The following is a 115,343-nucleotide window of genomic DNA, read 5'->3' as shown; positions in this document are numbered from 1 at the left end:
CCACTCTCTCCTGCTCCAAGTATTGCTACCCTCATTTTTTGTTGTTCGTTACTCGTTGTTGGTTGCCCCTATCTTAACTTTAAAGTTGCCAAAGTCAGGATGGCCAGCATAATACCTACTATCCAGAAGCGGCCCACAATCTTAGATTCGTGGTAGCCTGATTTCTGGTAATGGTGGTGAAGCGGCGACATCTTAAAGATGCGGCGGCCCTCCCCGTACTTTTTGCGCGTATACTTAAAATAGCTCACCTGCAGCATCACCGACAGGTTCTCTACCAGAAAGATGCCGCACAGGATCGGAATCAACAGCTCTTTGCGCACAATCAGCGCCAATACCGCGATGATACCGCCGATAGCCAGACTGCCTGTATCGCCCATGAATACCTGCGCCGGGTAAGTGTTGTACCATAAAAAGCCCACGCAGGCTCCCACAAAGGCGAGACAGAAAATAGCCAGCTCACCAGAGTTCGGGATGTACATAATATCCAGGTAATCGGCAAAAATGGTGTTACCCGACACGTAGGTAAAGATTGCCAGTGTCATACCGATAATAGCTGACGTACCGGCTGCCAGACCGTCGATTCCGTCCGTAATGTTCGCACCGTTCGATACGGCTGTGATAATCAGGATAACGAACGGAATGTACAGGTAACAGGACCAATCCTGGAACAGCGGACCGGCAAAAGAGAACAGGTTGCAGTAATCCAGCTCGTTGTTTTTGCGGAACGGAATGGTGGTGATCATCTTATGCACATCCGTATACTTGCTGCTCGCGTTCACCGCCGAAATAGTACCGTCGCTGAAGAGGTATTGCCTTACCACCACGTCATCGTTAAAGTAAAGCGTCAGCCCCACGATCAAGCCAAGGCCAACCTGCCCCAGTATCTTAAAGCGCCCGGCCAGCCCTTCTTTGTTCTTTTTGAAAATCTTAATGTAGTCATCCAGAAAACCGATGAGGCCAAGCCACACAGTAGACACCAGCATCAGGAGGACGTAAATATTATCGAGGCGCGCAAACAGCAGTGTGGGCACCAGAATAGCCAGCAGGATGATGAGACCGCCCATGGTTGGCGTTCCTTTTTTCTCCATTTGCCCCTCAAGCCCCAGATCGCGGATGCTCTCCCCTACCTGCTTGCGCTGGAGTATTTTTATCAGTTTACCGCCAAAGATCATTGCAATCAGCAACGAAACCAGTGTCGCCATACCTGCCCTGAATGAGATGTATTGAAATACACCCGCTCCGAAAAAATCGAATTCACGGTCAAGATATGTAAAGAGGTAGTATAGCATTTAATGTAATCTGTTTCCTTTGGCTGTAATCCTTGTAATCTTTTGTTTGGGCTTATTTCCCTAATTGCTGAAACATCTCGCGCAGCACCTGCTTGTCATCGAAATCGTGTTTCACGCCTTTTACCTCCTGGTATGTCTCGTGGCCTTTGCCAGCCACCAGGATGATATCATTTGGCTCGGCCAGCATACAGGCTGTTTTAATGGCTTCCCTTCTATCCAGCACCGACAGTGTCTTCTTGTAATCAAGTGGCTTTACACCTTTCTGCATATCCTCCAGAATGGCCTGCGGCTCCTCAAAGCGCGGGTTATCAGAAGTAAGAATAACCTTATCACTGAAGCGGCAGGCAATGTCTGCCATCACGGGCCGTTTGGCAGCATCGCGGTTTCCGCCGCAGCCAACCAGCGTGATCACCTTCTGGTTCGGGTTCCGGATCTGTTGAATCGTGTTCAGCACGTTTTCCAGCGCATCCGGCGTGTGGGCGTAATCCACAATGCCTGTTATCTGCCCATCCGACACGATATAGTCGAAGCGGCCGGCGGCTGAACTTAAACTTGACAGCACAGTGAGTGTCTCCATCTCATCCTCCTCCAGCAGCACGGCCACTCCATATGCCCCCAGCAGGTTGTAAGCATTAAAGGCACCAATCAGCTTGCACCAGATTTCATGGCCATTTACCTCGAGGTGCAACCCCTGAATGGTGTTATCGATGATGCGCCCCTTGAAGTCCACAGCCTTGCGCAGTGCAAAAAAATGCACATCAGCTTTTGTGTTCTGCACCATCACTGCCCCCCGCTTATCGTCGGCATTTGCAAGCGCAAAGGCTCCTTTCGGCAGCATATCGAAGAAAGACTTCTTCGCCTTGATGTACTCGTCAAACGTGCCGTGATAATCCAGGTGGTCGTGCGTGATATTGGTGAAAACACCACCTGCAAACGTTAATCCTGCCACGCGCTGCTGCACCATGGCATGCGAACTCACCTCCATAAAACAATGCGTGCAGCCTGCATTTACCATCTGCGCCAGCAGTTCATTCAGCTTCACTGCATCTGGTGTGGTATGTGTGGCCGGAATCACCTCCTCATCTATCTGATTCTGCACCGTAGAAAGCAAGCCAACATGGTAGCCCAGCTCCCGGAACAGCTTGTGCAGCAGCGTCACGGAAGTGGTTTTTCCGTTGGTGCCGGTTACTCCCACCAGCTTCAGCTTTTTAGAAGGGTAGTCATAGAAAGCAGAGGCCAGTAGCCCCAGTGCTTCTTTGGAGTCCTTCACCACCACATAAGTTATACCCTGCTGTACCTGCGCCGGCAATGCTTCGCAGACAATGGCAGCCGCACCCGACGCTTCAGCTTTCGCAATGAAGTCGTGGCCATCGGTCTGCACACCGCGCACAGCCACAAATACCACATGCTCCCGCACCTGGCGTGAGTCGAACGTAATACCTGCCACCGACACATCCAGTGAGCCTTTTGTGTCGAGAACTTTTACATCTTTCAGTATGGTTTGCAGCAACTGCATTAGCTAAGCGTAATCGTTATGGTTTTATCTTTATCTATTTCAGTGCCTGGTGCCATCGACTGTTTCTGCACCCGCTTTCCTGCTCCCTCCACCTTCACTTCCAGGTGCTGGTTACCCAGGATAAACAGCGCGTCACGCAGTGTCATGCCGGTTACGTCCGGCACCTGCCCCTGCAGCACCGGATTTGCCTTAAAGTTGAGCGAGCGTTGCTGTGGCTCCACTTTCACCCATTCCTCATCCACGCCGGTGGCATGGTTGCTGATGCCCATTTTGTTCAGGATAACCGACAGGTCGTCGAAGCTGCCAGCTGGCACAAGCGGCAGGCTATCTTTGTTTGGTATGACACGGGCATGCATTGGTTTGTGCATGGCCAGGTCGCGGGCATATGCCTTATCTGCCAGTTCTTTAAAAACAGGCGCTGCCACATCACCACCGTATACGTTCACTCCTCTTGGGCTATCAATGATCACAATGCAGGAGTACTTCGGATTGTCAGCCGGGAAGTAACCTGCAAAGGAGGTGGAGTACTCCCGCACATACTTACCATTTTTCACCTTGCGGGCCGTACCGGTTTTACCCGCTATCTTATAGTCGGCGCTCCGGATGTTGGTGGCAGTACCGTGCTCCACCACGCCCTCCAGCATGGCTTTTAGTTTTTTCAGTGTTTCATCTGAACAAACCTTCTCATTCAATACACGGGTGTTGAACGACTGAATCACGTTGTCTGCCTTCCGAATTTCCTTTACAATAATCGGCTGTATCTTTACCCCATTGTTCGCTACGGCATTATAAAGCGCCAATGTTTGCAGCGGCGACAGTTTCAGCTCATACCCAATGGCCATAGAGGTAAGCGTGGTACCGTACCAGTTCTTGTCCTGCGGGTTCTTCATATAAGGGCGAGCCTCGCCGTCCATCTGGAAGCCCAGTGTGCTGCTCAAACCGAACTTATGCAGGTAGTCGACATAAGCACGGTTGTCCTTGCCGAAGTGTTCCATCATTAGTTTGGCCACCCCAATGTTTGAAGACTTCTCAAATACCTGCTGTACCGTCAGTTTACCATACCCGTTTATTTTGGCATCGGTCATAATGGTGTTCTTTATCCGGAAGCGGCCATCACCAGTATCTATCGTATCCGTCAGGCTGACGTGTGGAGCATACTCAAAAAGGGCCATCATAGAAGCCAGCTTGAACGTTGAGCCTGGCTCTGTTCGCCCCTGATTACCAACAGCATAGTTATAATCTTCAATGTAACCACCTGTTGTTTTACCAAGGTTGGCGATTGCCTTAATCTCCCCCGTCTTCACCTCCATCATGATCACACAGCCATATTCTGCCTTCGTCCTCTCGAGGGCTTTATACAATGCGTTCTCGGCCACGTCCTGCAGGTTGATGTCAATGGTGGTTTTGATGTCGTAACCGTGCTGCGGCTTTACGTCGGTTCCGTCGTAAATAGGCTTACTGCCCCCGGCTATCCGCTCGAAGAGTGCCTCTCCGTCTGTGCCTGACAGGTTGCTGTTGAAGCTATACTCCAGGCCGGCACCATATTTATCTTCATTTATAAAGCCGATGGTTCTGTCAGCCAGTATACCGAAAGGCTTAAAGCGTTTTTCTACTTTCTCGAAAATCACACCGCCCCTGCCTTTTCCTTCCCGGAAGATTGGCCAGCGTGCCATCATTTTCTTTTCCTGATAATTTATCTGCCGGCTGTTTAAACGGATATAACGCCGGTCAGAATGACGGGCGTTCTTCATTTTCCGGCGGTAATGATCCGCAGACTTATCTCCGTAAAATCTAGACAGCAGCAAGGCCAGCGAGTCAACCCCGCTGTTAAACACTTCAGCTTTCGCCACAGTCGGATCGAAAGCTACGCGGTAAAAAGGCAGTGAAGTTGCCAGGATGCTGCCATTGTCGGAGAAGATGTTTCCACGCGTGGCCGCCACCGGCTTATAGTAGATGCGGCGCTCCTTTGAGATGCTCTTCCACTTCTGCCCATCCATAAACTGGATCTGCACGATTTTGTAAACTATCGCACACGCGAAAAGGCAGATAGCCAGAAAAGCTACCCGCACCCTAACGAGTATGGATTTCTTAATATTCATCCGCAGGCACTATTACTTGAAAAGGTGGAGATGAACTTTCTATCAGGCCAAGGGGCGCCACATTGCGTGCCACCTCCGATTGTTTACTGGCCTCCATATACTCAGACTTGAGCGTAGTAAAGTCTGCACGAAGATCTTCCGTCTCTACTTTAACTCTGTCGATCTTGCGGATGGTTTTCTCGGCGAAGTGCGTGTTGCCGATATAAAAAAGGGTAATGCCCGTTAGGAACAGGACGTGCGGCATAAACTTAAGCGGCACACCATGCTCAAACAAGGCATCTACGTTGGCATATTTATCAAGCAGCGCAAACAAGCTGAAGCCTCTGCCCTTTTTTGGCTTCGGTTCCTCAGTCTCTGGCTTCACACGCACCAGGTTCCCCTTTGTTGCGTCTGCTTGCTTTGTTAGTACATTTGAAGCCATAATTGTTGTTTCCTTTAGCTAATACTCTGCATTACTTCTGTCCGCTTTCCTCTCTCTTCTCTGCCACTCTTAGCTTGGCGCTCCTGGAGCGGCTGTTCTCCAGCAACTCCTGCTCTGTTGGCGTAACCGGCTTCCGGTACACCGCCTCCAGCGGCTTTATCTCGTTTCCGAACAGATCTTTCTCCACCTCTCCAAAAAACTTCCCTTTCGCAATGTAATTCTTCACCAGCCTGTCTTCGAGCGAGTGATACGAAATCACTACCAGTCGACCTCCGGGCTTCAGCAACTCAACTGCCTGCTCCAGCATTTCCTCCAGCGCCTTCATCTCGTCGTTCACTTCGATGCGGAGCGCCTGGAACACCTGCGCCAGGTACTTGTTCTCTTTCCCTTTCGGAGTGCAGGAGCTGATAGCCTTCTTAAAATCACTTATCGTCTGCAGCGGCATCCTGTTCCGTTTTTCCACCACAGTGCGCGCCAGCGTCTTCGCATTTTTTACTTCTCCGTAAATCCCGAAGATGCGGTGCAACTGCTCCTCCGGGTACGTCTCCAGCACCTCCTGCGCCGTGATCCCCGCCTCAGCGTTCATCCGCATGTCCAGCGGCCCGTCGAAACGGGTAGAGAAGCCGCGCTCCGGCACATCAAACTGATGCGATGAAACACCTAAATCGGCCAGAATACCGTCTACTTCCTTTACCCTGTAAAGCCGCAGGTACTTTTTCAAATCGCGGAAATTGGCGCGCACAAACTGAAAGGTAGTGCTGTCCAGCTTCTTCGACTGCTCTTCTGCGTCCCTGTCCTGGTCAAACCCATACAGCTTACCGGTTGTAAGCTCTCTTGCTATTCTGCCGGAATGGCCACCACCTCCAAAGGTCACGTCTACATAAACGCCGTCCGGCTTAATGGCCAGGGCCTCTACAGACTCCTCTAACATGACAGGGCGGTGGTACTCCATTCTTTAAATCAGCGGCTCTTCAGCCGGTTTATCACCCAAAAACTTCTGGGCAAGCTGTGAGAAATTCTGTTGATCCTTAATCAGGAAGTCTTCATACTGGTCCGGGTTCCATATCTCCACACGGTTCCCAAGCCCCACCACAATAGCCTCCTTCTCAAGTGCGGCAAACCGGGCCATCGTCTTCGGCACAATAAAACGCCCTGTGCCATCCAACTCAATTTCCGTGTTGCCCCGGAAGAAGTTTCGCTGAAAATGACGGTACTCTTCGTTGAACTCGTTGAGCCCGGCCACTTTATCGTAAATCACCTTCCACTCCGCCTTCGGATACAGCACCAGACATGGCTCAAACCCTCGCATAAGCACAACATGATTGCCCGACTCCTCCGGCAGGTTGGCTTTTATCTTTGCAGGTAAAACCAATCTTCCCTTGGGGTCAATCTTGCACTCATATTCGCCAGAGAGAAAGTTCATAGGCACAGAGGTCTCGACTGTATAGATTTCGGACTATACAAATGTAGCGAATCAGCAAAACTCCGCAACCACATTCTACCACTTTTTACCACTTTGTGGATAAATTATGGTTATCCACCCCACTTATCCACATTATCCACATTTCCACGTCTATATTTTGGGCATAAGTTTTTTTGCACCATTAAAACGGTTTGTTTATAATACGAGGCTCTATAACATAAACTCCTTTAAAACAGTTTTTTAACCCAAACATAGGAAACAACTAATTTTAGCAGATGCGATACTTCGCCAAAAGTGGGGGAAAGTGGCAGATGTGGGACAAATGTGTATATTTGCAGTGTGAAAACGATGCTTCGTCATACTGTTCTGCTGTTGCTGGCCCTCTGCGTTATGCTGGGGTCTGTGGGCATTGCCCTGAGCGAGCAACTGTGCCTGATGACGGGGTTGAAGAAGGTGGAAGCACTGGCACATGCCGACAGTTGCTGCGGGGATGAACAGCCTGCCACTGAGGAAGATGGCTGCTGCACAGAGGAGGTGTCTTTTGCCAAGCTCGAGACGGTTTCCTCGCAGAAAACCATGGCTATTGCGGTACCAGTTTTCTTTTATTCGGAGGTAAAGCCGGTTTATACCTCCTGGCTTAGCAGCCTGCCCACCGACCAGCGCCTCCTCACCTACTCTGATTCCTCACCTCCACTTTATGGGCGGCAGCTCCTGCACCGCTTCCGGTTACTGCTAATTTGATTCAGGACTACAATTGCTGAAGTGGGAGCTTTTCCCACTTTGCCGTGATTGCTATGTTCTTTATTCAAATTATCTAGATACATGTTACAGCGTAAAAAGCGCAACCCGCTACAACTCATTGCAGCTCTCGCTGCCATACTTATTTTTTCCTTATCTGCCAGTGCCCAAGAGCTAAGAGGCAAAGTGATAGATAGTGCCAATTCTACCATTCCCCTGATTGGGGCTAATGTGGTGTGGAAAGGCACCAGCATCGGCACGTCTACCAATGCCACAGGCAGTTTCACGCTTCAGAAACAGGATGCCATAAGCCAGGAAATTATCGTGACCTACATCGGCTATGAGCCTGATACGGTTCAGGTAGCTGGCAAAGACTTTGTCACTGTTTCCCTTGCCGCCTCCGGCTCTTTAAAAGAAGTGGTGGTAGAAGGACAACAAGCCCGTTACTCGTCCCTCACACCTACGAATTCGCAGCTTATCACCACCCGTGACCTGGAGAAGTCGGCCTGCTGCAACCTGGCAGAAAGCTTCGAGACCAATGCCTCTGTAGAGGTATCTACTACGGATGCCGTATCCGGGGCGAAGCAGATTCAGATGCTGGGCCTCGATGGCTCCTACACCCTGCTCACGACAGACAATATCCCAGCCTTGCGGGGGCTTGCCACGCCATACCGCCTCAACTACCTCTCCGGCACCTATATTGAGTCTATTGACATCATCAAGGGCACAGGCTCTGTGCTGAACGGCTATGAATCCATATCCGGGCAGGTGAACGTGATGCTGAAAGACCCGGCAAAGACCGAGCGGCTTTTTGTGAACCTGTATGGCAACAGCCTCGCACGCTTCGACGCCAACGTAAACCTGGCCACAGATGTCAGCGATAAGTGGAGCACCCTCCTGATGCTGCACACCGACCACCTGGGCAACCGCGTAGACCGCAACAAGGACGGTTTTATGGACCTCTCGTTGGGCACGCAGTACAACGTGTACAACAAGTGGAAGTATGAGCACAAGGATGTGGTGTCGGAGTTTGGCATTGGTGCCCTGCGCGAGACCAGGATAGGGGGCCAGATGGAATACGATGAGGACACTCCTCAGGAGCAGCAGCCTTATTATGGCACAAAGTCAGAAACAGACAGGCTAACAGCCTACAACAAATCCTCCTACACCTTTCCTGGTAGGCCTTACCAGAGCATTGGCGCCATCACCTCCCTCACACACCATAAGTTTGACGCCCAATATGGCCTGCGCAACTATGACGGGGAGCAGAATAGCGGCTCTGCCAGGCTAATCTTCCAGTCCATCATCGGCCACACCGGTCACACTTACAAGGCGGGCCTCAGCTACAACTATGACAGCTACACCGAAACCTTAACCGACAGCACCTTCGGCCGCGTAGAGCATGTGCCAGGTGCTTTTCTGGAGTATGTGTACAACAATTTCAACAACCTGACAATTGTGGCTGGCTCCCGTGTAGACTTCCACAACTTGTATGGCACCATTTTCACACCAAGGCTGAACGTGAAATTTGATGCCACCAAGAACACCATCTTCAGACTGGCAGCTGGTAAGGGATTCAGGGTGGCCAATCCAATTGCTGAGAATACAGCTGTGCTCGTCAGCTCCCGTGCAGTTGACGTCAGAGAGGCGTTAAAGCCGGAGGAAGCCTGGAACGTAGGTGGTTCCTTTACCCACTACTTTGAGTTAGGCGGCAGACCAGGCACTTTTGTAACAGACTACTACTACACAACCTTTACCAACCAGGTGGTGGCCGATATGTATACTGACCCCAAACGGGCCCTCTTCTACAACCTGAGCGGGCGCTCTTTCTCTAAGAGCTTTCAGGCGGAATTGCAGTACGAGGCGCTGAAGGGCTTAGACGTGAAGGCCGCCTACAAGTATTTTGATGTAAGGACGACTTACAGTGGCCAGTTAGTGCAGAAACCAATGATACCACAGCACCGGTTTTTCATAAACATGGGCTTTGCCACACCATTCGACAAATGGCGCGCAGACCTGACCACACAATACTTTGGGCTGATGCCGTTGGCTGCAATTGAAGGAAACAGCACCTCCATGAACATGCGGGAATCGGACAGGTTCTTCACCACGAATACGCAGGTAACAAGGGCCTTCAAGCGTTGGGAAGTTTATGTGGGCGGGGAAAACCTCCTGAATTACCGACAGCCAAACGCTATAGTTGGTGCCAGTGATCCGTTTGGCTCAAATTTTGATGCCAGCATGGTATGGGGACCTGTTACAGGACGCGTGGTTTACACCGGCCTGCGCTTTAAACTCAATTAAGAAAGAAGAAACAAAAGCTAAAAAATATACTTAACTATAACCTCCAATGAACATGACAAAAGTAAAAATGCTACTCTTTTCAATGCTGGTAACCCTTATGAGCATGAGTGCAAATGCACAAACAAAGCCGAAGAACCAGGAGACCGTAACCATCAAGACATCTGCTGTATGCGACATGTGCAAGAAAACACTTGTGAAGGCAATGGCTTATGAAAAAGGCGTGAAGTCGTCGTCTTTGGACGTGGACTCCAAAATACTGACTGTTGTGTTTGACAGCCGCAAAACAAATATTGACAATGTACGCAAAGCTGTAACAGAGACAGGCTATGATGCCGATGACAAGCCAGCCCAGGAGCGTGCCTACAACAGGCTGGATGACTGCTGCAAAAAAGGTGCACATCAATAAACAACAAAACCATAAACAGAAAAGGGACCGCTAGTGCGGTCCCTTTTCTGTTTATGGTTACTAGACTCTGCTAATATTGCCTAGAAAGTAAATCCTACATGAAGGCCTACGGCTAGCACCGGGGTTCCCTTGGTGTAGTAAAGATATTCTACCCTGCCCCCTGCCACACCATTGCGCAGAATACCAAAGTCATTCTCTATAAAGCCGGTAACGCCGACATCTGCCGTCCTGATGTGCACGACAGAACCATCCACTGTACCAAAATCTTCGGGGTCTGTATTTATTTCAGAACGGTGCCGTGCTGTAGCCCCAACACCCAGGCGGAAAACAACTGTTTCGTTCTGCAGCAAATCATAACTGGTCTCAAAACCACCCATGTAGTGGGAGGTTTTGATTGTATAAATCTTACTGCTTTCATCATAACGCGAGCCAGTCAGCACACCTAAATTTATGCCTAAACCAAAACGCTTTCCGAGGTAGTGCTGCAACCGGTTACTAAACATGATTCCCTGGCTATCAAAGTCAGAAAGCCACACATAGCTAACACTTCCTCTTAAGGAACTGGGGTCTTTGCCAGCAAAGGCACCCTGCGCGGTAGCGGAATGAGAGAGTAAACCAGAAACGATAAACGCCAAAAGTAAGACAGCTCTTGAGATATTTTTTTTCATGCCAAAGAAGTATAGGTTTAGGCGAAGCCGAACACGGTAGAGTAAAATCCCTTACGTTACGTCGCTTTGGCACAAGCTGTTTCATACTTAAGAAAATTATATTTTTTTACTAGTTCATACTATGGTTCCTGGCTTCGCTTTTGGCTTTGTACAACTGCCACCAGGGCAGGTACGGCCTGTCGTGGTGCTCATAATGATAACCAAAAAAGTAGCAGCTGATAAAGGCCCAAACGTGGTTTTTAGCCTGTGTTCCGGATTTATGCGGATTGTCTGCTGGGTGCTCGCCCCGATGGGGCAGGTAGGTTCCAAAGTAAAAGAGCTGAAAAGTAGCCACAATAGCCGGCAGCATCCAGAAGAGTACAACATTCTCCAGCGGGAAGAAAAGCTTTAGTACATTGAACGTAACAGCCATCAGCAGGATCTGCCACCAGGTGATGTACTGCTTCAGAAAGCTAAAGTACCAGGGCCAGAAAGAACCCGTATGATAGTCCGGATCGTGCTCCGTAGCGACATGGCGGTGGTGTTGGTGATGGCGGGGCAAAAGGCGGGGATACCAGTTGTAAGCAAACAACAGCGCGGCAAGTGTGCCTATTGCCCTGTTCAACCTGGGTCGCCCGGGTGCCGCCACACCATGCATCGCATCATGCGCCGTAATAAAAAGGCCTGTGTACAGATGCGTCTGCAGCAGGATAAAGAGGCATGTTAGTGGAGAGGAAAAGCTAACAGGCCACTGTAACAGGTAGGCAAGCAGCCCCGCCCATAGCAGAACGACTACTGCTGCGATTATCACTCCCCTGTAGTCATTTCGCCTTATTTTTGCCATTTGAATTTTGGTTCAATTTCCGGTTCCTCCTGTGGAAGACCCTCCCCATTTCTCTCAATAAACACCAGAACAGGTTTCAGAAGCTCTCCCCCTGGAGAGCGTCCCGCACTGTCTCCATCAGCCACATAGGAGTAGAAGTGGCACCGCAAATGCCTACCGTATCGCCAGGCTGGAACCACTCCGGCTTAAGCTCCTCTACTTTAGAGACAAAATAAGTATGGGGGTTGGTGTCTTTGCACACCTGGTACAGCACCTTTCCATTTGAAGACTTTATACCGGACACAAAAACGATTTTATCGAATTTAGCTGCAAACTTACGCAGTTCCTTATCACGGTTAGATACCTGGCGGCAGATGGTATCATTGGCATTCACCTCGTATCCACGCGCCTCCAGTTCTCCTTTTATCTGATAAAAGCTGTCGGTACTTTTTGTTGTCTGGCTGTAGAGGGTAATGTTGGCCGGTAACTCGTGCTTCAGCAATTCCTCCATATTCTCAAAAACCACAGCCTCATTACCTGTCTGCCCCAAGAGCCCCATTACTTCCGCATGCCCATGTTTCCCATAGATAAAAATCTTGTCTTTTTTATCGTACGAGGTTTTAATGCGGTTCTGCAGTTTTAACACTACAGGGCAGGAAGCATCAATCAGCGTAAGGTTGTTCTGCAACGCCAGCTGGTAGGTTTCAGGCGGCTCGCCATGTGCCCGGATTAGCACGGCTTCGTTATGCAGCCCCGCCATTTGCTCATGGTTAATGATACGCAGGCCTCGTTTCTGCAGGCGCTCTACCTCTTCATCATTATGCACAATATCGCCTAAGCAAAAGAGATACCCCTGCTCATCCAGTATGTCCTCTGCCATTTGGATAGCATATACTACTCCAAAGCAGAATCCGGAATTAGAATCGATGGTTACACTCAGGCTTTGCATATACTCTCTTATACAGCTAAAGGCTCATATTGTTCAACCCTTTTTCGCTGCCGTAAACCTTCATATACAGAGACAGTTAGCAACAGCATGAGCATAGAGTACATGGAGTCTTCCACAGGTATGGAAACGATGCGAAGCCCTAGGTTGTAACTGTCGTTATACCACACGATAGGTAAATATGTAAGCACCCCGTTTACCAGCAGAAAAGGCACCAGGTGCACCAGGTAAGCCAGGTAAAACCGACCCAGGTAGCGTGTATGAAAGTATCGTAAATGCACGAGGTGCAGCAAGGCAAGCGCTACAAAGGTAATGGAGGTATAGAGCTGCCCCATATGAAACACTGCAATAAGTGGCAGCACCAGCAGGAGGACTAATGCGATGGCCTTGGCATAAGGCTGCAGCAGGTCTTTCTGAATATAGGCGTTCAGCACATCGTATATGAAAACGCAGGCATAGGGCACTGTAATAAAGAAGAGCACCTCCTCCAGCGGCAGGTTAAACAGGTATATGCCTGTCAGATACTCCTCATTAAAGCCCCACACTTCTAAATCTGTAAACCAGGCGTCCCAGGCCATGAACACAAGGGCATTAACAAGTATGGCCGGGAACAATGCCGGCCAATTCTTATAAAATGCTACTTTTTTATCGAAAGAAAGCAGCAGCGGAAAGAGAATAGTGAAAATATTGAGGTATAAATAGATATACATTTAGATGTTGATATTGCGCAATATCTTCTTTTCTGCCTCTGTGCAATGGTCTTTCGTCAGCATAAAGTCCCGTATGGTGCGGGCCAGGGGCTTGGAAAGGCCGGAGTTTGGGTAAGCCTGCAGGCTCTTTATAATCATTTTCTTATCCTCCTCTACGTGTGGGCTCAGGTTGAGGTAGCGCGGCACGTAGTGCTGCAGGGTAAACCGCAGGAAGCGTATCTCGGCGTTGTTTTTGTCCATCGCAACAGCATCCTCATAAATAGCATTCGCGGTTTTTATCTGCTTCAGCTTGCTGTAAGGGTTCCAGACGTATTTGGCCATCACCGCCTCCGATGCTGCTTTATAGGCCAGTACCAGCGGGTCATTTTCGTTGTAGCCGCTCATTTTTTCATGAAACTGCTTGGCTACCGCTTCTTCTTTACTTGCCTGCAGGTACTGCAAGCGTAACTGTGATACATTGTAGCGGGTGGTGTCGGCCCATGTGCTGCTGCAAAAGAACACCAGCAGGGACAGTAAGAGTATTTTTTTTAACATGAATTAGATTACGTTTAATCTGTACTTGAGATACGAGCCGAACAGAAGTGCCAGCTTAGTATTATCAGGTACTCTTACGCGCTCTTTCAGTATATGGGTTGCCGGGAGATTCTGTATCTTCCGGAAGAGTTTAAGGTAATATACGTAGGCCAGGTATACTCCCATTCGCGCAGAACGGGGTAGTGCCATGATACCGGCGTAGGCTTCCTCAAAATCTCTCTGGATATCTTCCTCAATCTCAACCTTACAGTCGTTGCTAAAGTTCATATACTCCACTTTCGGGAAATAGACCCGGCCGCGTTCGTTGTAATCGCTTTTCATATCGCGGAGGAAGTTCACTTTCTGAAAGGCAGCTCCCAGGCTGGCTGCTGGCTTTTTTAACCGCTCAAACATCTCCCCGTCTCCCTCACAAAACACCTTCAGGCACATCAGGCCTACTACCTCCGCCGAGCCATAAATATATTCCTCGTAGAGCGCCCGGTCGTATACATGGTCATCCAGGTCCATTTCCATACTCTTCAGAAATGCCTCTATGTAAGCTTTGTCAATACTATACTCCTTTACTACACACTGAAAGGCATGCAGCACCGGGTTCAGGCTGATGCCACTGTCTATTGCTTCGTAGGTCTGTTGCTTGAAGTCTGCCAATAGCTTCCGCTTATCATAATCGTGGAAGGTATCCACAATCTCATCAGCGGTACGCACAAACCCATATATGGCATAAATGGGCATGTGAAACTTTTTGTCCAGTGTCTTGATACCTAGTGTAAACGAGGTACTGTACGCTTCTGTGATAATCTTGCTGCACTTTAAGCAACATTCCCTGAATAACTCCATGCACTTTGTTGGTTAAGGAACTCTACACTTTTACGGCTAGGGGCACAGCATATTCTTTCGCTACCTCCCTCGCCACTACCTGCCCTGAGATAAGGGACGGTGGCACACCCGGCCCGGGAACAGTTAGCTGCCCCGTGTAAAAAAGGTTTGTCACTTTTTTGCTCTTCAGGCTTGGCTTCAGCAGGGCCGTCTGCATCAGGGTGTTTGCCAGGCCATAGGCATTGCCTTTAAAAGCATTGTAGTCGTTTATAAAGTCTCTATGGGCATAGGTGCGCTTGTATATAACGTTACTACGGATTTCCTGCTTTGTCAGCCGTTCCAGCCTGTCCATGACCATGTGGTAATACTTCTCCCGCACTTCTTCCGAGTCCTGCAGGCCTGGGGCCACTGGTATCAGCACAAAAAGATTCTCACAACCCTCAGGCGCTACCGAGGGGTCTGTAACAGAAGGAGCAGAAACGTAGAAAAGCGGCTTATCCGGCCACTTTGGGTCTGTATATATCTCGTGGGCATGCGGCCCGAAATCTTCATCAAAAAAAAGATTGTGGTGCTGCAGGTTCTGCAGGCGCTTGCTTACGCCGAGGTAAAAAAGCAATGACGAGGGCGCCATCACACGCTTTTCCCAATAGCTGTCAGAATAGCTTTGGGAGGCCTTTGGCAGCAACTCTTTTTCTACATGGTGGTAATCGGCACTTGCCACCACCACATCTGCCTCGAACACATCAGTGGCTGTCAGCACCTGTTTTGCCACTCCCTCCTGCACTTCTATGCGCTGCACATCCTGGTTATACAGAAACGTTACCCCCTTCTCCTCTGCCAGTTTTACCATGCCTTCCACAATCCGGTGCATGCCGCCCATCGGGTACCAGGTGCCCAGGCTGATGTCCGCATAGTTCATTAAGCTGTAAAGGGCCGGCGTGTTTTCAGGCAGGGCTCCCAGAAAGAGGATGGGGAACTCCATCAGCCTGATGATTTTGTCGTGGCAGAAGAAACGTCGGATATGTTTATGTATCGACTGGAAAACATCCATACGCAGCACATCCAACAGCAGGCGCGGGCTCATAAACTCAGTTACTGACCTGCCGGGCTTATACACCAGCTGGTTGATGCCTACCTCATACTTATATGCTGCCTGCTCCAGGAATTTGTCTAAGGCCTTTGCACTGCCTTTTTCCAGGCTTTCAAACAGTGCGCGCAGTTTGTCCAGTGAGGCAGGAATGGGCATGAAATCATCTTCCCCGAAAATTATGGTGTAAGACGGGTCCAGGCGCCTGAGGTCGTAATAGTCGGACGTGCTCTTGCCAAAGTGGCGGAAATAGGCCTCAAACACATCGGGCATCCAGTACCAGCTGGGCCCCATGTCAAAAGTAAAGCCCTCGGCAGAAAAGCTTCTTGCTCTTCCACCGGGGCTGCTGTTTTTCTCCAGTACTGTTACATCAAAGCCTTGATTGGCAAGGCAGGTTGCCACCGAAAGACCTGAGAAACCAGATCCGATTACAAGTATCTTTGTTTGCGCCATGAAGGGAGCTACGGTTATTAAAGGTCAGTTATACGTCCCGGTTATATACTTTCAGCGCGTCTTTCAACTCTTTGCGGGCAATGTGGATACGATTTTTTACGGTGCCAATCGGGATATTGAGCTTCTCTGCTATCTCGAGGTACTTATAGCCAATATAATACATCATAAAAGGCGTCCGGTGCTCCTCGCTCAGGTTGGCAATGGCCTTGTTTATATCATTCATGACGAAAGTTGCCGTGCCTTTGTTTTGTGTAATGTAGCTTTCATCTGTGTTCAGGTACTGGAGGTACTCAGAACTGTCGATGTTGCTGCTGCGCTTCGTGATTTTATTATAGTTGTTTATAAACGTATTGCGCATGATGGTGTACAACCATGCCTTCAGGTTAGTACCAGACTTAAATTTATCGCGGTTCGTGAGCGCTTTCAACATTGTTTCCTGCACAAGGTCTTTGGCATCGTCCACGTCGCGGGTCAGGTTCATTGCCACTGGCCGAAGAGACAGCGCCACATTCTGTACAAGGTTATTGAATTCTATACTAGTCATTTGTTGATACTTTTGTGGGTAAAGCATAAACAAATATACGCATCTTTGAGAAATTAAACTTAATTTGTTTAACTTATTTTTCTACATTATTAAACAATATCGACAAACACCCGATTATAACCCGTGTATGTACCGTTATAGCAGGCGAACAGCATCTAACAAAAAACTCCTGCCCCTGCCATAAATACGACAGGAGCAGGAGCCCAGATTGCCAAGAAAAAATCTTCTATTTCAGTTTCTCTACCAAGTCCTGCATGCAGGTAAGGCGTTTTACGTTTTCAGGGAAAACCAGAAAATCATGTTGCGCTTGTATGCCACACACATAGATGGTGCTTTGCGAAAAGCGCCGGGAAAGCCGGTCCAGATACCCCTGCACCTGATCCCGCTCGGGCAGGGAAGTCATCACCGTGCAGATGTACTCGGCCTTAAACTGCTCATACGTCAACTCCAGGTCCTTAAAAGGAAGGTTTTGCCCCAGGTACACCACATGCTGGCCATTTGCCCGCAGGATATAATTCATGTAGAGCAGCACCAGTTCATGCAGCTCTCCTTCAGGCAGGTACAGAAGATAAGTAGGGGAATTCTCTTTTCTGCGCAATACCTGCCCGTCTATGGCCACAATCAGCTTCTGGCGGATCAGGTTGCTCACAAAATGTTCGTGTGCGGGCGTAATGTTATTCGTCTGCCATAGGATGCCAATCTTGTGCAGAAAGGGATAGATTACCTGCTCCATTGCCTGGTGCAAACCCAGTTGCAGGGTAGCCGTAGAAAGTTGCTTCTCGAACTTCACCTCGTCCATGTCTACCATTGCTGATACAAGGGCACTGACATGATGGGAGCATTCACAGGGAGCATCGCACAGCTGCGTTACCTTTTTCACTATCTGCTCAGGCTCCATCTGGGCTATTTTCGAAATCTTATAGCCCCGCTCGTTCAGCAGTGAAATGTTCAGCAGCGATTTAAGGTCTGCATCGTCGTAATAACGGATATTAGTGTCAGTGCGCTTTGGGTTAAGGATATTATAGCGCTGCTCCCATATGCGAATGGTGTGCGCTTTTATCCCTGAAAGATGTTCAAGTTCCTTGATGGTGTACTGAGCCACGTTTTTCCTTATTTTTAACTATTTCGTATGCTGTTTTATAATACCGGGGTGCCACCCAAAGCATCCCAAAAGACTCTGAACCATACTTCCCCTTCGTTTTATGATGCACCTTATGGGCCATGTTTAAAGCTTTGAGATAAACACTAGACGTATTCCCAAAAATTTTGATGCGCCGGTGGATGAACACATCATGAATAAGAAAGTATGCCACGCCATAAAGGGTCACTCCTGCGCCAATCCAGAACCTGTAATCAATGGGGTCGCTGCCAAAAATAAAGAACAGCATGGCTAAAGTGCCGTAATAGGCAAAAAACAGGTCATTTAGCTCAAAAACATGATTATGGCGTGTATGATGCGACTTGTGCAGGAACCACAAAAAACCATGTAGCACATATTTATGCATGACCCAGGCCACGCCTTCCATCGCCACAAAAGTTGCCAGCATGATTCCGATACCCAGTAGCATACCCAAAGAACAGCAAGTTTAACAAATAGTTTAAAAAATTAAACAGAGGTTTACCATTTAATAGGCTCCTTGTTTAGAAAAGCAGCGATGCCGCGCTGGCAGTCCTCGCTGCTACGGGCCACTGCGTTCATTTCGGAGGCATACTGCAAGCCTTCTTCCAGCCCCATCGCTTGCACGCGGGCTATCATCTCCTTGGTAACCTCCATCGACTGACGGGAGTTCTCGTTGCAAAGTTTTTGGGCAAAGGCAAAAACACGCTCCTCCAGTTCAGCCGCAGGCACCACATGATGTACCAGCCCATAACGTTCTGCCTCTTCTGCTGAAATCAGGTCGCCGGTCAGCAGCAACTGCTTGGCTCTTGATTCGCCTATCTTGCGCAGCAGAAAAACTTTTACAATGGCAGGAATGAAACCTATTTTTACCTCAGTATAACCGAACCTGGCTTCGGGCACGGTAAAACCGAAATCACATATAGCCGCCAAACCACAGCCGCCTGCTATGGCGTGGCCATGAATTTGCGCAATTACTACCTTCTTCAAGGTGTATATCTGGCGGAACAGCTCCATCAGGTGTGTAGAATCGAGCAGGTTCTCGTGGTATTCGTTCTCCTGCAGGCGCTGGATGTACTCTAAGTCAGCCCCAGCACAAAACACCTTCCCTTCTGCACGCAGTACCACTACTTTGCAGGCCTCGTCGTCCTCTGCCATGGCAAAAGCACGCTTCAGCTCCAGCACCACCTCAAAATTAAGTGCATTACGTTTCTCGGCACGGGCCAGCGTAACATATCCGACACGATCTTTAACTTCGTAGTGCACAAAATCCATCGTCCGCTTCTCTATTGTATTAGTCAGGTCAGTCATAGTATCGTTCTCCAAATCAGTAATAGGTATAGCTTAAAAAAGGTAGGCAAGGTTACACAAATACGCAAGCTAACTTGTAAAGCTTTAGAAAATTAGCAGAAGTACGGATAGGGACGTAACTTGTGCACAGATACCAAAGCAAAAAGTAAACCACCTTTTGCGGTACCTGCACTTTCTACTCATCTTCTAACTCACTCACAGCCAACTCATGGTCTGGCAGCACGTTTCTTAAAACAAATTTGCTAACAAGCGTTAGGCTACTTATCTTTGGTAACACTATTTGCGGTAGCATTGAGCAGGAAAAAACAAATAGAACAAACGGCCACGGCGCTTTTTAAATCCAAAGGCTTTTCAGCTACATCTATGCGCGACTTGGCGAATGCTTTGGGCATAGAGGCCGCCAGCATATATTCTCACATCAAATCAAAAGAAGAGATTTTACAGCGGGTGTGTTTCCGAATGGCAGATGAGTTTTTTGAAGCCATGGATACCGCGGTGGCTACAGGTGGCACAGCCACAGAACGCTTGCAGCATGCCATTGCGGCCCACGTACAGGTACTGACAAATAATACAGAGGCTTCTGCGGTTTTCTTGCACGAATGGCGCCACCTGAGTGAGCCTTTTCATAGTGAGTTCCTGGCCCTCCGCGACAAGTACGAAGCACGCTTCCGGGGCATTATAAAAGAGGGCATAGAAAGTGGGGAGTTTACGGTACCGGATGAGAAGTTTGCGGCTTTAACTATACTTTCCGGCCTAAACTGGATTCATACCTGGTACAAGCCGGAAGGCAAAATGGCGCCGGCAGAAATTGCACACAACCTCTCTCACATGCTGCTAATGGGATTAAGAACAAAAACAGACACCACTATAACTAACTCTCACCTTAAAACAACCTGATTGAAACAAGCTTAACCTGCCATGCCATACCAAGGCACGGCACACATTACCTAACCTTCAGAGGCCCCAACTGTTGACACAGATGGGGCTTTGTTTTAAGAGCAGCTTGAGCGACATACAGTTTACTTAGTTCCGGCCTCCCCCAAGTATGTGCCACAGCCATCAAAGCTTTCACCCTGTGCTGTAACCCGAACTGTGTAGGGCGAGCTTTGACCGGACATGTCATCTGTGCAAGGTGTCTCCGTCAGTTCCACCAGCAGTTCACCATTTCCAGTCTGGGCACGGTACCTAGTGATATTTCCTTCTTTGGTTGGCGCTGGCACTGGCGCACTCAACGAGATTGTTTCGGCAGGGCGCGTCTTAAAGTAAATTCCTTTCTCCATGTCAATTTCCAGCAGCCAGCCTGGCCCATTTCCTGTTGCCACAAAATCCACCCCTACCCTTCCGCTCCACAGTCGTGTGTCCGTATCACCTACCTCTGTATCTCTTCTTAAGCTGTAAACGCCTGCCATTGGTGTTTCAATAGGATTTCCGCTTTCATCCAGCATATTCAATTCACCCGCTGTCGAAAGATCAAACCGTGTACGTTCAGCATCCCTGTCATTTAACTCCAGCACTCCCTCATCCGTTATGCGCCAGGTACCAGTCCGGATGGCTGGACCTGTATCCATGTTCTGATAAACCCGCGTCTCTTCAAATGTGTTATCCTCATTCAGCCTTAAATCATAGGTTATACCCGGACAGTCAATACAGGGAATAATCCCATGCCATGTGCCAATTACATTAAAAGGCATTCTGTTTGGCAGTATACCGCCTCCAACGGCAACATCTACAGGCCCGGAGGGAATAGTGGTGGTGGCTGTGTTTGAGGCAGGATCAGTTGTACAGGCGGCCATTACCCAAAACAGCAGCCCTATATAAACAGATGTATAAGTTCTTTTCATATTGTGTTGTACGACCTTCGCTCCTGTGCTGTTCATATGAACCGGAACCTGCACACTGATTTAGGCTTGAAATCAAAAAGCCCCGCATGCAGTAGCGGGGCTTTTCATTTAGGTATAGGAAAAGCTAAATCTTTTCCATCTCTGCCTGCACAAAGTCTGCGAGGCTCTTGATATAGTCTGTGCTGAAATCGAACTTAATGCCAGCCGCCTCATACACTTCTCCTATAGAAACCGTATAGCCAAGGCTTAAAGCACGCTTGTAGGCAGCCAGCCCTTCAGAAGGATTCTCTTTGTAGTTCTTCCAGACAGCTATAGCACCCAACTGCGCCATAGCGTATTCTATATAATAGAACGGCACCTCATAAATGTGCAGCTGTTTTTGCCAGATAAATGGCTTATACTCCTCCAGCCCGTCCCAGTTCACCAATTTATGGTTGAAGTTATCGAAGATATTCACCCACTCCTGGTGGCGCTGCTCCGGCGTTTGATCCGGGTGTTCATAAATCCAGTGCTGGAACTTGTCTACTGTCGCCACCCACGGGAATGTCTCCAGCACGCTCTCCAGGTGTGTACGCTTGGCACGGCGCAGCTCATCCTCGTCCTCAAAAAAGGTATCCCAGTAATCCATCGAGATCAGCTCCATAGACATAGAGGCCAATTCCGCCACCTCAGAAGGCGGATGCTTAAAGGCGTTCAGGCTCATCTCCCGCGTCAGGAAGGAGTGTACAGCATGGCCTCCTTCGTGCAGCATCGTAATTACGTCGCGCAGGCTGGAGGTGGCATTCATAAAGATGAAAGGCACCCCGATTTCATCCAGTGGGTAATTATAGCCGCCCGGTGCTTTCCCTTTTCTTGACTCCAGGTCCAGGTGGCCCATTTCGCGCATTGTGGCTAAACAATCGCCAAGGAAAGTATCCAGGTTATAAAACACCTGCACTGTTTTCTCCAGCAGCTCCTCTCCTTTCTGGAATGGCTCCAGTGGTTTTTTGCCACTTGGATCCACGTCCAAATCCCATGGGCGTAGCTGCTCCAGGCCTAGTTTGGTTTTGCGCTCCACGTCTATTTTGGTGAGCAGGGGCACAATTGTCTCTTGTATGGACTGGTGAAAGTCAAAGCAGTCCTGCGGTGTATAGTCGAAACGGCCGAGGGCGGCAAACATATAGTCACGGAAGTTGGGGAAGTCAGCGTTCAGCGCAACCTGGTTCCGGAGCTGCAGCAACTCGTCAAAAAGGCTATCCAGCTTTTCGCGGTCCATAAAACGACGCCCCTGTATCGCGTGCCATGCTTCTTCACGCACAGCACGGTCTGTTTTCTTCAGCCGATCAGCAGCGCGCTGCAGCGTCATCTCTTCTCCGTCCAGTGTCACAGTCATAGCCCCTGTAATCGCGGCGTACTGCTGCTGCTTGGTGCTGATTTCTGTTTGCAGGGGAATATTCTCTTCCCGGAAAATTTCCAATGCGCGCTCCACCCCGCGCAAATAGATTTTATACTTTTCCTTGTCAAGGCTGTTCACGTAAGGCGAGTGCATCAGCTTCAGATTAAGCTCATGATCGTAGGGTGCAATCTGAGGCTCAATCTCGGAAACAAAATACTGAAACGCCTTGGTGGTCTCCTCGTTTTGTGTGTCGCAGGTCATCCGGATGTAACGCCAGCCAAGGTCCTCAGACAGCACACTTTCCAGTTCGCTTCGGTCTTGCATCCACTTCTCCAGCTCCTCCACTGAATTTATTCTGCGCGCTTTCAGCTCATCAAAGTATGGCTGCAAAGTCTGCCAGGATTCTATTTGAAAATCTTCTTCCAGGTATACCCTTGGCTTCCGTTTCGGAATTGCCAGCTCGGTTGTTTGCATTGTTATTATGGCAATAAATATTTTGAAAACGCAATATATTGACTTCTTACGAAAGTACAAAAAAAGCAGCGCCACAAATAATTGTATCAGTTGCGCTGCTTTTATATACGTTATAAAACGCTTAGTCGATTTCTATCACCACATTACCGGACAAAGGATGTCCCACACAATTGAGCACATATCCCTCTCCTATTTCAGCATCTGACAGGCCGTCACTCTCCTCCAGGTGCACTTTACCGCTCAGGCATTTGCCCCGGCAGGCGGTGCACAATCCTGCCTGGCAGGAATAAGGCAGGTCAATATCCTGCTGCAGCGCCGCCTCCAGTATCGTTTGGTCGGGTTCCACTTCTACGGTATATTCTGCGCCTTCGTAAATGATGGTGACGGTTTGCGTGGTTATTTCGTCATCCTCAAACAGAGTTACTGTTCCATGCTGTGGCTGCTGGGCTCCCTGTGGTTCCAGTACTTTGCTGCTCACAAAGCTTTCCCGGAAAATCCGATCGGCCGGTACATGCAATACATCCAGTGCATGCCGCACCTCCTCCATCATGCCCTCGGGTCCACACATAAAATAAACGGCTTCCTGTAGCCTTGTAAGTTGCAGGCGCTCCAGAATTTTGAGGACAAAGCTTTGGTTCATGCGGCCACGATGCTCGCAGTCATGCTTCGGCTGGCTATAAATATACTCTATGTGCAGGCGATTAGGATTAGCTGCTTCTAACTGCTGGAGCTGCTCTTTGAAAATGACAGAATTTTCATCGCGGTTACCATACAGCAGGGTTACTTTGCTGCCAGGCTCTTCTGTAAGTACAGTTTTCAGTATAGACATAAGGGGGGTTATGCCACTACCGGCACCAAACAGGATCACCTGGCGCTGGTTGGAAGGGGCGCAGGTAAGGCAGAAATTACCCAATGGCTCCATTACCTTCACCTCCTGCCCTACCTGCAGGTGGTCTACCAAATAACCTGACATAAGGCCTCCTTCCACGCGCTTCACTGTTACGGCAAGTCGGGGAGCTTCATGGGGAGTACTGCTGAGAGAGTAGGAACGACGCACTTCCTTACCATCGATCGGCAGAATCAGCGTCAGGAACTGGCCGGGTTTATATGAGATGACTTTTTTATCGGGATGCTCAAAATAGATTGTAATGGCATCTGGTGTTTCTCTTGTGATAGCTACAACCTTCAGGTTGAGGTAAGGGTTACTCATGCTTGTACTTTGTTTGCGCTAAATTGTCTTGCTTAAGAACTACATTTAAAGCTGAAAGTTACAATAATCCGGACTGTTCTGAGAAAAATGCGTATAGAAAGTGGCTTTACAGGAAATAATTCATAAAAAGAATAACATTTTTTATGAATATTAGTTGTATTAGATATAAAAAAAGCTGCAACTTTACAGCACGCTGCGTCTGTGGTATGTATTGATGCCTACTACCTATGCCTCTTACCTGGTCTTAGTATTAATGAAAACAACATGCTGTACAAACTAACCCTCAAAAACTGTGAAAAAACGGTAGTCGTAGATGACAGAACCTACGAGTACATCCAAAAAAACGTATACCTGCAGCAGATAGAATTTCTGAAGCATTTACGTATCCACTCCAACGGCTACGCCTTCTTTCAGAAGAACTGGCCTCTCAAAAACGGCAAGTACCGCAACGAGACGATTTACCTGCATAAAATGATTGGCGAGCAATTGCTCCAGAAGCCGGAGAGCGACCTGAAGCTGTACGTGCACTTCAAAAACGGCAACAAACTGGATTGCCGCCTTGAAAACCTGGAATGGGCACCACTTTGCAAGATTGTACGCAACACTTCTAAAACAGGAAACAAGCTTGGGGTACGAGGAGTGCACAAGGAAGCGCAGAAGTATAGGGCCATCATTCATTTTAACAAGCAGCGCATTAACCTGGGCACCTTCGAGACCCTGCAGGAGGCAGCATCTGCTTACAGCAAAAAGTCCGAAGAGCTTTTTGGTAAGACAAAAAGCCTGAAGACACTCTCTAAGCATGTAGAAGAAGAGGCTATCAGCTGATTTCTGCTTATACTTGCAGGAGGCTCTTTTCACCCTCCTCCTTTTTATGGAATACGCAAACAACCTTAGCGAAATACTAAGAAGGCACAGCCATGCCTTTGCCCCCGTACTGGCCGCCGACCTGAATAGTGATAACGTCTGCACCTTAAACTTCACGGAAGCCAACACCCTGCTTCAAAAAACAGATTTACAGGACACAGCAGCTTTCAACGCCGCCGTGCAGCAGATGCTGCATGAGAAAGGAGCCACTGTGGGCGTGGGCGGCTATCTGGAAGACCGCTTCATATACCGCCGGAGCCAGCATTTTGACGTAGCCTCGGAAAGCCGTAACCTGCACTTGGGTGTGGATGTGTGGCTGGAGGCAGGCACCGCTGTGTTTACTCCTTTGGATGCCACCGTGCACTCCTTCCAGGACAATGATAACTTTGGCGACTACGGCCCTACTATCATCCTGCAACATGAGTTGGAAGGTGTCACCTTCTATACCCTTTACGGCCACCTGACCCGTGCTTCGCTGCAGGGGCTGCAAAAAGGACAGCCTTTCTCTAAAGGTGATAAGATTGCGGAGGTGGGGCCTTACCCGGAAAACGGCCATTGGCCTCCTCACCTGCACTTCCAGGTAATGGCTTCCATGGGTGGAAAAGAAGGAGACTATCCGGGTGTGGCTACAACTGCTGAAAAAGAGAAATATCAGCTTCTTTGTCCTAACCCAAACCTGATACTGCAGTCCCGCCACCTGGCTTAACCTTGCGAATCCCTTGATTTTTAAGTAAAATTGCCACCTTTTGGCACTGCTTTTGCTGGCAGCGCCTTTTCTTGTAACCTGAAATAAAACCCAAACATGGTGCTCGATATTGATTCTATCCGCGAAATGGTGCTAAACTTTACCATGCTGTATGGCTTAAGGCTTCTTGTGTCCATCGTGATTTTAATCATTGGCGCCTGGGTAGTCAGGCGATTGAACAGGTTGCTTCAAGCCCTGATGCTGCGCAAAGGAGTGGACGAATCTTTGCGGCCGTTCCTGGGAAGCATCATCAACATAGCCCTATGGGTGCTACTGATTGTGCTGGTGGTAGCGCAACTCGGCCTTGAGATGACCTCCTTTATTGCTGTGCTGGGTTCTGCCGGCCTGGCGATTGGCCTGGCGCTGCAGGGGAGCCTTTCTAACTTTGCTGGTGGTGTACTCATACTTACCATTAAGCCGTTTAGGGTGGGTGATTTCATAGAGGCACAGGGGCAGATGGGTACAGTACACCTTATCAACATCTTCAACACGGTTATCAAAACAGGCAATAACCAGGTAATTTACATGCCAAACGGCCCGCTGGCTTCCAGCGTAGTGGTAAACTATTCTGTGGAACCTACACGCCGTATGGAGCTCAACCTTGTGATAAGCCCGGAGAACAACCTGGCGGCTGTAAAGCAACTACTGCAAAGCCTGATTGACTCGGATCCCCGTATTCTGTCCGAACCTGCCCCGGTGATTGCTGTCACAGCTTTTACAGAGTATTCTCTCACCATCAGCATGCGCCTCTGGGCTAAAAAAGAAGAGTTCTGGCCACTGAACTGGGAGATGAACGAGCGCGTGAAAATAGCCTTCGAGGAAAATGGAGTGAAAGCGCCGGCTCCGGTGCAGAAGCGGGAGGTAATTGCTGTGCAACAGAATAACAGGCCTTAACAATCCAGCTATAAACAGAAAGCCCCGCCGTTAAGCGGGGCTTTCTGTTTATAGCTGGATTGTTTTAAATAAGCATTAATGCAACACCAACTCTTAATCAAACTTAATGGCTTTCACAGGCTTAATGCGGGCCACCATGGCAGCAGGAATGAGAATGGCCAGCATCGTCAGAAGCAGTGTAATAACGTTGAGCCCAATAATGATACCAGCATTCCAGCTGATAGGAACTGTGTCCATGTAATAGTTTTCCGGGTCGAGCGGGATTATTTTGAAGTAATACTGGATGGCGCAGAAACCAAGACCAATCAGATTCCCCCAAATCAAGCCTTTGATGGTCAGCTTCAGGCCCCGGAAATAAAACACCTGCCGTATCTGCGCATCGGTAGCACCCACTGCTTTCAGCACCCCTATCATATTAATTCGCTCGATAATCATGATAAACACGGTGGAAACCATGTTGAACGAAGCCACAAAAATGATAAGCACCAGGAAAATAATAACATTCTTGCGCAGCAGCTTCAGCCAGTCAAACAACTGCGCATGGCGGTCTGTGATTTTCTCCAGCTGCAAATCATAATTCATTTGCTCAAACACCTGGTCTGCCGCCTGGTCTATCTGCTCAAAATCCTTCAGCACAATTTCGATGCCTCCTACCAGCGTGTCGGGCCAGTTATTCAGTTCCCGTATTAGCTTGATATCCCCAATCACGAAAACCTCATCAAATTCTTCGAGGCCAGTGTTGAAAATACCCTTTACCTGGAGCTTTCGGGCACGAGGCGGGTTTTGGATAAAATAAAATATAGCCTCGTCCCCTACTTCCAGACTCAGTTTACTTGCCACGCTCTGGCTGATAAGCACTTCTTTCGAAGAGGCGGTGTCGGAATACGTAATCAATTCACCAGACTTCAGGTTCTGCCGCATAGAACTCAGGTCATAGTCTTCCCCAACTCCCTTTAGCACTACCCCCAGCACTTCTTCATCTGTTTTGATGATAGCCGTTTTACGGGCAAAAGCCTGAATTTGCTTTATACCGGCTACGGAATCGGCCACACCGATATTCCTGCTGATAGGGGCTCCTTCCAGCGAGTTGTTCGTATCGTACTTGCTCACCTGCAGGTGTGCCCCAAAGGAAAAAATCTTCTGCCTGATCTCGTCCCGGAAGCCTTCTAGAATCGCAAAAGAAACGATCATGATGGCAATGCCTGCAGCTATGCTGATTATTGCTATTTTTGTAACCGACGACGTAAATGAGCCGGCCTGCACTTCTGATATCTTATCAGATATGTATTTGGAGATATTCACTCGCCTTTTTCTTAACAGCCTTAAAGATAGGTATGAATTTTGACTTATACCTTATGACTATGACACAGCCCATGCTTGTACTCTATACTTCGTTTCTGCTTGCTTTAGGCAATTGTGCCCCAAAGCAAGCACCGGCTACAGCACCGGAACAACCTCAGTCAGCTGAACAGACGACTATTACCGATCCTGCTCCGGAACCACAGGCCAAGCCTTTGCAAACCGGTGCCGAACAGCTGGAACTGTACCTCCCTCAACTGCAAGGGAAGCGTGTTGGCCTGGTAGTAAACCAGACTTCCGTTGTTGGCCAAACGCATTTAGTGGATACCTTGTTGAGCCGGGGTGTGGATGTGGTTACAATTTTCGCACCAGAACATGGTTTTAGGGGCGAGGCTGATGCAGGGGCTTATGTAAAAGACGCCAAAGACATCCGGACTGGCCTGCCTATCATTTCGCTTTATGGCAAAAACAAAAAACCATCGGCAGAGCAGGTGAAGGACCTGGATGTACTGGTATTCGATATCCAGGATGTTGGTGCCCGATTCTATACTTACATCAGCACCATGCATTATGTTATGGAGGCCGCCGCCGAAAACAACAAGCCCGTGCTGGTATTAGACCGCCCGAACCCCAATGGCCATTACGTAGACGGCCCGGTACTGGAGAAAGAGCAACAGTCGTTTGTGGGCATGCACCCCATCCCGATAGTGCATGGCCTGACGGTGGGGGAATTGGCTGAGATGATTAACGGAGAAAAATGGCTGGAGGGACAGCGGCAGGCGGATCTGACCGTGGTTCCGGTGGCAAATTATACACACAACACTGCCTATATACTGCCTGTAAAGCCTTCACCTAACCTGCCAAATGCCCAGGCTATCACCTTGTATCCATCGCTCTGCTTGTTTGAGGGCACCAATGTAAGCGTCGGCCGGGGCACACCTGCACCCTTTCAGGTAATTGGCAGCCCTTATTATACTGTTAAAACTTTTAAGTTTACTCCTGAAAGTACTCCAGGAGCCACCAATCCGCCTCATAAAGGGCAAACCTGCTATGGAATGGACTTAACTGTTCCAGCCAAAGCCCAGCCTTTCACGCTGGCTTACCTGCAGGAGATGTACCAGAACTCTACCCAGAAAGACAAGTTCTTCAACAACTTCTTTGAGAAACTGGCAGGCACCAGCAAACTGAGGGAGCAGATAAAAGCCGGTAAAACAGAGGCAGAGATACGCGCCAGTTGGGAACCAGCCTTGTCTAAATACAAGAACCTACGTGAGCAGTACCTGCTTTACCCTGAAAATAACTAAAGATGACAAGAGATTTACGAATTGTGTTTATGGGCACACCCGATTTTGCCGTGCCTACCCTGCAAACACTCGTGGAACATCATTATAATGTAGTAGCCGTCATCACGGCACCAGACAGGCCTGCAGGTAGGGGGCAGAAGCTTAATCAGTCACCGGTAAAGGAATACGCCGTGAGCCAAAGCATTCCGGTGCTACAGCCCACCAACCTGAAGTCAGAAATTTTCTTAGACGAACTGCGCAGCTACAATGCAAACCTGCAAATCATCGTGGCGTTCCGGATGCTGCCGGAGGTGGTGTGGGCAATGCCGGAACTGGGTTCTTTCAACATTCATGGTTCCCTTTTACCACAGTACCGCGGTGCGGCCCCTATCAACTGGGCCATCATCAACGGTGAGAAAGAAACCGGCGTCACTTCTTTTTTCCTAAAACACGAGATAGACACCGGCGACCTTATTTTCCAGGAGCGCGTGTCCATTACAGAGGACGACGATTTTGGTTCAGTGTATGAAAAACTAAAGTATGAGGGTGCCAAACTTGCCTTGCGCACGGTACAGGCCATTGAGCGCGATGAGGTACAGCCTCAGCCGCAGGTTACCTCTGCTGAAACGAAACATGCCCCCAAGATCTACAAAGAGACTTGTGAGATCAACTGGAACCAGCCAGCCCACCAGGTACGCAACTTTATCCGAGGCCTTAGTCCCTACCCTGCCGCCTGGACCCGCTTCAACGGCAAGACGTTTAAGATTTTCAAAACAGAGACCTTAGAAAACACGGCTTATGATTTAGCACCCGGCCAAATCATAACAGACAATAAAACCTTCCTGCATGTACAAACTGCTGCCGGTGCTCTTTCAATCCTTGACCTGCAAATGGAAGGTAAAAAGCGTATGCCGGTTCAGGATTTGTTGAGAGGTTACACCTTTAATTTATAGATTGATGCTAACGATTGTTGTAGCCGCCGCCGAAAATAACGTTATCGGAAAAGACAATGGCCTTGCCTGGCACTTGCCCGCTGACCTGCGCCACTTCAAGCAGATTACGATGGGTCTCCCTATCCTGATGGGCCGCAAGACCTATGAATCTATAGGTAAGCCCTTACCCGGACGCACCTCCATCATTATTACCACTCAAAAGGATTATGCGGCAGAAGGGTGCGTGGTAGTACATTCTTTGGAAGAGGCCATTGAACGAGCAAAGGCTTTGGATGACACTATTTGCATTATTGGTGGCGCGGAGATTTACCGCCAGGCACTGCCCCTGACAGACACTATTTACCTTACCCGTATCCACCACACGTTTGAAGGCGATGCTTACCTTCCGGAACTGAAGGAGGACGACTGGAAAACAGTAGATCAGGAACACCATGAGCCGGACGAGAAGAACAAGTACAGTTACAGCTTTCTGAAGTTGGATCGCAAACAATAGCACACAAAAAAGGAGCACCACAGAGTGCTCCTTTTTTGTGTGCTATTGTTTTTATTTTTCTCTTACCTCAGGATATAAAGCTTACCGTAACCATTCTTGAAGGCTTTGTCGCCAAAGGTATTCCGGTGCTTCATTTCCTCGTCAATTCTGCTCATAACCACCCGGTACAGGTAAACGCCGTTTGCCAGCTTGTCTCCATACATGTCGGTGCCATCCCAGGCATATTCTGTTTTATTATTGCCAATACGCAGCGGTCCTAACTCTTCTTTCATGATTTCCTTTACCACTTTACCTGTTACAGTCAGGATCTGGATTTTCATATGCTCAGGTATGGTGCTACCGGTAAGCGTGAAAATAAAGTTGGTTTTAGAGGAGAATGGGTTCGGGAACGGGTAGAAATTCGTTACCGCTGCCTCACTGACTACTTCAAAGCCTATTCTGTACGGCGATATGCCGGAAGCCTTACCTGCTGCATCACGCGCGCGCACTTCCATGCGATACTTGCCGTCGTCCAGCTTCAAAGGCTTGTACTCTAACCTAAAGTCATTCTGCTCTGTGGCCGCAGTATACGTTACCTCCTGCGGATTATTCAGAAGAGACACCTCCTTCTCCTCACTTCCTCCATCTTCAAGATTTTTGATTAAGATAAGGGACATGGTTGTAGGATCTTGCAGGAACACGTGGCGGTTCTCATCTTTCAGTGTTACGCTTATCACAGGGCTTGGCGAAACAAGGTCGCCATCAAGGATATGAATACCATCAAAGGCTACATCCATGATAGGATGCAGCTTTGGTTTTACACCGAAGTTTACTTCATAAATATTGTTGAAGTAATGCTGCTCGAGCTGCAGGCGCGGATTCACGTACATACTCAGCTTATAATTACCCTCTAATGACTGAGTAGAAATAGTGCGGTTAAAAGTTACAGTTTCCCCTGCTGCTACAGGCTTAATCTTGAACCGTGAGACAGAAGGCTGAATGCCATCGCCAGATAATGTTACCTCCACCACTACCGAATCACGAAATGCAGTGTGTGAAATATTCTGGAAAGCCATAGGTACCGAAATGCGTCCTCCACTGGCCTGTGCCGTCAGCATTTCACTGCTTACTTGAACCAGGTCCGGCCTGATAATACCTTCCGGAACACCCTCGTAGTACACAAACCACTGCTTCAGTTGGGGTGCTGTTCGGGCTGTAGAGTCGGAAATAAAAGCGGACAGCTTCAGGTTGGGGTACCGTTTAGCATCAATGGCTGAAATATCGAGCACCTTCTGCTGCACTTTCTCTACCAGCACATCTTCGCTGCCTGTTATATCAATACCGATTACACTCAGGGTGTACTTGTCGTCGCCTCCTTCAAAGCTTTCTATGTTATGGTGTAGCGTTTCCCATGCAAGGGCAGGCCCTATGGCAGCAGAGGTAATGGAGCCAGCTGCTCTTGTAGATTTTAAAGTAGTGCTTAGGGCAATGGATTGAGAAGTTGCAGGTGTTGCATCATCTGCCGAAGCCGTCATTTCCTGCGCCGTTCCAATGGCTGCCCCTTTCTGCCCTACAATTGCAAAAGGCACATTTGCAGGAAGCGTGTTTATCAACCTGGAGCCAATGCTGTTAAAAGCTGCCTTCACTTCGGCAGAGAATGTATGGAAAGGCACTTTGTTGATGCTAATAGCGGCTACATAATATCCTGCCGGCACAGCGTCTAAAAAAGCTTTCATTTTAGCCACATTCGCAGCCTGCGATAGGTTCCCTGTATCGAACAGATAAGGCACAACGCCACAAAAAGCCTGCCCAGGCAGCGAGGTAACATTCTCTAAAGTGACATTATTTACTACGATGAAATACATTCTCGCAAAAGAGTTACCCTCAGGGTTACCACAGGAACCGCTCAGCTCCTGTGCTCCGTTCATGAAAAGGCCATGATGCGCAAAAGAAAATCTTGCATCTCCACCCACCGTTTTGATTTCTATAAACTTCTGGATGTTACTGTACTGCCACGTCCTGTTACTTTCTGACAGAGAATCAAAACCTACAGATTTAGTATCCTGCAACTGCCCGTAATGGCTTTGTGACCAGCCTCCCTTAGCTCCTGTGATATGTCGGAAAGAGCTACTGGCCCAGACAGTGTCCTCTCCTGCTTCGTAGTTTGTAAAGCGTGCACGCCAATAATATACTGTACTGTCGCTGCTGGCAGCAGGTAGCGAGACTTCCCATACAGGCACTTTAGCGCTGGCTATCGTCTGAGACTGGCGCAACGGACTTCGGAACGTTCTGGTAGTGTCTATCTCAAAATAGAAGCCTTGGTTATCACTCAAGGCTGTAGCCTGTACAGCCAGTTTCACTTTCTCTGTTCCAATAATGCTGTACTTGGAAGGATAGACAGTAGTGATTCCGCTGATAGGGAAAAAGTGCTGAAAAACGGCCGTATTATTTTCTTCATTCAGTTCCTCCACAGCATTAGGGCTATCCAGCTTAACCTCGAATGTGTTCATTCCCGCTGACACTATACCTTTATTCGGCAACTTCAATGTCACTCTTCTTCCCTCGATAATCGGCTCGATTCGAATAGCATCCTGAAGAATAACGCTGTTATCAGATAAAGTTCGCTTTATAGAAACATACACAGGCTCGGTAATGGCCTTACCAAGGTTGTCTACATCAAATGCTACCATAAATGAATCGGCTGCTGCTGTGACAGCACCTCCATCTAGCCCAGTCACTTTAAAGCCATTTTCTCTGATGACATAGTCTGGCTTGCTTGGGTTGTACGGCTTCAAGGCAGGGTCTCCCTGCAAAGTCATTTCCAGTACCATGGCAATAGCCCAGCTACTTGCAGTCTCCTGCATCACACGTTTTATTGTCTCCTGCTGTACTGCGCCCAAAGTTGTTCCATAGAATTCTGGATCTTGGAAAGCTACCTTATAGAAGCTGGTGGAGTACATGTTCAGGTAGCCTAATTCACCTGTATCAATATGCGCCAACAATGCAACAGCCCCTTTATCAGGCGTTTTCAGCCAATCTTCACCAAATGAGACATAATTAGGAATAAAGCTATTCCCCAAGTTGCACCCATTCATCAATATGATGGGGTATTTGCCTTTATTCTGGTAGTTATTAACAGCACTTGACGCATACCCTATATCCAAATCGTTTGTGCTTGTAGAACTGTGCCCAAAGAACGTAAGCAAGGAGAGACCTCTGTTTACCTGTTCCGACACGTTCACAAACTCTGTCACCTCACTTACATTTTGCCTGTATCTTTCTGTTACAGTAGCTCCTAACAAAGGACCCTCAGCTATAGCAGCATATCCTTTTAAATAATTAGAAATCCGTCTTATTTCAGGTGCGGTATTGCCACCACCGAGCTGCAATATGTTTTTTCGCCAGGCTACACCCTCTTTTACTGCATCATATTCTTTTATCTTATTCAGATATGCTATCACACCCTCTGGTGTTGTAACAGATAATCTTCCGGTGGGCACTGTCGGAACATAAGAACTGTTCCTATAATCTACTGAAAACACTAAATCAGAGGAAGGAGAAATACCTGTAGGCACTAAATCCATCTCATAAACCCTGGGGTGCCGGGCACCAACCTGATAATAGCTGAACTTGCCTGGATAGTAGCTAGAAAAGTATTCTTGAGCTGCGTATGTTACTCCTTTTCCAATGATAAACATCTGCGTTGGCCTCGCAGATGTACTCATAAACCGCACCATGCGGCGTATGGCATTGGAAGAAAAGTCACCGTAATGGAATTGATTGACAATCTGATCCATCTGCACAAGCAACGTATCATATCCTCCGCCGCCAGGAGAAGCCCTATAAGCCGCATACTCCTGGGGAGCAGGCAGATTACTGCCTGCAACAGGCTTCATCAAGCGTCTGTTGGTTAAGACAATGTAGTTGTGATTGCTGGGATCAATAGACCTGAACTTGATTCCAGTCCTGTTAACTTTAGCAGGCCTCAGCGGCTGGGCAGCATCAGCAATTAATACTTTGTGTGTTCTACCGCTACCAGCATCTACTACAAAGCCTTTCCATGCGCCTCCAAGATGACCTTCTATCCTCAAAACATTGTATGGGTCTGTTACATCATAAGCTACAGCAGTAGCAGGGGTATTCGAGAGACTAAAAAATGGGGTTGAGCTACGGGTAGAATCAGTGTACAGGAACATAGCTGTTCCCGCAAAAATCGGCTTCTGGGGGTAAGTAAGTATACCATAGGCAAAACTAATAGAGTTTAGATTAGCCGGAGTAGCAACAGGTGCTACCTGTAGGGTAAGTTTTCCCTGCGCATTGATATCACTGAATTCAACAGGTTGCCTGTCTTTTGCAGAGGCATAAAAGTCATATTCAAAGTAATTAAGTTTTCGGGTACCAGCAGGAGCAACCACATTCACATTGAGTTTATGATACTCAAAGGCTGCACCAACAGTGGCATATTCTACATATGGTCTTGATCCTGCAGGCTCTATATTGGTGATATTACTAATCTCATAGTTCCTGGGATTGATAGAATTATGAGAAAAATAACCTTCCCCCTCATCCATCCACGGCATTCTTACCTGGCGGTTTACAATATCATATAGCTTCCCGTAGTTAAAGCGGTCAGTATTTACATTTCTTGCCTTCTGCAAATGGTAAGGTTCCGGCGTGCGGCCGGCAATGCTGGGGTTCGACTCCCGCATACGTTTTCCACCGGCAGCATTTACTGTCAGGAAGTAAGCTGCTGTATCGGTGTATAAGCTATAAAGCTGGTGTACCTGGTGGGCCGGGTTTTTATAGAGTTCCTGGTCAAGGGCTCCGTCGTTGCGCTCGCCAAAGAATTCCACGTAATCCTGCGCATCCAGCCTGCCATCGGCCTCCCCGGCTACATAGATAGAGACCTCCTTCGCCCGGCGAAAAAGCTGCAGGTGTTGTGGGTTCACACCTCTCAGTCCCAGGCTTTCCAGAAAATTATAATCCAGGCGGTGCAAACCTGTATTGATCACGCTGATCTTATAGTACGTCTGGGAGTAATTTATCCACTCGTTCCCGTATACTTCCTGCGCCTGCACGGTGCCTCCGGACATAAAAGCCAAAAGGAGTAAGATTGCGGGTAAAAGTCGCTTTATCATGTATAGCTTATCTATTTTCTGCCTGGCCAGGCAAATGTGTTATTTATCGAAAGAGTAACCTAGTGAGACGATGACGGAAGAGGTATTGGTACCTCCTATTGCATTGCTCTCGCTGTTATTAACTCGGGAAAGGGCAAGGTCCAGGAGAAGGCCTCCGGTTTTAACGCCTATCCCAAAGTTAGGCTGCAGCCGTTTGGTAGTGCCGCCGTCAAAATTCATGGTTTCCTGATAATTGTTGAGGCCTCCCCTTACAAAAACTGAGCTGGCATAAGCAAGCTCAACGCCCACGTGCGGGTCCAGCGACACAAGGTCTGACTTCAGGAGCACGTTCCGCTTGCCGTCGAAGGTAAAATCGAAATCTGCGGCAACGAGCGCCGAGAACTTGTCATTGAACTGAAAAGAGCGGCCGACTCCCAGCACAACCCTGGGGAGGGTTAGTTCGGCAGTGCTCTCCGGCAGGTCATTGCCGGTTTGCAGGTAAGCCTCTTCCAACTCTTCAATGTTGTGGGTCCAGGCGGTAAAGGTGGTGGTAATGTCCTTCGCCATCAGGCCAAACTGCCAGTCGCCGCGCTGCAGCTGCGCCCCCACATCCACACCAAAGCCATAGGCATTGGCAAAAGCCCCCACGTTCCGGTAAATGATTTTTGCATTGGCGCCCAGCATTAGCCCTTCTACCAGGTTACTGCGGCGGGCATAGGACAAGAGCATGGCGTAGTCGGCTACTGAGAAGAACCGGATACTGTCGTATTGGATGTAGCCGTACTCGTTCTGCAACCGGCGGGTATCGGCAATATCATCCACAGCCAGCCTGATAACAGATACAGCAAGGGCACTGTTGGTGTCGAGGGGCATGGCAAAGCTGGCGAAATCGTTTTTGGCGATGCCTGCGAAAAGCTCTGAATGCATCAGGCTCACATTATACCGGTTCTGGAGGCGCAGTAAGCCTGCCGGATTCCAGTAGCCGGCGGTGGCATCGCTTGTAATAGCAGCCTGCACATTGCCCATGCCCAGGGCACGCCCTCCAACTCCAATGTTCAGGAACTCATTGCTGTATTTTGGAGCGGATACTTGAGCCGTGGCAGCTGACCATGCTATAAAAAACAAAGCAGCCATGAAACAGCGAAGGGTGAATCTGATCATGCAAAGGGGTATAGGTTGTATCACAAGCAAAATTTAATGCACCGTTTTAGTCTCATTTTCTGCGAGCTCTGGCATTGTTAATTCCCTCAGCAACACAGCATAATGCTTTTTGGTTGTTTGCGGTGCAAATAAATTTAGATCAAAAATAATGAATATTAAAGACAAACCGAGAGCCGGATAACTAATAAAAAAAACTTCCGTAATTATTTCTATATAGTACCTTGCGTTGCATAGTACCTTTGATTATCTTTACTGCAACCTTATAACGGAATCATCATGAAAGTTGAAAACACACAAGTGCAGATGCGGAAGGGAATCCTGGAGTTCTGCATCCTGGAGATTATCTCTCGTGGTGAAGTATATGCGTCCGATATGTTGGACGAGCTGACAGCGGCTAAAATGATCGTTGTGGAGGGTACGCTCTACCCTTTGCTCACCCGCCTCAAGAACGCGTCGCTTCTCGACTACAACTGGGTAGAGTCAACATCAGGGCCGCCCCGCAAATATTACACCCTTACTGATACAGGACGTGACTTTCTGGAACAGCTTCGGCTAACCTGGTCAGATTTAGTTGCCTCCACTGAATATATTATTCATAACAAGAAAGCGCAGCAATCATGAAAAAGAACATAAGCATCAACCTGCAAGGCATCATCTTCCATATAGAAGAGGATGGTTATGAACAGCTCAGCAGATACCTTGCCTCTATCAGAACATACTTCTCAAATTATGAGGGCCATGAGGAAATCGTTGCCGACATCGAAGCGCGCATTGCCGAGATTTTCTCTGCCCGGCTTTCTCCGGGCAAGCAGGTTATCTCACAGGAAGATGTGGAGTACCTGATAGGCCGCATGGGCAGCGTGACAGACTTTGAGGTGCTGGACCCTGTGGAAGAAGGAATTCCTCACCCACAGCCACAGTTAGCCACAGATGGCTACGAAGGAGCCTACGAGGGCGCCTACGGAACACACGGCGCTTCCGGAGCCTATACCACAACAGGCCCCAAGAAGCTGTTCCGCGACATTAACCGCAAAGTAATTGCAGGGGTAGCCTCCGGTTTGGCCAACTACCTGAATGCAGACCCGCTTTGGGTGAGGTTGTTCTTTGTGCTGTTGGTGTTACTGGGTATTGCTTCAGCAGGCATATCAGCAGCAACGGGCGTCATCCTGTACATTGTGCTGTGGATTGCCATGCCTGAGAACGACCAACTACCGGAGACAACTGCCAGAAAGCTTTTCCGGGACCCTGAGGACAAGAAACTGGCAGGTGTAGCGAGCGGTATCGCCAAATACTTTGGCATTGATACTGCTGTGGTCCGCATTCTGTTCATTGCAATGATCTTTGCAGGCGGGTTTGGAGTGATTGCGTATATCGTCCTTTGGGTTGCCATGCCCGAAGCCGTTACCCTTACCGAACGCCTGCAGATGCAGGGTGACCCTGTGACGCTGGCAGGTATAGAGAAAACCCTGAAGGACAACCTGAACATGAAGGACAGCAACGGCGAGGAAAGCACGCTTGCCAAAATTATCCTGATGCCTTTCCGCCTGGTATCCCAGCTTTTTAACTGGCTCGGTAAAGCCCTTGGCCCTATTCTCGCATTCCTGATTACGCTCATACGCGTAGGGGCCGGAGTTATATTACTTATAATTTCAATTGGCCTCACCATCGCCCTCTTCTCCACGCTTTTTGTTGCCCTTGGTTTGATAGATGAGTCTCAGTATTTTGTTTTAGGTGATTTTCCGGCCTCCGTGTTTCTCGGGGGCTTTCCCAGGCTCGGACTGGTGGCAGGCTTTTTTGTAGGCTTAATCCCGCTTCTTCTCCTAATCATACTGAGTGTTAGCCTTTTGGTGAAGCGCACTTTCCTTCGTCCATTTGTTGGCTGGTCTTTGTTTGGGGTATGGTTGGTGAGCCTTTTCACCATGATTGCCAGCATCGCCATGCACAGCACGAACTTCCGCCGCTCCGGTGAGGTAATCACAACTAAAACAATTCCTGCTGCCAATTTCCGCACTATTACGCTTGACGCTTACGACACGAATACAAACTATGATAACATCTACATCGATGTGCGCTCCCACAGCAGCGATAACATCGAAATTATACAGCGTGCAGAGGCTAAAGGAAGAACAGAAGAAGAGGCTAAGCAGAACGCCCGCATGATTACGTACCGTGTGCTGCAGCAGGACTCAGTCTTGCGCTTCGACACCAGCTATGAGTTCAGGGAAAATGCCGCTTACCGTGACCAGGAGCTAAGCGTGACACTCATGCTCCCTCAGAACAAGCCCCTGCGCCTCACCCGCGAGTTCACGCACCTGTTGCCGAGTGCCACCTTCGCTCAGAGCTACAGTGTTGACAAAATTGTGCGCAACACCTGGCAAGCCAGCGGCAACCAACTGGAGTGCCTTACCTGTGCCGCTGATACTCTGGAAACCGAAGAGTATAGCACTACTGAAACTGATTTTACCACCAGTTTAAGTGGCAGTGTGCTGCTGAATGAAAACGAATACAGCAATAATGTTAAAACGTTTGATTTAGATGACTTTAGTGAAGTAACAGTTAGCGGCCCATACCATGTGCAAATACAGCAGGGCAACAACTACAGCATCCGGGTGCGTGGCGAAGACAAAGAACTCAGACTACTGTCAATTGAAAAAGCCGGTCAAGAGCTGCGCATTGGCTATAAGGAGAAAGATTTCAGCCTGTTCGATGACCGCAGTCCTGTGCTGATACAGATTGTAGCGCCTGATTACAGGAACATCGACCTGAGCGGGGCCATCAAAACCGATATTGGCCGTATCAATGCTGATAACCTGCAGATGAATTTTGCAGGTGCCATCAGGTCTACCGCCGACGTGAATGTGCGCAACCTGAAAGTGGATATTGCCGGTACATCTATCAGTAAGTTTACAGGACGCACTGATAGTTTTGAACTGGACGCTACGGGTGCGGGCGTGGTGGATGCGGAGGGCCTGCAGGCATCCTCAGTAGATGCTGATGTAACAGGAGCCAGTGCGGCGCAGGTTTATGCCACCAACCGGCTTCGTGCCCAGGCATCTGGTGCCAGCCGCATCACCTACAAAGGCAACCCTACTGACACCACCATCGACAGCAACGGGCCCAGCAGCGTAAAACGCCGTTAGGCACCGGGCTGCTGCATAAACTCTGTAAAAGTGGGTTGAACCACTCCCCGCTCAGCCCACTCTACTCCCCGCCACTAGTACAAAATAAAACTATTGAAAGTCTAAACTTTGCGTTTGCTGGCTGCTACTGCCGTATTATCTAATCTTCCTGCGGCCTTGGCACAAGGTAAGCATGCATCAACCGGCAACAGGACGGTCGCTACACATGACAGCCAGAAACAGCGGATTCATTTTGGGCATGCAAAACTATAGCAAGCAGTATCCTCAGGCTAAATAAATAATCGCGGCATACAAATCTGGAAATTCCTGCTATAAGTATAAGGTCAGACTATATAATAAAGCTGAATATTAGCGTTAGTCTTACAGTATAACAGTTTAGTTGTTGTTTGATGAGTGCCCTTGGCGAAGCCCCCTCTCCTTTCCTTTTTCTACCAGGAAGGCGAAGGCTTCGTCATACTCATTTCTGACCTTCCCCTCCAGAATCGCCTCCGTCAGCACCTCCTTCAACTCTCCTACCATTTTCGAGGGCTTCAGGTTAAACGTTTCCATGATAACCTCACCCGTGATAACAGGCTGGAAATTGCGCAGTTTATCACTCTCCTCTACTTCTACCAGTCTTTTTTCCACTTTGTCAAAATTCTGCAGGTAGCGCTTTACCTTGTTATCATTCTTCGAGGTGATGTCAGCACGACACAAGGTCATCAGGGCATCTACGTCATCCCCGGCCTCAAAAAGCAGGCGCCGGATAGCAGAGTCCGTTACGGTTTCTTTTACCAGGGCAATTGGCCGAAGGTGCAGCTTCACTAACTTCTGCACAAACTTCATGTGCTCATTCAATGGCAATTTCAGGTCCTTGAACAGCTTAGGCACCATCCGGGCACCACGGTCCTCGTGGCCATGGAAGGTCCAACCCACTTTGGGCGAATACCGCTTGGTATCAGGCTTTGCGATGTCGTGCATAATAGCCGCCCAGCGCAACCACAAGTCATCCGATACCTCCGCCACATTATCAAGCACCTGCAGGGTATGGTAAAAGTTGTCTTTGTGGGAGTTGCCGTTAATGGTTTCCGTCCCTTGCAGCTCCGTCATCTTCGGGAAGATGATTTCCAGCAAGCTAGATACAAACAGAAGCTTAAAGCCATACGATGGTGTGGGCGAAAGTACAATTTTGTTCAGTTCGTCCGTAATACGCTCCTGCGACACGATTCTGATACGCTCTTTGTTGTCCGTGATAGCATCAAAGGTATCCGGGTCTATATCGAAGCCAAGTTGCGAGGCAAACCGGATAGCGCGCATCATGCGCAATGGGTCGTCAGAGAAAGTGATGCCCGGCTCCAGCGGCGTCCGGATAAGCTTGCGCTTCATATCTTTGATGCCATCAAACGCATCAATCAGCACACCGTAACTTTCTTTATTCAAGCTGATACCCAGCGCATTGATGGTAAAGTCACGGCGTTTCAGGTCATCGTCCAGCGTGCCCTGCTCTACCTCCGGCTTACGGGAATGCTCGCGGTAAGACTCCTTGCGGGCTCCTACAAACTCTACCTCCCACTCATCAGCACGCAGCATCGCTGTTCCGAAGTTTTTGAAGACAGATACCTTTGGTTTGTGCCTCAGTTTCTGCGCTACCATGGCCGCCAGGGCAATACCGTCGCCTACACACACTATATCAATATCTTTGGATGGTCGCTTTAGTACCAGGTCACGGACAAAGCCCCCGATTACATAGGCATCGGTACCTAATTCAGAGGCCGCCTCAGCTACAACATTGAAAATGGGGTGTTCCGGTAGTTCTATTTTATCCATCGCTATAAATCAAAAACCTCAGGCAACGTGGCGCGGCCTGAGGTGCAAAATTAAGGATTACCTTGTCAATTACGAATCACACATCCCGAATTACCAATACCCTCAGGACAGCAGACCCGTTCGAGCACATCTTTTATAGAGTACACTATACATCCAGGAAGCGTACACAAGCTCCCTTGTCAAACCCGAAACGTAGCAGGTAACAGTACAACAATTGTTTAGTCGCGCAGTACCTCCTGGCTACCGTCAGGGTCTATTTTCACGATGCGCGAAGGAACAGTTTCCATGGCATCATCCTGCCGCCAGTTTACAACTAAATCCACTCGCTTTTTTATTTCTTCGGAAACATCTGCGAACGTCCTGGGCGAAGGTTCTCCGCTGATATTGGCCGATGTAGAAACCAAAGGACGGTTAATCTGCCGTATTAGGCGATGGCAGAACTCGTCCTTTACTATCCTCATTGCGACAGTTCCGTTATTCGCCAAAACCTCTTTAGGAAGGTTCTTCGGGTTCGAAAAAACATACGTGGTAGGCCGCTCCTGCTTTTGCACGAATTGTTCAAAATCAGCAGGCAGCGATTGTATATAGCGCAGCAACATCTGCTGATCAGCCACCAGGAGAATCATTGCCTTGGAAGCATCACGCTCCTTTATCTCTACAATCCTCTTTACGGCAGCAACATTCTCTGCGTCACAACCAATGCCCCAAACGGTGTCGGTGGGGTACAAGATTATGTTCCCTAACAGCAACTCCTCTTCTGCTGCCTGTACGGCGCTAATTAATTGTTTCATCCTTTTAAATGTTGCTTGTTTATTGTTGAATGTTGAATAAACTAATGGTGAAGTGACCTTTTGCTTGCACTGATCAACAAAAAAGCCATTCAGCAACCAGTATCAATGTATCTCCTGCGTCAGTTCTATCAGCACACCATTGGCACTCTTGGGATGCACAAAGCACACCAGTTTGTTGTCGGCTCCTTTCTTTGGTGCCTCATTCAGCAACGTGAACCCCTCCTGCTTCAGGCGCGCCATCTCTTCTAAAATATCGTCTACCTCAAAGGCGATGTGATGGATGCCCTCCCCCCGCTTCTGGATAAACTTTGTAATTGCACTGTCTTCTGTCGTTCCTTCCAGCAATTCTATTTTTGTATCCCCTACTTTGAAGAAAGAGGTATTTACATTTTCAGACGAAACAAACTCTGTTTTATAAGGTTCTACACCCAAAAGTTTGTAGTACAAAGCATTTGCCTCGCTGAAGTTTTTAACAGCTATGCCTATATGTTCTACGTTGCGCATTTTGAAATTGTAATTAGTCTAAGTAAGCTTTTTTTATTAATTTTGCGTGGAATTCAAAACTAATAATTTCTTTCAACTGTTTATAAAACAGACAATAAATAGAAAAAAACAGTGCTATGCTAACACTTCCTATATACCTGGATAACAATGCCACTACGCCGTTAGACCCGCGTGTACTAGAAGCCATGTTGCCTTACATGACGAATATGTTCGGTAATGCCGCTTCCCGTAACCATGCATTTGGCTGGCAGGCGGAAGAGGCTGTTGATTATGCGCGCGAGCAAATTGCATCGCTTATCAACTGTTCTCCAAAAGAAATCATCTTTACCTCTGGTGCTACAGAGTCTGATAACCTAGCCATCAAAGGCGTTTACGAAATGTACGCTTCTAAAGGCAATCACATTATCACGGTTACTACAGAACACAAAGCGGTGCTGGACACCTGCAAGCACATCGAGAAAATCGGTGGTAAAGTAACATACCTGCAGGTAAACTCCGAAGGTCTGATTGACCTGAAAGAACTGGAGGAAGCGATTACAGACAAAACAATCCTTATCTCTGTGATGTACGCCAACAACGAAGTTGGTGTTATCCAGCCAATCCGTGAAATCTCTGCTATTGCCAAGAAGCACGGCATCCTGTTCTTTACAGATGCTACACAGGCAGTAGGTAAAATTCCGGTAGACGTAGAAGCTGACGGCATCGACCTGATGGCGTTCTCGGCTCACAAAATGTACGGCCCGAAAGGCGTTGGTGCTTTGTACGTGCGTCGTAAGAACCCACGTGTAAAAGTAACTGCCCAGATGGACGGTGGTGGCCATGAGCGCGGCATGCGTTCCGGTACACTGAACGTCCCTGGTATTGTTGGCCTTGGCAAAGCGGCTGAAATTGCAAAGCAGGACATGGAGGCAGATACTGCCCGTATTTCTGCAATGCGCGACCGCTTAGAAAAAGAACTGACTACTATTGAAGAGTCTTATGTAAACGGTTCGCGTGAGCACCGTCTGCCGCATGTATCCAACATTTCTTTCAAGTATGTGGAAGGTGAAGGTTTGATGATGGGCGTGAAAGACCTAGCAGTATCTTCCGGATCAGCTTGTACCTCAGCCTCATTGGAGCCTTCTTACGTACTAAAAGCACTAGGTTTGAGCGATGACCTGGCACATTCTTCCCTGCGTTTCGGCCTGAGCCGTTTCACAACCGACGAGGAAATCGACTTCGCTATCAACCACGTAAAAGAGGCAGTGGCCAAACTTCGTGAACTATCCCCGCTTTGGGAGATGTTTAAAGAAGGTATAGACCTCGACTCAATTGAGTGGGCAGAACACTAAGAAATTAATGATGAGTTAGAAATTGCGGGTAACTGATAATTCACAATTTCTAACTCATGTAGTATTCAAAATTTTAATTCGTAATTATATATAGCTATGGCTTATTCAGATAAAGTAATCGATCATTACAGCAACCCTCGTAACGTAGGTACACTTGACAAATCTAAGGCAAGTGTTGGTACCGGCCTTGTAGGTGCCCCGGAGTGTGGCGACGTTATGCGCCTTCAAATTGAAGTAGATGAAAACCAGATCATCACAGACGCAAAGTTTAAGACCTTTGGCTGTGGTTCTGCTATCGCTTCTTCCTCTCTTGCTACAGAGTGGCTGAAAGGCAAATCAGTAGATGAGGCACTGGCTATTGACAACATGGCAATTGTGGAAGAGCTGGCATTACCACCGGTAAAAATTCACTGCTCTGTTCTGGCTGAAGATGCAATCAAATCTGCTATCAACGATTATAGAGTAAAAAACGGTCTGCCAGCACTGGAGTTGCCTAAGACTCACCACTAAGAAGAACGGACTCGATGGAGTCAAAAAACACGGATGTGCATGTTGAAAGTGCACGCATTCAAAAGCAGATTGAAAACCACTTAGGCATAAGCGGCAACAGTCTGCTTTTTGAATTCAGGCACATCGACAACAAAGAGCGCCTCGACCTGATTACGGTTAACCCGCGCCATCACCAGTCGTTCCTGTTTCACTCCGAAGTAGGGTACGACCGGGTGGATGCGTTGCGTAAAATGCTGGCTTATGTACAGAACTACCGTGACCAGGAAAGTTCTTATACGGTGCAGTGGATATCACGCCACGAGAAGGAGTTGAACACTTCTTATTTCCGGGCACGTAATATGTATGAGGCACTCGATAAACTATACTTTGGCCGAGACATGAACACCATCACCGTTTTTAGCGTGGTGCTGAATCCTGTCTCCTAAACTAATAATATTATGATCACAGTTTCAGATAAAGCAAAAGAGAAGGTAATCAAGCTGAAGCAGGATGCTCAGCTGGACGATACATACCGCTTGCGTGCTTCTGTTGCAGGTGGTGGTTGCTCCGGCCTTTCCTATAACCTAGACTTCGACGATGAAGTGAAGCCCATGGACCAAGAGTTTGAGGACAAAGGAGTAAAAGTGGTGGTAGATATGAAGAGCTTCTTATATCTGGCAGGCACAGAGCTTGATTTCTCTGACGGCCTGAACGGAAAAGGCTTCTTTTTCAACAACCCGAATGCAACACGCACCTGTGGCTGCGGTGACAGCTTCTCAGTATAAATTATTCAAACCACCTCATAAAAGAGAAGTCCCTGCTGTGCATGCACAGCAGGGACTTCTCTTTTATGAGGCAAAATGCGCTTTTTACCTTTTCATAAAACGCGTAGTATGCCGCTGCCCCTGATCGTCCAGGAGCATCAGTACATAACTGCCGCCACTTAAATTACTTACCTCCAAAATGTGGTGAAGACTGTTTTTGTCTAACACCTTTTGTAGCAACTGCCTTCCCATCACATCTACTACTATTACCTGCTGCATAAGACCTTTTTGCTCCAGGCTGATCTGCAGATTATCGGAGGTAATGGTAGGATAAACTTTTGCAACTCTTGTGGCAGCGGCCCTGTTTACAGCTACTACAGCGGAAAAAGAGTAGCTTCCATCTTCATCCACTTGCTTTAACCTGTAGTAAGAAACGCCTGCCATCGGGTATTCATCCATAAAACTATAGGCTGCACCCTGAGTTGTAGTTCCCTTACCTGCCACCCTGCCAATGCTCTCAAAAGAGTACCCGTTCGCGCTTCTTTCCACTAAAAAATAATCATTTTGTATTTCTGAGGCAGTTAGCCACTGCAGCTGTACTGCAGCCCCACTGTTTCTGGCAGTAAAACGGACCAACTCAACCGGTAGCACTACAATAGGTTCATCAGGTTTAACACTCCAACTAATGCTGAAGTCATCTATGGCCAAACCATGGTCTACATCAAACTCATCGGCATCTTTCCACCGCAGCATCAGGTAGTGCCCATCCGGTATGTTTACAGTCAATACAGCCTCCATGAGTCTTCTGTTTGCGGCGTTGTTCCCGTTCAGTGCTCTTCCCCTTGTATAAAAGTGAGGGCTCTTAAAATTAAGAGCAGGATAAGGTATCCAGTTTTCATCGGACCTGGGAGATAATTTGAAAGCCGCTTTATCACTGCTGACAGCATAGTAGAAATCAATCTTATGCTCCCCTGCATCTATGTTAGAGATGCGCCACTGCTCCCCATAAAAGCTAACATCAACCGTATAAATTGTATCACCTGTATTGTTCTGCAAGAGCAGGCCCCATGCAAACTCTCCCGCGTTAAACGAACTCTGTGCGCCTAAAGCGCGATCTGTTGAATTGTCTGAACCATAGCTGTAAAGGTTTCCGGAAATGTTATTACCCGGGCTTGCTACTATAGTGTTTGTTTGCTTTGTGCGCTGCACAAACCAACTATCTATGTAGCTGGTGCCGTTTTCCCAGATTGCTTCATTTACAACAGGTAGTGTATCAAAGTTCTGAATGTAGGTGGTGTGATTTCTGTCCATACTGACCTGGGAAGCAGCAGTTTTAGGCATAAGAACAGCTGTAAAACAAACCAGCGCCAAACACACCTGGTCGAGGAGAGTTAAATTCTTTTTCATTCTGTAATAAGCAGGAAAGGGTGTATACCTAAGAATAAATTGCACATATTCTTTTACATGAACAGAACCCAAACCTTAGTCCACTTACTATAGTTCAATTAATAATAACTTCTTTATTATCACATGCAGAGTTAAAATAAAAAAGGCCGCCCTGGTTACCAGGACGGCCTTTTGTGCTGCATTGTCAAATACAGCTAACTATTATGTCATGTTCTTAATAAGCTCTCGCTAACTTGTTCTCCATAAAGTTCATGAAGGCTCTGTTTACAACGCCTGTTCCACCCGGTGTAGGGTAGTTACCTGTAAAGTACCAGTCACCTTTGTGGTTCGGGCAAGCCTGGTGTAAATCCTCTATACGCTGGTAAATTACCTGCACCTCTGCATTCACATCCGGTGCTTTTACTATTTCTGAAACCTTAGCAGAAATCTCATCCGCCGTAAACAGGCCATACAGTTCCTGCACGTAATTTGCCTCCTTGAATGCAGGTGTACCTGCCAGTGCAGCACATTTATCGTACACCTCCTCAGCCTTAAAGTACAGCCCACGCTCTTTTAAAAGTGCCAGTAGGGCCCTGAATGCCACAAATTCTTTCATGCGCGACATGTCAATGCCGTAACAATCAGGGTAGCGGATTTGAGGAGCGCAGGAAACAATAATTATTTTCTTAGGCTCCAGCTTATCGAGCATCTTAATGATGCTCTTCTCCAGCGTTGTACCGCGCACGATAGAGTCATCCAGCACCACAAGGGTATCCACTCCTTTCTTCACCACTTCATAAGTTGTGTCGTAGACGTGCGTTACCAGGTCATCGCGGCTGTCGTTGTCTGTGATAAAGGTTCTGAGCTTCACGTCCTTGATCACCAGTTTTTCGGCACGTGGCTTGAACTGCAGAATGTCGTCCAGTTGCTCTTCGGTCAGTTCCTGGTTCAGAATTGCTTTTTTACGGTACTCGCGCAGGTGGCTTTCAATCCCTTTCATCATTCCCAGCCACGACGATTCCGCTGTGTTCGGTATATAGGAGAACACCGTGTTCTTGAGGTCGTAGTTGATTGCTTCCAGAATCTGAGGGCACAGCAGCTTACCCATGTTCTTGCGCTCGGTATAAATCTCAGGGTCATTGCCTCTGGAGAAATAGATGCGCTCAAAGCTGCAGGAAAGTTTCTCACGCGGCTCCACCACTTCTACGTGCTTCGGATTACCTGCCTTGTCTACAATCAGGGCGTAGCCCGGGTTAATTTCCTTGATGTCGCTGTACTCAATATCAAAAGCAGTCTTAATAGCCGGTTTTTCAGATGCTACCACAATCACCTCATCATCGGCATAGTAATAGGCAGGACGAATGCCATTGGGGTCACGCAACACGAAAGAGGCGCCGTAGCCTGTAAGGCCGGCCATGGCATACCCACCGTCGAAGTCGCGGCTGGCACGGCGCAACACACGCTGCAGGTCCAGGTTTTCTTCAATCAGCTGGGTTATCTCTTTGTTGGTGTAGTCGCCCTTCTTAAAGTGGTCGAACTTCACCTGGTTTTCCTCATCCAGGAAGTGGCCTATTTTCTCTAATACCGTGATGGTGTCAGACTTCTGCTTCGGATGCTGCCCCAACTCCAGTAACTTCTGGAACTGCTCATCCACATTAGTCATATTAAAATTACCGGCAACAGCCAGACTGCGGCTACGCCAGTTATTCTCGCGCACCATTGGGTGGCAATTGTCCACACTGTTTATGCCGTGCGTACCGTAACGCAGGTGGCCTAGGTACACATCCCCCAGAAAAGGCGTATTTTCCCAAATCCACTCCGTGTCATTGGCTCTGTCAGGATTTTCCTCCTTCAGGTTTCTGTACTCCTTGCTGATTTTCCCGAATATACTGTCGATGGCCCGTGTTTTAACTGAACGGAAGCGGCTTATGTACTCAATACCGGGCAGGGCATTGATTTTGATGCTGGCTACCCCGGCACCGTCCTGTCCCCGGTTGTGCTGCTTCTGCATCAGCAGGTACAGCTTATTGATACCGTACATAGGAGTACCGTACTTCTCTACGTAATAATCAATGGGTTTTCTAAGCCTGATTAAGGCAATACCACATTCGTGTTTGATAGCGTCGCTCATGAGGTGCTATTTATTTTAAATTGTCTGGGCCAGCAATTGTTCAATCCAGGCTAGCAGCAGGTCGGGCTTAAAGAACAGGACCAGCAGTGGCAGGGCAAACAGCGCAAGCAGCAGTTTATCTGACAGTGAAATAACTAAATTTCCTTCCCGAAAATTCCTTTTAAAGAAAAGGTAGTATGGTATCTTGATATAATAAAATAAAGCCACCCCCGTCAGCATAATTCCAATGCCTAACAGGGCCAGCAAAAGCGAATTCTCCGTTAGCGTGTAAGCCTCCCACACATTACTGAAGATAAGCAGTTTGCCCATAAAACCAGCCAGCGGAGGCAATCCGGTAAGCGACAGCAAGTACAGCAGGGCCATTACCCCAACGAAAGGAACGGCACGGCCCAGGCCGGCAAAGTCCTCCAGCTTCTGCACACCAAAACCCTCCTCTGATAGTTGCAGGAACAGGAAGATACCGAAGTTCATAAACAGCAGCACCGTCAGGTAAAACAATATGCTCAGTGTATAGTCGGTGTTAAACGCCAGCAGCCCCGTCAGCAGGAAACCGGCATGTGATACAGATGAATAAGCCAGCAGCCTGCGGGGCGTATTTTGCCAGAGGGCCGTAAAATTACCTATTACAAGCGTAGCGATGGCTGCAACGCCTAAGAACAACTGCACATCGGCATAAGCCAGCGGATTATCAAAAGGCTTTACAAAACGAAGCAGCACAATAACACCCGCCATCTTAGGACCGGTAGAAAACAAGGCGACAATGGGAAGCGGTGCCCCCTGGTACACATCCGGCACCCAGAAATGAAAAGGCGCCGCTGATATCTTAAAGAAGAACCCGGCAAAAACAAGGACAGCTGCCACCGTTACCAGCAGCGTGTTAGCCTGCATCAGCCCGATCCTGAAAGCGTCGGAGGAATAATCCAGCGTACCGGTTAGGCCGTAGAAAAAGGACATACCGTACAACATCACCCCTGCCGACAACGCGCCGTACAGAATATATTTCAGGCCTGCCTCTACCGCACGCTTTTCTTCTTTCAGCGTCAGAGTAAGGATATAGGAGGCAATGGAAACCGTCTCAATTGCCAGAAAGACCATCAGCAGGTTCACAGACTTGCCCATCAGGTTCAAGCCCAGCACCAGCATCAGGATAAGGGCAAAGTACTCTCCCCTGCCTCTTTGCAGTTTCTCCAGTGCCTTATTCTGGAGGGATATGAGAATAGTAAAGATACCTGCCGCACTGAACAAGATACCGGCGTAACGTGCCAGTCCATCTGACAGCAGCAGGTTAAGGAAGATTTCATCTCCACCGGATGTATAGCCACCTAAAATCTGGAGCAGCAACGAAGCGAACAGCCCCGTGAGAGCCAGCCATGGCAGCAGCCGCTTTATAGTTGGGGATTTGAACAGGTCCAGGGTAACGAGCAGCAGGAAGAATACAGCCAGCAGCAGCTCAGGCAACAGTGAACCCGCCCCTGCTACTATGGCATCAATGGTTTCTGATAAATAAACTGCCTGCTCGTTCACTTAGCGTACAATGGTAGATAAAACGATATTCAGTTGCTCCTGCCCGTTTTGCAGCACTAGTTCGGAGAATCCGTTCACAGCCACACCAATTTTGTCCAGGAGCAGGTGCGGGAAAATACCGAAGAGCAGGGCCAGCAGCGTTAAAGGAACCAGCATCAGGTACTCACGGAAATTCAGGTCGGTGATAACGGCAGTCTGGCGCAGCTCCGGGAAGATCCAGAACTTACCAAAGAACATGCGCTGCAGCGCCCACAGGTAGTAAGCCGCTGCCAGGAGTAAGCCAAAAGCAGCAACAATGGTGAGCCAGCGGGGCAGCATGCCTGTCGCCTCCGGCGAGCTGAAGCCCCCTACCAGCACCAGCAGTTCGGCTATAAACCCTGAAAAACCAGGTAAGCCCAAAGAAGCAAAGAAAGCAATGACCACAAACGTAGTGTAGGCAGGCATCACGTTGGCAAGGCCCCGGAAGTTTAGGATCATGCGGTCATGGGCTCTGTCATAGATCACCCCCACCACCAGGAAGAGCATGGCAGAGATAATACCATGGCTGAACATCATGTAGACGGCACCATTGACCCCCTCTGTCGTGAGGGAGGCCAGCCCCAGCAGTACAAAACCCATATGCGACACTGAAGAATAGGCAATCAGCTTTTTCAGGTCGTTCATAGCCAGGGCATTGAGGGCGCCATAGATAATGGACAGCACACCTAAGCCACCCACCAGCACGGAGAAATAAGCGGCTGCATCCGGGAAAACCGGATATACAATGCGGATAAGGCCATAGCCACCCACCTTCAGCAGAATAGCAGCCAGCAGTACAGAAATAGGTGTGGGTGCTTCTACGTGCGCATCCGGCAGCCACGTATGCACCGGCACAGCCGGCACCTTAATGGCAAAACCCGCCAGCAGCAGCAGGAAGGCAATAAACCTTATCGGCAGGCCCCACAGGGTTACCCGCGACAGCACATGCAGGAGACTGTCCGGCAGGAAATTGGCAGCCTCCATCATGGCCGGAATGCTGAACGTGTGCACCATGTTCTGGGCGCTGATGGTATTCTGCTGCAGCATCTGCTGTACCTGGTGCAACACATCTGCCGAAATACTGTCTCCGCGCTCCAGCAGTCCCATCTGCACGGCGGTAGCCACCGGATCAACCACGGAGGTGTATAAGCCAATCATCACAATCAGGATAAAAAGTGAACCAACGAGGGTATAAATAAAGAACTTGATGGCTGCATATTCCCGCCTTGGCCCACCCCAGATACCGATGAGGAAATACATCGGCAGCAGCATAAACTCAAAGAAAAGGTAGAAAAGAAAGAAATCCAGTGCTAAAAAGCACCCCATCACGCTGGTAAGGAGAAGCAGGTAGAGCAGGAAATACCCTTTTACATTTTTGGTGATGGTCCAGGAAGAGACGACGCCAATGACGCCAACAATGCCTGTGAGCAGCACCATGCTGATGCTGATACCATCCACACCCACAAAATATTCAATCTGAAAGCGGCCCAGGTTACCGAGCGAAAAGATAATCCAGTTCAGCTTTTCCACAAACTGGTAGCCCTGCTGCCCATTTGCGAAGGCACCGCCATCAAAGCGGAAGTATGAAAAGACAGACAGCCCCATCTGCACCAGTGCTCCCAAAAGCGCCACCGCCTTTATCGGCCTGTGCAGATGCGCAGGCATTACCAGCACAACAAGCGCCGCCAGCAAAGGTGTAAAAATGAGACTACTGAGTATAAAATCCATCAAAGGCTTTTATTGTTGTTTATATGATTCCCGTTATATATGTGCCCAGTCATCAGGGTTCACTGCTGCTTTATCCAGCACCAGCTTCCACATGCTCCACACATTTTCAAATGACCTTATCTTCAAATCCTGCTCCCCGCATTCCGTCCGCGAAATTAACCATCAAAACACGATGATGTATAGTATAATCAAAATAAATCCGAGGAGTGAATAAGCATAGTAAGATTGCACCCTTCCGTTCTGCAGGCCACGCCCGGCACGGCCAAGCAATTTTGAGGAGGCAGCCACCAGCCACACCAGGCCATCTACCACAAACCTGTCAAAGCCCGCTATCATTTTGGCTATTACCACCAGCCATTTGCTGCCATAGTTCAGGGTATAGTCAATCACGCGTTTATCCACGCGGTACAGGCTGCGGGCCAGCAAGAGTGCTGGCTTCACAAATGTGCTTGCGTAGAATTGGTCAAGGTAAAAGTGATTGTAAGACAACCTAGCAATTGCTGTCTGCGGCCGCTCCTGCAGTAAGGCTTCTTCCGATTTATTTCTGTACCTGCCAATGGCCAGCCCAATACCTGCCACACCCAGCAAAGCGGAAAGTATGCCAATAACTAAATGTGCTGTACGGTTCGCCTCGTCCTGCGCTACCACTGCCTGCAGCAGGTTGTCTGCCAACAGGGCGCTTCCTGTCGAAAGCCTCTCCAGACCAATACCCTGCATCACCCAGCTGCTGTTAAAGCTGAGCGGGTTCGCAGAAAAGAAAATACCAATAGAAAGTATGGCCAGCACTACCACCGGAATAGCCAGCACCCGCTCCAGTTCCTGCCCCGCCGACACACGCAGCTCCCGTACATCGAACGGCAACCTGAAACTACCGAAGAACATAAACCACAGATGCCGGCCCATATAGTAAGCTGTCAGCAGCACAACCGTGAAACCGATAATGGGAACGATATAATACAGGCTGTTGCCATTGGCACTCATCGCCTGTGCCCAGGCCCAGCTGCCGGACAAAATTGCATCTTTGGACAGGAAGCCTGAGAACAAAGGCAACCCCACAAGGGCTGAGGCCGCCAGAAGGTACGTGTAAAACGTCAGCGGCAAGACTTTACGCAAGCCACCCATGTTCCGGATATCCTGTGGATCCACGTCCTGCGGCTGGTGCGTGTGATGCAGGCCACGGTGCATGGCATGGATGATGATACCGGCGTTCAGGAAAAGCGCTGCTTTAAAAAATGCGTGCGTGGTAAGGTGGAAAAGTGATGCATCGTGGGCGCCAGTGCCCATTCCCATCACCATATAGCCTAACTGCGAGATAGTAGAAAAAGCCAGCACTCCTTTGATATCATATTGCGTGAGCGCGGCAACAGCTCCAAGCAAAGCCGTGACAGCACCGACAACAGCAATAACAGTGAGGGCGTCTATGGTGAAAAAAGCATAGCAGCGTGCCAGTAGGTATACACCCGCTGCCACCATGGTGGCAGCATGAATAAGAGCAGAAACAGGTGTAGGGCCCTGCATGGCATCCGGCAACCAAACCTGCAACGGAAACTGCGCCGACTTACCCACACAGCCCATAAACAAGCCTAAACCAGCCAAGGTAAGCAGCACTGGTTCCATTTCCACCCGCCACTGCTGCCCGTTCAGGATATAAGAAACTGCAAAGCCTTCGCCTGTCCAGGTACCAGTGCCAATCAAAGTACGCAAAACCTCTAAATCGAAGGTGCGGAAATAGGTGTAGAAAGCGAAGAGGCCCAGTAACAAACCAATATCCCCTACTCTATTCACAAGGAAAGCTTTCTTGTTGGCGGCAATGGCGGCAGGTCGTTTAAACCAGAACCCGATGAGCAGGTAAGATGACAGGCCTACCAACTCCCAGAACATAAAAAGCAGCAGCAGGTTATCCACCAGCACAATGCCCAGCATACTAAAGGTAAACAGTCCCAGGTAAGCGAAATAGCGGCTGTAACCCCTGTCGCCATGCATATAGCCCACCGAGAAGAGCTGCACCAGCGTCGAAATAAAGGTGACAATAACCAGCATCAGCACGGTGAGGTTGTCCAGGAGTATGCCTGCTGTGAAATCAGCTAAAGAACCGCCTATAGCGGCCATGCTGAACCAAACTGTCCTGCTATGGAAAGTGGCTGTGTTCCAGGTCTGCACGAAAAGCCATACCGCAAATGCAAAAGACAGTGCAGATACACCTACCGCCAGCCAATCGCCGTGGCGGGGCAGGCGCCTCCCGAAAAAGAACAGAACCAGGAAAGCCAGCAGGGGCAACAGAAGCACTACTAGTGCAAGGGTGGTCTGTGCGGTGCCTGCCAATGGCTCTAAAAGTGAGGATAGCTCCAACGTGTCCTTTTATTTGCTTAGGTGATTGATTTGATTCAGATTGGCTGTTTTAAAGAGCTGGTACACGCGCAGCACAATAGCCAGCGCCACGGCGGCCTCGGCAGCAGCCACCACCATCACAAACAGTGAAAACAACTGGCCCTGCAGGAGCAGCGGGTCAAAGCGGCTGAAAGCAACGAGGTTCAGGTTGGCGGCGTTGAAAATAAGTTCGATGCCCATCAGCACCACCACGGCATGCCGCTTCGTGATAACGGCCAGTATGCCCAAACTGAAAAGCAGCGCACTCAAAATTAGGATATGTTCTAAGGGAACTCCCTCCATCTCTATACTTTCTGTTTATCGGTGGCAATATAGGCAGCTCCCATAAGGGCAATCAACAGGAGCAGCGAGGCAACCTCAAAAGGTACCACAACGTCTGTCATCAACTTGATGCCAATAGTATGTACTGTGCTTTTCTCAAGGCCTAACACATCGGTGTCAGCCGCCTGGAGCCAGGGGAGCATGTACAGGTTTGCATGCAGGATGGTGTAGCACAGGCCAATCACCAGCAGACACGTAATTATCGTCCCCCAAACCTTATTCACGCTCTCCGACAGCACCGACTGGTCGTGTACCCGGCTGCTGAGCATAATGCCGAAAAGAATCAGCACCAGCACACCTCCCACGTAAACCATCAGCTGCGTAACCGCCACAAAGTCAGCGAACAGCAGCACGTAGATTCCGGCCACGCTCAACAGGGTAATCAGCAGCGAAAAGCCTGCATACAGCAGGTTGCGCGTCAGCACCATATACCCCCCAGAAAGTACTGCCAGTAAGGCAAAAATGTAGAAAAGCATGCTTTTCAGTTATCAGTTAATATTGCTATTGAAAGAACCCCGCATTTAAGCCGACTTCCTCGCTGCCAGTGCCGCAGCTTTTGCAGCGGCCATTTCCTCCTGCTGCTTTTCGAACAGACGCTGCTTTTCCTGTGCCTGCTCCGGCGATAAATCGGTGAAGTGGTAAACCATATTCTTGATGTCTACCTCACTGAAATCATATACCGGTGTCATGGTAAGGCAGTCGGTAGGGCACACGGTGGTGCAAAGGCCGCAGTAGCAGCATTTTGCCATGTCGATGTCAAACACCGGCGCATACAAGCGCTTTTTTGTTCCGTCGGAAGTTACGCCGATGTCTTCTGTTGCCTTCACCGACTCGATGGTGATACAGTTCACCGGGCACACCTTTGCGCAAAGGTCACACACAATACAATCTTCAATCTCGTTGTGCAGGCGATAGCGGCCGTTGTCAGGTATGGGTAGCGCCTCGTACGGGTATGTGAGCGTGGCCAGACCATCCGGTTGCTTAAAATAGCTGTCGTCCGTCACATACACCGGTTTGCGACGCTTGTTGGCATTGGAGAAATGGCGCAGCGTCAGGCGGGCACCGCTTACCAGCGACTTCACCACGTGCCAGAACCCTCTTTTATGTTTATATGCTTCTTTCTTTATCGTATTCATATCATTAGTAATCGCCATATGCCTGCCAAGAGCACAACCACCAGGGCTACCGGTGTCAGCACTTTCCAACAGAGGTACATGAGCTGGTCCACGCGAAGGCGCGGGTACGTCCAGCGGGCCCACAGTTGCACAAACAGCAGCACAAAAGTTTTGGAGATCAACCAGAAAGCCGCCCATAAGTTCCCGGAAATTTCGCCAATAGTGCCGGTTGTCCAATTGGCAAGCGTAACAGGGCCTATATTCGGGAGTGGCGTGTTCCAGCTACCCAGAAAAAGGATAACTGCCACCAGGCACACCAACACCATCATGCTGTACTCGGCCAGGAAAAGCACCGCAAAACGAAAGCCGGAGTATTCCACGTGGAAACCTGCCACCAGCTCTGACTCTGCCTCCGGAATATCGAAGGGTGCCCGGTTACTTTCAGCCAGGGATGCGATAAAGTATATGACAAAAGCCACCAGCAGCATCGGTGCCCGGAAGATGTTCCAGGTGGTGATGCCCCCGATGTTGGTCGTGTCGATGCCCAAGGCCTCTATACCGAATAGCCAGTTCGTATCGTACCCCATCCCCGGGAATGCATTCATCAGCACGCCCTGCTGGTAACTTATTTCCTGAAAGTCGAGCGACTGGCTAATCATTACAGCGGACAGAATAGCCAGCCCGGCCGGAATCTCATAGGAAACAATCTGCGCCACTGATCGCATTGCTCCCAGCATAGCATACTTATTATTAGATCCCCAACCCGCCATCAGCAGCCCAATCACATCCAGTGAAATAATGGCAAGCAGGTAGAACACACCAATGCCGATACCCGCAGGCACCATGGTCGGTGTGAAAGGAATAACCGCAAAGCCAGCAAAAACAGCAGCAAAAATAAGAATGGGTGCCATCTTAAAAAGGCTTTTATCAGCCTGCGCAGGCACAATGTCTTCTTTCTGCAACAGCTTAAGCACATCCAGCACCGCCTGCAGCGAGCCATACGGCCCGGCTTCAGTCGGCCCCAGGCGGTCCTGCATGAAGGCCGCCACCTTCCGTTCTGCATACGCCAGCACAATTACCACTCCGAGTAAGAGCATAAGTGTCAGCAGGAAAGCAAGCATAAGCGTTCAGGTTGTTTTAAGAAAGCAAAGTTAGGGGTTAATATGCGAATGTGCTAATAAGGAGGAGTGGTAATTGAGATTTTGAGAAAATCAGGAGATAACAGCATCAGGATGCACCTGGCCTGCCCCTTACTGTACATATCACACCATATGCATCAAACGAAAGTAAACCACAGCAGCATGGTAACCACTATGGCGACGATGCCCTGCATGAGGGTAGCCATGGTATGCGCCTTGTACGCATCCGTTACTTTCAAGCCGCTGAATTGCGTTACTACCCAGAAGTAGCTGTCGTTGACGTGACTGACGGCCATAGCGCCGGCTCCTATGGCCATCACCACCAGGGCTAAAGGCACTGCACCTGCAATGCCTGCCTGCGCCAGCATGGGCGCCACAAGTGCTGAGGTAATAACCAGGGCCGCTGTAGAAGAGCCTTGTGCTGTTTTTAAAGCCGCAGCCACAAAGAAAGGAATGAGCAAAATGAAGGCGCCGTTCAGGGCCCCGCCACCGGCGAATCCTTGGATTAAATCTGCGACAGGAGTCGCTTTGATAACGGAGCCAAAAGCACCTCCTGCACCTGTCAGCAGCAGAATAATGGCTGCGTCTTTAAGGCCCTCGCCTATCCAGCCACTTAGTGTTTCCTCGTTCCACTCCGGCAATAGCGGGAAAGCGGCAAACACACCGATGAGCAGGGCAACGACGGGCGTGCCCAGGAAGAGGAGAAAACTGGCGATGCTTCCTGTGTACTGCAGGTAGCTTACAACTGAGCCAATGCCTATTAAGAGGATGGGGAGGAAAATGGGTGTAAAAGCTTTTGCGGTGGAAGGCAGCTGCCCGAACTCCCGCACCACCTCCTCATAGCTATAGGCCACCTCGTCCTCTCCTTCTATTTTGACTGTAGCCGCTACTTTAACCGCCCAGAAGTAACCAACGGCCATCACGGGAACAGATACAACCAAACCTATGAGTATAATGGTGCCGAGATAGCCACTGGCTCCGATGTTACCAGCGGCTGCAATGGGCCCCGGTGTTGGCGGAACCAGGGTATGGGTGGCATACAAACCTGTTGCAAGGGCAATGGCCATAGAAGCCAGGGGAACCTGCGCCCGGTGCGCCAGTGCTTTCTTCAGGCTGGCCAGTATCACAAAGGCAGAATCGCAGAACACCGGTATACTTACAATAGCTCCAATCAGGGACATGGCCAGCTGTGGCCGTTTCTCCCCTACCACCCGTAGTACCACTTCCGCCATCCGCAGAGCAGCCCCTGACTTTTCCAGAATTTTCCCGATAACCGTACCTGCCACTATCACAATCCCGATATAGCTCATCAAGCCGCCAAAGCCTTCATTTACTGCTGCTACAACCTTGTTCAGAGGCAGGCCAGCGGCTATACCCACAGCAAAGGCTGCTATAAGCAAACTTAAGAACGGATGAAGCTTGAATTTGGCAGTCGCCAGCACGATAAACCCTACCCCCAGCAGCAAAATCAGGAAAAGCAAAGGACCTTGTACCATTCGCGTGTTATCAGCAGGTTATTTAGGTTGAAACGCCTTCTTCAACAGGCGCGCAATGTTTCGGGCACAGGACAGCAAAAGGGGTTGAGCATTGACGATGGCCTGCTCCAGGGGCATCGGGGCGTTGACAATGGAATGGCAGCTCACAAAATGCTCCAGCAGTTGCTCATGCCCTTTCCCCAACCCTCCTGATAACAGGATGGTGCCCACTCCATGTTTCTTAGCCAGGTTGGCCACGAAGAAGGGCGCCTTGCCATACAGCGTCTGAAAATCACTCTGCCCCTCCCCGGTTATCACCCAATCCGCTTCTTTTATTTGATTTTCCAGGCCTGATGCTTCGGCTATCACCTGTGAACCTGATATGATTTCGGCACCCAGAGCCAGCAAACCAAATCCTAAGCCTCCTGCAGCACCCGCACCGGGTGTATCCTGCAATTTTAGATGTAACTGCGTCTCTACCAGACCGGCATACTTCCTCATTCCCTCATCCAAAGCCTTTACCTGCTCTTCTGTGGCTCCCTTTTGTGGACCAAAAGTACTGGAGGCTCCCCTTTCTCCGCATAACGGGTTTTCCACATCGCTGGCAACCCTGATTCGGCTGCCCTTCAACTTTGGGTGAAGGTTCGTAAAATCTACACTCGTGATTTCCTGCAGCGATGCCCCAACCGGCTTTACCTCTTTTCCTTCCTGATCCAGGAAAGCCGCTCCCAGTGCTTGCAGCATGCCAAGCCCCCCATCGTTTGTGGCGCTTCCCCCTAAACCGATAATAAAAGAGCGGATACCTTTCTCTAAGGCAGCAACCATCAGTTCGCCCACGCCGAAGGTAGTCGTAAGTTCGGGATTGCGTTTGTCTCCCGGCACCATAGGCAAACCTGCTACCTGGGCCATTTCAATCACTGCTGTTTTGCCGTTGCCTAGAATTCCGTAGCTCGTTGCAACCTGTTTACCTAAAGGTCCTGTGGCTGTTGTCACTATTTTTTTACCCTTCGTGGCAAAAATCAATGCATCCAGCGTGCCTTCCCCTCCATCGGCCATCGGAACTGTAACCACCTCCGCCTCCGGTATTTCAAGTTCGAACGCTTCCTTGATTATAAGGCCAACTTCCTTTGCAGGCAGGCTTCCTTTATATGAATCCGGGGCAACAACAACTTTCATAACTACCCCTCCACCAGATGCGGCACAAACTGCGACAGGTTGGTGATGATGCCTTTCTCGCGGCGGAAGCCAATGGCGCAACCTTCTCCTGACCAGAATACGCCTGCCTGGTACTGGTACCCGTTACCATCTTCGGCTAATTCGCACCAGCGCTGGTACACCTGTTTCTGGTCATCGTATTCTCCTTCTACTTTTGTGAGGCGCACTCTGTCCACTACCTCCACACTCTGCCCTTCGCGGCCAAAGTAAGGCTTGCGGATATATTTGCCACTAAGCGGTTCTAAATCAGCCTCCAGTAGCAGCGGGTGGTAAGGAAAAGCCTTCCAGAGCCAGGCCAGCATTCCTTTACTCTGAAAAAGCAAGGTATAAGCTGGGTTGGCTATCACCAGGTTGCGGGTGCGGGAAAGCAGCGCCAGGCTCTCAAGCAGCTCAGGCTCTTCCCAGGCAATCTGCTCCCAGGGCAGTAGCTTGAACAGGAACGGATACTGCTGCCACTGCTCTGCCCCAACCTGCGCCCACACCCCTTTCTCGGCGCCTTCCGTGGAAACTGTAAGATCCTCAATGGGACACAGGTGCGCATCAAAACCGGCCTCACGGGCAGCCTGGGCAATTACGGCGCAGTTAGTTTCGTCCTCGGCACTAGCACCGATATAGGTCAGAAGCAAAAGAGGCGGGAGATCGTCGTTGAGCATGCGCCAGGTCTTAAGCTGCTCTACCAGCGCTTCGTATAAGCCAGAGTACTGGTTGGCATCGTTTTTACCGGCAGCGGCCAAACTCGCCCACTGCACCACAGCAGTTTCTGGTATAGAGGTAGCCGTATCGGCATTGAATTCTATCAGCTTTGGCCCTTCCGGCGTCTGCGCCAGGTCAAAGCGCCCATAGAGGTGCCAGTGCCGCTCATCGTTCCAGGACTGCCGCACCAGTTGCCACAAGTTCTCGGGTATGCCTAACACTTGCAGAAACGCATCCGGCAGATCATCCGGCACTGCCTGCACCATCATATCATACAGCGTGTTGGCAGCATCTAATAAAGCATCTGCCTCTTTCTCTGCTATCACCACGGCCTCACCGGGTACATAATTCGCACAGCCATCTTCCACGCACCACTCCCAGCCCAAGCCGCGCACGGCAGTTTCCACGTCGCCTGTATGTGTAGTCAGGCGTACGGTTTTCTTTCCCATAGTTTATTGTGTGTTTTTCCTTCGCGTACAGTTTTATGCTCCCGCCCCACCGCTGCGGCCCCTGAAGAAGCCACTTCGGCCTGAGGTAGGCGCTGTGGTGCGCTGTCGGTAGCTCTGCACATTCTGGCGCCAGCTGTCGGTGCGGTTAATCAGGTTCGGGTTGGCATAATAAGCAGGGCGTGGCGCCATCATCCGGCCCGCCATAAAGCCCATTCCGCTCCACCAGAGCACGCTGCCCAGGCCAAAACCACCCTGCTGATAGGTTTGTTGGTTTTCAGCAATCGCCTTCATCTGGTTTTCCAGCTCCAGCCCCTGCAGGGTGTCTACCCTACCGTCATTGTGTTTCAGAATGGCCATGCTCTGCCCGGGCGCCGTCGTGCGCTCATCCGTTATTTTCCACTGGTCCGGGGCTTCCTCCGTCAGCTCTGTCACAATGCCGTCCGGCACGGCTACTTCGCTGTCGGCATTCCATTCATCCTGATTAGAATTGTTGCTGCAGCTGCTCAGGCCCATGCAAGCGGCGGCGGCCACGATAAAGGCATTCCGCTTGAAGTCGCCAATAGAGAGGTATCGTTTTTTCATAATCTATGTCTTTCTGTTCTTGTAGGCAGGTTTACCTTGTACGGAAAACTGCTCCTTTATAGCCCGGTTAGACCAGTGCTTTTCCCTTCAGCTTCACCTCAGGATACTACGGTTGTCTGTTTTGTTACCCTACAGCAGCTCAAAACATCTTCTTATTCCCACAGTGGGTAATGCTCCAGGTTCACCTGGCGCTTAAAGAAAATACGGGTGCTCTCTTCAAATGAGCGGGTAAAGTCAGAAACGTAGAATTTATGGTCTCCTACCAGTTTCTCAGAAGCCAACCCCTGCTGCTCCAGATAGGTCTTTACATGCTGTGCCACAATCTGGCTGGCATCCAGCACATCCACTTCCCCTTCGTAAAAACGCTCAATCTGCTTTTTGATAAGCGGGTAATGCGTGCAGCCGAGTATGAGTGCCTCTATGCCCTGCAAATCAGGATCTGACAAGTAGGTGTGGATGACATTTTCCGAAATAGAGTCGTTAAAGAAGCCTTCCTCTATCATAGCTGCCAGCAAAGGCGTTGCATGCGACTTTAAGTGGATAGCGGCATCCAGTTCATCCACCTTTTTCCGGTAAACATTCGAGTTTACCGTCTGCTTGGTGCCTATCAGGCCAATGGTTTTGTTTGGGTAGGTTTGCCCGATGTGCTGCACAATGGGGTCAATTACATTCAACACCTTTGCTTTGCTTCCGACATACTCCTTTACCAGCTCATAAGCCGCAGCGGAGGCCGAGTTACAGGCAATTAAAATCAATTTACAGCTCTGCCTTATAAGCAAATCGCAGATTTTAACGGCATACGACTGTATAGCAGCGGTAGACTTATCGCCATAAGGTAAGTGGGCAGTGTCGCCGAAGTACACGAGGCGCTCATTCGGCAACACATTAATGATCGCTTGCGCAACTGTCAGTCCGCCAATGCCGCTATCGAAAATACCGATGGGGCTCTCTTTCTTATCCTGAACCATAGGGAGCGAATTTAGTTAAAATGCTTTCAAATGCCACCTTCCCTTATAAAACAGGTTTGCTCACTCATATTTAACCTCCCATCAGAAAAGTGAAACTAACATAAGCATAGATACCATACTACCTGCCATAAAATTAATTATGTGTAAATATTTGTTGCTTTAAATCAATAATTTTAATTTAGAATTGATTTCCAACACCAGTTAGTTCAGCCAGAAAGATAAGTTAAGGCTGAGGTATGCTAGAAGCATATAGTGTATTGAATAGGGCAGTCTGACAAAGTAAACATCAACCGTGTTATGCAGCAGAGAACATTTACGCTACCGGCACCTACAGTAAAAAAAGCTGCTTTATATGGCAACCTCACAGCACGGCTCATCGCCTTTCTGGTAGACACGACACTGCTTTTCTTCTCTTATTCTTTTGTTCTATACGGAGTCAGTGATGCGCCTCACCAGGTATATACCTGGCAGGATGTTTTCCAGAACGGGATCAGTTTTGAGGAATTGTATGGCTTAAGCAAAATACTTTTCCTCAACCCTTACTTCCTGGTAATGCACTGGCTCTATTATACTGTACTGCAGTCGTCTCAGAAGCAGGCCACCATTGGTAAATTTACGCTGGGGCTGCGGGTAACTGACCTACGGGGCAAGCGCATCAATTTTGCACAGGCCAATCTCCGTTACTTTTCAAAGTTGGTTTCCATCATACCCTTGTGCCTCGGCTTCCTGCTGCTGCTCTCTACACGCCGCAAGCAAACCTTACACGATTATCTCTCCCGCACAGTGGTAGTAACCGACTAGCAATTAGCTAAAAAATTGCACTTAATCACCTCCATTTTTTTGTTTCATCGTATAAACGTGTATTACAACAAACTGAAAGGAGGATTATTATGAGATTTATTCCAACCCGTTTTCACGGGATATTAGATTATGTAGTGGGGCTGGTATTAATAATTTCCCCATGGTTATTTGGCTTTTCTGATGTAGCGTATGCTACATGGACAATAGTAGCGGCTGGTATTGCAGCGCTTGTTATGACGGTGTTGACTGATTTTGAAGTGGGCATTGTGCATAAAATTCCTATGCAGACACACCTGATGATTGACTTCGGTATGGGTGTTATCCTAGCCTTGTCACCATGGATGTTCGGCTTTGCCGAAGAGGTTTACAGACCACACCTTATTGGCGGTGTATTTGCCATTCTTTCTTCGCTTACTACACACCGTGTACCAAGCGAATCTTACAGAAGAGAACATACACAGCGCGAAACAGTACGCTAATAATAAGAAGCTACATTTAAAACAGGCTGGCCAATGGGTCAGCCTGTTTTATTTTGCCTGCACCTGAGCAGATTAATAGCTAAATTTGCAGTATGAATTACCTATCAGCAGAAAATATATCGAAGAGCTTCGGCGAACGCTGGCTTTTCAAAAACCTGAATTTCGGCATTAGCCAGGGTCAGCGCATTGTTTTAGTGGGCGTGAACGGCTCTGGAAAAACGACCTTGCTTAATGTACTGGCAGGTCACCTGCCTCCTGATGAAGGGAGCGTAAGTGTGCGCAAGGAGATTAGTATTGGCTACCTTGGCCAGAACCCTATGTTTAATGAGGAGCTGACAGTGCACCAGAATATCTTTTCCGGCCAGAACGAGACGCTGGACCTGATACGCGACTATGAGGCAGCTATGGCTAATCCGAACACCAGCGCCGAAAAAATGCAGGAACTGATGGAGCGCATGGATGAGCTGCAGGCCTGGGATTTCGAGGTGAAGGTAAAGCAGGTACTCTCCAAACTGGGCATCAATAACCTGGACGCAGTAGTTAAGAACTTATCTGGCGGGCAGCGCAAGCGTGTGGCCATGGCCCGTGTGCTGATAGAGGAGCCGGATCTGCTGATAATGGACGAGCCAACCAACCACCTGGATCTCGACACCATTGAATGGCTGGAAGGCATGCTGTCGACACAGAATACAACGCTGCTGATGGTAACCCACGACCGCTATTTCCTGGACAAAGTGGCCAACGAGATAGCGGAACTCGACAACGGAGAGATTTTCACCTATAAGGGCAACTACAACTATTTTATTGAGAAGAAGACGGAGCGTGAGGAGGCTGCCGCAGCCGAAACAGAAAAAGCCCGTAACCTGATGCGCAAAGAGCTGGAGTGGATTCGGCGCATGCCAAAAGCAAGGGGCACCAAAGCAAAGTATAGAGTAGACGCGTTTGAGGAACTAAAGGAGAAAGCCGCTAAGAAAACCGCCGGACCGCAATTGGAGCTATCAGTAAAAACCACCCGGCAGGGCGGTAAAATTATTGAGGTAGAGCACATCTCCAAATCTTTCGGCGAGAAGAAGATTGTGGATGACTTTACTTACGTATTCAAGAAGAAAGACAGAATCGGCATTGTAGGCCCTAACGGAGCCGGCAAATCCACTTTCCTGAACATGCTGACGGGCAAGATACAGCCTGATGCAGGCACCATAGATCCGGGCCAGACGACGGTTATTGGATATTATACCCAGGATGAACTGACGTATAAGGAAGATCAGCGGGTGATAGATATTGTAAAAGAGATTGCCGAAGTGGTGGAAATGGCAAATGGCGAGGTCATCACAGCCAGCCAGTTTCTGCAGCACTTTCAGTTTGCCCCACCACAGCAGTACACCTTTGTTAGCAAGCTGAGCGGAGGCGAGAAGCGCCGCCTGCAGCTACTGCGAGTTCTCATCAAGAACCCGAACTTCCTGATTCTGGATGAGCCTACCAACGACCTGGACATCATTACGCTGAACATCCTGGAAGATTTTCTTCTCAATTTCGGAGGTTGCCTGCTTATCGTGAGCCACGACCGCTACTTTATGGACCAGCTGGTGGAGCACCTGTTCGTGTTTGAGGGCGAAGGTAAGATCCGTAACTTCCCGGGCAACTACACCGACTACCGTGAGTGGCAGAAAGAGCAGGAGCAGGAAGAGGCAAAGAAAGCCGCCGCCGCTCCTGTTGTGGCAGCACCCGCCAAGAAGGCAGAACAGCCAAACAGCAAGCGCAAGCCTTCTTATGCAGAGCAAAAGGAGTATGAGCAGCTCGAAAAGGACATCGCGAAGCTGGAGAGCCGCAAAGCCGAGCTGATTGAAACGATGAATGCTGGCACCACCACAGACCATGAGCAACTGACCGCCTGGGCTACTGAACTGGAGAACATCAACGAGGCCTTGGAGGAAAAAGAATTCCGCTGGCTGGAGCTTTCAGAGCTAATGTAAGCTCTCGGGCACATTAATAAAGTACAGCAGCATACCCTGAGACTGGTTGAAAGTCTCAGGGCATGTTATTTAGCCCCCTGATCACAACTCCACCGCCTTTCATATTTTGCTCGCCTACCCGTACGATGCTGTTATGAAATAACTTGGGGCTGTTGATGGTTTGATAAAAGTCATCCAGGAATTGAAGCGTTCGCTTCCGGTATTTTTCATCTATCAGCTCACTTTGCTGGTACACTGCATAAAAATTTGGTTTGTGCCTGTTAAAAACATCCAAAACTTTTTTGTAAGTCGAGTCCGGAAACTGATAGCCCCTGAACAGCCGCTGGCGTACGGAAGTAATGCCCAGTTCAGGTGGAGGTACCGCATAAGGCGTCGACACAATACCCGAATAGTCAAAATCATACGGTACCGGGATAGGAGCATTCAGCGAATCGAGGGATACAAGCTTAATGTTGTGGCGGAAGGGCACTGACCAGTCCGTGTTACCGATCATGTACTGAAAAAACGCTACCCGTACCATTGCCAGCTCATTTGTTCCGTTCATTCTTACAACCAGGTCTTTCTGTACAGCCTCTCCCCGGTTTCTCCTGGCCACGTCGTCATCGTTTTCAAGCAGGAAGCCATACCTTCGCTCCGTTTTTCTTTTGCCCTGCACATCTTCATAGTCTATCTGGCAGAGCCTCACACGAAAGCTTTGCTCGGTCATGGTGTTATAAAGCTTATACACCAGGTACTCCCGAAGCACAAACTCCTCTCCAACACAGTGGGTCACTAGTTTCAGTTTGTTCACCTTGCCGAACACCGTGTTTTCAACTGTTTCACGGGAAAAGTTGAGCATCAGGGGCGGAAATTCACACACGGTAGGATCGCGGCGCCGGTTGCCCCGCACCATGATCTTCAAAGCTTCTGAAACCTCTTTGCCTTCATCATCTGTATAGGAGAGAACAGCAGGATGGTAGCCTCTCTCCTCCCCCCGGTCCCTCAGCACAGTCTTCATATCCATCCTGATTTTAAACCGGAACACCTCTTCGTTTTCAAATAAAGGATTTGGCTCATACTGCCCCTCCTCTACCGAATCGGGTGGCGCAACAGGAAATACAGCTGTTTTAACCTGTGCCTGAACCTGCAGGGGCAGTAGTAACACCATGCTGACAAGGAAACCAAAAGCGTGCTTTTTCATATCTGCTATTCTTTAATTACCTAGTGCCTTCCCTGTTATAGTTTATCAAACAGGATGTAAAATGAGGTGGTGTATATTCTTACAGAGATGGAGGAGCGTTTGGCATTGGTATGGCTGAAAGCAGCATGCGGCCTTACCTGAACAATTCTTTTATTACCTGCCCCTTCAGTACTGTCGTGTCCATCTTCATCACGATATGTATAGAGTCCGCTCCCGGTACTTCTGCTGTAGAATGCATGGCTAACTTCACCACCGTGGTGTCAGGCCTTGGCACGACAACTGCCGGGTCCATCTTAAACTGAAGCAAGCGGGCAACTGTGGGAGCAATATCAACCAGGGTGTACCGCTTCTCTATCACGCTGCCCCTTTTAAAATCTGGCCCCAGTGCCAGAAAACTTATTTTCTCGCATCCTGCACAATTGTCTCCGTGCTCCATCCAACCACCGTCTACTTCGTCGAGGTGGCGGCCATGGTCGTTGGTTATGATAAGTGTGGTTTTGTTTTTATAGAAGGAATCCTTGTTTAGGAAATCCCAAAGCTGCTTTACGTACCTGTCGCTCCTGGAAATCCCCCTCAGGTAGTTTTCTGAGTTTCCGGCATGCGCATAGCCATCGGGCTCCATAAAGTTGATTAGCATCAGGTTGGGCCTGTTTGAGGTCAGCACACGTTTGGCTTCTTCCAGGGTGAGGGAGTAAGCCCGGTAACCGGTTCCAGGGCCATTAACTCCCACATTGATAGATGGCTGGTAAGTTCCCTGCCAGTCCGGCCGTTGGGTATCGGCCAATATGTGCAGTTTATCTTTGCTGGAAACAATCCAGGCAGCGGTTGCAGGCTTGCCGGATTGCTTCAGGAAGTACTGAAATACAGAGGGGTTGGCAGGGAGTTCGTTGCCGTAGTTGTCTATCGCTTGGTTTACACCCGTCGTGATTGCCGCGTGGCCGGAATTAGTGTAGGTGTATGCATCGTTGTAGAAGTTCGTTATAAAGCTGCCTTTTCCTTTCAGCTTCTTGGACATATTCGGGATAAGCCCGGGCATAACATCCCAGGTTTCAGAGTAACGGGGGCCATCAATAACTACGATTACAACATTCTTTGTTCGCAACGGCTTATTCTGTGCCAGTTTTGTGGCTGACCGAGGTGCCGCGCAGATCAGCAATACCACCAGCGCCGCTAAAAAGCGTCTTCCACCGGAACTGACCTTTCCGCTCTTGTTGTTCGTGAAAGTTAGCAAGTTCATCTCGGTAGTGGTTTAAGCGAGGCCTCTTCTTTAATAATACTAAATTAATATACGAATAATATATAAATTCCGGCATCAGATGCTCAGAAAAGAAAGCAGCAGTCCGCCTATAACTCCCTGAACATGTTCAGACATAGCTATTACATACTGGGATAAGATGAGCTACTAAAGGCGTGGTTGAACTAAATAAGCTTTGGAAGGACTGCAAAAGAGCTCCCTCTATAACATCTTTTCGAGAAGAGTTTTTTCCTGAGCTGCCATGGATAAAGCTTATCGGGCGACTCATAAACAAACAAAGCCCGGCTGATTAAACCGGGCTCTGCTCTTATAACTGCTGCGCTTAATGCGTCAGTTCATGGCTGATTTGGAAACCAAGTTTGCGTGGCTTCGTCAGGTGGGTGTTTTCCAGTTTCTGCTTTAGCGTAATGCGCTCAATATCACTTACGTCCTGCCCCATCAGGTCATTGTTTACAGCGGCAACCATAGCGCTTTCCACTATTACGCGCAAGGCCTTATCGGTCACCCTGTTCTCCGCAATGTTGGATATTTTGTCTTTCGGCAAGTCCAGCTGCTTTACGCCCTCAATACAGAAATGCCTGTCTATGTTAACGAGCATGCGCCCTACCAGGTAGCCGGGGTCGTCCAGGCGATTGTATTTGATGGTATCGGCCATGAAATTATAGGCCATGATATGCCCGAAGAACCTGCGCCGGAAATCTTCCTCCACATAATTGCTTCGCATGATTTCGTAATCATCCGGAAACGTGATGATGTTGGAGTGCATCACAAACACAAGCAAATCGCCGGAGAACTTTATCTGGAACTCATGCTCTCCTACGTTTCGGTATTCGATAATAACATCACCATCCAACCTGGTTATTCTATATGTAAGCTCCTCTACCAGATCCTGCGAAATCTCCTTCATGCGGTTAAACGTTTCTTTGGTGTTCCGGTAAATGGCCTGCTTTGTCTTGGACTTTTGGTGAAGTCCATTTATGATATCATCTAACTTATCTTCCATAATCCATTATATGGTATTCCATACTTTGTTGAACTCTATTGTTTACACCAGAAGCGGGCACTTTGTTTAAACAGTCGCACAAAGTTCTGTAAGCAAATGGATAAGCCTTTACCTTCAGGCAAATTACTGTTTTACGGCTTCTCACTATATGTTGGCGGTGGCGTTATCTCTTCTTGCTCCTGCCCTGCCAGCTTGAACGCCACCTGCTTTACTCCCGGCTTCACCCCCGGATGATGCAGCAGCATGTGCTGCGCCTGTGGTAGTTCAAACACCTCTGGAATAGTGTTGACAGCGCCTGCAGGCACATATTGCTCGTGCAGCAGTTGCAGCAAAGGCTCCCGCTCCTGCTGCTTGACAAGGCTGCGCAGTATTTTGTTTACCTCTGCCCGGTGCTGCACACGGTTGTAATTACTGCTGAACCTGGGGTTGGCGGCAACCTCCGGAGCACCAAGCGCGGTGCAGAGCTTCCGGAACTGCCGGTCATCGCCAATAGCCAGTACCAGCTGTTTTCCGTCTTTAGTAGTATAGGCACTGCCGTAGGGTACAATACTGGGATGCTCGGAGCCCAAGCGGCGCGGGTGCTGCCCTGCTACCAGGTAGCCGGTCGCCTGGTTTGCCAGCGCCGACACCGCCGCCTCCAGCAGCGAAACCTGCACCAACTGCCCCTGTCCTGTTCGCTCACGGTGCAGCAAAGCCACCAGCAGCCCCTCCTTTAGCTGGTGTGCCGTCAGGATGTCCATCAGGGCCACCGGCATCTTAGTAGGCGCACCGTCAGGCTCACCATTCAGGTACATAAAGCCACTCTCCGCCTGCACCACAGCGTCGTAGCCTGCCCTGGTGTCGTCGGGGCCATAACCTGTGATATGCCCATAGATCAGGCGCGGGTTTATGTTTCTAAGTGTAGCGGCATCTACCTTCAGTTTTTCAGCATCACCGGGTTTATAGCTGGCAATCACCACATCGGCCTGCTCTGCCAGCTGATACAGTTGCACCAGGTCCGTCTGCACCGTTAAGTCCAATGGCAGCGATTGCTTTCCCCAGTTGGCAGCACAAAAGTAAGCAGGTGTGTCTGTGTCAGCTGGCTCAGATGCCAGCTTCCAGTTCCGGGTAACATCGCCCCTGGTAGCTGCATTCTCTATTTTGATTACTTTGGCACCCAGCTCCGCGAAGAACTGCCCCACACTTGGCCCTGCCAGCACACTTGCCAGCTCCAGCACCAGCATATCTTTGAATATTGGGTTCTGCATACGTATCCTGCTCTTATGCCAGGCTTTCGCCCGTTAGATTTACCACCAAAGATACGTAAACATCAGTCAGTGATTTGTTCAGCCCGAATGGAACACGTAGCAAAACCCGGGAGAGTAGCTGACAACTCAACCTGGTATATTTACAACTTTGTTTTTGAATGGGTTAGCTCAAAATTTAAAAGGTCGGAAATAAGCCCTGCTTCCGTCCCTTTTTTTAGTGTATGGTCTGCAGCTTACTCCAGCGCTGCCATTACTTCCTCGCTAAGTTCGAGGTTATGATAAACTTTCTGCACGTCGTCGTCATCTTCCAAGGCGTCTATTAGCCTCAGAATCTGGCGTACAGCCTCAGGGTCATCCACTGTTACGGTTGTCTGCGGAATCCGCTGCAGCTCGGCGCTTTCCAGCTCCAGGTTCAGCTCCTCTATTTTTTTCTGCATGGCGCCAAAATCTTCCATGGCACAATATACTGTAATATAATCCTCTTCAAACTCCACGTCTTCGGCACCACCATCAGCCAACTCCAGCATCATTTCCTCTTCCTGCACCGGTTGCTCCGGGTCCTGCTTTATGGTAAAGACTCCTTTTCTATCAAACAGGAACTCTACAGAGCCATTTACGCCTAAACTGCCGTTCCCTTTGTTAAAGATAGTGCGCAGGTTTTGTACCGTACGGTTGATGTTATCTGTAAGGCATTCGATAAAAACAGCCACACCATTGGAAGCATACCCCTCATACGTCACCTCGCTGTAATCACCGTCTGCACCCTCCCCTTTCGAGACAGCACGTTCTATGTTATCCTTCGGCATGTTGGCCGCTTTACTCTGCTGTATAGCCAGGCGCAGGCGCGGGTTAGCATCAGGATCAGGTCCTCCCTCTTTCACTGACACTGTTATTTCTTTTATCAGTTTCGTGAATATTTTGGAGCGTTTAGCATCCAGAGCGCCCTTTTTGCGCTTTATCTGCGACCATTTGTTGTGTCCTGCCATATACTAACTGCTGGTTTGGTTTAGTGAGATATACGGTCTTCCTTACCTGGAAACAAGACAAAATAACGCATTATTTCCTACAGATGCATAAAAAGAGCAGCCCCGCTATAGCAAGGCTGCTCTTTTAAAATGGAGTATAGTAAATGGTAAATACTAAAGTGCTTATAGCATAAACATAAAGATGGCATTCACGATGTTCACGCCTAACAGTAAAAAGAAATTAGGCGAATCTTGTATAACCTTTTTCATAAATATATAAAATAAGATATATTAATTTTGATTGTATTGATTCAAATCACAAGCATTATTACGCCTGCTCCTGAACAATGTTGCAGCAGGTATAACATTTTAAATAAATATTATAATATTTTAATATAAAAATATCTATATATAACCTGTCTCTTAGACGCTTGCGACATGTTTTAAAGCAGAACTATACAGGTAAATAATATTACAGATAAGCTATATTAGTTAAACTCAGTACAAATATAATACAAAAAGATAAATTGAAACGATTTAAAGAAAAAGCAAACGGATTCCGTCTTTTGAGCAACAAATAGTTATTTATGTTATCTTTACCATGCAGACACTCAACATAAAGCTTATGTAAGAGTTATTGTGATGAAACATAATATACCAGACCTTGAATTTCAGTTCATTTAACCTACACGACGACGTATTAACAGGAATCAATTCCATGGGCTACAACAGTCCCACACCCGTGCAGGAACAGGCTATTCCCCTTATACTCGATCGAAAAGATATGATAGCCTGTGCTCAGACAGGCACAGGCAAAACAGCAGCTTACCTGCTTCCGCTCATCGACCGCATATCCCATGAAGGCTATGACCACACCAGCACCTTGATTCTGGTGCCGACGCGTGAACTCGCCAAGCAGATAGATGAGCAGGTAGAAGGCTTCGGCTACTTTGCCTCCGTGAGCTCTATTGCCATATACGGTGGCAACAAAGGCGACGACTGGGAGCAGCAGAAACGTGCCCTCACCACAGGTGCTGATATCATCATCGCCACGCCGGGCCGTTTGCTCTCGCACCTGGCCATGGGCTATGTAAAGCTGGATCAGCTGAACCACCTAGTGTTAGACGAGGCTGATAAGATGCTGGACATGGGCTTTATGGACGACCTCCTGAAGATCATTAACCAACTGCCAAAGCAGCGCCAGACGCTACTTTTCTCGGCTACCATGCCCCGTAAAATCCGTGACCTGGCACAGCAGATTCTGCAGGACCCTGCGGAAATAAACCTGGCGATTTCGAAGCCGGCCGAAGGCATTGACCAGCGCATTTACCTGACCTACGACAACCAGAAGCTGCCCCTGCTGGAGCACCTGCTGCGTGAGCTGGACGTGCAGAGCATGATTATCTTCACCTCCCGCAAATCGAACGTGAACCAGATTGTGCGGTCGCTGGTGAAGATGGGCTTCACAGCAGAGGGTATCTCGTCGGATATGACGCAGGACGAGCGAGAGAAGGCCCTGCAGGGCTTTAAAAACAAGCAATACCAGATTGTAGTGGCCACCGACATTCTTTCCAGAGGAATAGACATTGACAGCCTGAGCCACGTGGTGAACTTTGATATGCCGCAGGATGCAGAGGACTACGTGCACCGTGTGGGACGTACAGCACGCGCTGCTTCTACGGGTATGGCCATTACCTTTGTGAATGAGAAAGACATGTACCGTGTGCAGAAGGTGGAGCGCCTTATTGAACGTGAGCTACCTAAGCTGCCACTGCCGGAAGACTTTGGCCCCGGGCCAGCTTACGACCCCGGCAAGCGCCATGACAGCGGCAGTCACCGCCACAGAGGCGGCAACCGTCCTGGTTCTGGAGGCAAAGGTAAGCAGCACCGCAGCAAGCACCACAGTGGCGGCAGCAAACCACGGCACCAGGACGAAGGCAGCAACAGGCCCATCAAAGCTGTAAACCACACTCCTCGTCCACGACCGGAAGGCGGAGACAAAGCAGCTGTACCAGGAGAAGGGAGTGGCAGTAACAGGCCTAAGCGTAACAACAGAAACCGCAACCGTGGAGGTGCATCAGGCCAGGGACCAAAAGAAGGAAATCAGCCGGCATCGTAGTTAGATAGTTTATAAACAGCCAAAGCCGCTTGCAAGCGGCTCTGGCTGTTTATAAAGCTGATACCATTCCTGGTAAAAGGAGGTATCCTACTTCAGGACAAAACAGGACCAAACAATAAACATGAAAGCTTTATTATTGATAGATATACAAAACGATTTTTTACCAGGCGGCGCACTGGCTGTACCTGAGGGCGACACCATTATTCCGATCGTGAACAAGTTGCAGGAGCAGTTTGATTTAATAGTGGCAACGCAGGACTGGCACCCGGAGAACCATAAAAGCTTTGCCTCAAACCATGACGGCAAAAATACTTTTGAGGTAATCCAGTTGCAGGGCCTGGAGCAGGTGCTTTGGCCAAACCATTGCCTGCAGGGCACAAGCGGTGCCGAATTTTCAAAAGCGCTTGACATGAACAGGGTAGAAGTTATTTTTCGTAAGGGCATGAACCCGCAAATCGACTCCTACAGCGGCTTCTACGACAACGGTCACCTCAAAAGCACCGGACTGGCAGACTACCTCCGAAGCAAGGAGGTAACAGAAGTTTACCTTGCAGGCCTGGCCGCAGATTTCTGCGTGTACTTTACTGCTAAAGATGCACTACAGGAAGGCTTCAAAGCCATCGTTGTAGAAGATGCCACGCGTGCCATCAGCCCTGAGGGTTTTGAAAAAGCAAAGGCAGACATAAAAGACAAAGGAGGCAGATTGATACAGAGCCATTCCTTGCTCAGCTAAGCCTTAAGTACAGAAGCCGCTCACGAGAGCGGCTTTTCTTTTCCTGTAACACTTCCAACCAGCCTATACAGGCATTACTGTAAAGCTTTGCCTGCGTGTACAATTGTGCTAGTGCGGCAATCAGAGTGTTATCAAATAAATAAGCCTTATCTATATCTTTTATACTTCATAAAAGCTAAATTTATATACAAAAGAGTCAAACTTATCCTCCGGGTCCACATAAAATTGCTTCGCTATGAAAAGAATTGGATGGGGTTTAGCCGTATGCAGTATGTTGAGTAGTGGTAGTTTTGTACTAGCCCAGGAGGCTCCCACCACTTTCAGGGTAAAGGCCGGAGAAGATGCCCTTAAGGTAATTCCCCCGGAGCATCAGTATCGCTATCCTCTGTTTCAACAAGGCAAGGTGGTGTATATGAATGGCAATTTCTCGAAGGCTACCTTCAATTACAATAAGTTACTGGGTGAAGTACAGTTTATCAACTCTAAAGGAGACACGTTGGCTTTAGCCGGTGAACCGGCGCTTATATCAGTCGTAGTCGGCGAAAGTATTTACCTGTATAACCAGGAAGAACAGTTTCTGGAATTGGTGGAAGAGTATGCTTCTGCGAAGCTGGGAAAAAGGCAGAAGTTTGAATTTGCCGGTGCTGACAAGGTAGGAGCTTATAACCAATCTACCGGGGCCTCTTCCATCGGAAACACAAGCACCTATCTCGGCAGTAACGGGCAGCGGTTTAAACTGGAGCTAAAAGGCGATGTAGTATTCTCGGAGAGGATTTCTTATTTTCTCGTTGACCACAGAAACCAGTTTCACAAAGCAACCAAGGCGAATGTCCTGAAAATGTTTCCAAAGCACAGAAAGGCCGTAAGCAGTTACCTCAAAGAGCACTCTCCTGACCTGAACAAGGAAGAGGACCTGAAAGCGCTGCTGCAGTTCTGCACGAGTCTAGAAGTTTAAGACTATAGGCCACTCCTGCCTCGATAATTGGTGGTACAGGAGTAGTTGAGCAAGGGGAAGTGAAGATGTTAACTGCCCCCCTCCCGCTATAATTTGCCAGGCAAGTAACGGTTCCCTTTTAACAGGTTTGTTTTAAACCACCTGCCCTATGCCAAACAGCAACACAAACAGCAGCGTGGTCAGCGCCATCTGCTTCAGGTAAGGGTCCAGTTCCTGAGAAGTTTGCTTACGCCACACGTTAACTCCGTTTACCAGCACCAACGGCAGCGCCAGCACAAACAGGAATTGCCAGGGGCTCGTGTAGTTCAGCAGCACACAGGTAAAAGCACTTGCCACACCACCTGCCAGCAGCAGCCAGTGGTAGACACGTGCTCTCTTTGGCCCCAGCCGCACGGGTATGGAGTTTTTACCGGCCAGCGTATCAGATTTGATATCACGGATGTTGTTTACATTGAGCACGGCTGTGGAAAAGAAGCCACATACAAGGGCAGGAAAAATCACTACTGCCTCCAATTCCTGCGCCTGCAGAAAGTAAGTTCCCAGCACGCCCACCAGCCCGAAGAAGATGAAGACAAAGATATCGCCCAAGCCGACATAACCATAAGGCTTGTCGCCGGCGGTATAGTTGATGGCAGCCCAAATAGACGCCAGCCCCAGCACCAGAAAGACCAGGAACAGGAGTATGCCCTCTGTTCCGAAGGCAACCCACAACAACAGCAGACCTGATACCAGTGAGAGCAGGCTGAACACCAGCATCCCCTTCTTCATCTGCTCTGCCTGGATATAACCAGCCTGCACCGCCCGCTTCGGCCCCTCGCGGTGCACGCTGTCGGCACCGTGCCTGGAGTCGCCGTAGTCGTTGGCCAGGTTCGAGAGTATCTGCAGAAAGAGGGTGGTCAGCACGCAGAGGCTGACGATGGTGCCGTTAAACTGGCCATGCGCAGCTGCCATAAACCCGCCCATCCCGATACAGGAAAGCGCCAGCGGAAGCGTGCGTGGCCTAAAAGCCGAAATCCAGGCCTTTACCAGACCTAGATTCGGGGTTGTATGTTCTGTGGTATTCAATGTTGTGTCTGATGCTGCCTAAGGTACAAGTGTTTGTTTGAGGCTTAAACAGCGATTTTTTATGTTATTGTTTGATGGCGGCTAAGACCTGCTCATCCATCGGTTTTACTTTAGATGGGTAAAAGGCCACCACATTCCCATCCTCGTCAATCAGGTACTTGCTGAAGTTCCAAGCTGGCTCCTCCTTGTTCGGTGCATTCTGCTGCAGCCAAACAAAAAGCGGGTGTTTGTCCTCGCCTACCACCGATACTTTCTCAAACATCGGGAATGTCACACCGTAGTTCTTCTGGCAGAAAGAAGCAATTTCCTCGTTGCTGCCGGGCTCCTGCCCTCCAAAGTTGTTTGCCGGGAAGCCCAGCACCACCACTTCGTTTCCGTGTGTTTCGTGCAACTGCTGCAGTTCGGCATACTGCGGCGTGTAGCCACACTCGGAAGCCGTATTCACCAGCAGTACTTTTTTGCCTTTGTAATCGGAGAAGTTCACGTTCTTCCCATCCAGCGTCTTCATCTGGAAACCATAGAAATCGCTGGTTTGCGCATTGGGGTTTGAGGTTGTTTCTGTTGCCATTGTTTCTGTATCTGAGGTTAAGTTCTTGCTTGCGCTGTTCTGGCAAGCGGACATCATTCCTACTAATACAGGCACCAATACTAAAAGTTTTTTCAGCCAATTCATTTTTGTTGAATTTAAAGGTCAAATGTATCAGTATACATGGCACCAGCATGCTACTTCTTATTTTGATGGTGCTGTACTTCAGAGCCTCCGCTGGTGCGAGCTTGTAGCTCGTACCTCCAGATGAAAGGCACGAGCTACAAGCTCGCACCAGCGTCAGACATAAAGCAGCCTTACATCCTCTCCGGCACCTCAATACCCAGCAGGCTCATGCTGTGCCGGATAAAGCGGGCCACCATCGCAGATAGCGCAATACGGAAGTTGCGTGCCTGCTCGTCTGTCTCGTTAAAAATAGAAACTTCCTGGTAGAAGCGGTTGTATGCCTTTGCCAGTTCATAGCCATAGTTGGCTATAACAGACGGAGCATATAGATTACCGGCCTCTTTTACCACTGCCGGGTAGTTCACCAACTGCACAATCACCTCCTGCTCTGTCTCGTGCAGGCTTTCCACCTTATCAAAAGCAGCAACATCCACCGTAATTCCCATTTCAGCGGCCTTCCGAAGAATAGCGGAAATACGGGCGTGTGAGTACTGCACAAACGGTCCTGTGTTGCCACGGAAGTCGATAGACTCCTGCGGGTTGAACAGCATGCGCTTTTTCGGGTCTACTTTCAGCAGGAAATACTTCAGGGCGCCCATCGCCAGCGTGTGGTAAAGCTCCTGCGCCTGCTCTTCGGTAAAGCCTTCTATCTTGCCCAGTTCCTCGGTCTGCTGACGTGCCGTGTCAATCATCTCCTGCACCAGCTCATCCGCGTCCACTACAGTACCCTCCCTGGACTTCATTTTACCGGAAGGCAGGTCTACCATGCCGTAAGACAGGTGATAAATGCCTTCCGCGTAAGGTTTGCCCAGCTTCTTCAGCGTAGCCTGCAGCACCTGGAAGTGGTAATTCTGCTCATCAGCCACCACGTAAACGGACTGGTCATACGGGAAATCATTGTACTTCAGCTCTGCCGTGCCCAAATCCTGGGTAATGTAAACGGAGGTGCCATCAGCACGGAGCAGCAGCTTTTCATCCAGTCCTTCGTCTGTCAGGTCTACCCACACAGATCCATTTTCTTTTTTGAAGAAAACCTCTTTCTGCAGGCCTTCCTCTACACGCTCCTTACCTAATGTATAAGTCTGCGACTCGTAGTAATATTTATCGAAATCAACGCCGATGTTTCGGTAAGTTTGTTCAAAGCCGGCGTACACCCAGCTGTTCATCTGCTTCCAAAGGTCCACTACTGCTTTGTCGTCCTGCTCCCATTTCAGCAGCATTTCCTGTGCCTCCTGCATCAGCGGGGCCTTTTTCTTAGCCTCCTCTTTCTCCATGCCCTGCGCCACCAGCTCGTCTACCTGCTCTTTGTAAGCCTTGTCGAACAGCACATAGTACTTGCCCACCAGGTGATCGCCTTTGATGCCGCTGCTCTCCGGTGTTTCGCCGTTTCCGAACTTCTCATAGGCCAGCATCGATTTACAGATGTGGATACCGCGGTCGTTCACCAGGTTCACCTTCATCACCTTGTGGCCGTTTGCCTTCAGGATCTCTGCTGTGGCATAGCCCAGGAAGTTGTTGCGCAGGTGGCCCAGGTGCAGTGGCTTGTTTGTGTTTGGTGAGGAATACTCCACCATCACATTTCTACCGATTGGTTCGCCCTGCCCATAGTTTTCGTCCTGCATCAATCCCCTGAACAGGCGCAGCCACTCCTTCTCTTCTATCTCCAGGTTCAGGAAGCCTTTTACGACGTTGAAGTTTTTCACTTCCGCCGTGTTCTCCTTCAGGTACTCTCCCAGCGCCTGGCCAATCTGCTCAGGACCTTTTCCAACTTGTTTGGTATAGGGGAAGGTAACAAAGGTGAAAGTACCGGCAAATTCCTTGCGGGTAGGCTGCAGGGCGATTTGTGCGGCGTCAACAGAAATAGAAAACAAAGCTTGCAGCGCCTGACTGATGCTTTGGCTAAGGACGTTTTGAAGTTGCATTAATGTATAGCTGTACTTTTAAGTTCTCGGTGTAAAATAGCAGTGGTGGCCGTTTCCAAAATCTCGAACGCGTTCTCGGCCATGGTGTTCTCTGTGTCTAAGGTCGGGTTAATCTCCGTCATCTCGTAGCACACCACGCGCGGGTCCTGCAGCAGGCAATGATTCAGCTTCTGGGCTTCCTCCACAGTTAAGCCCACTTCTACCGGGGTACCGGTGCCTTTGGAGAATTTAGAGTCGAGGCTGTCCACGTCGAACGACACGTAAAGAATATCGCATTCGCGCAGGCGCTCCAGCGCCTCTTTTGCCACCTGCTCTGGTCCTTTTTGGGTAAACTCCTTGTACGTAAAGTTCTTGATGCCGTACTTCTCCATCAGGTAATCTTCCGGCTCTTCCGTATCGCGCACCACAATGTATACCAGGTGCTCGGGCTTTAGTTTCGGCCCGTCGTAACCCAGCTTCTTCAGTGAGTTCCAAAAGAATACTGTCTCAGGCGCCGGGTCATTTATCTGACGATCCAGGTTATCGATGTTCAGAGCCATGGCCAGCGGCATGCCGTGTACGTTGCCCGACGGGGAAGTATAAGGCGAATGGATGTCCGCGTGTGCATCAATCCAGATAACGCCCAGTGTTTTGTCAGGGTAAGCGGCCTTTACGCCGGCTATGGTGCCGTGTGCGTTAGAGTGGTCACCGGCAAGCACCAGCGGGAACATGCCCATGCCGATTGTTTGCTCTACGGCATTCACAATGTTCTTCTGCACCGTCAGGATGCTGTCGATACGGTGCGCATTAGGGAAAACATCCTTGTCGAATAGGGTATAGTTGAGATCAGGTACGCTGACAGAGTTGAAACGCTTGAAATAGTCGGATCCTTTATCCAAACACGCTACTTTCAGGGCTTCAATGCCCATACTTGCCCCTCTGGTGCCGGCTCCTAACTCAGATCTTACTTCTATCAGTTTAATTTTCTTCATATTTTTTCGTTAGCTCTTCATTGGCACCTAATTTGCAAAAAAAACGATCGTTGCTAAATGCAAAACGCTTATGAATTTATTTTACGAGCTTTTGTGTTTGAATCACAGTATAGCAGACTGCGATTTATTTTATCTGAACAAAGTTTTTGCAAAGATGGTAAATAACAGTCAATATTGCATTTTTTCTTATATCACGACCACCATAAATGGATAAATACACAGACCTTATACATCAGACATTTGATTTTCCTACAGATGAGTTCAAGGTAGTAAATGATGAGTTACAGTTCAATGGCATTCCATTGATGGACATCATCAAAGAGTATGGCACTCCTCTAAAATTAACATACCTCCCTAAGATCGGCTCCCAAATTCAGAAGGCAAAACGTTTGTTTGCAGAGAACATAGAGAAGCTGGACTATAAGGGTGAATATACATATTGCTACTGCACCAAAGCCTCCCACTTTTCTTTTGTAATGGAAGAGGCTTTGAAAAATGGGGTTCATATCGAGACTTCTTCCGGCTACGACATGCAGATTGTGCGTGCGCTCTATAAGAAAGGCAAGATAGACAAGAACACATATATAATATGTAACGGCTTTAAACGCGAGCGCTACCGCCAGTGGATTTCTGAGCTGATTAACGAGGGCTTCGTAAACTGTATGCCGATACTCGACCACCTGGGCGAGATAGAGTATTACAAGGAGAACGTGCACCAGAAAACAAAGGTAGGTATCCGACTGGCCTCTGACGAAGAGCCTAAGTTCGAGTTTTATACCTCCCGCCTTGGTGTGCGCTACGACGATGTCATTGACTTGTATGAGAAGCAGATTAAAGACAACCCGAAGTTCGAGCTGAAGATGCTCCATTACTTTATCAACACAGGTATAAAGGACACTTCATACTACTGGTCAGAGCTTAGCCGTTATCTGCGTAAGTACTGCGAACTGAAGAAAATATGCCCGGAGCTGGACACGGTGGACATTGGCGGAGGATTTCCGATTAAAACCTCTATCCAGGCCGACTACGATTATGGGTACATGATCCAGGAGATTCTGCGCACCATCAAGCGTATCTGTGCCGAAGAAGGTGTGCCGGAGCCGAATATCTTTACAGAGTTCGGAATCTTTACGGTAGGCGAAAGCGCGGCTAACATTTACTCTATCCTGGATGCTAAGCTTCAGAACGACAAGGAACTATGGTACATGATTGATGGTTCTTTTATAACGAACCTGCCGGATGCCTGGGCACTGAACCAGCGCTGGCCGTTGCTGGCTGTTAACCACTGGGACAAAGAGTACCGCAGAATACAGTTAGGCGGGATGACCTGCGACAGCCAGGACTACTATAACTCGGAGATGCACTCGTTCCAGGTGTTCTTGCCGAAAATACCGAAGGATGAACCGCTTTACATTGGTTTCTTCCATACAGGGGCTTACCAGGAGCAGCTAAGTGGTTACGGCGGCATCAAACACTGCCTCATTCCATCGCCACAGCACATTCTGGTGGACCGCGATGAGAACGGAGAGATAAAAACCTGGCAGTTTGCCCCGGAACAATCACCCGAGTCCATGCTTAAAATATTGGGCTACGAAGTGGAATAATAATAGTAAAAACTGAATATTATAATAAAATAGTTTGGCTTTTAAACTAATTGAATTATTTTTGATCTGAAATCCTCTGAAAAGAATACTGTCATGAAGAAAGTTATTTTATTGGGCTCCCTGTGCTTAGCTTTGGGTATGGCCTCTTGCAAAACGTATTGCCCGGCTTACAACTATGCGCAGGTTGAAACACCAGCACAGGAAGAAGGAACAGCTACCAACTCTGTTGCAGAAGCAACTGATGTAGCTAAAAGCTAAACTGAACCTCATTTCACTCTATATAAAAAGCCGGCCTTACGCCGGCTTTTTTGTTTTTTGCAGTATGAGTCGGGTTGCCTCCCACAGATCACGCGCCTGCCAATGGTGTGCATACCCCGGGTACTGCTCCCCTACCAGCACAGAAGCCACCCCTACTTTGGCGGCAGCCTGCAGGTCGCGCAGCGAGTCACCCACCATCCACGACGCCTCCGGATCTATGTTATACTTTGCGATAGCCTTTTCAAACATTAGGCTGTCTGGCTTGCGCGAGAGTGACTCTGAATAACGAGGGTGCCCCGGGGCATAGTAAATCGCATCCACAAGCGCCTCGCAGGACTCCTGCAGCTTTTGGTGGCAAGCCAGTACATCTGACCGCTGGTACAGGCCTTTCGCAATACCAGCTTGGTTCGTAATCACAATGAGCAGGTAACCGTGCTCTTTCAGCAGTGCCAGCGCCTCCGGCACATGGGGCAACACCTCAAAATCCTCTAACCTGTACGTGTAGTCTCCCCGCTCCCGGTTAAGCACACCGTCACGATCCAGGAAGACGCATTTTCTCTTTTGCATGCGCAAACAATTAGTTCTGAAGCGCTAAATTAAAGATTAATTAGTCGTCACCTATACTATAAAGCTGTGAGAGCCTGTTAACAGCAGCGCAAACTGCCAAAATACTATGCGTTAGGACTTCAACCGTGCATACTTTCAGGAAAAGCTGACGTTCTACGTATAAATAACCTGGGACGGGGCAGGAATGCAACAGCAGCAATTTACTGTTGCTCCACAGGAACAACAGTAAATTGCTGCACTTGCAAGCTGCAGTCCAGGAACTTAATATGATTTGAATGAGAGTAGCAATAATAGGAGCAGGCATATCGGGGCTGGCATTAGCGTACTACCTCCAGAAATTGGGTATTCCGTATGACTTGTTTGAAGCTGGTGCGCAGGTAGGCGGTAATATCCGAACCGTGAAAATACACGAGTACCTGTTGGAGATGGGGCCTAACTCGCTGCAAACAACGCCAGAGTTGAATGACCTGGTGCGGGAGCTGAAACTGGAGCGGGAAGTGATATATGCCTCTCCCGAAAACGACCACCGCTATGTGCTGCGCGACGGCACCTACACCAGGCTGCCTTCTTCCCCTTTCTCGCTTCTGTCCAGCGACTATTTCTCCTGGAAATCTAAATACCGCATCCTGAAAGAGAAAGATGTACCACCTGCTGATATTGACTATGAAACGGTAGCACAATTCTTTGAGCGACGCTTTGGCGGTAAAATAGCCGCTTATACCGTCAGCCCTTTCATGCCCGGCATTTATGCGGGAGACCCTGAAAGACTGCTCGTGAAAAAGGCCCTTCCCCGGCTAAAAGAGCTTGAAATGCGGTACGGCTCTGTACTGAAGGGACTGGTACAGCAGAAAGGAAGCTTTACCCGGCAGAAGACGTTTTCTTTTGCCAAAGGCATGCGCACCTTGCCCCGGGCCATTGCCGACAAACTCATCTCGCTGCACACCGAGCACCGCGTAGAAATGATAACCCGCAGCCAGGGCAGATACATCGTATCCTGCGCCTCCTCCGGCGACTATGACACAGAAGAGTACAACCTGCTGGTGCTTGCCCTGCCCGCCTATCAGGCGGCAGACCTCCTGCAGTACACTTTTCCGGGGCTCTCAGCAGCAATGCAGAATATCAATTACCCTCCCCTGGCAGTGGTGCACACTGTCTACAACCGCAAAGACGTGACTCACTACCCCAGCGGTTTTGGCGCCTTGCACCCGAAACTGGAAGCGGCCTTTGCCACAGGCTCTGTCTGGAGCAGCTCTGTTTTTGACGGCCGCTGCCGCCCGCATGAGGTGCTGTTCACCACCTTTGTAGGCGGAAGCCAGGCACCGGAGAAGGCCCTGATGGAAAGGCCGAAGCTGATGCAACGGGTACATGAAGAGCTTTCAGCACTTCATGCCATCACTGCCGAGAGGCCCAACTTCCAGAACGCTTACCTCTGGAAGCATTCTATTCCGCAGTACGACATGCACATAGAGGATGCCCACATGATGACAAAAAGCCTGGAACAGGAAGGTTTATTCATCTCCGCCAACTGGCAATCAGGGGTGTCGGTGGCAAACTGCATTCACTATGCAAAGGAGCTTGCTTACAAAATTAATTTAAAGCGGCCTCATGCCCTGAATAGCTGATTGTCTATATTTGGGGCATGAAAGACTCGTTGGTGATCATCCCAACTTATAACGAACGGGAGAATATAGAGGCAATGATCCGAAAGGTCATGTTGTTGGCGCACCCGTTTGACCTGTTGATTATTGACGATGGGTCTCCGGACGGTACAGCTGATATTGTCCGGGAAATGCAGCTTGTGTACCCGGGCCGCCTACACCTCGAGACCCGCAAAGGAAAACTGGGCTTAGGCACTGCTTATATCCATGGCTTCAAATATGCCCTGAACCATGGCTATGAGTACATTTTTGAGATGGATGCCGACTTTTCGCATAACCCCGACGACCTGATACGCCTGTATCATGCCTGCGCCATTGATGGCTACGATGTTGCCATCGGCAGCCGCTACATACAGGGTGTAAACGTGGTAAACTGGCCCATGAGCCGTGTGCTCATGTCTTACTTTGCAAGCTCTTATGTGCGTATGGTGACAGGCATGCCAATTGCCGACACCACGGCCGGCTTTAAATGCTACCGCCGCAAAGTATTAGAAACGATACAACTGAACAATATCCGCTTTGTGGGCTATGCCTTCCAGATAGAGATGAAGTTCTTATCTTATAAGTATGGCTTCAAGATAAAAGAAGTGCCCATTATTTTTACAGACCGCACAAAGGGTGTGTCCAAGATGTCGTCTGGTATATTTAAGGAGGCCGTGTTAGGTGTGCTGCAGATGAAGATTAACAGCTATTTCCGCCACTTCGACCGGTATTAGATAAGCGTATCGCCAAAAGTATACAGCGCATGGTATGGCACCAACCGTACAGGCAGGCGCCCACCTGTACTTTTTTGCCGTGAAAGCACCTGTACAGTTATAAACAGGTGCCTGCACCAATACTCTCCCGCTTAGCTATTGAGTAGCAGCAGGTTAACAACACTTCTTCTCCACTGCTCATTTTCAGCTCAAATTATAATTCTTCCTCTTTCTTTAGAACTGTAGCCTTTTCCTGTAAATTTGCCGGTTGCAAGTACAGTAGTACTGCTGTTTTTTAGAAGTAACACCTGCTTACCTCGCTAATATGAACAATGTCCTTTTCTGGATTTTATTTAACGTTTTCGTGCTCCTGCTCCTTGGGCTGGACCTTTTTGTGTTTCACCGCAAAGAGCATGAGGTAAAGATAAAAGAGGCCCTGCTTTGGAGCCTTTTCTGGATTGCCCTGTCCCTTGGTTTTAATGCAGTTATCTACTACTGGCAGGGCCCCGGCCCTGCTCTGGAGTTCCTGACAGGTTACCTGATTGAAAAGTCCCTGAGTGTTGATAACCTCTTCGTGTTCATCATGATCTTCAGCTACTTTAAAGTACCGCTCAAGTATCAGCACAAAATTCTTTTCTGGGGAATAATTGGGGCCCTGGTGCTGCGTGGAATCTTTATTTTGGTAGGCGTGGCACTTATCGCCAAGTTCCATTTTATTATCTACATCCTGGGGGCTTTCCTGATCTTTACCGGTGTAAGAATGCTTTTCTCGCACGGCGGAGATGAACTGCACCCTGAAGACAATGCCTTGGTACGCTGGGTAAGCAAGCACATGCGTATCACGAACGTGCCTGATGGGGGTAAATTCTTCACAAAACAGAAAGGCAAGCTTTACGCCACACCACTGTTCCTGGTCCTGATAATGGTGGAAAGTACAGACGTAGTATTTGCCGCTGACTCCATCCCTGCCATTCTGGCTATTTCCAAGGACCCTTTTATTGTGTACACCTCCAACGTGTTTGCCTTGCTTGGGCTGCGGGCACTCTACTTTGCTCTGGCGGGTATTATGCAGCTGTTCCATTACCTGCACTATGGTCTGTCAGCCATTTTAGTATTTATAGGCGCTAAGTTGCTGTTAAGTGATATAGTTGAGATTGATATGCGCTATGCTTTGCTGGTGGTAGGGGCTATACTGACTGTTTCCGTTGTTGCATCGCTCCTTTACCCGAAACCGAAAGAGGAACTACCGGAGCCCCCAATTAAGGAATAGCAATAGTAGTTTAGCAATCAACCCTTGTTATTATTGAATAATATTCAACAAATTTTCAAAAAGCTTGTATATATACAAACAATTCACTTTCTTTGATTCAAAATAAGAAACACATGTTCAGACTTGTCGCGCAAATTCTCACTAATCCCTTTAAGGTTCCTCATGCGGGGCTCCCATGGTAGTGCGTTGCACAAAGTTTTCGGACTAAAAATACCTCAGAAGCCCCGCAGTTTGCAGGGCTTTTTTTATTTAAACCATTCAGCAACCAAAGACCAAGTAACCACAGCAGACAGTAAAACTCTTAACAAGCATAACCATGAAAGCAAGTAGAACAACCATCAATGTAGCACCACAAAGCAGCTTCCGCAACGCAGACGGCAAGCTGGTGCTGATTGCTGGTCCATGCAGTGCCGAGAGCGAGGTACAGATGCTTCAGACAGCCCAACAGTTACAGCACATCAAAGGTATGTCTGTTTTCAGGGCGGGTATCTGGAAATCGCGCACGCGCCCCGATAGTTTTAAAGGGGTAGGTACCGTAGGACTACAATGGCTGTCTATGGTTAAAAAAGAAACCGGTCTCCGTACAGCCTGTGAGGTAGCCAACGCCCAGCACGTGGAGCAGGCCCTGAAGCACGAGGTAGACATCCTGACCATCAGCGGCAGGGCCACTGTGAACCCTTTTGCAATGGAGGAGATAGCCGCTGTGCTTAAAGGCAGTAACACTCCTGTGCTTGTAAACAACCCCGTATACCCAAACCTGAACCTGTGGATCGGAGCGCTTGAGCGTTTGCAGTATGCTGACCTCTCAGACATAGGAGTTATAAACAGGGGGTTCTCCACCGATGAACCCTCCCCTTACCGTAACCATCCGCGCTGGGACCACATGCTGCAGCTAAAGGAGCTGTACCCTCACTTACCGGTGCTGTGCGATGCAGCCCATATAGCGGGCCGTCGCAGCCTGCTTTACCCGGTAAGCCAGAAAGCTATGGATCTGGGAGCAGACGGTTTGTTGTTTGAGTCGCACATGAACCCGGCTGCTGCGCTGAGCAGCCCGCAGCAGCAGTTGATGCCTAAGGAACTTGACTTACTGGTGAATGCTGTGGTATCCAATGTAAAACTGGGAGGCACCACCGAACTGGTAGAGCAACTCGATGAGCTGAGCCAACAGATCGGCAGCCTCGACGATGCCTTGCTGGAGCTGCTGTTGCGCCGCACAGAAGTTTCAAAGAAAATGAGCCAGCGCCAGATGGGCGACCTGCAGCCCAGCCCGCAGGCAGCTCAGAAATGGCAGAAGCAAATGAACGATTGGCTGCAGCAAGCTGACACAAGTGCATTGAACAAAGGCCTTGTTATGTCAGTGCTGAATGCACTGCAACAGCAAAGCAGTGCGAGCAGCGGCTTAGGATCATCTGCCGTGGCTTAAACAGAAATAAAAGCGCCTCCTTTCTGTTTATGAAGAGAGGCGCTTCTACTAATATAAACACGCATCATTTACATCTGTTTTAAGCAGTTTCCCCAGATTTTTTAATTTTTTCATAAAAATATTTGCTCCACTTTTGATTTTACAAAAATACTTCACTAAGTTTAGCACATCAATTAGAACAAGAGATGATTCAGCACATTACATTTTACTTTAGCTATTACTTTTTTGGTACTCCGCGGGGGCTCCAGAGATATGCTATTGTGTAAGTGCAGTAAAGTATAAAACTCAGAGAGCCCCGCCTAAAGCGGGGCTTTTTCTTTTTATGACACAGAAATTAAAAGTAGCAATTCAGGGAGGCCCGGCCTCTTTCCACGAGGTGGCTGCCCAGCAGTACTTCCCACAGTATGAGGTGGAGAGTGTGCCGTGCCAGTCTTTCCGGCAGCTGTGCGAGGTATTGAACGAGGGCAAAGCTGACCAGGCCGTCATGGCCGTGGAAAATACATTGGCAGGCAGCATTCTACCTAACTACAACTTGCTGCACCAGTTCAACCTGTTTGTTACCGGTGAGCTGTGGTTGCCGATAGAGCAAAACCTGATGGCATTGCCAGGCCAGCAGCTGCAGGACCTGACAAAAGTGGTCACGCACCCCATGGCCCTGAACCAGTGCATGGAGTTTCTGACGCAGCAGCCGCAACTGCAACTGCAGGAAAGCCATGATACGGCCGACAGCGCAAGAGAGATCAGGGAAAAAGGGCTACAAGGTGTAGCAGCCATCGCCAGCAAGCAAGCCGCTGCCCTGTACCGCCTGGAGATGCTTGCAGAGAATATAGAAGACAGAAGAGATAACTTCACCCGTTTTCTGATAGTGAGCCGGGAGCAGCCGCAGGAAAGTGTTTCTGCCAACAAAGCGACACTCCTGCTGCAAGTGTCCCACGAGGGCTCCCTTGCAGATGTTTTCAGGCAGCTGCATTTGCATGATATTCATGTAGCGCTGATACAAACACTTCCGGCTACCGCACGCAGCCATGCTCATTATATGGTGATAGAGTTGGAAGGAACCTCCAGCAACAACCTGCGGGAGACTATTACTTCACTGGAACCACTCGTGGAATACCATCAATTACTGGGGCTTTACCAGAAGACAAAGTACCCGGAACACCCGAACCCTGAAAAAAAGGTGAAGGCCTTACAGCATTAAAACCATGATTATACCGAAAGCAGACCGCCTCCAGAACGTACAGGAGTACTACTTCGCCCGGAAACTGGCCGAAGTACGGGCACTTGCCGCCAAAGGGAAGCAAATAATTAACCTGGGCATTGGCAACCCTGATCAACTGCCTTCCGCGGCTACTGTGGCTGCGCTCACCAACAGTGCAGCAGCTCCCCAGAGCCACGGGTACCAGTCCTATACCGGCATCGTTTCGCTGCGGGAGGCAATAGCCACCTGGTACGGCAAGGCTTACAAAGTGGCCATCACAGAGGCCGAAGTGCTGCCGCTGATGGGCTCGAAAGAAGGCATTGCCCATATCTCCATGGCCTTCCTAAACCCCGGCGACAAAGTGCTGGTGCCGAATCCCGGCTACCCGGCTTATGCCGCTGCGGCCCGTCTGGCTGGTGCAGAGCCTGTTTCTTATACCCTGGATGAGGCAAACGGCTGGCTGCCACAAGAGCAGGAACTGCTGCAACTTGTAAAAGAAGGCGGTGTAAAGCTGATGTGGATCAACTATCCGCACATGCCCACGGGAACAGAAGCCACAGCTGATATGTTTGAATGGCTTATAGCCTTTGCCCGACAGCACCAGATACTACTGATAAACGACAACCCGTACAGCCTCGTGCTGCCAAACCAGTCGCCACTCAGCTTGTTGAGTCTGGAGGGTGCCAAGGAGTGCTGCCTTGAGTTGAACTCTCTAAGTAAGTCGCACAACATGGCGGGCTGGCGTGTGGGCATGGTGCTGGGATACCCGGAGTACCTCTCTACCATTCTGGCAGTGAAGAGCAACATGGACTCGGGTATGTTTTTACCTGTGCAGCAAGCAGCCATAGAGGCGCTGCAGAATGACCAGGAATGGCACGCAGCGCGCAACGAGGAATACGCCCGCCGCAAGGTGCTTGTGCACCAGCTACTGGACATGCTGGAATGCCGGTACCAGCAGCGTACTGTGGGCATGTTTGTGTGGGCACGTGTTCCAGACCATATAGCCGATGTGGAAGCTTACCTGGACGATATCCTGTATAAAGCAGGTGTTTTTATCACGCCAGGTAAAATTTTCGGCACCCAAGGGGAACGATATCTGCGCGTATCGCTTTGTGTATCAGCAGCCCAGTTAGAAGAAGCAACTAAAAGAATTAAACAACATACTTTACAAACCGTTAGCCATGAGCTCAAATAATTCAAACCTGAACATTACTACCGACTCTAAAATACTGAAGAGTAGTACCATCCCTACACTTATCAGCGGCCCTTGCAGCGCCGAAAGTGAAGAGCAGATGCTTCAGACAGCCCGCGGGTTGATAAACGACCACCGCGTACACATTTTCAGAGCAGGTATCTGGAAGCCACGCACTCGTCCGGGTCTGTTCGAAGGTATGGGTAAAGTTGGATTAGAGTGGCTGCGCACTGTAAAGCAGGAAACTGGTTTACCAACTGCTGTAGAAGTGGCTAACACGCAGCACGTGGAAGAAGCACTGGAGTATGGTGTGGATATCCTTTGGGTAGGCGCCCGCACCACAGTAAACCCGTTCTCGGTGCAGGAAGTAGCTGATGCCTTACAAGGTGTTGACATTCCGGTGCTGGTGAAAAACCCCGTTAACCCGGACATCCAACTGTGGTTAGGTGCCCTGGAGCGTTTGAATCGTGCTGGCATCACAGACTTAGGTTTGATACACAGAGGTTTCTCTACGCCAAACAACAAGCCTTACCGCAACCACCCGAAGTGGGAAACCATTCAGCAAATCAGAAGCCTGGCACCGGGAATCCCGCTGTTCTGCGACCCAAGCCATATCGCAGGTCGTCGTGACCTGTTAGAAACGGTGAGCCAGCAGGCCCTGCACCTAGGAGTAGATGGTTTGATGATTGAGTCTCATATCAACCCGGATGTGGCCCTGAGCGATGCATCGCAGCAGGTAACGCCAGAGGGACTCACTAAATTATTGAATGCTTTAGACCTGGATCACGAGCATGTGGCAAGCCCGGAGCAACTCCAGGACCTGCGTAGCCTGATTGACCGTCTGGACCATGACCTTATCAATCTGTTATTCCTTCGCTCTGACGTATCCAAGCGTATTGGTGAGTACAAGCGCGCGAACAAACTGGACATTTTTCAGGCAGGCCGCTGGAAAGAGCTTGTAGAAGACAGAGTAAGGCTGGCCAATGAAATCGGTGTGGAAGAAAGTTTTATCAAAGCCATTTTAGATGCGATTCACCAGCACTCTATCGGTGTTCAGAACGAGGTAATGAACGCTGCTGCTTCGCCTAAAAAAGAAGCTGTTAAATAAAAAAAGCGGTAACCGGCGTAGATAATAACACATTTTGTTGTGGCACGAAGGGCACGTTTTCTACCTTTGCGCTGTTGCATAGCAGCATTAACAAAGAAATGTTCATCGCATGAAAACTCCTATTTCCCGCCTCCGGACTGTGGGCATCTACGAAGGTATCTCTTACCTGCTTCTTCTGGGCATTGGTATGCCGCTAAAGTATATGTTGGGCATACCTGAAGTCGTGAAGTATGTGGGCTGGGCGCACGGTGTGCTGTTTATACTTTACATGGTAGCCTTGCTACAGGTAACGCTGGTGCACCGCTGGTCTATCATGAAAGTAGCGGCTGGCGTAATTGCCTCCCTGCTGCCTTTTGGCCCGTTCATACTGGACAAAAAACTGTTGCATACTGAGGAAGAAAAGGCGCTGCAGCAAAAGCAGGTTGCCTGAAGGGTATCGCTATAAATTAAGAAAAGCCTGTCAGCTATAGTTGCTGGCAGGCTTTTTTTATTGGGTCTTATCTAAAAGCAGGCAGAAGCCTTTCTCTTACTCGCCCTGCACCTCCAGGCCTGCCTTGCGTGCTGTGGCCTGAGCAATCATACTGGCTGCCAGCAATTGCAACGCATGATAAATCATAATAGGGAGCAGGATAATACCTACCATATTGGCATCAGGGAAAAGCACCTTCGACATAACAGTGCCATGCACGAGTGATTTTTTAGAGCCGCAGAAAACTGCTGCAACTCTGTCTTCGTGGTTAAAGCCCAGTAGACGGCTGATGCCGTTGATGATACCGTACACTAGGAAGAACAGGCCTACCATGGCTGCACCAAGCACAAGTAAATCGATGAAGCTATAGGCACTAAACATTCTGCGAGCAAAGGACTCACAGAAAGAAGTGTATACAATAAGTAGGATAATGACCTGGTCGAAAATACGGAGCTGCTTTTTGTTCCGCTCCGCAAAACTGCCCCAGTAGCGGTGCAGCACAATGCCCAGCACCACTGGGAACAACACCTGCAGTATTAATTTGCCCATCACACTCCAGATGTCAAATCCTTCGGTGCTTGCCGTCAGGAAAAGGCCCATCCAGAGAGGTGTAATAAAGATGCCCAGCAGGCTTGAAATACTGGCATTGAAAATGGCGGCTGGTATATTCCCACCTGCTATTGAGACCATCACCACGGAAGAAGAAACAGTGGACGGCAGGGCCGCGAGGTAGAATGTGCCTAGCCAGAGCATTTCTCTGTCGGTTCCCTCAAAGAAACTGTGCAGCGGCAATATCAGCAGCGGAAACAGCACAAAGGTACTCAGTTGCACCACTACATGCAGGCGCCAACTGCTGAGTCCGGCCTTCAGCTTCTCCGGGCTCAGGCGTAAGCCATAAAAAAAGAAGATAACCGATACGCCGTAACCCGCCACATCGCCTAAAGACAGCGGCTCCCGGTCTATGCCTCCCCGTGGAAACAGGTAAGCCAGCACAATCATGCCAATCAGGGCCAGCAGAAACCAGTCTAGTCCTGCGCGGGCAGCCAACGCGCCAACTCTTGGTACCAGGCCTACGGCATCTTCTGCTTTCGTTTGCTCTTTCTTCATAAAGCAAGTATAAGCTTAAATCCTGTGCTACGCTAAAAGAATAACGGCCCCGCAAAGTAAATGCGGGGCCGTCTTAGGTTTAAGGTGCTGCTCAACCGGGTTAGAAATCGAGCAGGTCTATTGTTTCCAGTTCATATTGCGACTCGTCTTCCTCTACAACAGAGGAAGTATCCTGTGCCGTTACAATTAAATCACGGGCGCGGCCATATAGGCGCACATTCGGATAAAGGTTCTCGTACTCTTCCTGCGAAATAAGGCCACGGCGGCGCATGTGTCCGCCAATCAACCTGTAGTAGCCGTGCTTGTGGCTGCGCAGGTTACCATAACTGTCGAAGGAGGCTCGGAAACGCTTCGGACTCGGAATGATACTTGTCAGGAAAATGGCCTCTGCCACATTTAGCTCAGACGGCTGCTTCCCGAAGTAGAACCTTGAAGCATCTTTGGCACCGTATACATCCGGCCCCCACTCAATAATGTTGAGGTACACTTCAAACATACGGTGTTTTGAGACAAGGTCCTCGTTTTCGATGAGCCACACGATAATGGCTTCCTCCACTTTTCTGGCTACTGTCTTTTTACGGGACAGGAACACGTTCTTTACCAGCTGCATAGAAATAGTGCTACCTCCACGGGCAAACTCTCCTTCCTTGAGGTTTTTGGCAATGGCCTGCCTGAATGCTTCTTCATGGAAACCATTATGGCTGTAAAAACCTGCATCCTCAGCCGTAAGAATGGCATTGCGCAAATGCGGCGATATCTGGTTAATTGGGCTGTAAAAAGGATTAGAAGGCCCCACTGTGAAGGTACGTACCGGTTTACCGTACTCATACACGGTGTGGGTGAACGTACCGTTAATCTTCTCGATGTTGGTATTACCCCATTCCAGTATCTTAAAATCCTCGGAGGCGTCCAGGTCAGAGTCGAAGGCAACATGCTGCAGGCTATCCATGTTCACGTGGAACTGCATTTTATACTGTAACTGCCCCTGTGCTTTTATCCCCTCCAGGTTCTCAAAGAGGCCTGTCGGCAACGACTCAAAGAAATCGTTAGCTGGCACCTGCTCTGTCCTCACCTTCAGGTCTATAATTTTGGAATCTTTGTTCTGATATGAAGCATAAATATTGGCTCTTGCCTTGTTTACACGCACCTCTGTCAGGCTATCGATGACGTACAGGTTCGGCCCTAGCGTAATAACGTAGTCAACAGCGCTTTCCTCTACATGTATATCCTCTTCGCCTGCAAGCTTCTCATGATTCAGAATCAGGTCGTTCACCATGGCGCTTCCCCGTACCGTTAGCTTTTCGTTCCTAAACTGCTTGCTGTCGAGGCTGAAGTGTGCAGTGTCGAAAGCCACCTCTGCATCATACTTCGCCTTCACATAAGGGAGGTGAATACCTCTGTCATCAAAAGCATACAGGCTTCCTGCAATGCGGTAGTCGCGTGGGTCGATGGTGCCGCGCACACGCATGTTGTTGATGAGAGAATCTGTACGGACAGACACCTGGGAGTCTATTTCCCCGTCATCCATGCGTAGGTAAGGCATCTTAACATCAATGACACGGTTTGTTGAAACGTAGGACGCGTTCAGGTTCCTGAAATCCACCTGGTCCGGCACATTCTCAAAAGCCGTTTCAATGACCCGGTTCAGCAGTTCACCATAATTGCGGCCCTCACCGGTGGTATCTACAGGCTCTTTCGGCTCTTCTTTCTTAAACAAAAAGCCAAAATTGGTTTTGTCGCCATTCTTTACAGCAGTCAGGTAGCTGTTATTCACCTCCAGGCGTTTGAACACGACACGTCCAGCAAAAATGGATCGGAAGGAAACGGTGGCATGAACGCTGTCAGTGGTAAAAAGCGTGTCGAGGCCGTGCGGTACAAAGGAGATATCTGTCAGTACCACTGAAGTCCAGTCCGAGAACTCGGCACTGCCTATGGTGAAATCAGCGGGGTATTTATTTTCAACCTTCGTAACAACCCGGTCGATGGTGTAATCCAGCACTCTGCTTCTGAAAACAAAAAGAAGCACAATAAGTAGCAGGAAGAAGGCAATAATACCTCCAAACACGGCTAAAAGTCTGTTTCTTAAACGATGGTCCAAAATACTTTAATACAAATTAAAAGTTAGTTTTATAGCTACACAGGCGGTACACAGCGCATACCGCAGCTAAATGAATACAGCAATGTCTTTTTCTGCAATAACACCCCACCTATTACGGAAGTATGTTGCTTAAGATATAGGTTATATGCCCTTTATACAAGCATAGTGCCAAACAGCACGTAAAGCTATGCAAGTTTAGCCAGGGTAACAGAATAATTAACAATCTATTAGCCTATCTAATTCCTTAAAAATAGAGGTAAGCATTAAATCAACAGGCAGGCCTTTGGCTTCATGTGGCAAACCTGTGTATCTTTGGACAAAGAATTACCTTCAGTATGAACCTGACATCACTTACCTCTATTTCGCCGGTAGACGGACGATACCGCCGCCATACGTCTGAACTTGCTGGTTACTTTTCTGAATTCGGCCTTATCCGCTACCGTGTGCTGGTAGAGGTAGAGTATTTTATCTCCCTGTGCGAGCTGCCCCTGCCGCAACTGCAGCAAGTGGACAGCACCCTTTTCCCGGAACTGCGCGCCATTTATGAAGGTTTCTCGGAAGAGGATGCCCTTACCATTAAAGAGACGGAGAAAGTAACAAACCACGACGTGAAGGCAGTAGAGTACTTCATCAAAGACAAGTTTGATGCTCTCGGCCTCAGCGACTACAAAGAGTTTATTCACTTCGGACTAACCTCACAGGATGTAAATAACACGGCTATTCCGCTCTCGCTGCGTGAGGCAGACGAACAGGTGCTGCAACCTGCTTACCAGAATGTGCAGCAGACACTGGCTTCGTTGGCCCAGCAGTGGAAAGATATCCCGATGCTGGCGCATACACACGGCCAGCCGGCCTCCCCTACCCGCCTGGGCAAGGAGTTTATGGTATTTGCAGAACGCCTGGAGGTGCAGCTAAGCCAACTGTGCCAGGTGCCTTTCTCCGCCAAATTCGGCGGTGCCACAGGTAACTTTAATGCGCATTACGTAGCCTACCCGGATTTTAACTGGCCGGAGTTCGGCAATAAATTTGTGCAGGAGGCACTTGGCCTTCGCCGTAGCCAATACACCACCCAGATTGAGCACTACGACAACCTGGCCGCTTATTTTGATGGACTGAAACGCCTTAATACTATTCTAACAGACTTTTCCCGCGATATATGGCAGTACATCTCGATGGGTTACTTCAAGCAGAAGATCAAAGCAGGTGAAGTAGGCTCGTCGGCCATGCCACACAAGGTAAACCCGATCGACTTTGAAAATGCAGAAGGAAACCTGGGTATAGCCAATGCCGTGCTGGAGCACTTGTCTGCTAAACTGCCTATTTCCCGCCTGCAGCGCGACCTGACGGACTCCACCGTATTACGCAACGTGGGGGTACCGCTGGCACATGTCCTCGTTGCCCTTAAATCGCTGGAGCGTGGTATAGGTAAGTTGGAGTTGAACGAGGCCGCTTTAAACAGGCACCTGGAGGAAAACTGGGCTGTGGTGGCAGAAGGCATTCAAACTGTGCTTCGCCGCGAAGGGTATCCGCAGCCATACGAAGCCCTGAAAGAACTGACCCGCAAAAACGAAAAAATAACAGAACAGCGTATTCATGATTTTATTGACACGCTGCAGGTAAGTGATGCGATAAAAGCCGAGTTAAAGCAGATTTCTCCATTCAACTATACTGGTGTAGCGCTTTTGTAGGCTCCATTTTAAATTATATAGGAAAGCCCCTGTGGAATACTCCACAGGGGCTTTTTCTGTTTTGCTGTTTCTGTTTTTGTAGCTTTAAGACGGAAGTTTTCACTTCTCATCTTTTAAATGACGCTATAATAATACAGAGAAAAAGCAGTTTCTTATCTACAAGGCCTTAAGCTAGCACTCTGACTACCGGGATATAAAAAGACGACAAAATTCGTCGAAGAATCGTATCTAAATATAGTGCTAAAGCATTATAGTAGTAAAAGCTAACAGAAAGTAAAAAATGGAACTAGCTCAGGAGCAACAAGAGAGGGAAAGGTTAAGGGCGCTGAAAGCTTATCATATTCTTGATACTCCCGCAGAAAAAGAATTTGATGACATTACGGCGCTTGCCGCTCACATCTGTGGCACTCCCATTTCACTTATCACACTGATTACGGAAGAAAGGCAATGGTTTAAGTCTAAAGTAGGGACAGATGTGTGTGAGTTGCCCCGTTCTGTTTCGTTTTGCCAGCACACCATCTTGCAGGACAGTCTGCTGGAGGTAGAAGATACTTTAGAAGACGAGCGCTTCCGACAAAATGTACTGGTTACCGATACTCCCCATATCAGGTTTTATGCCGGCGCACAGCTCGTAACCAGTAAAGGCCACAGACTAGGCTCCCTCTGTGTACTTGACACGGTGCCAAGAAAGCTGACGGAAGCGCAGCGGCATGCGCTCATCACGCTGGCACGGCAGGTAATTGCCAATTTTGAACTGCGCCTGAAGCAGGAACAGCTGGAAAAAGAGAAGCAGCAGTTAAAAGCAGCAAACGAGAAGCTTGAGCAGTTTGTGCGCATGGTGTCGCATGATCTGAAAGAGCCTATTATGAACATCAGCACGATTACAGAATGGCTGCAGGATGATTTAAACGCAAAGGATTTAACGAACATGGCCAGTAACCTGCACCTGATAAAGGACAGTACCAAAGCCATGGAAGACCTAGTGATGGGACTCCTGCAATATGCCATGACACAGGTGAAAGACCTGCCAAAAGAAGAAGTGGATGTATACAGCCTGGTGCAGGGCTTGATTGAGGACCACACCGGAAGCCGGGAAATGCAGGCGCATGTTTCACCTGATTTACCGGTGCTTACCACTGAGAGAGTGCTGTTACAGCAGGTGTTTGCAAACCTTATCTCCAATGCCTTTAAATACCACCACACAGGTAAAGGCAATTTGTGGGTAAGTATAGAAGGCAAATCGGAAACGCATTACACCTTCTGTGTGAAGGACGACGGACCTGGTATTCCGCCGCAACACCAGGAGAGGGTCTTTGGTATGTTCCAGCGCCTGCTTCGCGATACCAGCAAGACACAGGGCTCTGGCATAGGCCTGGCTACGGTAAAGAAGATAGTGGAAGACAAAGGCGGTCGCATCTGGATAGAATCAGAAACCGGCCAGGGTTCAACCTTTTATTTTACGTGGCCCCTGTAATTCCTCAGTAGCCATACAGCGCAACCTCATCCATAGCCAGCGCAGGCAGAAGAGTCTAAAGTGGCTGCTGCCTTACCTCAAAGGTAAACGCTTTGCTGCCTGCAAGACCGTTCTTCGTTGTTCCCTGCACGAGCACTACATAAGTACCCGCCTGATCTGATGTATAAAAGCTGAGTGCTGCCTTTCCATCTGCCTTTGTTACCACATCAGGAGACCAGTGCAGCAGGTTCCTGAAATCAGGCAACCGGCTTTGCCTTTGCTGCTCGCTGTCATAAACGGGTGTATAAAACTCCCGCTGTAGCTGCAGGCCTTCGTATTCTATCAACAAGGAACGCGGGTCCAGTTGAAAGCCTCCTAAATCGCCCTGATAGGTAGTATAGCTGACAAGCCCGGTGTATACGTGCGGCCCGTGGAAGTACTTCCTGGTAAACACCTCTAGCTTCCGAACTTTCAGTGGGTCAAAGGCCATGATTCTATTTACATCAAACATCGGGACGCCGTCCAGCAATACCAGTGGATTTGTATAGAAAATGGATGAATGCGGTACGTTCACAACGTTGAAGTGAAAATTGCCTTTGCGCAGGCGAACCTGCACCCCCGGCACATACTCCCGCATCACCTCTTCCATCACCTTAAAGCGCACATAGTCATCCAGCAGGTAGGTGGCATCTGCCTTGCCGTAAAAGGCTGTGCTGTCAATGCCCGGTGCCCGGTACACATTCAGGTGCTTCTCATGATAGGTGTAAGGCACCTGCACACTGATATGCCGCTGTGTCAGCTCCTGCTGCAGGTGCTCTACCACATCAAAAGCAGGTAGCGGCCTTGCAGCATATTTATCTGAAAAGGGACTGAAAATCTTTAAATGGTATGTACTGTCTTTCTGGAAATTTGACTGTACCACGATTTCCTTCGAACCGAAAAAGTCCTTCGCCTCAAACTGTATGCCCCCCTCCTCATTGCTGGTGGCGCTGTAAAAGCGCACATGCTTACCGGGTGCGGTCAGGTAGGTCGTAATATTTCGGGCAATGGCACCTGTTGCAGCATCAGTTACCTTGCCTCTGATGAAGTGGCCATTGTGTTCCGGCAGAAACTTGTAAGCTGCATTTTGCTCCTCGAAAACATCCTCCCAGCTGAAACGACTCCAGCCGTGGGTGAGCATCAGGTTATCCGCCGCTTCACTTACTTCTGGCCCGGATGCTGTGAAATAATACGCCGGTTGCTCCACCGTACCCTTAAGGTCAGAGGTCAGCCACAGGTAGGTATAAATATCAGCGGAACTTTCTGACTGCAGCGAGTCCAGTTTATATACTGAAACTGACAGGTTAGCCGGTGTAGGTTGCCCTGCCTGCGCCTGCGTCAGGAGGCTGGCAGTCACCTTTTCCCTTGTGGTGTAGAGGTTCTTGTTTGTTTTAGCCTCCAGCTGCAGTTTTTGTGTCGGGCGTTTGAAGTACAGGCGCTCGCACACCGGTTGCTTCTGGTTATTGAAAACGGTGAAATGAGAAATTCCTTCGGCCAGTTTACTTTTATTCACCACGAAACTAGCTGTGCCTTGCTGCAGGCTTGCACTCTCAGCCACCCCTATGATTTGCCGGGCATGCCCCAGAAGATGCACCTGTTCCGCTTTCTCACCAGTGGCTGTAACTATAATCCGGAGCTGGTCTGCATTTAGTTCCTCCAGGCGCAGACTGTACCCCTGTTGGTACACCTGGGGCAGTTTCTGCCGGAGCTCTTTTTTGTTTGGGAGCTCAATGATAGCTGTATAGGTATTAGAAGCTTCCGGTGTAAAGGTAAAGTGGCCAATGCCGAATTTATGCGGTCGAAAGCTGGCCACCTCCGCGCCATCCTTGTCCACTACTGTTCCAGTGAAGTCTATGCCTTTGCCCGTTTTGCTGTTTACTCCCTGGAATGCCACTTTACCGGGTATCCCCTGCACCAGGCTGCCACCCTCCGGGAAAAACTGAATAGCATACGTGGCCGAGTCCTGCACAGGAGCAAGGCCTAGGCTGGAAAAAGAATTGACAACCGTAACAGGTGCTTCAAAATAAAATTCCGGTGCAAAGTTCTTCATCCAGCTGGTATAAGCCCGCACCTTGTAATTGCCAGAATGAAGTGTGAGAGGCAGCACAAAGCTTCCCCTGCCTGTATCGTCCTTTAAAGCTATTTTCCCCTGCAACACAGGCTTCCGGGCCTCATCCAGCACCTCTACATAGGCTACTTTGCTTATGTCCAGCGGCTTGTGCAAAGTACCATCTGTATTGTATACCTTAAACCACATGGTTTCACCACATGCATAGAATGGCCTGTCGAAGTGCAGGTACAGCTTTTCCTGCAGGGCTTTGCTGCGGTAAACATCAAAGTCCTGCACAATCCGCTGCAATGCATCTGGCTGGGCCACCGATTGGCTTGTTACAGCCACTATCAGTAAAGCAACAAGCAGTATATGTAAGCCGCCACTGACAATAGTCTTTACTATGATAGCTCGTGTTCTCATGCTTTTTCTTTTCATGCGTTGATTTTGCCTTACTCCCAGAAATCAGGCTTCACATTGGTGCCACGTGTCCGGCAGTCAACACATCTTTTTGATGCTGCCATATAGCCAATGGGCGTAGGAGGCCCCTGGGAAACAAATATTTCACTGACAGGCATATTGTTACCGTTCTGGAAGTAACCAGCTAAGTCAGCCAGCGTCTGCCCCTCTCCGGGCAACAGAGAATCTATCGGGCAGGTGGGGTAATAGTATCGCCAGTCCTGCGGCAGTTCACTCCGGTTCACAAAAATCCGCTCTTCCTGTAGCGCCGAAGCCCCGACATACCCAATCACAGGCTCGTCCGGATTAGACAGCCGATGCACATTTCCGGTTAACTGTGCAGGCAATGGGTCGAACAATGTGCCAATGCTCTCAGTGTTCTTTCGGAGGGCTTCCCAGTACTGATATTCTTCCCGCGTCAGCGCATACTGTTTTACCAGAACGCTGTACTTGATGCGCAGCTCCTCCGCTCCGGAAGAAAGCGCTACAATGGGGTACTCATGGATAACATCCTGCGTAAGCTTGACAGAGGACCCTAGTTTGATGTCTGTTGATTTTTCTGTTCTCCAGCAGTTGTAAATATTTTCATCGCTCCTTGTGCGGGGCACAATTGTTCCACTGGCTTCATCATACTTGATATTTGACTGGTAGGCCGCCGTATAGGTCCAGGTGGCTTCATATACCCAGCGATAATAGTGGGTGTTGTTCTGCGGATCCCGGCTGTTGACATAAATCTGCAGCTCATTATCTTGCACGTGCCAGCCTAGCGCTTCAATAGGAGGCGTTTGTTTGATGGTTACAAAATCAGAGGCATACTCCTCACCGCCAGACAACCTGATGTAGAGCCTGTACTTCTTGCTGAAATCCAGCTGAAGGTTACTGCTAACATACGTGGCAGGGGTTATTTCCTGCAAGGGATATTGTGCCCCCTGATCCTCTTCCAGCAGCAGCATGGCTCCTGCTTCTGCCAAAGGCGGGCTGGTTTCGGAAATGTTCTGTGTACGCGACAGCTTGATAGTTGTGATGCCGTTTCCGATTATAGAACCATCCACCACCAGGTAATGGTTTGGCCCTTCTAATATTTCCGGTGCATACGGCTCCACACAACCAACCAGCAGCAGTAAACAGAAGCTAACGATGCTTTTCAGGCTTCGGATATATGTCTGCATTAAAATCTAAAGTTATAGGTGATGGTAGGGATAGGCTGGCCAAAGATGGACATCTTGTACCCCTTTATGCTGCCGTTCTCAGACTTAAAGTAAATGGAGTAAGGGTTCCTTCTGCCAGTCAGGTTATAGACGGCCAGGGTCCAGGAACTGTGCGCCAGTTTCTTTATTTTATGGTTGCCCTCTATGTTCAGTGCTAAGTCCAGGCGGTAGTAGTCGGGCACCCTGTAAGCATTTCTGTCTGAATAGTAGATGCGCTGGCTGTTGCCCAGGTTATATTTGGCAAGCGGCAGCGTAATGGGCCTGCCGGTGCTGTAGGTGAAGTTAACCGAGGTGCTGAAGCGCTGGCTGAAGCGGTAGTTGCTTATCAGGGTCAGATCGTGTGGCTTGTCAAAGTTGCTGGGGTAATACTCGCCATTGTTTATCTTTTCGCCGGTCTCCTCATCGTCCAGGCGCACCAGCGTACGGGAGTAAGTATAGCTTACCCATCCGTTCAGTTTGCCTGTTGCTTTTTTAAGCATTACTTCCACACCATAGGCCTTGCCTTCTGCGCCTGCCACGTCTGTTTCTATGTGGTGGTTCATGAGCAGAGTAGCGCTGCTCTTGTAATCCAGGAAGTCCTGCATCTTTTTGTAATAGCCTTCCACAGAAAGCTCAATGGTATTAGCCCTGAAGTTTCTGTAGTAACCTAAGGCCAGTTGGTCACCTACCTGCGGCCTGATGTTCGCATCACTGAGCTTCCATACATCGGTAGGCGACATAGAAACAGTGTTAGAAAGCATGTGAATATACTGGCGCATACGGTTAAAACTCAGTTTTACAGACGAATTATCCGTCAGTCCAAGCCTTGCCGACAGCCTGTATTCCGGCCCATGGTAAGTTGCAAACACGTCGCCTGATTTATAGACTGCCGTATCCTGGATGGTGCCCTCTGTTTTAGGGGCTCCGGGAGCGTAGTTGTTGACAGACCTTGGTCCCATGGCATTAAAGAACGAGTAGCGCAGGCCCACAGAAACCGAAAAGCGGCGGGTTATATCAAACCTGTCGGAGGCATAGATAGCACTTTCAAGGGCGGGCTCTGCCTGTAGCCTGTCAGGCGCAACCAGCGACTCCGGGCTATTGGGTGTCAGGGTGCCGGGGTTTACGTTGTATAGAACAGAGCTTGCGCCAAAATCTACCGTATGTTTGGGGGTAGGGAAATAGCTGAAGTCAGCCTGCAGGTTTGATTGGTTTATGCCAAAAGTAAGCGTGGAGGCATTAACAGGGTTTTTATCGCTGGATACGTCATAATCATAATGGCTGTAAACGCCTGTGAGCACGCCATACAGCTTATTCTGAAAAATGTGCTTCCACTTCAGACTGGCAGCCTGGTTCGAGAACCGGTACAACGTGTCGGAACCCAGCTGGAACCGGTCTTTGCTCAGGTAGCCGTTCAGGTACAAGGTGTTCTTCTCGTTTATCTCGTGGCTGATATGCCCGTTGATATCATAGAAACCAGCAGAACTCTCGTTGAATGATTTGTTAGGCAGCTTCTTCAGCAGCCAGTCAGAGTATGTGCTGCGGCCTCCGATGAGGAAGGATGTTTTGTCTTTCCTGATAGGGCCTTCCAGGGTAAGCCTGCTCGTGAGCAAACCGATGCCGCCAGAACCAGAGAATTTTTTCTTATTTCCGTCGCGGCTCGTCACTTCCAGCACCGACGATAGACGACCGCCATATTTAGCTGGAATGCCGCTTTTATAAAGCTCTACCGTTTTCAGAATGTCGGGGTTGAAAGTTGAAAAGAAACCGAATAGGTGCGACGGGTTATAGATAGTAGCATCGTCAAAAAGAATAAGGTTCTGGTCGGTGCTGCCGCCGCGCACGTTCATGCCAGTGCTACCTTCTCCCACAGACTTCACACCCGGCAGGGTCAGCACCACGCGCAGAATGTCTGTTTCGCCAAAAGCGGTTGGCACCTGTTTAATGGTGCGGATATCCAGTTTCTCCATCCCCATCTGCAACCCCGACACGTTTTTGTCTTTCTCTGCCTCTACCAGCACCTCCTTCAGCGTCCGCACATCTTCGGCTATCTCAATGTTCAGTTTTCCGTCGGAGTACAGCATGATATGGCGCCTCGTGTTTTGCAGCCCGACGGCCTTTACTTTCAGCTCGTGACGCCCGACTGGTAAGGTAAGGGAGTAATAACCGTACTGGTCGGAGGTGGTACCTATCAGCGGGGACTCGATGTATACAGCCGCCCCGATAATAGGTTCACCAGTTTTAGCATCGCGCAGATGGCCGGCCAAGTTTGCTTTACCGGTTACGCCCTCCCTTTTTACACCTATCTCGTAGAGCTTAATCTCTGAACCGGCCTTTTTAGTATCTCTTTCTCCGGCACCCAGCTGAACACCCGCTACCTGCGGTGCACTTTCCGCTTTTTCAACCCGATCAAAAAAGTTCTCCGGCAGAGACACACTTAATTGCCTGCCCCTGGTGATGAACACCTGCTGCCTGGCATCGATGGCAAACTGGAAGTCGGTATTCTGAAAGATTTGGGTGAGCACAGCATCAAGCGGCTGTTCCTTTACCTGTAGTGTCACAGACAGGCTATCAACAGCAGTAGCGTCAAAGAAAAAATGATAGTTGGATTGCGCTTCAACCTCGCGGGCAAACTCCTCAAAAGTGGCTGCGCTAAAATTGCCACTGACCAGAGCTGGTCTTGTTTGCTGCGCCTGCCCTTGCGCTATGCAACATAACACCACAAAAAGAGATAAAACGAGACGGTACAGGTGGTTCATAAGTTAAGTTTGTTTGTTATGCTGGCACTCCAGGCGGATTGGTTTGAAGCCTAGCCTGTTTTTAAGAAAGAAAGCGGCTCAGGTTTAGTGACTATGCTGCTGTGCCTGCTCATCAGCCAGGCTGTCGTAGTACTGGACCAAGGCAAGTATGGACTCTTCTTTCTGTTTCCTGAACTTGAGGCGTTGCGCAGCGGCATACTTCTGCAGCTGCCTCTTTTTATCCTTGAACACTTTGTACACAGACCGCTTACTGCTTACCTGATGATAGCGGTTTTCCTTTCGGATATAATATTTGTCCACTGCCCTAAACTCCCCTTCCATACCAGCCTGTGTGGCTCTGTCCTGTACCTGTTTAGTCCTCCTGACAAGAAACTGGACATCTTGGTTGTGCCGTAGATCATAAAAGCCAGGCTCAGGTGCTATATGGACGGCACTATCCGCTCTAAGGTGCAAATATGTATGCCCATGTAACTGGAATGTATCAATTTTACTGGTGACAAGCTTCATCATCAGGCCGCTGCTGTTATGAGGCACTATCACTTCATCGGTCACTAAATCGTACAGCAGGGGCACTTGTGCATACCAGGTGCCATCATAAAAAATTTCTCCCCGTGCCACCGCCTTCGAAACAAAGAACTGGTCTCCTTCCAGATGTGGCTTTTTGTGGTCCACGTATTCTGTGCCATTGTATAAATGCGTCTGCACACCTACCGCCTCCTCGTAAGCTGCCAGAGCTTGTTTCACGGAGACCTGCAGAAAGGCAGTGTCTGCGGGACTGGTTTGTGCATGTGTGTTGCCTATCGACAAGAAAGAAAGCGATATTGCCACACATATAACTACCACACACTTTAGGTTTACCAGCTGCATCTACTATATTTAATAAGATGAATCTATTCTTGGCTAAGTTAAGTCCAATATAGGAAACAGACAAATGTTATAACAGTTATTCTGTTGGTTGGTCTGTTATGCTACATCCTTCATGTTATGCAAGGAATGCGCTGCAGAAGTAAAGAGCAAGTGAATTTGCCCTCTATAGCTTTGATGCCATTTCACGGATGGCCTGCACAAAGCGGGCCCAGCTAAAGCGCTTCTTGTATTCCAGGATGTTTTGAGTGAAAGCTTCTTCCTGCTGAGCAGTATAGAATTGCAGGATCGCCCGGGCTATTGCCTCCGGCTCCGGCTCCACCACATACCCTACTCCGTCAGGCACCTGCTCCGGAAGCCCGCCAACGTTTGTCACCACCATAGGCTTATTGAAGTGATAGGCTACCTGTGTGACGCCGCTTTGTGTGGCATGCTTGTATGGCTGCACCACCAGGTCTGCAGCACAGAAATAGTGGCGCACGGCAGCACTGGGTATAAAATCAGTATGCAGCACCAGGCGGTCCTGCAGGTTTAGTTTCTGAATCAACGTATGGTAGGGCGCGGCGGACTCATAAAACTCACCCGCCACAATAAGTTTTATATCCAGGTGCTGTTGCAGCATTGGTTCTGCCATGGCCTGCAGCAGCAGGTCGAGCCCTTTGTAAGCCCGGATAAAGCCGAAGAATAAGATGTAATGATACTGCGGGTCCAGCCCTAAAGCGGCACAGGCTGCTGCCTTAGGTTCAGCTTCGCCAAAGTTGTCGTACAGTGGATGGGGCAGGTACACATTTGGCTTGTCAGGCTCAAACAGCTTCAGGTCTTCTAATACGGAGCGCGAAAGCGTGACAAACCCATGGCAGGCACTAAGGAAGTACTTTGTAAAAGGCACGTCTCCCGGGCGTTTCTCGTGCGGGACTACGTTATCGGTAATGGTTAATATGCGGCTGTGCCTGTTTCTGCGGATAATACGGGCGATTGTGCCAAAAGCTGGTCCCATAAAAGGAAGCCAATAGCGGAAAATAACCAGGTCAGGCTTTTTTTTCCGGATGTAGTTACCGGCTCCAAGCCAGGTGATGGGATTCACAGAGTTGATGAGTACTTTAATCCGGAGGCCCTCCGGGGCAGGCTCATCAGCGTACTGGCTCTTGCCGGGAAACAGAAAGGAAGGGTATTGCAGGCTGAAGGTAACAATCTCCACCTCATCACCAGCCTCCTGGAAGGCGTAGGCCAGGCGTTCGTTAAATGTGGCCATACCGCCACCGCGCAGCGGGTGCGCCGGCCCTATAATAACTACCCGCTTCCTCATGCTTATTTCCTCAGTGCGCCTACCCGATCCCGTATAAGGTATTCGTTCCGTTTGTTTGTGCCCATGGATATCATTTCGGCAAGAAAGCCTGCCAGAAACAGTTGCACCCCTAGTACAACGGCCACCAAGGCCAGAAAAAACAATGGCTGATCTACAATGTCGCGTACCCGGCCACCGAAGTAAATCCCTAACATTTTCTGGGCTATCAGCCAGATGGTAATACCCAGGCCCACCACAAACATGAGCGTGCCCATGGTACCGAAAAAGTGCATCGGGCGCTTTTTAAAGCGGCTGACAAAAGTGATGGAAAGCAGGTCGAGGAAACCGTAAACGAAACGCTCCAGCCCAAATTTAGTGGTGCCGTACTTTCGTTCCTGGTGTTGTACTACTTTTTCCCCAATTCTGGTGAAGCCGTTCCACTTGGCAATTACTGGTATGTAGCGGTGCATTTCGCCGTGCACCTCAATGCTTTTTATCACCAGCTGGCGGTATGCTTTGAGGCCACAGTTAAAGTCATGCAGTTGAATGCCTGATAGCTTGCGGGTAGCGGCGTTGAAAAGTTTAGTAGGAATAGTCTTGCTAACCGGGTCGTAGCGTTTCTTCTTCCAGCCACTCACCAGGTCGTACCGCTGGTTCTTAATCATGTCGTACAGCGCCGGAATCTCCTCCGGGCTGTCCTGCAGGTCGGCATCCATGGTGATGACCACCTCGCCGGAGCAGCGTTTAAAGCCCTCGTTCAGAGCCGCCGATTTGCCATAGTTGCGGTTAAAGCTGATGCCTTTCACCGTATTGTCTTCGTCTCCGAGGCTGCAGATTACCTCCCAGGAGCGGTCGGTGCTGCCGTCATCCACCAGAATCACTTCATAGGAAAACTCGTGCGCGTGCATTACGCGTTTGATCCAGCGCACAAGCTCAGGCAAAGACTCCTCCTCGTTGAAGAGGGGAACCACTACCGAAATATCGTAAGGATATTGCATGTTTTATTCAAACTCCGGACGGCTTTTCTTCATTATCGCTGAGATGATCAGGGAAAAGAGAAAGCCAATAATTAAAGTACTAACGGCTCCTCCTAGAATCATTGTTAACGGACCCTGGAAGTTTTCCGCCATCGCCATACCTGCATCAACCTGCTCGTCTGTCAATCCCTGTTCCAGCATCTCTACACGTTGCTTCTCCATTACACGCGCCATATAGCCAGTGTCCACAAACTCGGTGTATACCCAGATAAACAAGCCGGTCATGAGTCCAAATACTGCTCCTAACAAGGTGCCGATTCCAAGCCCCTGCCCGTATGACATGTAGCCTAAGTTCTGCTCCCTGTAATTTTTCATGCCCAGCACGATGCCTGCAATCAGGATAGCATAGGCCAGGCTGCTGACCCATCGGTTGTCCCCCAGGTCTGTTACCATAATAATGGCCTGAAAAACCACGCCTATCAAGCCAAAGAGTAACCCATACTTAAGAGCTACTGATGCTACAGAAGGTTCTTTTTCAATGGTAGTCATGTGTTAGCTGTTTATAGAATAACGTTTTACTTTCGGAAAAAAACGGCCGCTATCAATGAAAAAATCCCGCCTACAAAGATCCGCCTCACAAAATCATCGGCTGCCAGCATACTTGGCGTTATAGCATCTAATGCTTTATACCCTTCTTCGTACATACGCTCCCCCAGCATCTTTACCTGTTCCTCCCGCGTCTCATCCAACAAGGCTCTCATCTCGGCCACATGGTTCTGTATTATCTCGGGTCCTACCAGGTAGATGAACAGGAACACCATCATAGCGGTTGCCATGGCTGTATAAAAAGCCACCGACAGCCCTACTCTGAATCCCTTGCCAAAGCTCATGTTCCCGTCGTTGAACAATTTAAAATAACGAATGGCCAGGAATATGAACACCGGGATAGGCAGGTAAGTCAGGCGCCCCATGTCTCCAAAGGGATTGTAGCCCATAAAATAAAGGACTACTATCAATAAGAAACAAGCCAAGCTACACAACACACCGTAGCGTATCCCAACTCTAATAATTGTCTGATTCAGCATTCTGCTACGCCAGTTCTGTTAACCTTTTGTCAACAGAACTTCAATATAAGTATAAATTATTATTAAAAAGACTGATTGAGCACTACCTGCCCCTTATGTATGGTGCCGATTACCTTTCCCTTCAATTCCTGCCCAAAGAAAGGGCTGTTTTTGGACTTTGACTTTGTGGTGGCTTCAGATGGCGTCCAGGCGATGTCCGGGTTAAAGAGTGTCAGGCTGGCGGTTTCACCTTCTGCTATCTGAGGTTCGGGCAGGCGCAGCACCCGGCGCGGACCGGACGTGAACTTCGCCACCAGTTGCTCCGTGCTTAACACGCCAGACAGTGTGCTGTTAGCAACAGCAAAGGAGGTTTCCAGGTTAATGATACCAAAATCGGCCAGGTCAAACTCGAGCCGCTTTGCCTCCGTATCGTGCGGCATGTGCGCCGACACCAGGGCATCGATGGTACCATCCTGCAGCCCCTGCCTGATAGCCGCCACATCAGCTTCGCTTCTGAAAGGCGGGGCTACTTTATAATTTGTATCGAATGGTATGATGGTCTCATCGGTAAAGGCTGCCTGGAAGCTGGCTACATCGCAGGTTACCTGCAGGCCTTCTGCTTTCGCTTTTCGCACTGCCTCGATAGCGGCTGCTGTGGAAAGCAACGAAAAATGCATCCTTCCTCCGGTGTAGGCCAGCAACTGCAGGTCGCGGGTCACCATAATTTCTTCTGCCATCGAAGGAATGCCCTTCATACCCAGGCGGGTGCTGGCTTCGCCCTCGTGCATCTGCCCATGGTCGGTGAGGCGGGTATGCTCCGGCTTGTTCATAAGCAGGCCATCGAACAGCTGCACATACTGCAGTGCCTTCAGCAGCACATCGGCTCCCTGCAGGGGCTTGGTACCATCTGTAAAAGCAACGGCTCCTGCCTGGTGCAGGTCAATCATCTCAGTCAGCTCCTTGCCCTGTGCGTCTACAGTGATGGCTGCTGCCGGCAATAGGCTTACGGGCAGTTGCTGCGACCGGCTCCTGATGTAATTAACGGCTCCTTTTGTCTGTACTACCGGCTCCACGTTGGGCAAGGTTACCACCTCTGTGAAGCCACCAGCCGCAGCCGCAGCTGCTATAGAGTACAGATCTTCTTTATGCTCCAGTCCCGGGTCGCCCACAAAAGAGAACATATCCAGCCATCCTGCCGACACACATAACCCATCTGTGGCAATGGTTTCGTCCGCTTCCGGTGTTTCCTGTCCTATATAAGTGATGATGCCGTCCTGTATCAGGATATTTTGTTTTTGTAAATGGTACTGGGATTGTGGGTGATAGATTGTTGCTGCTTGGAGAAGTATTTTCATTTTAGAGGAATCTAATAAGTGCTATTTCGGCCATCAGGAAAAACAGACACAATATTAGGCAATATTTCCAAAGCTTTACGCCAAAATAACTTTTTTCGAATTCTCCCTTCACTGAAAAAGCATCACCGCCGGCATAAACATGCACATTCCGGCGGTCTGCCCCTACCAGCGCTTTCAGTTCGTCCGGTGAATACTGCACCAGGTAAGATTCATTTTTGCCGTAGTTAAAGGCCAGGGTTGTGATAGTGGAATCCTGGAGCTGCAGGTTATAAAAACCGGCTTCATCCATATCGGCGGGTGTATCAAAGTATAGCCTCCCACCCCGCACCTGCTGCTCCGGTATAAAGGCAAGGCTATCCTTCTGCAGCGCGTACACCCCCTCCTGCTGCCTTTTGCTGATGGCAGGCACCTGTATGGTGTTACCAGCTAAGGTATAAGCCAGCGCCTGCTGCTGCTTATAACTGCTAATGGCGAGTTTGTACATAATAGGCACAAACAGGGCATGATTGGCCAGGGCACTGTAATCTTCCTGAAGCGGAGCCGCCATCAGGTATACATGGCCACTGCCCCTGTCGAACCTTGACAGGAAGGAGGCGCCTCCCCTGTATTTCAGGATGTCTTCTGATGCCCTTGTCCAGGCGACACTACGTACCGCAGCAGGCATCTGCATCTTGGGGTCATAGTCAGAAAAAATACTCCGGAAGAAAGGGTTGTTCGGGTCCGGGGCAGCCAGGCTTGTTTTACTGCTTGCCGCTGTAACCCCTGTAAAGCTGGCAGGTATGTTCAGGTTCTGAAATAAGGTGATATAGCCCGCCACGTCGCTTCCTGCCGGTGGAATAACAGCTACTGTGCCTCCGGCTTCCACAAAGTTAGTAACAGTGGCAGCCAGAGCAGACGAAAGATTTGATAGACCATTTAGGATGATGATATCAGATGTACCTAACTGCGCATAGTTAACGTTGCCTGCACTATAGGATGTAAAGGCAAAGAAAGGTTCATTCTGGTACAGGCGCTGAAGCGAATTACCAGGACTTTCCGTTATCTCTGTTACCTTTACTTCAGTAGAAGGCGATAAAACAAAGTAGTAGGTGTTGTCAAACTCCACAGGATAGTCCTCTACTAGCACATAGGCCCTTTTGGCTCCTGCCCCGTTAACCCTGAAATTCATAACAGCTTCTGTTGCTTGCTGGGCTGGTAAATCAACACTGAGTGCCGCTACCTGCTGATCCTCGATCATCAGTTTTACCGGTACTCCATCTACTGCCTCGTCTCCGGCATTAAACAAACTCACATGCAGGATATTCTCTGCTGAGGGCCTGATAAATTCATCTTCAAGGTAAACAGAGTCAACCGCTACATTGCCCGTATTTGCCGCCGCAATTGGCACCAGGTGTATCTGTGTCGTGCTGTCATACCTGTGTAGTACTGAAGGCTGAAATGTGCTTCTCTGAAAATCAGAAAGGATAAAGGCGTGAGAGGGTTGGATAGCAGAGGCGCTGAGGGCGGAGGAATAATCTTTAGCAGAAAAGTCAAGCCCTTCTAAGTAACCTGTTGCTTCTGCAGCCTGCACGGCAGCACCATACTTTGCTCTGTTACTGGACGCCACTTTGAAAGATGTTGAGGCAGGAAACATGCTTACAATTTCCTTTGCTCTGTCGGATGCGACATTCAACAGTGACAAGTCCTGCTCCTCATGCAGATTCTGCATGCTATAGGTATTATCCACCACAATGCCCACCTGCGAGGCATCGGCAGGAGCAGCGGCATTTGAAGCAGGCAGGAAAGGTTGTGCAAAAGCCAGCACCAGGAACACAATAAACAAAATGCGGCACAGCAGTATCAGCAGCTGCTTCAGGTTTCGCTGGCTAGCCGTCAGATCTTTGGAAGCCTGAATAAAACGGACGTTACTGAAGACAACCCGCTTTGCCCGCTGCAGTTGCACTAAATGAAGTACAACCGGCAAAGCGATAGCAGCAAGCGCAAAAAGGAAAGACGGGTATAAAAAAGCCATAAGACAAGTTAACGAGGAAAGCCTTGAAAAACAACAGCCGATTTGCTGCTATACTCCTAAACGGAACCTCCAGTTATAGGATGTTTTAGATTAGTTGCCCCTCCTATGGATACTCCGCCTATACTAACGAAATCTTTTCTTATAAATTAAGTGAAGAGGCACACATTATTGCTTTCTTCTGCCACTGTCGTTATGATTTATTATATCTTAAGGCAAGATTGCCTCTCCCATACAAAGGCCCTTTGCATCCTAAAGCATCCGCTACATTTAGTATTAATATTGCTCAGACCTTTCACCACACCTGCACTTCTTTTGTCCTAGCAATAAGGGAGTTGAAGGGCTTCATTTTCGTTAGGGAAATGCTCACTCCAGAAGACCTGCAGCAGTTAAAACTTAGGCCGTAGAAATTCCACCGCAAGCCGGGCGGCGGCCTCTCCTTTCCCCGCCGTCCATAGTATGCCTGAAACACAAAACACCCCCTGCTGATTTCTCTGCAGGGGGTGCTTGNGGCAGATGTAGCCCCGCACCCTCGCCCCGTAGTAGCTGCCCAGGCCGCTGGGCGCCTCGAACAGGCCCAGCTGGCTGGTGCTGCTTGGGCTGGTACCCAGGGGAATATCTGTTACGCTGCTGCCTGACACCCCGTCCCACTGTTCCCTCAGGATAGTGCCTGTAGCGGAACAGGTGGAGGAGGGGATAGAGGTGAAGCTGGCGGTATAGGTGGTGCTAACATCCGGCACAGTGATAGAACCTCCACTCACTGTGCCCGACGACCAGTTGCTGAACTCATACGAAACGCCATTTAGGGTTTGCGGTGAGGGAGCCTGCAAAGGGATGATCATTCCCGAAACATAATTCTGTGAATAGGGGGTGGTCTTCACCTGGCTATTCAGTGTTAGCTGTAAACCCGCCGGATTGGTAGCCAGTTTCACAGTAGCAATCCTCGGGTCAAGGTCAATGGAATCCTGGTGCGTCAGTCCCTTTGAGTCCTGTACGGTCAGTATGAGCCGGTACCATACGTCTGTGGATGTCTCTCCCTTATTCGGTATTGTAAAGGAGCCGCTTTTAGTACCACTTGCCACAGGTGGTCCGTCGTGTTTGTGTGTGTTATGATGAAAGTTAACGGTCCAGGTAAAGGCGCTGGCCGGCAGGGTGCCGTCTTCGGGGTCTGTGCCCGTGCCCTCGAAAGAGATAACAGTTCCAGCACGATACAGCGTATGGTTGGCAGGGGAGATGATTTTAGCTGTCGGAGCAGCATTATATGTCGTTACCGTCAGGGTGGCCGTGTTGCTGGTGACACTACCTACCGAGTTGGAAACAATGACCCTGTATTGTCCGGCGCTGGACGAGGTGGTGCTGGCAATGGTGTAAGCGTCTCCTGTGGCTCCGGAAATGTTAACGCCGTTTTTTTGCCATTGGTAACTCAGGGGTGCCGTGCCGGAGGCACTTACGCTGAAAGTAGCGGATTGCCCCTGCGGGACAGTTAAGCTGCTCGGTTGGCTGGTAATAACGGGTGCGCTGTTGCTGGTATAAATGATTTTGTATAACGCGTCGTCATCACGGCTGAGGTAATACAGGTTGCCATCGTTACCCACCGTAAGGCTAAGGGATTGCCCGGGCAAACCCGTAATGAAAGGAGAGCGAACTGCGGTGCTGCCGGATACATCAATAAAATTAATCCAGTTGTTGCACAGGTCCTGGTAAAAGTATTTGCCGGTGTAGCTACTGGGGTAGTTTGTGGTAGTAGGATTAAAAAAGGTGCCCCCGGTAATGGCGCAGCCACTGCCATCGCCCCAACCGTGCGGGTATGCATAAACAGGGTTTGTATAAGCGCTGTTGCTACTGTTGCCTTCTGCATGAGGCCAGCCAAAGTTTAATCCGCCACTTGTTGCATCGTTTATTTCTTCCCAGGTATTCTGGCCCACATCATTTACAAATATTCGGCCGGTTCCGGGTTGAATGCCAAATGTATAGGGGTTTCTTAATCCATAAGACCAGATCCTTTTTCGCTGTTCTGTTCCGCTGGTGTAGGGGTTGCCTGCAGGTACGCTCCCATCGGAGTTGATTCGGAGCATCTTTCCGTGATATGTATCGAGGTTCTGCGCATGGTCTCGGTTGGCATTATCACCTACGGCTATGTATAACTTGCCATCCTTGCCAAAATGCATGGCTCCGCCGTTGTGGTTGTTTGCACTGCTTAAAGGGTCCAATTCAAGAATCACCTTTTCACTTCCTGCCAATGCCACATCGCCATTGGCTGTGAAGCGGCTCACGCGGTTGTGCAGTGTACCTGTCGGGACAGTGTAATAGAGGTAAAGGTATTTGTTGGTGGCGAAGTTCGGGTCCAGTGCAATGCCGATCAACCCTCTTTCTCCAGAGGCGTTGACACTCAGTTGCAGAAAGGGTTCTGATAGTAAAGTGCCATTTTTTATGACGAGCAGCTTGCCACCCTGTTCAGCTACAAAAATACGTCCATCCGGAGCAAAGGCGAGTACTGTAGGATTGTTGATACCGCCCGCTACCTGCACCTGACTGAATCCTGAAGGAAAGTTTTGTGCAAATGAAGAAGTAAGGATAGTGCTACAAAAGAATAATGCAAGAAGTAGAACGATGCGGGAAGGTAGGAATAAGTGTTTACTGTGAAATAGAATGAACTGCCGGGGCACACGCACAAAGGTTTTCATGCTGATAAATTAAAATGATAACTGAACCTAATGAGGGTGATAGGAGGGTGGTGGGAAAAGATACGTGGAGGTACGGGTACAAGCTTTCTTTACGAGGGTGGCGCATAATAGTAGGAGTTTTGGCAGGTGCTTTTTAAATAAAGCAGGTGTGGCAGTGCCAGGGGCTGATTTTTTTTCTGCATATATTGGCTTACGCGCCTTAACAGGAGGCAGTAGAGTAGGAGATGGGGCCTGAAACGCAAAACACCCCCTGCTGATTTCTCTGCAGGGGGTGCTTGTTGTGGGGTTGGCGGCCACCTACTCTCCCGGGTGTGACCCCAGTACCATCGGCGCGTCCGGGCTTAACTTCTCTGTTCGGGATGGGAAGAGGTGCTCACCGGAGCCATAGCCACCATTGTCTTCGCTGCCGTCGTTGTGGCAGACAATGCTGTAATATAGTTCTTGTTTTGACTAGTTGGGAAAGAGAGGGAGAGTGAAAGGAGCGGGCCGCTTTCTACGGCTAGTGCGTGTGCACTTTGAGAACGCGCTCGGGCAATTAGTACCGCTCGGCTTTGCTGTTTCCAGCTTTACACCTGCGGCCTATCGACGTCATCGTCTCTGACGGCCCTTAAGGGAGAT

Annotated in this window: 98 protein-coding genes and 2 rRNA genes (1 of these 100 running past the window's edge); 34 read left to right on the top strand and 66 right to left on the bottom strand. The window is 49.2% G+C overall.

The genetic code is table 11. From position 1 onward, the window contains the following. The 7 genes in view from murD to mraZ are tightly spaced (at most 52 nt apart) and all read right to left on the bottom strand, a layout consistent with a single transcriptional unit that may run on beyond the window. Positions 1-35, bottom strand: partial view of a UDP-N-acetylmuramoyl-L-alanine--D-glutamate ligase gene (gene murD, locus ACYVB1_RS01295; protein ID WP_460919684.1) — the start only. The gene continues 1,309 nt to the left of window position 1, outside the view; only the first 35 of its 1,344 coding nucleotides appear in the window; it begins with the start codon at positions 33-35; its stop codon lies beyond the left edge, outside the window. 33 nt (positions 36-68) lie between these two features. Next, positions 69-1,289, bottom strand: a complete 1,221-nt coding sequence (gene mraY, locus ACYVB1_RS01290) for a phospho-N-acetylmuramoyl-pentapeptide-transferase (protein ID WP_460919682.1) — start codon at positions 1,287-1,289, stop codon at positions 69-71. A gap of 52 nt (positions 1,290-1,341) precedes the next feature. After that, positions 1,342-2,805 (bottom strand): UDP-N-acetylmuramoyl-L-alanyl-D-glutamate--2,6-diaminopimelate ligase, encoded by a 1,464-nt coding sequence (locus ACYVB1_RS01285; protein ID WP_460919680.1) that lies wholly within the window; start codon positions 2,803-2,805, stop codon positions 1,342-1,344. After that, entirely contained in the window at positions 2,805-4,904 is a 2,100-nt protein-coding gene (locus tag ACYVB1_RS01280; RefSeq protein ID WP_460919678.1) for a penicillin-binding protein, read from the bottom strand. Before ACYVB1_RS01280 ends, ACYVB1_RS01285 begins: the two co-directional genes overlap by 1 nt. Continuing rightward, positions 4,894-5,325: an FtsL-like putative cell division protein gene (locus tag ACYVB1_RS01275; protein WP_460919676.1), complete on the bottom strand. Its 432-nt coding sequence runs from the start codon at positions 5,323-5,325 to the stop codon at positions 4,894-4,896. The genes ACYVB1_RS01280 and ACYVB1_RS01275 overlap by 11 nt, the downstream gene beginning before the upstream one ends. Before the next feature lie 31 nt (positions 5,326-5,356). Then, the gene (gene rsmH / locus ACYVB1_RS01270) at positions 5,357-6,277 is read right to left on the bottom strand and encodes a 16S rRNA (cytosine(1402)-N(4))-methyltransferase RsmH (RefSeq protein ID WP_460919674.1); all 921 of its coding nucleotides are present in this window, start codon (positions 6,275-6,277) and stop codon (positions 5,357-5,359) included. A gap of 3 nt (positions 6,278-6,280) precedes the next feature. After that, positions 6,281-6,748, bottom strand: a complete 468-nt coding sequence (mraZ, locus tag ACYVB1_RS01265) for a division/cell wall cluster transcriptional repressor MraZ (RefSeq protein ID WP_115564850.1) — start codon at positions 6,746-6,748, stop codon at positions 6,281-6,283. A 348-nt stretch (positions 6,749-7,096) separates the two neighbouring features. Here mraZ and ACYVB1_RS01260 point away from each other — a divergent pair, with 348 nt between their 5' ends. The 3 genes from ACYVB1_RS01260 (at position 7,097) to ACYVB1_RS01250 (ending at position 10,196) form a co-directional block, all read left to right on the top strand. After that, the gene (locus tag ACYVB1_RS01260) at positions 7,097-7,489 is read left to right on the top strand and encodes an HYC_CC_PP family protein (protein ID WP_460919671.1); all 393 of its coding nucleotides are present in this window, start codon (positions 7,097-7,099) and stop codon (positions 7,487-7,489) included. Between the two features lie 81 nt (positions 7,490-7,570). After that, positions 7,571-9,790 carry a TonB-dependent receptor gene (locus tag ACYVB1_RS01255; protein WP_460919669.1) on the top strand — a complete coding sequence of 740 codons (2,220 nt, stop codon included), beginning with the start codon at positions 7,571-7,573 and terminating at the stop codon, positions 9,788-9,790. A gap of 52 nt (positions 9,791-9,842) precedes the next feature. After that, entirely contained in the window at positions 9,843-10,196 is a 354-nt protein-coding gene (locus ACYVB1_RS01250) for a heavy-metal-associated domain-containing protein (protein WP_460919667.1), read from the top strand. An 80-nt stretch (positions 10,197-10,276) separates the two neighbouring features. On the opposite strand, the gene ACYVB1_RS01245 is transcribed toward ACYVB1_RS01250, so the two are convergent. The 11 genes from ACYVB1_RS01245 to ACYVB1_RS01195 all read right to left on the bottom strand — a co-directional run bounded on the left by ACYVB1_RS01245 (position 10,277) and on the right by ACYVB1_RS01195 (position 19,148). Next, positions 10,277-10,864 carry a hypothetical protein gene (locus tag ACYVB1_RS01245; protein WP_460919665.1) on the bottom strand — a complete coding sequence of 196 codons (588 nt, stop codon included), beginning with the start codon at positions 10,862-10,864 and terminating at the stop codon, positions 10,277-10,279. 109 nt (positions 10,865-10,973) lie between these two features. Next, a complete protein-coding gene (locus ACYVB1_RS01240) occupies positions 10,974-11,687 on the bottom strand; it encodes a fatty acid desaturase (protein ID WP_460919663.1) in 714 nt (237 codons plus the stop codon). A gap of 76 nt (positions 11,688-11,763) precedes the next feature. After that, positions 11,764-12,615, bottom strand: coding sequence for a 4-hydroxy-3-methylbut-2-enyl diphosphate reductase (locus ACYVB1_RS01235; RefSeq protein ID WP_460919661.1), 852 nt, complete (start codon positions 12,613-12,615; stop codon positions 11,764-11,766). An 8-nt stretch (positions 12,616-12,623) separates the two neighbouring features. Then, on the bottom strand, positions 12,624-13,322 hold the full coding sequence (locus ACYVB1_RS01230; protein WP_460919659.1) for a lycopene cyclase domain-containing protein: 699 nt from the start codon (positions 13,320-13,322) through the stop codon (positions 12,624-12,626). Then, positions 13,323-13,856, bottom strand: coding sequence for a hypothetical protein (locus ACYVB1_RS01225; RefSeq protein WP_460919657.1), 534 nt, complete (start codon positions 13,854-13,856; stop codon positions 13,323-13,325). Positions 13,857-13,859: 3 nt separating this feature from the next. Further along, complete coding sequence (locus ACYVB1_RS01220; protein WP_460919655.1) at positions 13,860-14,693, bottom strand: phytoene/squalene synthase family protein; 834 nt, start codon at positions 14,691-14,693, stop codon at positions 13,860-13,862. Positions 14,694-14,715: 22 nt separating this feature from the next. Next, positions 14,716-16,212 (bottom strand): phytoene desaturase family protein, encoded by a 1,497-nt coding sequence (locus tag ACYVB1_RS01215; RefSeq protein ID WP_460919653.1) that lies wholly within the window; start codon positions 16,210-16,212, stop codon positions 14,716-14,718. A 28-nt stretch (positions 16,213-16,240) separates the two neighbouring features. Beyond that, a complete protein-coding gene (locus ACYVB1_RS01210) occupies positions 16,241-16,756 on the bottom strand; it encodes an RNA polymerase sigma factor (RefSeq protein ID WP_460919651.1) in 516 nt (171 codons plus the stop codon). 226 nt (positions 16,757-16,982) lie between these two features. Further along, positions 16,983-17,858: a MerR family transcriptional regulator gene (locus ACYVB1_RS01205; RefSeq protein ID WP_460919649.1), complete on the bottom strand. Its 876-nt coding sequence runs from the start codon at positions 17,856-17,858 to the stop codon at positions 16,983-16,985. Next, positions 17,830-18,324: a sterol desaturase family protein gene (locus ACYVB1_RS01200; RefSeq protein ID WP_460919712.1), complete on the bottom strand. Its 495-nt coding sequence runs from the start codon at positions 18,322-18,324 to the stop codon at positions 17,830-17,832. Before ACYVB1_RS01200 ends, ACYVB1_RS01205 begins: the two co-directional genes overlap by 29 nt. Before the next feature lie 50 nt (positions 18,325-18,374). Continuing rightward, positions 18,375-19,148: an enoyl-CoA hydratase/isomerase family protein gene (locus ACYVB1_RS01195; RefSeq protein ID WP_460919710.1), complete on the bottom strand. Its 774-nt coding sequence runs from the start codon at positions 19,146-19,148 to the stop codon at positions 18,375-18,377. A 303-nt stretch (positions 19,149-19,451) separates the two neighbouring features. Between ACYVB1_RS01195 and ACYVB1_RS01190 the strand changes: the two genes are divergently transcribed. Further along, a complete protein-coding gene (locus tag ACYVB1_RS01190) occupies positions 19,452-20,081 on the top strand; it encodes a TetR/AcrR family transcriptional regulator (protein ID WP_460919647.1) in 630 nt (209 codons plus the stop codon). A gap of 122 nt (positions 20,082-20,203) precedes the next feature. Here ACYVB1_RS01190 and ACYVB1_RS01185 read toward each other — a convergent pair whose 3' ends face one another. The 3 genes from ACYVB1_RS01185 to ACYVB1_RS01175 all read right to left on the bottom strand — a co-directional run bounded on the left by ACYVB1_RS01185 (position 20,204) and on the right by ACYVB1_RS01175 (position 24,084). Continuing rightward, positions 20,204-21,025 (bottom strand): copper resistance protein NlpE N-terminal domain-containing protein, encoded by an 822-nt coding sequence (locus ACYVB1_RS01185; protein WP_460919645.1) that lies wholly within the window; start codon positions 21,023-21,025, stop codon positions 20,204-20,206. A gap of 124 nt (positions 21,026-21,149) precedes the next feature. Continuing rightward, the gene (locus tag ACYVB1_RS01180) at positions 21,150-22,874 is read right to left on the bottom strand and encodes a M3 family oligoendopeptidase (RefSeq protein ID WP_460919643.1); all 1,725 of its coding nucleotides are present in this window, start codon (positions 22,872-22,874) and stop codon (positions 21,150-21,152) included. A 121-nt stretch (positions 22,875-22,995) separates the two neighbouring features. Beyond that, positions 22,996-24,084 (bottom strand): 2Fe-2S iron-sulfur cluster-binding protein, encoded by a 1,089-nt coding sequence (locus ACYVB1_RS01175; protein WP_460919641.1) that lies wholly within the window; start codon positions 24,082-24,084, stop codon positions 22,996-22,998. Positions 24,085-24,348: 264 nt separating this feature from the next. Between ACYVB1_RS01175 and ACYVB1_RS01170 the strand changes: the two genes are divergently transcribed. The 3 genes from ACYVB1_RS01170 (at position 24,349) to ACYVB1_RS01160 (ending at position 26,587) form a co-directional block, all read left to right on the top strand. Then, positions 24,349-24,909: an HNH endonuclease gene (locus ACYVB1_RS01170; protein WP_460919639.1), complete on the top strand. Its 561-nt coding sequence runs from the start codon at positions 24,349-24,351 to the stop codon at positions 24,907-24,909. A 46-nt stretch (positions 24,910-24,955) separates the two neighbouring features. After that, positions 24,956-25,654 (top strand): peptidoglycan DD-metalloendopeptidase family protein, encoded by a 699-nt coding sequence (locus ACYVB1_RS01165; RefSeq protein WP_460919637.1) that lies wholly within the window; start codon positions 24,956-24,958, stop codon positions 25,652-25,654. A 96-nt stretch (positions 25,655-25,750) separates the two neighbouring features. After that, a complete protein-coding gene (locus ACYVB1_RS01160) occupies positions 25,751-26,587 on the top strand; it encodes a mechanosensitive ion channel family protein (protein ID WP_460919635.1) in 837 nt (278 codons plus the stop codon). A gap of 93 nt (positions 26,588-26,680) precedes the next feature. Here the strand turns inward: ACYVB1_RS01160 and ACYVB1_RS01155 are convergent, their stop codons facing one another. After that, positions 26,681-27,889 (bottom strand): ABC transporter permease, encoded by a 1,209-nt coding sequence (locus ACYVB1_RS01155; RefSeq protein WP_460919633.1) that lies wholly within the window; start codon positions 27,887-27,889, stop codon positions 26,681-26,683. Positions 27,890-27,948: 59 nt separating this feature from the next. Here ACYVB1_RS01155 and ACYVB1_RS01150 point away from each other — a divergent pair, with 59 nt between their 5' ends. From ACYVB1_RS01150 to ACYVB1_RS01140, 3 genes are read left to right on the top strand one after another with little or no spacing between them, the layout of a single operon-like run. After that, complete coding sequence (locus ACYVB1_RS01150; protein WP_460919708.1) at positions 27,949-29,190, top strand: exo-beta-N-acetylmuramidase NamZ family protein; 1,242 nt, start codon at positions 27,949-27,951, stop codon at positions 29,188-29,190. 2 nt (positions 29,191-29,192) lie between these two features. Beyond that, on the top strand, positions 29,193-30,122 hold the full coding sequence (gene fmt, locus ACYVB1_RS01145; protein WP_460919631.1) for a methionyl-tRNA formyltransferase: 930 nt from the start codon (positions 29,193-29,195) through the stop codon (positions 30,120-30,122). Between the two features lie 4 nt (positions 30,123-30,126). Beyond that, positions 30,127-30,615: a dihydrofolate reductase gene (locus ACYVB1_RS01140; protein WP_460919629.1), complete on the top strand. Its 489-nt coding sequence runs from the start codon at positions 30,127-30,129 to the stop codon at positions 30,613-30,615. Between the two features lie 62 nt (positions 30,616-30,677). Here the strand turns inward: ACYVB1_RS01140 and porU2 are convergent, their stop codons facing one another. Both porU2 and ACYVB1_RS01130 read right to left on the bottom strand, forming a co-directional pair. Then, on the bottom strand, positions 30,678-35,732 hold the full coding sequence (gene porU2, locus ACYVB1_RS01135) for a putative type IX secretion system sortase PorU2 (protein WP_460919627.1): 5,055 nt from the start codon (positions 35,730-35,732) through the stop codon (positions 30,678-30,680). A gap of 39 nt (positions 35,733-35,771) precedes the next feature. Next, a complete protein-coding gene (locus ACYVB1_RS01130) occupies positions 35,772-36,845 on the bottom strand; it encodes a putative type IX sorting system protein PorV2 (protein WP_460919625.1) in 1,074 nt (357 codons plus the stop codon). A gap of 303 nt (positions 36,846-37,148) precedes the next feature. Here ACYVB1_RS01130 and ACYVB1_RS01125 point away from each other — a divergent pair, with 303 nt between their 5' ends. Next, a complete protein-coding gene (locus ACYVB1_RS01125; protein ID WP_460919623.1) occupies positions 37,149-37,493 on the top strand; it encodes a PadR family transcriptional regulator in 345 nt (114 codons plus the stop codon). Continuing rightward, positions 37,490-40,012, top strand: coding sequence for a PspC domain-containing protein (locus ACYVB1_RS01120; protein WP_460919621.1), 2,523 nt, complete (start codon positions 37,490-37,492; stop codon positions 40,010-40,012). Before ACYVB1_RS01125 ends, ACYVB1_RS01120 begins: the two co-directional genes overlap by 4 nt. Before the next feature lie 375 nt (positions 40,013-40,387). On the opposite strand, the gene ACYVB1_RS01115 is transcribed toward ACYVB1_RS01120, so the two are convergent. The 3 genes from ACYVB1_RS01115 to mce form a co-directional block, all read right to left on the bottom strand. Then, complete coding sequence (locus tag ACYVB1_RS01115) at positions 40,388-41,818, bottom strand: CCA tRNA nucleotidyltransferase (protein ID WP_460919619.1); 1,431 nt, start codon at positions 41,816-41,818, stop codon at positions 40,388-40,390. Positions 41,819-42,036: 218 nt separating this feature from the next. Further along, a complete protein-coding gene (locus tag ACYVB1_RS01110; RefSeq protein WP_460919617.1) occupies positions 42,037-42,609 on the bottom strand; it encodes an L-threonylcarbamoyladenylate synthase in 573 nt (190 codons plus the stop codon). Positions 42,610-42,711: 102 nt separating this feature from the next. Then, entirely contained in the window at positions 42,712-43,113 is a 402-nt protein-coding gene (gene mce, locus ACYVB1_RS01105) for a methylmalonyl-CoA epimerase (protein ID WP_460919615.1), read from the bottom strand. A gap of 116 nt (positions 43,114-43,229) precedes the next feature. Between mce and ACYVB1_RS01100 the strand changes: the two genes are divergently transcribed. From ACYVB1_RS01100 to ACYVB1_RS01085, 4 genes are all read left to right on the top strand, one after another. After that, positions 43,230-44,444, top strand: a complete 1,215-nt coding sequence (locus ACYVB1_RS01100; protein ID WP_460919613.1) for an IscS subfamily cysteine desulfurase — start codon at positions 43,230-43,232, stop codon at positions 44,442-44,444. Between the two features lie 96 nt (positions 44,445-44,540). Continuing rightward, a complete protein-coding gene (iscU, locus tag ACYVB1_RS01095) occupies positions 44,541-44,954 on the top strand; it encodes a Fe-S cluster assembly scaffold IscU (protein WP_460919611.1) in 414 nt (137 codons plus the stop codon). 14 nt (positions 44,955-44,968) lie between these two features. After that, positions 44,969-45,379 (top strand): hypothetical protein, encoded by a 411-nt coding sequence (locus ACYVB1_RS01090; protein WP_460919609.1) that lies wholly within the window; start codon positions 44,969-44,971, stop codon positions 45,377-45,379. Positions 45,380-45,391: 12 nt separating this feature from the next. Beyond that, positions 45,392-45,718 (top strand): HesB/IscA family protein, encoded by a 327-nt coding sequence (locus tag ACYVB1_RS01085; protein ID WP_460919607.1) that lies wholly within the window; start codon positions 45,392-45,394, stop codon positions 45,716-45,718. Positions 45,719-45,802: 84 nt separating this feature from the next. Here ACYVB1_RS01085 and ACYVB1_RS01080 read toward each other — a convergent pair whose 3' ends face one another. From ACYVB1_RS01080 to murI, 14 genes are all read right to left on the bottom strand, one after another. Beyond that, positions 45,803-47,104: a T9SS type A sorting domain-containing protein gene (locus tag ACYVB1_RS01080; protein ID WP_460919605.1), complete on the bottom strand. Its 1,302-nt coding sequence runs from the start codon at positions 47,102-47,104 to the stop codon at positions 45,803-45,805. A gap of 214 nt (positions 47,105-47,318) precedes the next feature. Further along, entirely contained in the window at positions 47,319-49,214 is a 1,896-nt protein-coding gene (locus ACYVB1_RS01075) for an amidophosphoribosyltransferase (protein WP_460919603.1), read from the bottom strand. 15 nt (positions 49,215-49,229) lie between these two features. Next, positions 49,230-50,738, bottom strand: a complete 1,509-nt coding sequence (locus ACYVB1_RS01070) for an NADH-quinone oxidoreductase subunit N (protein WP_460919601.1) — start codon at positions 50,736-50,738, stop codon at positions 49,230-49,232. After that, a complete protein-coding gene (locus ACYVB1_RS01065) occupies positions 50,739-52,484 on the bottom strand; it encodes a complex I subunit 4 family protein (protein WP_460919599.1) in 1,746 nt (581 codons plus the stop codon). A gap of 162 nt (positions 52,485-52,646) precedes the next feature. Beyond that, the gene (gene nuoL, locus ACYVB1_RS01060; protein WP_460919597.1) at positions 52,647-54,833 is read right to left on the bottom strand and encodes an NADH-quinone oxidoreductase subunit L; all 2,187 of its coding nucleotides are present in this window, start codon (positions 54,831-54,833) and stop codon (positions 52,647-52,649) included. 9 nt (positions 54,834-54,842) lie between these two features. After that, positions 54,843-55,154: an NADH-quinone oxidoreductase subunit NuoK gene (nuoK, locus tag ACYVB1_RS01055; RefSeq protein WP_377483666.1), complete on the bottom strand. Its 312-nt coding sequence runs from the start codon at positions 55,152-55,154 to the stop codon at positions 54,843-54,845. A gap of 2 nt (positions 55,155-55,156) precedes the next feature. Next, positions 55,157-55,669, bottom strand: coding sequence for an NADH-quinone oxidoreductase subunit J family protein (locus ACYVB1_RS01050; protein WP_460919595.1), 513 nt, complete (start codon positions 55,667-55,669; stop codon positions 55,157-55,159). A gap of 45 nt (positions 55,670-55,714) precedes the next feature. After that, the gene (locus tag ACYVB1_RS01045) at positions 55,715-56,329 is read right to left on the bottom strand and encodes a NuoI/complex I 23 kDa subunit family protein (protein WP_460919593.1); all 615 of its coding nucleotides are present in this window, start codon (positions 56,327-56,329) and stop codon (positions 55,715-55,717) included. After that, on the bottom strand, positions 56,326-57,429 hold the full coding sequence (locus ACYVB1_RS01040; protein WP_460919591.1) for a complex I subunit 1/NuoH family protein: 1,104 nt from the start codon (positions 57,427-57,429) through the stop codon (positions 56,326-56,328). The genes ACYVB1_RS01045 and ACYVB1_RS01040 overlap by 4 nt, the downstream gene beginning before the upstream one ends. A 155-nt stretch (positions 57,430-57,584) precedes the next feature. Next, complete coding sequence (locus ACYVB1_RS01035; protein WP_460919589.1) at positions 57,585-58,943, bottom strand: GntP family permease; 1,359 nt, start codon at positions 58,941-58,943, stop codon at positions 57,585-57,587. An 18-nt stretch (positions 58,944-58,961) separates the two neighbouring features. Further along, entirely contained in the window at positions 58,962-60,098 is a 1,137-nt protein-coding gene (locus tag ACYVB1_RS01030) for a glycerate kinase (protein ID WP_460919587.1), read from the bottom strand. Positions 60,099-60,100: 2 nt separating this feature from the next. Then, positions 60,101-61,279, bottom strand: coding sequence for a glutathionylspermidine synthase family protein (locus ACYVB1_RS01025; RefSeq protein WP_460919585.1), 1,179 nt, complete (start codon positions 61,277-61,279; stop codon positions 60,101-60,103). A 33-nt stretch (positions 61,280-61,312) separates the two neighbouring features. Next, positions 61,313-61,861 (bottom strand): hypothetical protein, encoded by a 549-nt coding sequence (locus ACYVB1_RS01020; protein WP_460919583.1) that lies wholly within the window; start codon positions 61,859-61,861, stop codon positions 61,313-61,315. 152 nt (positions 61,862-62,013) lie between these two features. Then, positions 62,014-62,829, bottom strand: coding sequence for a glutamate racemase (gene murI / locus ACYVB1_RS01015; RefSeq protein WP_460919581.1), 816 nt, complete (start codon positions 62,827-62,829; stop codon positions 62,014-62,016). 297 nt (positions 62,830-63,126) lie between these two features. Here murI and ACYVB1_RS01010 point away from each other — a divergent pair, with 297 nt between their 5' ends. From ACYVB1_RS01010 to ACYVB1_RS01000, 3 genes are all read left to right on the top strand, one after another. After that, on the top strand, positions 63,127-63,630 hold the full coding sequence (locus ACYVB1_RS01010) for an RDD family protein (RefSeq protein ID WP_460919579.1): 504 nt from the start codon (positions 63,127-63,129) through the stop codon (positions 63,628-63,630). An 89-nt stretch (positions 63,631-63,719) separates the two neighbouring features. Continuing rightward, the gene (locus tag ACYVB1_RS01005; RefSeq protein ID WP_460919577.1) at positions 63,720-64,109 is read left to right on the top strand and encodes an SPW repeat protein; all 390 of its coding nucleotides are present in this window, start codon (positions 63,720-63,722) and stop codon (positions 64,107-64,109) included. Positions 64,110-64,201: 92 nt separating this feature from the next. Beyond that, positions 64,202-66,082, top strand: coding sequence for an ABC-F family ATP-binding cassette domain-containing protein (locus ACYVB1_RS01000; RefSeq protein ID WP_460919575.1), 1,881 nt, complete (start codon positions 64,202-64,204; stop codon positions 66,080-66,082). A 55-nt stretch (positions 66,083-66,137) separates the two neighbouring features. On the opposite strand, the gene ACYVB1_RS00995 is transcribed toward ACYVB1_RS01000, so the two are convergent. The 5 genes from ACYVB1_RS00995 to ACYVB1_RS00975 all read right to left on the bottom strand — a co-directional run bounded on the left by ACYVB1_RS00995 (position 66,138) and on the right by ACYVB1_RS00975 (position 71,753). Further along, positions 66,138-67,262 carry a hypothetical protein gene (locus ACYVB1_RS00995; RefSeq protein ID WP_460919573.1) on the bottom strand — a complete coding sequence of 375 codons (1,125 nt, stop codon included), beginning with the start codon at positions 67,260-67,262 and terminating at the stop codon, positions 66,138-66,140. 133 nt (positions 67,263-67,395) lie between these two features. After that, the gene (locus ACYVB1_RS00990) at positions 67,396-68,499 is read right to left on the bottom strand and encodes a sulfatase-like hydrolase/transferase (protein WP_460919571.1); all 1,104 of its coding nucleotides are present in this window, start codon (positions 68,497-68,499) and stop codon (positions 67,396-67,398) included. A 340-nt stretch (positions 68,500-68,839) separates the two neighbouring features. Next, complete coding sequence (locus tag ACYVB1_RS00985; protein WP_460919568.1) at positions 68,840-69,520, bottom strand: hypothetical protein; 681 nt, start codon at positions 69,518-69,520, stop codon at positions 68,840-68,842. Between the two features lie 131 nt (positions 69,521-69,651). Then, positions 69,652-70,767 carry a CaiB/BaiF CoA transferase family protein gene (locus ACYVB1_RS00980; protein WP_460919566.1) on the bottom strand — a complete coding sequence of 372 codons (1,116 nt, stop codon included), beginning with the start codon at positions 70,765-70,767 and terminating at the stop codon, positions 69,652-69,654. Positions 70,768-71,000: 233 nt separating this feature from the next. Continuing rightward, a complete protein-coding gene (locus ACYVB1_RS00975) occupies positions 71,001-71,753 on the bottom strand; it encodes a YebC/PmpR family DNA-binding transcriptional regulator (protein WP_460919564.1) in 753 nt (250 codons plus the stop codon). A gap of 697 nt (positions 71,754-72,450) precedes the next feature. Between ACYVB1_RS00975 and ACYVB1_RS00970 the strand changes: the two genes are divergently transcribed. From ACYVB1_RS00970 to ACYVB1_RS00960, 3 genes are all read left to right on the top strand, one after another. Then, positions 72,451-73,851 (top strand): DEAD/DEAH box helicase, encoded by a 1,401-nt coding sequence (locus ACYVB1_RS00970; RefSeq protein ID WP_460919706.1) that lies wholly within the window; start codon positions 72,451-72,453, stop codon positions 73,849-73,851. Positions 73,852-73,972: 121 nt separating this feature from the next. Beyond that, positions 73,973-74,584 (top strand): bifunctional nicotinamidase/pyrazinamidase, encoded by a 612-nt coding sequence (gene pncA, locus ACYVB1_RS00965; RefSeq protein ID WP_460919562.1) that lies wholly within the window; start codon positions 73,973-73,975, stop codon positions 74,582-74,584. Between the two features lie 235 nt (positions 74,585-74,819). Beyond that, a complete protein-coding gene (locus ACYVB1_RS00960) occupies positions 74,820-75,539 on the top strand; it encodes a hypothetical protein (RefSeq protein ID WP_460919560.1) in 720 nt (239 codons plus the stop codon). A 132-nt stretch (positions 75,540-75,671) separates the two neighbouring features. Here the strand turns inward: ACYVB1_RS00960 and ACYVB1_RS00955 are convergent, their stop codons facing one another. The 4 genes from ACYVB1_RS00955 to rocF form a co-directional block, all read right to left on the bottom strand. Next, on the bottom strand, positions 75,672-76,604 hold the full coding sequence (locus ACYVB1_RS00955; RefSeq protein ID WP_460919558.1) for a 1,4-dihydroxy-2-naphthoate polyprenyltransferase: 933 nt from the start codon (positions 76,602-76,604) through the stop codon (positions 75,672-75,674). A gap of 64 nt (positions 76,605-76,668) precedes the next feature. Further along, entirely contained in the window at positions 76,669-77,172 is a 504-nt protein-coding gene (locus ACYVB1_RS00950; protein WP_460919556.1) for a glutathione peroxidase, read from the bottom strand. Between the two features lie 275 nt (positions 77,173-77,447). After that, entirely contained in the window at positions 77,448-79,238 is a 1,791-nt protein-coding gene (argS, locus tag ACYVB1_RS00945; RefSeq protein WP_460919554.1) for an arginine--tRNA ligase, read from the bottom strand. Beyond that, complete coding sequence (rocF, locus tag ACYVB1_RS00940; protein WP_460919552.1) at positions 79,238-80,209, bottom strand: arginase; 972 nt, start codon at positions 80,207-80,209, stop codon at positions 79,238-79,240. Before rocF ends, argS begins: the two co-directional genes overlap by 1 nt. A 206-nt stretch (positions 80,210-80,415) precedes the next feature. Here rocF and ACYVB1_RS00935 point away from each other — a divergent pair, with 206 nt between their 5' ends. Both ACYVB1_RS00935 and ACYVB1_RS00930 read left to right on the top strand, forming a co-directional pair. Then, positions 80,416-81,813: a type III PLP-dependent enzyme domain-containing protein gene (locus tag ACYVB1_RS00935; RefSeq protein ID WP_460919550.1), complete on the top strand. Its 1,398-nt coding sequence runs from the start codon at positions 80,416-80,418 to the stop codon at positions 81,811-81,813. A gap of 93 nt (positions 81,814-81,906) precedes the next feature. Further along, the gene (locus ACYVB1_RS00930; RefSeq protein WP_460919548.1) at positions 81,907-82,071 is read left to right on the top strand and encodes a hypothetical protein; all 165 of its coding nucleotides are present in this window, start codon (positions 81,907-81,909) and stop codon (positions 82,069-82,071) included. 36 nt (positions 82,072-82,107) lie between these two features. Here the strand turns inward: ACYVB1_RS00930 and ACYVB1_RS00925 are convergent, their stop codons facing one another. Continuing rightward, the gene (locus tag ACYVB1_RS00925) at positions 82,108-82,638 is read right to left on the bottom strand and encodes a D-glycero-alpha-D-manno-heptose-1,7-bisphosphate 7-phosphatase (RefSeq protein ID WP_460919546.1); all 531 of its coding nucleotides are present in this window, start codon (positions 82,636-82,638) and stop codon (positions 82,108-82,110) included. Between the two features lie 275 nt (positions 82,639-82,913). Between ACYVB1_RS00925 and hemG the strand changes: the two genes are divergently transcribed. The 8 genes from hemG to ACYVB1_RS00885 all read left to right on the top strand — a co-directional run bounded on the left by hemG (position 82,914) and on the right by ACYVB1_RS00885 (position 91,612). After that, complete coding sequence (gene hemG / locus ACYVB1_RS00920; protein WP_460919544.1) at positions 82,914-84,260, top strand: protoporphyrinogen oxidase; 1,347 nt, start codon at positions 82,914-82,916, stop codon at positions 84,258-84,260. Between the two features lie 17 nt (positions 84,261-84,277). Beyond that, the gene (locus tag ACYVB1_RS00915) at positions 84,278-85,012 is read left to right on the top strand and encodes a polyprenol monophosphomannose synthase (protein ID WP_460919542.1); all 735 of its coding nucleotides are present in this window, start codon (positions 84,278-84,280) and stop codon (positions 85,010-85,012) included. 304 nt (positions 85,013-85,316) lie between these two features. Continuing rightward, the gene (locus tag ACYVB1_RS00910) at positions 85,317-86,261 is read left to right on the top strand and encodes a TerC family protein (protein WP_460919540.1); all 945 of its coding nucleotides are present in this window, start codon (positions 85,317-85,319) and stop codon (positions 86,259-86,261) included. Positions 86,262-86,577: 316 nt separating this feature from the next. Further along, entirely contained in the window at positions 86,578-87,684 is a 1,107-nt protein-coding gene (locus ACYVB1_RS00905) for a 3-deoxy-7-phosphoheptulonate synthase (RefSeq protein WP_460919538.1), read from the top strand. Positions 87,685-88,006: 322 nt separating this feature from the next. After that, complete coding sequence (locus tag ACYVB1_RS00900; protein WP_460919536.1) at positions 88,007-88,882, top strand: prephenate dehydratase; 876 nt, start codon at positions 88,007-88,009, stop codon at positions 88,880-88,882. A gap of 4 nt (positions 88,883-88,886) precedes the next feature. Further along, positions 88,887-90,077 (top strand): pyridoxal phosphate-dependent aminotransferase, encoded by a 1,191-nt coding sequence (locus tag ACYVB1_RS00895; RefSeq protein ID WP_460919534.1) that lies wholly within the window; start codon positions 88,887-88,889, stop codon positions 90,075-90,077. Then, positions 90,064-91,182, top strand: a complete 1,119-nt coding sequence (locus tag ACYVB1_RS00890) for a chorismate mutase (RefSeq protein ID WP_460919532.1) — start codon at positions 90,064-90,066, stop codon at positions 91,180-91,182. Before ACYVB1_RS00895 ends, ACYVB1_RS00890 begins: the two co-directional genes overlap by 14 nt. A gap of 109 nt (positions 91,183-91,291) precedes the next feature. Further along, positions 91,292-91,612 (top strand): DUF3817 domain-containing protein, encoded by a 321-nt coding sequence (locus ACYVB1_RS00885; protein WP_460919530.1) that lies wholly within the window; start codon positions 91,292-91,294, stop codon positions 91,610-91,612. Between the two features lie 96 nt (positions 91,613-91,708). Here ACYVB1_RS00885 and ACYVB1_RS00880 read toward each other — a convergent pair whose 3' ends face one another. Both ACYVB1_RS00880 and ACYVB1_RS00875 read right to left on the bottom strand, forming a co-directional pair. Then, the gene (locus ACYVB1_RS00880) at positions 91,709-92,758 is read right to left on the bottom strand and encodes a bile acid:sodium symporter family protein (protein ID WP_460919528.1); all 1,050 of its coding nucleotides are present in this window, start codon (positions 92,756-92,758) and stop codon (positions 91,709-91,711) included. A 100-nt stretch (positions 92,759-92,858) separates the two neighbouring features. Beyond that, on the bottom strand, positions 92,859-94,823 hold the full coding sequence (locus tag ACYVB1_RS00875) for a biosynthetic peptidoglycan transglycosylase (protein ID WP_460919526.1): 1,965 nt from the start codon (positions 94,821-94,823) through the stop codon (positions 92,859-92,861). 368 nt (positions 94,824-95,191) lie between these two features. On the opposite strand from ACYVB1_RS00875, the gene purB reads away from it, so the two are divergent. Then, positions 95,192-96,544: an adenylosuccinate lyase gene (gene purB / locus ACYVB1_RS00870; protein WP_460919524.1), complete on the top strand. Its 1,353-nt coding sequence runs from the start codon at positions 95,192-95,194 to the stop codon at positions 96,542-96,544. A gap of 280 nt (positions 96,545-96,824) precedes the next feature. Next, a complete protein-coding gene (locus ACYVB1_RS00865; protein WP_460919522.1) occupies positions 96,825-98,018 on the top strand; it encodes a sensor histidine kinase in 1,194 nt (397 codons plus the stop codon). A 55-nt stretch (positions 98,019-98,073) separates the two neighbouring features. Here ACYVB1_RS00865 and ACYVB1_RS00860 read toward each other — a convergent pair whose 3' ends face one another. From ACYVB1_RS00860 to ACYVB1_RS00800, 13 genes are all read right to left on the bottom strand, one after another. Beyond that, the gene (locus tag ACYVB1_RS00860; protein ID WP_460919520.1) at positions 98,074-100,509 is read right to left on the bottom strand and encodes a hypothetical protein; all 2,436 of its coding nucleotides are present in this window, start codon (positions 100,507-100,509) and stop codon (positions 98,074-98,076) included. Between the two features lie 29 nt (positions 100,510-100,538). Continuing rightward, positions 100,539-101,714 carry a DUF4249 domain-containing protein gene (locus ACYVB1_RS00855; RefSeq protein WP_460919518.1) on the bottom strand — a complete coding sequence of 392 codons (1,176 nt, stop codon included), beginning with the start codon at positions 101,712-101,714 and terminating at the stop codon, positions 100,539-100,541. Continuing rightward, a complete protein-coding gene (locus ACYVB1_RS00850; protein WP_460919516.1) occupies positions 101,714-104,488 on the bottom strand; it encodes a carboxypeptidase-like regulatory domain-containing protein in 2,775 nt (924 codons plus the stop codon). The genes ACYVB1_RS00855 and ACYVB1_RS00850 overlap by 1 nt, the downstream gene beginning before the upstream one ends. An 84-nt stretch (positions 104,489-104,572) precedes the next feature. Further along, complete coding sequence (locus ACYVB1_RS00845) at positions 104,573-105,331, bottom strand: hypothetical protein (RefSeq protein WP_460919514.1); 759 nt, start codon at positions 105,329-105,331, stop codon at positions 104,573-104,575. Between the two features lie 187 nt (positions 105,332-105,518). Beyond that, positions 105,519-106,658 (bottom strand): glycosyltransferase, encoded by a 1,140-nt coding sequence (locus ACYVB1_RS00840; RefSeq protein WP_460919512.1) that lies wholly within the window; start codon positions 106,656-106,658, stop codon positions 105,519-105,521. 2 nt (positions 106,659-106,660) lie between these two features. Beyond that, entirely contained in the window at positions 106,661-107,635 is a 975-nt protein-coding gene (locus ACYVB1_RS00835; RefSeq protein ID WP_460919510.1) for a glycosyltransferase family 2 protein, read from the bottom strand. A 3-nt stretch (positions 107,636-107,638) separates the two neighbouring features. Further along, positions 107,639-108,163, bottom strand: coding sequence for a DUF4199 domain-containing protein (locus tag ACYVB1_RS00830; protein ID WP_460919508.1), 525 nt, complete (start codon positions 108,161-108,163; stop codon positions 107,639-107,641). Between the two features lie 26 nt (positions 108,164-108,189). Next, positions 108,190-108,699, bottom strand: coding sequence for a DUF4199 domain-containing protein (locus ACYVB1_RS00825; protein WP_460919506.1), 510 nt, complete (start codon positions 108,697-108,699; stop codon positions 108,190-108,192). Positions 108,700-108,761: 62 nt separating this feature from the next. Continuing rightward, positions 108,762-110,033, bottom strand: a complete 1,272-nt coding sequence (locus ACYVB1_RS00820) for a dihydroorotase (RefSeq protein WP_460919504.1) — start codon at positions 110,031-110,033, stop codon at positions 108,762-108,764. Position 110,034: 1 nt separating this feature from the next. Further along, a complete protein-coding gene (locus ACYVB1_RS00815) occupies positions 110,035-112,044 on the bottom strand; it encodes a BatA domain-containing protein (RefSeq protein ID WP_460919502.1) in 2,010 nt (669 codons plus the stop codon). A gap of 386 nt (positions 112,045-112,430) precedes the next feature. Next, the gene (locus tag ACYVB1_RS00810; protein ID WP_460919500.1) at positions 112,431-114,725 is read right to left on the bottom strand and encodes a PQQ-dependent sugar dehydrogenase; all 2,295 of its coding nucleotides are present in this window, start codon (positions 114,723-114,725) and stop codon (positions 112,431-112,433) included. A 284-nt stretch (positions 114,726-115,009) separates the two neighbouring features. Further along, positions 115,010-115,121, bottom strand: a 5S ribosomal RNA gene (gene rrf, locus ACYVB1_RS00805). A 118-nt stretch (positions 115,122-115,239) separates the two neighbouring features. Beyond that, positions 115,240-115,343 (bottom strand): 23S ribosomal RNA (locus ACYVB1_RS00800); the annotation flags it as partial.

It is taken from the genome of Pontibacter brevis (assembly GCF_054779655.1).
The sequence above is the reverse complement of the archived record's forward strand: the minus strand, read 5'-3'. Positions and strand labels throughout refer to the sequence as shown.

Coding starts and splice junctions, on each gene's coding strand:
- ACYVB1_RS00815 (WP_460919502.1), bottom strand. CDS start 112,044: ATGGCTTTTTTATACCCGTCTTTCCTTTTTGCGCTTGCTGCTATCGCT.
- ACYVB1_RS01045 (WP_460919593.1), bottom strand. CDS start 56,329: ATGAATACGATAAAGAAAGAAGCATATAAACATAAAAGAGGGTTCTGG.
- ACYVB1_RS01130 (WP_460919625.1), bottom strand. CDS start 36,845: ATGGCTGCTTTGTTTTTTATAGCATGGTCAGCTGCCACGGCTCAAGTA.
- ACYVB1_RS01160 (WP_460919635.1), top strand. CDS start 25,751: ATGGTGCTCGATATTGATTCTATCCGCGAAATGGTGCTAAACTTTACC.
- ACYVB1_RS01090 (WP_460919609.1), top strand. CDS start 44,969: ATGGAGTCAAAAAACACGGATGTGCATGTTGAAAGTGCACGCATTCAA.
- ACYVB1_RS00840 (WP_460919512.1), bottom strand. CDS start 106,658: ATGAGGAAGCGGGTAGTTATTATAGGGCCGGCGCACCCGCTGCGCGGT.
- ACYVB1_RS00975 (WP_460919564.1), bottom strand. CDS start 71,753: ATGGCAGGACACAACAAATGGTCGCAGATAAAGCGCAAAAAGGGCGCT.
- nuoK (WP_377483666.1), bottom strand. CDS start 55,154: ATGGAGGGAGTTCCCTTAGAACATATCCTAATTTTGAGTGCGCTGCTT.
- iscU (WP_460919611.1), top strand. CDS start 44,541: ATGGCTTATTCAGATAAAGTAATCGATCATTACAGCAACCCTCGTAAC.
- ACYVB1_RS01010 (WP_460919579.1), top strand. CDS start 63,127: ATGCAGCAGAGAACATTTACGCTACCGGCACCTACAGTAAAAAAAGCT.
- ACYVB1_RS01260 (WP_460919671.1), top strand. CDS start 7,097: ATGCTTCGTCATACTGTTCTGCTGTTGCTGGCCCTCTGCGTTATGCTG.
- mraY (WP_460919682.1), bottom strand. CDS start 1,289: ATGCTATACTACCTCTTTACATATCTTGACCGTGAATTCGATTTTTTC.
- pncA (WP_460919562.1), top strand. CDS start 73,973: ATGAAAGCTTTATTATTGATAGATATACAAAACGATTTTTTACCAGGC.
- ACYVB1_RS00925 (WP_460919546.1), bottom strand. CDS start 82,638: ATGCAAAAGAGAAAATGCGTCTTCCTGGATCGTGACGGTGTGCTTAAC.
- ACYVB1_RS01200 (WP_460919712.1), bottom strand. CDS start 18,324: ATGCTACTGGGTATCGGAATCATGCTGGCAACTTTTGTGGCGATGGAA.
- ACYVB1_RS00855 (WP_460919518.1), bottom strand. CDS start 101,714: ATGCAGACATATATCCGAAGCCTGAAAAGCATCGTTAGCTTCTGTTTA.
- mraZ (WP_115564850.1), bottom strand. CDS start 6,748: ATGAACTTTCTCTCTGGCGAATATGAGTGCAAGATTGACCCCAAGGGA.
- ACYVB1_RS01050 (WP_460919595.1), bottom strand. CDS start 55,669: ATGCTTTTCTACATTTTTGCCTTACTGGCAGTACTTTCTGGGGGGTAT.
- ACYVB1_RS00865 (WP_460919522.1), top strand. CDS start 96,825: ATGGAACTAGCTCAGGAGCAACAAGAGAGGGAAAGGTTAAGGGCGCTG.
- ACYVB1_RS01275 (WP_460919676.1), bottom strand. CDS start 5,325: ATGGCTTCAAATGTACTAACAAAGCAAGCAGACGCAACAAAGGGGAAC.
- ACYVB1_RS01110 (WP_460919617.1), bottom strand. CDS start 42,609: ATGAAACAATTAATTAGCGCCGTACAGGCAGCAGAAGAGGAGTTGCTG.
- ACYVB1_RS01285 (WP_460919680.1), bottom strand. CDS start 2,805: ATGCAGTTGCTGCAAACCATACTGAAAGATGTAAAAGTTCTCGACACA.
- ACYVB1_RS00850 (WP_460919516.1), bottom strand. CDS start 104,488: ATGAACCACCTGTACCGTCTCGTTTTATCTCTTTTTGTGGTGTTATGT.
- rocF (WP_460919552.1), bottom strand. CDS start 80,209: ATGAAGAAAATTAAACTGATAGAAGTAAGATCTGAGTTAGGAGCCGGC.
- ACYVB1_RS01195 (WP_460919710.1), bottom strand. CDS start 19,148: ATGGATTTTGTGCACTACGAAGTTAAAGATCGTGTCGGATATGTTACG.
- ACYVB1_RS01030 (WP_460919587.1), bottom strand. CDS start 60,098: ATGAAAGTTGTTGTTGCCCCGGATTCATATAAAGGAAGCCTGCCTGCA.
- fmt (WP_460919631.1), top strand. CDS start 29,193: ATGACAAGAGATTTACGAATTGTGTTTATGGGCACACCCGATTTTGCC.
- ACYVB1_RS00985 (WP_460919568.1), bottom strand. CDS start 69,520: ATGGAAGATAAGTTAGATGATATCATAAATGGACTTCACCAAAAGTCC.
- ACYVB1_RS01180 (WP_460919643.1), bottom strand. CDS start 22,874: ATGCAAACAACCGAGCTGGCAATTCCGAAACGGAAGCCAAGGGTATAC.
- mce (WP_460919615.1), bottom strand. CDS start 43,113: ATGCGCAACGTAGAACATATAGGCATAGCTGTTAAAAACTTCAGCGAG.
- ACYVB1_RS01255 (WP_460919669.1), top strand. CDS start 7,571: ATGTTACAGCGTAAAAAGCGCAACCCGCTACAACTCATTGCAGCTCTC.
- ACYVB1_RS00950 (WP_460919556.1), bottom strand. CDS start 77,172: ATGGCAACAGAAACAACCTCAAACCCCAATGCGCAAACCAGCGATTTC.
- ACYVB1_RS00860 (WP_460919520.1), bottom strand. CDS start 100,509: ATGAGAACACGAGCTATCATAGTAAAGACTATTGTCAGTGGCGGCTTA.
- ACYVB1_RS01225 (WP_460919657.1), bottom strand. CDS start 13,856: ATGTTAAAAAAAATACTCTTACTGTCCCTGCTGGTGTTCTTTTGCAGC.
- ACYVB1_RS00910 (WP_460919540.1), top strand. CDS start 85,317: ATGAACAATGTCCTTTTCTGGATTTTATTTAACGTTTTCGTGCTCCTG.
- ACYVB1_RS00915 (WP_460919542.1), top strand. CDS start 84,278: ATGAAAGACTCGTTGGTGATCATCCCAACTTATAACGAACGGGAGAAT.
- ACYVB1_RS01000 (WP_460919575.1), top strand. CDS start 64,202: ATGAATTACCTATCAGCAGAAAATATATCGAAGAGCTTCGGCGAACGC.
- ACYVB1_RS00890 (WP_460919532.1), top strand. CDS start 90,064: ATGAGCTCAAATAATTCAAACCTGAACATTACTACCGACTCTAAAATA.
- ACYVB1_RS01175 (WP_460919641.1), bottom strand. CDS start 24,084: ATGAGTAACCCTTACCTCAACCTGAAGGTTGTAGCTATCACAAGAGAA.
- ACYVB1_RS00835 (WP_460919510.1), bottom strand. CDS start 107,635: ATGCAATATCCTTACGATATTTCGGTAGTGGTTCCCCTCTTCAACGAG.
- ACYVB1_RS01120 (WP_460919621.1), top strand. CDS start 37,490: ATGAAAAAGAACATAAGCATCAACCTGCAAGGCATCATCTTCCATATA.
- ACYVB1_RS00970 (WP_460919706.1), top strand. CDS start 72,451: ATGGGCTACAACAGTCCCACACCCGTGCAGGAACAGGCTATTCCCCTT.
- ACYVB1_RS01140 (WP_460919629.1), top strand. CDS start 30,127: ATGCTAACGATTGTTGTAGCCGCCGCCGAAAATAACGTTATCGGAAAA.
- ACYVB1_RS01235 (WP_460919661.1), bottom strand. CDS start 12,615: ATGCAAAGCCTGAGTGTAACCATCGATTCTAATTCCGGATTCTGCTTT.
- ACYVB1_RS00820 (WP_460919504.1), bottom strand. CDS start 110,033: ATGAAAATACTTCTCCAAGCAGCAACAATCTATCACCCACAATCCCAG.
- hemG (WP_460919544.1), top strand. CDS start 82,914: ATGAGAGTAGCAATAATAGGAGCAGGCATATCGGGGCTGGCATTAGCG.
- ACYVB1_RS01165 (WP_460919637.1), top strand. CDS start 24,956: ATGGAATACGCAAACAACCTTAGCGAAATACTAAGAAGGCACAGCCAT.
- murI (WP_460919581.1), bottom strand. CDS start 62,829: ATGGTTCAGGATAAGAAAGAGAGCCCCATCGGTATTTTCGATAGCGGC.
- ACYVB1_RS00990 (WP_460919571.1), bottom strand. CDS start 68,499: ATGAACTTGCTAACTTTCACGAACAACAAGAGCGGAAAGGTCAGTTCC.
- ACYVB1_RS01020 (WP_460919583.1), bottom strand. CDS start 61,861: ATGAAAAAACGATACCTCTCTATTGGCGACTTCAAGCGGAATGCCTTT.
- ACYVB1_RS01065 (WP_460919599.1), bottom strand. CDS start 52,484: ATGGATTTTATACTCAGTAGTCTCATTTTTACACCTTTGCTGGCGGCG.
- ACYVB1_RS01210 (WP_460919651.1), bottom strand. CDS start 16,756: ATGACTAGTATAGAATTCAATAACCTTGTACAGAATGTGGCGCTGTCT.
- ACYVB1_RS01215 (WP_460919653.1), bottom strand. CDS start 16,212: ATGGCGCAAACAAAGATACTTGTAATCGGATCTGGTTTCTCAGGTCTT.
- ACYVB1_RS01075 (WP_460919603.1), bottom strand. CDS start 49,214: ATGAGCGACGCTATCAAACACGAATGTGGTATTGCCTTAATCAGGCTT.
- ACYVB1_RS01040 (WP_460919591.1), bottom strand. CDS start 57,429: ATGCTTGCTTTCCTGCTGACACTTATGCTCTTACTCGGAGTGGTAATT.
- ACYVB1_RS01080 (WP_460919605.1), bottom strand. CDS start 47,104: ATGAAAAAGAATTTAACTCTCCTCGACCAGGTGTGTTTGGCGCTGGTT.
- ACYVB1_RS01035 (WP_460919589.1), bottom strand. CDS start 58,943: ATGGTACAAGGTCCTTTGCTTTTCCTGATTTTGCTGCTGGGGGTAGGG.
- argS (WP_460919554.1), bottom strand. CDS start 79,238: ATGCAACTTCAAAACGTCCTTAGCCAAAGCATCAGTCAGGCGCTGCAA.
- porU2 (WP_460919627.1), bottom strand. CDS start 35,732: ATGATAAAGCGACTTTTACCCGCAATCTTACTCCTTTTGGCTTTTATG.
- ACYVB1_RS00830 (WP_460919508.1), bottom strand. CDS start 108,163: ATGACTACCATTGAAAAAGAACCTTCTGTAGCATCAGTAGCTCTTAAG.
- ACYVB1_RS01125 (WP_460919623.1), top strand. CDS start 37,149: ATGAAAGTTGAAAACACACAAGTGCAGATGCGGAAGGGAATCCTGGAG.
- ACYVB1_RS01280 (WP_460919678.1), bottom strand. CDS start 4,904: ATGAATATTAAGAAATCCATACTCGTTAGGGTGCGGGTAGCTTTTCTG.
- ACYVB1_RS01185 (WP_460919645.1), bottom strand. CDS start 21,025: ATGAAAAGAACTTATACATCTGTTTATATAGGGCTGCTGTTTTGGGTA.
- ACYVB1_RS00980 (WP_460919566.1), bottom strand. CDS start 70,767: ATGCAGAACCCAATATTCAAAGATATGCTGGTGCTGGAGCTGGCAAGT.
- ACYVB1_RS01115 (WP_460919619.1), bottom strand. CDS start 41,818: ATGGATAAAATAGAACTACCGGAACACCCCATTTTCAATGTTGTAGCT.
- ACYVB1_RS00995 (WP_460919573.1), bottom strand. CDS start 67,262: ATGAAAAAGCACGCTTTTGGTTTCCTTGTCAGCATGGTGTTACTACTG.
- ACYVB1_RS00900 (WP_460919536.1), top strand. CDS start 88,007: ATGACACAGAAATTAAAAGTAGCAATTCAGGGAGGCCCGGCCTCTTTC.
- ACYVB1_RS01240 (WP_460919663.1), bottom strand. CDS start 11,687: ATGGCAAAAATAAGGCGAAATGACTACAGGGGAGTGATAATCGCAGCA.
- ACYVB1_RS01100 (WP_460919613.1), top strand. CDS start 43,230: ATGCTAACACTTCCTATATACCTGGATAACAATGCCACTACGCCGTTA.
- ACYVB1_RS01170 (WP_460919639.1), top strand. CDS start 24,349: ATGCTGTACAAACTAACCCTCAAAAACTGTGAAAAAACGGTAGTCGTA.
- ACYVB1_RS01025 (WP_460919585.1), bottom strand. CDS start 61,279: ATGGGAAAGAAAACCGTACGCCTGACTACACATACAGGCGACGTGGAA.
- rsmH (WP_460919674.1), bottom strand. CDS start 6,277: ATGGAGTACCACCGCCCTGTCATGTTAGAGGAGTCTGTAGAGGCCCTG.
- ACYVB1_RS01220 (WP_460919655.1), bottom strand. CDS start 14,693: ATGGAGTTATTCAGGGAATGTTGCTTAAAGTGCAGCAAGATTATCACA.
- ACYVB1_RS00930 (WP_460919548.1), top strand. CDS start 81,907: ATGAAGAAAGTTATTTTATTGGGCTCCCTGTGCTTAGCTTTGGGTATG.
- ACYVB1_RS00905 (WP_460919538.1), top strand. CDS start 86,578: ATGAAAGCAAGTAGAACAACCATCAATGTAGCACCACAAAGCAGCTTC.
- ACYVB1_RS01250 (WP_460919667.1), top strand. CDS start 9,843: ATGACAAAAGTAAAAATGCTACTCTTTTCAATGCTGGTAACCCTTATG.
- ACYVB1_RS01085 (WP_460919607.1), top strand. CDS start 45,392: ATGATCACAGTTTCAGATAAAGCAAAAGAGAAGGTAATCAAGCTGAAG.
- ACYVB1_RS00825 (WP_460919506.1), bottom strand. CDS start 108,699: ATGCTGAATCAGACAATTATTAGAGTTGGGATACGCTACGGTGTGTTG.
- ACYVB1_RS01150 (WP_460919708.1), top strand. CDS start 27,949: ATGACACAGCCCATGCTTGTACTCTATACTTCGTTTCTGCTTGCTTTA.
- purB (WP_460919524.1), top strand. CDS start 95,192: ATGAACCTGACATCACTTACCTCTATTTCGCCGGTAGACGGACGATAC.
- ACYVB1_RS00960 (WP_460919560.1), top strand. CDS start 74,820: ATGAAAAGAATTGGATGGGGTTTAGCCGTATGCAGTATGTTGAGTAGT.
- ACYVB1_RS01005 (WP_460919577.1), top strand. CDS start 63,720: ATGAGATTTATTCCAACCCGTTTTCACGGGATATTAGATTATGTAGTG.
- ACYVB1_RS01230 (WP_460919659.1), bottom strand. CDS start 13,322: ATGTATATCTATTTATACCTCAATATTTTCACTATTCTCTTTCCGCTG.
- ACYVB1_RS00895 (WP_460919534.1), top strand. CDS start 88,887: ATGATTATACCGAAAGCAGACCGCCTCCAGAACGTACAGGAGTACTAC.
- ACYVB1_RS01245 (WP_460919665.1), bottom strand. CDS start 10,864: ATGAAAAAAAATATCTCAAGAGCTGTCTTACTTTTGGCGTTTATCGTT.
- ACYVB1_RS00935 (WP_460919550.1), top strand. CDS start 80,416: ATGGATAAATACACAGACCTTATACATCAGACATTTGATTTTCCTACA.
- ACYVB1_RS00885 (WP_460919530.1), top strand. CDS start 91,292: ATGAAAACTCCTATTTCCCGCCTCCGGACTGTGGGCATCTACGAAGGT.
- ACYVB1_RS00880 (WP_460919528.1), bottom strand. CDS start 92,758: ATGAAGAAAGAGCAAACGAAAGCAGAAGATGCCGTAGGCCTGGTACCA.